Here is a 115,343-nt window from a genome sequence, read left to right as displayed (position 1 = left end):
GTTACATCGGGAACATTAAATTCTAATAGCGCTAAGTACATTCCTGATGCGATAAGAGCGACAGAAGCGTAAAGTTCTTCATGCAGCACCAACGGTGTTTGGCGACAGATTAAGTCGCGGAGTAGCCCACCGAATACACCCGTTACTAGCGCTGAAACCATGCAGATCCCAGGGTGTAAGCCCATGCCCATCGCAATCTTAGTTCCGATGATGCTGAACACGATTAGACCTAATGCATCAAGGCGGATGAATAGACCTTTTAGCTTAATCACCCATTTAGCTAAGCCTGTGGTAAGTACACCCGCAACACACGTGATTGCCAGGAACTCTGGATTTTTTACCCAACCAAGAGGGTAGTGTCCCAGTAAAATGTCACGTACGGTGCCACCACCAATGGCCGTTGCACTGGCCACCAACATAACACCAAACCAGTCCATTTTTCTTCTACCAGCGCTCAACGCACCTGTCATGGCTTCAGCCGTGATACCAATGATATACAACACACTTAGCAACATAGGGAGACACTCAACGTAAAAAGTCACTACGTTCTACATGAATCATCGTAGGCGCAGTAACAACACTTACAAAAGGTTTTATCATTCTTAAAAAGTGATTAAAACCAGCAACATGCATGTAATCAAACCGCTTAAAAAACAGCAGTTTGAGCAGCATCAAAATAAGGCGAGAGTGTAGTAGCAAATGAGTACGCTGACGAATGAGAAATTATATGGAGAAAGCGATGTTCAGATAAATTCAACTAATAACCAAAACTGTGGGAGCATCTTTACCTAATAGATAAAAACAGCGACAATACCCAGCGCATGTCAAACTGAAGTACAAACTCGACGATGACCCACGAATACCAAGACCTTATTACCATTTTTAATGACACCTTTTTAGACCAATTTAATACGAAATTGGAGTTAGGTGGTGATGAGCCTATTTATCTTCCTGCTGATGATGAACATCCTCATCATCGGATTATTTTTGCTCGGGGTTTTTATGCCTCCGCATTACACGAAATCTCGCATTGGTGTGTGGCAGGGCCAGAGCGTCGTTTGCTGGAAGATTTTGGCTATTGGTATGAACCCGATGGGCGCACGGCAGAAGTTCAAGCGGAGTTTGAGAAAGTTGAAGTGCGTCCGCAAGCTTATGAATGGATTCTGGCACAAAGTGCTGGCTTCCCTTTTACGGTGAGTTGTGACAATCTACACGGCGATTTTGAACCAGATAGGCTCGGCTTTATGCAGAAAGTGCATAAAGAAGTGTTGGGTATTTTGGAAGCTGGCTTGCCTTTGCGAGTGAGAATGCTTTCGGATGCTCTGCGTGCGTTTTACCAAACCAAGCCGCTGGAAGCGTCAGACTTTTGCGTTAAATAACCTCAAATAACCTCAGAGATACACCATGATTATTGAATTTGAAGAAAAACTACTGGAACTGATTGATGCTCGAATTGAAACAGCATCTGACGATGAATTGTTTGCTGGTGGTTATCTACGTGGTCACATCTCTTTGTCTGCGGCATCTTGTGAAGAAGAAGGCATTAGCGATATTACTGAACTGAAGTCACGCATTGAGAGCAGTTTGGAAGACGCTCGTACCGAATTAAGCCCAGCTGATCGCGCGATCGTCAGTGACTTGTGGCAAGAACTGCAGGCTCAGGCTTAATCTCCGAACGTTGTTCTCCGTTTATTAGTCCAAGTCATTTACTACTTCGAAAAATTCGAACCTCTCCATAAAATTTTTGTGGTTGTAGCGAAACTGTTCAACTTTTATTCTGGTTAGCATAAAACGTGAACAAAGGATTACAACCATGAAAATTGTCGCATTTGGTGCTTCTACCAGCTCTACCTCAATCAATAAACTACTTGCTACTTACGCAGCAAACCAAGTCGAAGACGCTCAAGTGAACGTTTTAGACTTAAACAATTATCAAGTACCGATGTTTAGCGAAGACAAAGAGAAAGAAATTGGTCAAGCTGAAGGTGCGGTCGCATTTTTACGTGATTTGGCTGAGGCTGACGCTATTGTTGTTTCCTTCGCAGAGCATAACGGCTCATACCCAGCAGCGTATAAAAACCTGTTTGATTGGGCGACGCGCATTGAGCGCAACGTATTTCAAAACAAGCCGGTCGTTTACTTAGCAACTTCTCCTGGCCCGGGTGGCGCACAGAGCGTTCTTGCGGCGGCAACAGGTTCCGCGCAATTTTTCGGAGCAGATGTGAAAGCATCGCTATCTGTGCCGAGCTTCTACGAGAACTTTGATGTGGAGTCTGGTGAAGCGGTAAATCCGGAAGTAGCAGAGCAAGTGAAACAGGCAATTGCACAGCTGAAGTAATTTCAACACGAGTGACTTAATGAGTTAGCGATTCCCGACACATACCTGCGTCGGGAATGTAAACGAGAGAATACTCTTACAGATCAGTAATGGCTTTGCCTTTTCTTAGTTTACGAACCCACATTCGACTTGGATGAAGTTCGGTCAATACATCAACAGGTAATGGCAGCGGGTCTCCACAGATTTGCGAGGCCAACACTTCAGCTAACAATGGTGCAGAGCTCAGCCCACGAGATCCTAAACCTAAGAAGCAGAATAAGTTAGTGAACTGATGAACGGTTTCTACCTCTTCTGCTTTTTGATTTTGTAAGTTGGCGTATTGCGTTTTTATCGTCTCAAAGTCACCCACATTTCCGACAAATGGTAAGTGATCTCGGCTCACGCAGCGAATACCTTGGCGAGATCGATTGCCCCTGATATCTACCTCTTTTGGCCATTCTTGGTTCGGTACGCACTTAACTAACTTTTCTGCGTTATCCTTCTGAGCGTTTTCATCAAATTCGTAGTCTAGGTGACTGCGATCGTAGCTCGCGCCTATGCACAGGTGCTGATTGTTTGGGTTAACAGGCGTCATGTAGCCGTCGTAACACAATACCGTTTTCAATTGACTCAGCGTTTCGGTTGCCGGAGCATGACTGACTTGCCCTTTCACCTGTCCCATCGGCAGGGAAGCGGTTTGGCTCAATGTCTGGAACTCATGGCCATTCGCAATCACAACGGTTGAGTGCTCAAATGTTTGACCATTGACCGTTAGTGTCCAAAGCTGATGCTCTTCATCCCAATTTAATGCTTCAACGTGATGTTCAAACTTCGTTGAGAGTAACGATGTCTGTTCTAACTGTTTGATTAACCCACGAGTTAGCTCGGCAGGGCACAACCACCCTCCCATTGGGTAGTGCACAGACGACATATCGATAGGTAATCCGATAGTATTCGCAGTTTCCTCGGCGGACAGTTTTTGAATCAATTCAGAAGGAAAATTACCCGCAAGCATCTTTTCCAGCTTATCAGCAGATTTTTCATCCCACATTAGCTGAGTTACACCACACCAATCGTGATCGAATGTAACCGACTCCGCAGCTTGTTCAATAAATTGTCTTGCAAACAAAAATGCAGGTGCAAAAACACGCGAAACACCAGTATGAGGACCGTTCAACAATGGATACACGGCCCCTTGACGATTCCCCGACGCTCCTTCGGCTGGTTGAGTGTCTTTGCAGTAAAGCGTGACGTTTTGGCCACGACGAACCAACGATTTTGCCAACGCTGCACTGGCAATACCGCCTCCGATTATGGCAATCGAATCAAGATTGCTGGACGCCGTGCGATTGAACCACGGAAGATGATTCGACTGCTTTTCGCGTTGTTCCATCGAACCTGCGATCATTTCACGCTTGGTGCCAAAGCCTTTGACCTTTTTCATTGCAAAGCCTGCTTCGTTCAATCCTCGACGCACAAAGCCCGCTGCGGTAAAAGTGGCAACTGTACAGTCTTGCTTGGCTAACTTAGCCATGTTGTTGAACAGATTTTGGTTCCACATCTCTGGGTTTTTGCTTGGCGCGAATCCATCTAAGAACCAAGCGTCAATCAGTCCTTGTTCGCCATAAGGCACTTGCGGCATGCAGTCTTTGATGTCACCAAACCAAAGGTCGAGTGTAATTGCGCCATCTTCAAGCACAATGCGGTGACACTCAGGTACGGCGGCAGGGTAGTGCTTTTGTAACTTTTTCGCGTACTCAGCTAGCTCAGGCCAAGCTTCATGCGCCTTCTTTAAATCCGCTTGGCTTAGCGGGTATTTTTCAAAGCTAATAAAATGCAGCTCTTTCAATGCTGCGTCTGGATGCTGACGACGAAACTCACTAAACCACTGGCATACTGCTAAGAAGTTTAATCCCGTGCCAAATCCTGTTTCACCAATGACAAAACGTCTTTGGTCAAATTCCTGCCATCTTTCTGGGAGATGATTTTGTTTTAAGAAAACGTAGCGTGTCTCTTCAAGACCGTTTACGTTAGAGAAGTAAACATCATCAAATTGGTCTGAAACCGGAGTACCAGCTTCGTTCCAACCAAGTTCTGCGTTTTTTATTGAAGTCATAATGGTGCAAATTTGTGATTTGGCGCGGTAAGAATGGGGCGATTGTACGAATTTATGGGAAAGCTGACCACTTTTGTTGACTATCTTAGTTATCATCTAGCGGATTTTTGAATTATAGGAATGTCATAATGAAACGAGTCGTAATCACCGGTATGGGTATTGTTTCAAGTATCGGTAACAACGTCGAAGAAGTTCTAGCGTCTCTTAAAGCGGGCAAATCTGGCATCACTGCATCTGAGCAGTTCAAAGAACACGGTCTTCGTTCGCAAGTATGGGGTGACCTAAAAATCAACCCGGCGGAACACATCGACCGTAAGCAGATGCGCTTTATGGGTGATGCGGCTGCTTATGCATACCTATCAATGGAGCAGGCAATCGCAGACGCTGGTCTTACAGAGGATCAGGTTTCAAACGATCGTACCGGTATCGTTGCGGGTTCTGGCGGTGCTTCTGCATACAACCAAACGGTAGCGACAGACACGATGCGCGCAAAAGGCGTAAAACGAGTTGGCCCTTACATGGTTCCTCGTACTATGTCTTCTACGGTTTCCGCTTGTCTTGCTACGCCATTTAAGATTCGTGGTGTGAACTACTCAATGAGCTCTGCATGTGCTACCTCTGCACACTGTATCGGTCACGCGATGGAGCTTATTCAACTTGGTAAACAAGACATTGTTTTTGCTGGTGGCGGTGAGGAGCTTGATTGGTCTCAAACCATGATGTTTGACGCCATGGGTGCGCTGTCAACGAAATACAACGACACTCCAGACAAAGCATCTCGTACGTATGATGCGGACCGTGATGGTTTCGTTATCTCTGGTGGTGGCGGCATGCTGGTTATCGAAGAACTTGAGCACGCTCTAGCACGTGGCGCGAAAATCTACGGTGAGATCGTAGGTTACGGTGCGACTTCAGATGGCTATGACATGGTAGCACCATCAGGTGAAGGCGCGATCCGTTGTATGAAGATGGCGATGCAAGACGTTGACGGTGTGGATTACATCAACACGCACGGCACGTCGACACCAGTTGGTGACGTGAAAGAGCTTGGTGCGATCCAACAATTGTTTGGTGAGAACAGCCCAGCAATCTCTGCAACAAAAGCAATGACTGGTCACGCACTAGGCGCAGCTGGTGTGCACGAAGCGATTTACTCAACACTTATGCTAGACAAAAACTTCATTGCTCCAAGCATCAATATTGAAAACTTGGACGAAGCAGCTCAAGGTCTGGACATCGTGACAGAAGCACGTGATGCAGAGTTAACAACTGTAATGTCAAACAGCTTTGGCTTTGGCGGCACAAACGCAACTTTGGTTATTAAAAAGTACCAAGGTTAACTGAATTTGTTGGCGCGCCACGTGAGTGAGAACAGCGTCAACAATCCAGTTTCCAGAGCTTGATCAGTCACACTGATCGAACAGACGCAGACTCTATCCCATGGAGAGCGGGATAGGATCCTTTTGTTCTGGAACTTTGCCCGGCTATTTAGCCGGGCTTTTTCTTTTCTCAATTTCTGCTTTTTACGTTGCTTCCCGTTAAACGATTTCTTTGGAGCCAATCTCCTTGAGGTTTATTAGGGTTATTTCTTGAGATTTTTCGGGAAAAGGGCACAATCGTTTTAGTTTCGCATCTTGCGAATAAACGAACTCATACAAATGGATGTTAAAACGCTGGTGCTATGAAAATTATTGTTGATGAAAATATGCCGTACGCTGAAGAGCTATTCAGCCAACTCGGTGAAGTGATTCTAAAACCAGGTCGTACACTGACGGCTGATGATTTAGTGGATATCGATGCTCTAATGATTCGCTCGGTAACCAAAGTGAATGCCGATCTAATCAGCAAAGCAAACAAGCTAAAGTTTGTTGGTACCGCAACAGCAGGTATGGATCATGTCGACCAAGCGCTTTTAAAAGAGAAAGGTATATTCTTCACCGCTGCGCCGGGTTGTAACAAAGTGGGTGTGGCGGAGTATGCGTTCAGCGTGATGATGGTGCTCGCTCAGCAACAAGGCTTCTCGGTATTTGACAAGACGGTAGGTATTATTGGTGCAGGCCAAGTAGGTAGCTACCTAGAGAAATGTTTGAAAGGCATGGGGATTAAAGTTCTCATCAATGACCCATTCAAACAAGAGGCTGGTGATCCTCGTAGCTTTACTCCGTTGACAGAACTGATTGAAAGCTCAGACATCATTACACTACATACGCCAATCACCAAAGATGGCCCATATCCAACTCATCATTTAATTGATGAAACGGTTTTAAACTCGCTTCGTGGTGATCAGATTTTGATTAACGCCGCGCGAGGTCCAATCGTTGATAACGAGGCATTGAAGCAACGTCTTTTGAAAAACGACGGTTTTACCGCAGCGCTTGACGTATTTGAATTTGAACCAGAGGTTGATATGGAGCTTCTGCCTCTGCTAGCATTCGCAACCCCTCACGTTGCAGGCTACGGCTTGGAAGGGAAAGCTCGCGGTACGACGATGATTTTCAACAGCTACTGTGAGTTCTTAAATAACGAATTACGTGCGCATGCCAGCGATTTACTGCCAACCGCGCCTGTTCCTACTATGGTATTGGACAGAGCTTGGGACGAAGCAATACTGCATAACATCACGCAGTTAATCTATGATGTGCGTAGAGATGACGCTCTTTTCCGCCGTGAAATCAGTAAGCCAGGCGCTTTTGACCTGATGCGTAAAAACTACTGGGATCGCCGTGAATACAGCGCTGTCACGCTAGTGGGTAACAAAACATGTAACCTTGCTCCATTAGCAGAACTAGGTTTTCAGATTGAGGTAAGTCAATGAGCCAGCAATATAATGTTGCCATTTTAGGAGCGACCGGTGCGGTCGGTGAAACAATTTTGGATGTGCTTCAAGAGCGCAAATTCCCAGTAGGCGAAATCTTCCTACTCGCGAGTGAGCGCAGCGAAGGCAAGACTTACCGCTTCAATGGTAAAACGGTACGCGTTCAAAACGTAGAAGAGTTCGATTGGTCTCAAGCGCATATCGCACTGTTTTCTGCTGGTGGTGAGCTATCAGCCAAGTGGGCTCCAATCGCAGCAGACGAAGGCGTGATTGTTATCGACAACACATCACACTTCCGTTACGAGTACGATATTCCTCTTGTTGTGCCTGAAGTAAACCCAGAAGCGATTGCAGAGTTTCGTAACCGTAACATCATCGCGAACCCGAACTGTTCAACCATCCAAATGCTGGTGGCACTAAAACCAATTCACGATGCGGTGGGCATTGAGCGTATTAACGTATCAACTTACCAATCGGTATCTGGTGCAGGAAAAGCGGGTATTGATGAGCTAGCAGGTCAAACGGCGAAGCTGCTAAACGGTCTGCCTGCAGACAAGAAGCAATTCTCTCAACAGATCGCGTTTAACTGTATTCCGCAAATCGATCAGATGATGGAAAATGGCTACACCAAAGAAGAAATGAAAATGGTGTGGGAAACACAGAAGATCTTTAACGATCCATCAATCACAGTAAACCCAACGTGTGTGCGTGTGCCGGTATTCTATGGTCATGCTGAAGCGCTTCACATTGAGACTCGTTCTCCAATTGATGCACAAGAAGTCATTAATCTACTTGATCAAGCAGAAGGCATTGAAGTCTTCCACGGTGATGACTTCCCGACACAAGTGCGTGATGCGGGCGGTAAAGATCATGTTATGGTTGGTCGTATCCGCAACGATATCAGCCACCACAGTGGTGTAAACTTGTGGGTTGTGGCGGATAACGTGCGTAAAGGCGCAGCAACTAACGCGGTACAAATCGCTGAAGTCCTGATCCGCGATTACTACTAAGTCACTTACTGTTCATTTCAAAGCCTCGCATTGTGCGAGGCTTTTTTGTACGAACGGAACAAAATAGTGTGAGATTAGTACGAATATGGCGAGAGCCACACATTTTTTATTCTCAACGCTATAGTTTTGCATGTGATATCCGATATATTTAACCGATCACCATTTCAAATTGTATTTAGCACAAAACTGAGCCTTCTATGCGTCAAAATTATAAGCGTTTGTTAGCAGCCCTTGTGTTGATGAGCGCGACTCAGACATCATCAGTGGTTCAAGCCGAAGGAATTCGTCTTGTTGGACCGTCTGGTGAAGTGCAATCATCTCCGAGCTATGCTGAAGATATTGAGCGAGCATTACCTGCTCCTCCTGCAAATACTCAGCCGTCACGTTTCTTTGGTCCGACTGGTGAAAATCAAACACTATGGTCGATCGCTTCAGAATTACGACCTTCACGCGGTGTTACCGTTCAACAAACGCTTCTTGCCATTTATCGAATTAACCCTCAAGCGTTTGAGAACCAAAACATTCATGAGTTGATCCCAGGGAGTCGACTACGAGTACCGTCTCTAGAGCAAGTGCAAAGCGCGACTACAGAGCAAGCTGTTGCGATTATGAAGGCGCACGAGGCTAAGTTAAAACAGCCGAAGCCGACAAATAGAGCCACGCCAGCGCAACGCGTCACCGAGCAACCAAAGCCACAAATAAAAGTAGAACCCAAGCCTGTTGCTCCTAAATCAGAAACCACTGTAGCTGCGGAACCAAAACCGGTTCAAAAAACAATACCAGTTATTCCTGCGCCACCTGTGAACACCTCTCCGCAGGGTGAAAAGCAGGTCAGTGCGTTAAAAGACAAACTTCAAGGCTCACAAAGTGAATTAGAGTCATTGGAAGAGAAGAACCATCGTCTTCGCTTAATGTTGTCAGAAGTGCAAAGCGAAGTTGAAACCTTGAAAAATGAGCTGAATGACGAAGAACGCATTCGCTCGGAAGTCGAGAAACTGCTTGCTGAAGAGCGCCAGCGCCTTGCTGAGCAACAACGCATGCAGCCAAGTACGATTGACAAGATTTTGTCTAATGGTTGGCTTGTCGGCTTAGCGGCGCTTATTCCAGGTGCATTGCTGGCACTATTGGTTGTGATGTTGCTTGGTCGCCGTTCTAAAAACAAAGAGGAAGAGCCTGCTGCGCAATCGCCGCAGGAAACCGATCCATTAGCTGCGCCAATTGGTTTAGCGGCGACGGACGAGCTGGATGAAGAACTCACACTTGATGATGAGTTGTTCGCAGATGAAGATATTAATACTCAGGCTACACAAGAAGAGAAGCCAGATTTAGAAGAAGACGTCTTTGCCAACCTTGACGATGAAGAACTGGATTTCAACTTAGAAGGGGACGATGACCCATTTGCGGGTATCGGTGATGACGGCGACCTGGATGTTGGTCTGGATGAGTTTGAGTCATCGAACAATGGTATCCAAGTTAACGGCGAAGAAAAAGCGCTTGGTTTAGAAGAGATGGAGCGAGCCTTAGATGAGGTTGCTCCAGAACTAGAAGTGCTCGATGACGATGAGGCTGGCTTCGATCTTTCAGATGATACGAACGAGAAAGCAGACTCGCTTTCAGAAGACGCATTTGCGGAACTACTTGCAGCAGATGAACCGTCAGAAGAGTTACCAAGTGACACTGTCGATCAGGATATGCTTGATGACTTGTTTGCGGAACTTGGCAATGACGACTTCGACCTAGATACCGATGAACCTGAACTAAAACAGCCCGTATCGGATGATGATTTTAGCGCAGGAGAGGCATCTGATGACGATATCGATAAGCTATTAGCTCAATACGAGCAGCCTGTTACTGAGTCGACAGAAGTTGAAGGTGACGCCAGCGAAGACGCCGTTCTAGATGAAAACAGTACGGACTTACTCGATGAACTGATCGATTTTGACGAAGATGAAACAGACGACGAGTTTGACCCACTGAATGAGCTAGAAGCACTCTCTGGTTTTGAAGGTGATGACTCGATTGAAGAGTTAGATGCAGATAGCACAGATTTACTGGATGAACTCATTGATGACGTCACATCCGAACTTGATGAAGAGACAGGAACTGAGACTGAGTTAGATCCGTTTGATGATCTGATTCGAGAGGACGAAAGCCCTGCACAGAATAAATCGGAAGAGGAAGAGTTACTCGCTTCACTTGGTTTTGGCGAACCAGACGGCGACGAAAAACCATCTTCAATAGCCGAGTCAGAGCCCGCTCATGAAGAGCCGGAAATTGAGTCTGGTTTGGACATCGACGCTTTATTAAGTGACAGTCAACCAGACCCACAACAAACAGCGCCAGAGCAACCATTAACCGAGCCAGAAACTGCTTCAGAGCCATTTAGCAGCGATGAGTTTCTGGGTGATTTAGAGGACCTCTCACCAGAGAACGATCCTTTAATGAGCGAGCTAGACGACTTGTTTGAGTCAGACAGTGAAGAGCTTCAGCCTACAGAGCAAGAAAAAGCGGACTTTTCTGCTGAACTGGATGCACTATTTGATACTGAAGGTGATTTAGCGCAACAACAAGTTGAAGAGCCGCAAGCTGAGATAGAGGAATCTTCGCCACAACAAGAAGAGGATGCCAATTCTAAGTCAACGCAAGATGCATCAGTAGAGCCTGATGCTAAAGTGCCGCCTCAAGTTGAGACAGAAGAAGACGCTCCAGCGTTCACTCCGACACCAAATACAGTAGAAAATGAATTTGGTGTTCCACAAGAAGAAGATTGGCTACTGGATGAGCCTGAACTAGAAAGTGAAACTCAACCAGAACAAGAACAAAACTCGGGTAACAAAAGTGAGCCAGAAAGTTCAGAACTAGCATCAGAAACTGATTCGGCCACCAATGCAGAAGAAGAGTTCAATTTTGATGAACTCGAACTACCAGAGTTCAGTGAAGAAGATGCACTGGCATCCATGGCCGACGAACCTGCGTTTGATGAACCAGAGCCTGTCGAGCCTGAGCGCTCTGAAGTTGAGTTGGCGACTGAAGCAGAAGATGAATTCAATTTTGATGAACTCGAACTACCAGAGTTCAGCGAAGAAGACGCACTGGCGTCCATGGCAGGCGAACCTACGTTAGATGAATCAGAGTCTATCGAGCCTGAGCGCTCTGAAGCTGAGTCTGCTACTGAAGCAGAAGAGTTCGATTTCGATGAACTCGAACTGCCAGAGTTTAGTGAAGAGGATGCATTGGCGTCCATGGCGGGCGAACCTGCGTTTGATGACCCAGAGTCTATCGAGCCTGAGAGCTCTGAAGCTGAGTCGGCTACTGAAGCAGAAGAAGAGTTCGATTTCGATGAACTCGAACTGCCAGAGTTCAGTGAAGAGGATGCATTGGCTTCCATGGCCGGCGAACCTGCGTTTGATGACCCAGAATCTATCGAGCCTGAGCGCTCTGAAGTTGAGTCGGCGACTGAAGCAGAAGAAGAGTTCGATTTCGATGAACTCGATCTACCAGAGTTCAGCGAAGAGGACGCATTGGCGTCTATGGCGGGCGAACCTACGTTAGATGAACCAGAATTTATCGAGCCTGAGCGCTCTGAAGCTGAGTCTGCTACTGAAGCAGAAGAGTTCGATTTTGATGAACTCGAACTGCCAGAATTCAGTGAAGAAGACGCATTGGCGTCTATGGAAGAAGAGCCAGAATTACCGAGTTCTGAAACCGTAGATATAGAACCAATCTCCGGTGAGGGTGAAGAGCTAAGTTTTGACGACCAAGATCTTCCTGAGTTCAATGAGGAAGATGTTCTCGCATCAATGAATGAGAGTGCGCCAGAGACTCCTAATGTTGAAGCTGAGACATCGAGACCAAGTCTTCAAGCCGATAACGATCATGATGCTTTGTTTGAAGTCTTTGCGCAGCAAAACGGTTTTGATACTGAACCAGAAGTGCAGCTAACGGCGACAGAGGGTGAGCCGCTAAGTGACTTAGATGATGAATCTTCAATGGCTAACCTTCTTGCTGAAGACGCAAGTTCAGAGGTATTTGAAGGTCAGTTAGACAGTGACACCATCGCAAGCGCAGGTATGGATTTTGAAACCATGCTTGATGTTGGAGATGATTGGGATGGCTTTAAACCAACTGCCGATAGCGTAAGTTCTGCGGACGAAGTGCCCGAGGACCAGCGTGATGTCTGGAATTCAAGTGATGCACTAAGTCAGCCAGAGATCGCGCAAGAAAACTGGGCAGAGCAAAGCAACTTGGATGACTTCGACCCGAAGAAAAATCAATTTATGACGATTGATGAATTGATGGCTCAGGTCGATAAAGAAGGTGGTGAGTTCGAAGAGGAAGATCTGAAGCTTGATGTCGGATTGAACGAGTTTCCAGATGTTATCGGTGAGATCGGCGATGTTGACGTAGATAGCAACGCTGAAGCTGCTGGAAAACTGGACCTTGCTAAAATCTATCTCGAGATGAACGATTCTCAAGGGGCGATAAAATTACTAGAAGAGGCGATTGTTTACGGTGAAGATGATATTCGCCGCGAAGCAAAGAGCCTGATTGATGCCATTAATGGCCGATAAATCGAAAAGGGTAGCGTTGGCTACCCTTTTTGTGTCTCGCTAGTATGATGCTACCTCTACGTCATCCTTGTTGAAACTGGCAACTTGAGGTGACTTGAGTATATACTTCCCGCCCCATTTTAGAGTTCGAAGGTTAAGATGAGAATCGCATTAGGTATCGAGTACAACGGTACAAACTACTTTGGTTGGCAGCGCCAAAGAGAAGTGAAAAGTGTCCAAGAAGAGCTAGAGAAAGCATTGTCCGTTGTTGCTAATCACCCAGTTGAAGTGCAGTGTGCTGGTCGGACAGACGCTGGCGTGCATGGCACAGGACAAGTTGTGCACTTTGATACCAACGTTACTCGAAAAATGGTAGCTTGGACTATGGGCGCAAACGCGAACATGCCGAGTGATATAGCGGTTCGTTGGGCTAAGGAAGTCCCAGATGATTTCCATGCACGATTCTCAGCGACAGCGCGCCGTTATCGCTACATTATTTTCAATCATGCTTTACGACCTGGTATCTTAAACTCTGGTGTGAGCCACTATCATGGTGAGCTCGACGAGAAAAAAATGCATGAGGCAGGGCAGTATCTGCTTGGTGAAAATGATTTTACGTCGTTTCGTGCGGCGCATTGTCAGTCTCGTAGCCCATTTCGAAACTTGATGCATCTGAACGTTACGCGCCATGGGAACTATGTGGTTATTGATATTAAAGCTAATGCGTTCGTGCATCATATGGTTCGTAACATCACGGGTAGCTTGATAAAGGTTGGACGTGGTGAAGAGAGCCCTGAATGGATCAAATGGTTGCTAGAGGCTAAAGATCGCAAACTAGCGGGTGCGACAGCGAAAGCGGAAGGTCTGTACCTGGTAGATGTAGACTATCCAGAAGAATTTGGGTTACCTGAAGTGCCGATCGGTCCACTGTTTTTGCCAGATAATTTGAACTAATTTTACAAACTTATTTCAAAATATCGGTAGTGTTTACATTGAACGTGAGCGGAAAACATACGCTATTTATGATATCAAAAATAGGTACAACCAGTTTTTTATCTACAGTAGCTGCAAGATATGGTTTAATCCGTCGGTATTATGTCGAATTTATATCTTTCGCAATGAAGCGGAAGAGTTGAGAGAAAAGGTCTTCCATGAGTTGGCTTGAAAAGATTTTAGAGAAAAGCAACCTAGTAAGTTCACGCAAAGCTTCTATCCCAGAAGGTGTGTGGACTAAATGTACCTCTTGTGAACAGGTTTTATACCATGCTGAACTAGAGCGTAACCTAGAAGTTTGTCCAAAGTGTAACCATCACATGCGCATGAAAGCGCGTCGTCGTTTGGAAACGTTTTTAGATGAAGGCAATCGAGTTGAATTAGGTACCGAACTTGAGCCACAGGATAAACTGAAATTTAAAGATTCTAAGCGATACAAAGAGCGTATCTCTGCAGCACAAAAAAACAGCGGAGAGAAAGATGCGCTAGTTGTGATGCAAGGTGAACTGCTTGGTCTACCCCTTGTGGCGTGTGCGTTTGAATTCTCCTTTATGGGCGGTTCAATGGGTTCAGTTGTTGGTGCTCGCTTCGTTAAAGCGGTGGATGCAGCAATTGAAAACAATTGTGCACTTGTTTGTTTCTCAGCAAGTGGTGGCGCTCGTATGCAAGAGGCATTGATGTCTCTTATGCAAATGGCAAAAACCAGTGCTGCGCTTGAGCGTCTATCAGAAAAAGGTCTGCCGTTTATTTCGGTTCTAACTGACCCTACAATGGGTGGTGTATCAGCAAGTTTGGCTATGTTGGGTGATATCAACATCGGTGAACCTAAGGCGCTGATTGGCTTTGCTGGTCGTCGTGTTATCGAGCAAACAGTACGTGAAGATCTTCCTGAAGGTTTCCAGCGTAGTGAGTTCCTGCTTGATCACGGTGCGATTGATATGATCGTTGACCGTCGTGAAATGCGTCAGCGTGTGGGTGGTCTAGTCGCTAAGATGACTAACCACAAGTCTCCTTTGGTGGTTTCGGTTAACGAATCTCCAAATGAAGAGCCATATTCTGTACCAGAAGCGGACGAAAAAGGGTAAAGTATCAACTAACATAAAAACCAAAGAATTTAATGGTTAAAGTTAGATGACCCAAAACCCAATTCCTCAAGCCACATCTTCATTAGAGATGTGGCTTGATTATTTAGCAAATATTCATTCCTCAGCAATTGATCTAGGCTTAGACCGTGTCCAAGCGGTAGCAAACAAAGCTAATCTTACCAAACCAGCTCCAACCGTAATCACCGTTGCCGGAACCAATGGCAAAGGTTCAACGTGTGCGTTAATGGAAGCTATTTTACTCGATGCTGGCTATTCAGTCGGTGTTTACAGCTCTCCGCACCTGATTCGTTACAACGAGCGTGTACGCATTAATGGCGTCGACGTTGTAGATGCAAAGCACTGTGAAGCATTCGACTATGTAGAAAAGCAGCGTGGTGATATCAGCCTTAGCCTCTTTGAATTCGGTACGCTTGCTGCGCTACGTATTTTCCAAGCAGAGAAAGTCGACGTTGTGTTGCTTGAAGTAGGACTTGGCGGCCGTCTAGACGCCACCAACGTTGTTGACCATGATGTTTCTGTTATTACGAGCTTAGCGATCGATCATGTGGATTGGCTTGGTGATGACATCAATGTCATTGGTTTTGAAAAGGCAGGCATTTACCGTCCAGGGAAGCCAGCAATTTGTGGTCAACCAACGCCACCGGCGACCGTGGCAGCTCATGCTGACGATATTGGCTCTGAGTTCTTCCAAGTTGGTATTCAGTATGATTACCAACTAACTAATAATGGTTGGAAGTGGAGCAGTGGCGCATTTGCGTTAGAGGATTTACCTGTCCCATCGTTACCGCTACAAAACGCGACAACAGCATTGATGGCGTTGGGAGCATCGGAATTGCAAATCACTGACATAAACATTGTCAATGGCTTGAATAATGCTCGCCTGGCAGGGCGTATGCAGATATTGCATCATGAGCCGGAGATAATCCTTGATGTCGCGCACAACCCGCACTCTGCTGAGTATTTGGTAGAGAAAGTGAAGCACCAATATTTGGGTAAGAATATCCATATTGTAGTCGCGATGCTGCATGACAAAGACATTAAAGCAACCATTGAAGCGCTAACTCCAATTGCAACACAATGGTATCCAGCGTCGCTAACCGGACCGAGAGCGGCGACTGCTGGAGAGTTGTGCCAATACTTACCCGATGGGCAAGTTCATTTTGAAAACCCTGTTGACGCCTTTGAGAATGCAAGAAGCCACGCAAAGCAAGAAGACGTCATTCTGGTGGTTGGTTCATTCCATACTGTCGGAGAGGTATTGGAACATTGGCAATCAAAGAATAAATAAGCAAAGGTATTTTGATGGCAAGTAAATTCCAAAGTCGTTTAGTCGGCACCATCATTCTAGTCGCAGTCGGAGTGATTGTTCTTCCCGATGTGCTAGATGGTAAGAAACTGCACTACAAAGAAGAATTTGCCAGTATTCCTATCAAACCTGAACTTGATAGTGATGTGGAAAACTTCGAAATATTAGAGCCAGTGGAAGACGACATAGCGTTACCGGACTCTCCAGTTGAAGCGGTGGTGCAGGAGCAAGAGGGCGCCCAAGTGGCTGCTTCTGAGCCTGACCCAACGCCGACGCCTAAACCAGAGGTCATCAAACAGCCAGAGCAAGTTGAGGTGGCCACTCGTCCTGTGCAAGAAAAAAACCAATATGAAGATTCTGCTTGGATCATTCAGTTGATGGCGCTTAAGAATCACGAAAATGCGGTCGCGCTTGTCGCTGATTTGCAAAAGCGTGGCTATCAAGCTCATACAAAGAAAGAAAACGAGTTTACGAGAGTGATTGTTGGCCCTGATGTGTCAAAAAGTAAACTTGAACGACAAGTCAAGGAATTACAAAAAATTACAGGCTCAAAAGGTCAATTGCTTAAATTTAAGCCATTAAATCCATAAGAAAACGTTTGCGTCAGCATTTTTTCTGTTAAAATGCGCGCCAACTTAAGATGAAGAAAACATGAATTGGATAGATTTTATCATTTTAGGTGTGATCGGATTTTCAGCTCTGATCAGTTTAGTTCGCGGTTTTGCTAAAGAAGCTTTGTCTTTGGTGATTTGGTTTGGAGCGTTTTTTATCTCCAGCAACTACTACGCCAAATTGGCGGTGTACTTCACCAACATCGAAGATGACATGTTTCGTAACGGAGCGGCGATTGCGGCTTTATTTGTCGCGACCTTGGTAGTTGGTGCAGTGGTGAATTACGTCATTGGTCAACTGGTACAAAAAACAGGGCTATCAGGTACGGACCGAATTCTTGGGATTGTATTTGGTGGTCTACGCGGAGTCTTAATTGTTTCTGCGGTGCTGTTTTTTATGGATGCGTTTACTGCATTCCCAAGCTCGGATTGGTGGAAAGATTCACAGTTGATCCCTGAGTTCAGCCGTATCATCGCCCCATTCTTCGAGCATTTACAAGCAACATCAAGTTTTCTGTCTGGCACTATCTAGTAGTGCCAGCTACTGTCGCAAATCGAGGATTAGGACATGTGTGGTATTGTTGGAATCGTGGGCACAACGCCTGTAAACCAGTCTATTTATGACGCGTTAACGGTGTTACAGCATCGTGGCCAAGATGCCGCTGGTATTTGTACCATAGAAAGCAATCGTTTTCGTCTGCGCAAGGCGAACGGTTTAGTCAAGGATGTATTTGAAGCAAGACATATGCAGCGCCTGCAAGGCGAGGTCGGAATTGGTCATGTTCGTTACCCAACAGCAGGCAGTTCAAGCGCTTCAGAAGCTCAACCTTTCTACGTAAACTCTCCTTTCGGTATTACACTTGCCCACAATGGCAACTTGACCAACGCTAACGAAGTTCGTCAAAAGCTGTTTGAAAAAGATCGCCGTCATATCAATACCACTTCAGACTCCGAAGTATTACTAAATGTACTGGCACACGAAATTGACTCAGTAAAAGGAAATGTCACGACAGAAGACGTATTCCGCGCAGTCACCAATGTGCATCGCACAATTCGTGGTGCTTACGCTGTGACTGCCATGATCATTGGTCATGGTATGATTGCGTTTCGTGACCCACACGGTATTCGCCCGCTGTGTTTAGGTAAGCGTGAAGTTAATGGCAGAGCGGAGTACATGGTTGCGTCTGAATCGGTAGCATTGGATGCCGTCGGTTTTGATTTTGTCCGTGATGTTGCACCTGGTGAGGCAATCTACGCAACGTTTGATGGTGAACTGTACACGAAGCAGTGTGCAGATAATCCTAAGCTGAACCCTTGTATTTTCGAGTTCGTGTACTTTGCTCGTCCAGACTCGTTCATCGATAAAATTTCGGTATACAGTGCTCGCGTTGAAATGGGTAAAAAGCTAGGCGAACGTATTCGTGAAGACTACGCAAATCTTGATATTGATGTCGTTATTCCTATCCCTGAAACATCGTGCGACATCGCACTTCAAATCGCTCAAGCGATCGATATCCCTTACCGCCAAGGCTTCGTGAAAAACCGTTACGTGGGGCGTACGTTTATCATGCCTGGTCAGCAACAACGTAAGAAATCTGTACGTCGCAAGTTGAATGCAATTCGTTCGGAGTTCAAAGATAAGAATGTGTTGCTGGTGGATGACTCTATCGTTCGTGGTACTACGTCAGAACAAATCATCGAAATGGCACGTGATTCTGGTGCGAAGAAAGTGTACATGGTATCAGCAGCACCAGAAGTTCGATTCCCGAACGTGTACGGCATTGATATGCCAAGTGCTACCGAGCTTATTGCTCATGGCCGTGACAACGATACAATTTGTAAGCAGATTGGTGCTGATGCATTGATTTATCAACGTCTAGAAGACTTGGTTGAGGCAGTCGGTCTTGGAAACCAAGATATTACTCAGTTCGATACATCCGTGTTTAACGGCGAATACGTAACGGGTGATATTGACCAACAATACCTAGACTTCTTAGATGGTCTTCGTAACGATGATGCGAAAACACAACTTGAAATCCAACAGGATTTAGCAAACCTAGAGCTGCATAACGAAGGCGCATAATAGGCGTTTCCTTGAGGCGTAAAAAAACCAGAGCTCCGGCTCTGGTTTTTTGTATTCGCTATCGAATTAGTGAATGTTGTAAGCGATCACAAAGTCGATAAAGAGACGAACTTTCTCTGGCAGGTGATCTTTGTGGTTGTAAAGCATATAAATGTCGCGCGGGTTTGCACTCCAATCTGGCAGTATGCGTACCAAATCGCCGCTTTCGATGTATTCTTTGATCATGACATCTGGCATTAGCGTGATGCCTAAACCTTCGGAACAAGCACTGCGTACTACATTTAGTGCATTCGCCTGAAAGCGACCACGATCAACGTTTACTACAGACTCGCCTTTGCTATTAATTAAGGTCCATTTGATAAGAGGGTAGCCTTTTAGCAATGAATGGTTAGAGAGCTCTTCTGCGTGGTTTGGTGCCGGATTCGAGGCAAGGTAGTCAGGACTTGCGACAAGAATATCCTTCACTTCGCCAATCTTGCGTGCGATCAGGCTAGAATCACGTTGGGGCCCCACTCGAAAAATGACATCCCATTCAGTAGGGTCAAGCTTGTCTGCATTATTTTCTGTCGTTAGTTCGATATTGATGTCCGGATACTGCTTCATAAAGCTGTTGAACATCGGCATCATCATGCGCTTAGTTAAGTTATAAGGCGCCGATATCTTAATCTTGCCTGATGCTCCTCGGCAGTCGTCAGTGATTTCCTCTGCTGCCGTGGTTAGCCTTTGTAGCAAAGGGGAGCACTCATGGTAAAAACGTTCCCCGGCTTCTGTAAGCGAGAGTTTGCGAGCGTGACGGTTCAATAGTCGAAGATTGACAGAGTCTTCTAGCGCTTGAATGCGTCGGGTGATGGTCGCAACCGGGATCATGGTTTTTCGCGAAGTTGCGGTGTAGCTCCCATTTTCGACAACCAGTCGAAACAGGTTTAAGTCATCTAATTTCATATTTCCAGACACATTAAATTACCGATTACGGCTAATTTATAATTAACTTTGTGATCAAAGCTTGCTTTAAGTCAACATGTTGCATCATTTGAACACAGCAACCCTGTTTGAGTAAATACTGTTATACCCCGTAATATTTGTATAAACGCCGTTTTCAAGCTACGTTTTATAACAAGGCGGAACGGCCTCAAGTCTTGCTGCGCAACGTTTCGCCGGATGTAAACACAACAAAAATAATGACTTAATAATAAATCTGTTTTTTGACTTAGCTTTGTGAGGTGTAAAGGTATGTTTAAGACTCACAGTCAAACGGCAATGGTCTCGGCACAGGAAGTGGTTAATCAAAAACTAATTATGTTGGTAGATGATGATCCAATATTTCGTAAAGTAACCAATGCTTATTTAGAAAGTCAGGGTTTTAAAGTAGTAGAAGCTGAAAACGGCCTAGAGGCGCTTCAACAACTCAGGGAATGCCAACCCGATCTTATCTTGTGTGATTTATCGATGCCGGTATTAGATGGCATTGAATTCGTCGAAGAAGTCAGTCTTGAATATCCATACTTGCCGCTTATCGTGGTATCCGGCACGGATGAAATGTCCGATGTCGCGAAAGCGTTGCGATTTGGTATTAAAGATTTTCTTCCTAAACCGATAGGTAATTATGAGCACCTATCTCAGGCGATAGACAATACGCTCGAAGATACCGATAGCCATTTCTCAGAACAGCGAGACTTTTCAAGTCAGTGGTTCCGAGTCGATGACGGTGGCGAAATCCCAGATGAGCAAGAGCTTCACTGGCATCTAGAGTATTTGCAGCAGAACCCGAGTGCTGCAAGAGATTTACTGCATGCTCTATTGCCAGAGAAAGATGCTTCTCAAGGTGATTGGCGCTGCTCATACCGTTTATTGCAATCGACGGACGTTATGCCACTGGTGTTTGATTATCGTTGGTTAATGAACGGGCAATTTGCGTTCTATCTCGTTGACTCTGCTTCCCAGAGTAATGATGGTGTCGCGACGACATTGCTTGTTAGGGCTTTGTTTGACGATTACCTGCGTAATTTGAAGAGTTTCAGTGCTGATCTGAAGGATATGGTAGGGATCATTGAAAAAGGAATCGAGTGTTCAGAGTGCGCTGGTGCGGTTAATGCTGTATTTGGTGTCGCCGATCTGGCTTCGTCCTCCGTTTCTATCCTGCCTGCGGGTTTAGATAGTCATTGGTCTGACGGAAATACTAATCAACATATCGCGGCAGGTAACTGTTTAGGGGCAGGAAGTATGAAAAACTTCATAACCCGAGATTTACCGCTAGTTGTTGCTGGTCAGTTATCCATTGGTTGTTTAGGTTCTTCAAGTTTTAGCTTAAATATTGCCCGGAAATCACGACTGGTATAATTCTGACTTCATAACACAATAAGCAGCGTCTTGGCGCTGCTTATTGTCTTTTTAGAACCACAAAAAACAACAAATGCTCGAACAATAACCTTACTTTTTGCTGGTGTTTAGATTTGGCTGTTTAAGGTATAGTCAACGCCTAAAACAATAATGACCCATTTGTGCAACGATAATTTAACGCTGTGCCTTGGGAGAAGCAAAGTCAACTAGTGAGAAGATACATCATGGCAGACAAAGATTTTAAAGAGCCTTATAATATTTTTTACTTTTTAGGTTTCATTGCAGTACTTTTAATTCCAACACTACCTGCAACGCTAACCTGGCTTCGTGTAATGAATGGTTACGCAGGCTTTTAATCTAGCTATTTTGTACCGGAGTTCACCATTCGTATTAAGCGTTACTTTTTCAATACCGTTGGTGGACTCTGTATTGTGCTCGGCATTGCCGGCATAGCCCTTCCGCTTTTACCCACCACTCCTTTCATTCTACTTGCTAGTGCATGTTTTATGCGTGGTAGCCCCGCATTTCATCATTGGCTACATAACCACAAAACGTTTGGACCGATTCTCGATAATTGGCATAAGCACCGGGCTGTTACTTCAAAAGTAAAACAGCGTGGCGCCATTTTTATTGCACTTAGTTTCATGGTTTCAATCGTTGTTGTTCCCCTTGTTTGGGTGAAAATTGGTCTTTTAGTGATGCTAATCGTTTTACTGGGCTGGTTTATGCGTCTGCCTGTGATTGAGTTGGTTGCTGACAGAGAAGAAAATCACTAAGATTGTAGAGAATAGTGTGCCCGCTCTTCGAGTGGGCGTTTGTATTTTCAGCGCCTGTGACTGTTACGAAAATAAGCACATAGTGGTGAAAACCTATTGTTCGTTGCCCTCGTGATACTGCGATTAGAGAGGGCGATGAGCCAATCTAAGTAAATCGGTATTATGACTACAGAAACAATTTCACTGATCAAATCTAGCATCAAAAGCATCCAAGACTACCCAAAGCCAGGCATTCTATTTCGTGATGTGACGAGCCTTCTTGAAGACGCAAAAGCATACCAAGCGACGATCAACATTCTTGTTGAACGTTACAAAGATATGGGCTTTACCAAGGTTGTGGGTACGGAAGCTCGTGGCTTTTTATTTGGTGCGCCTTTAGCGCTTGAGCTAGGTGTTGGTTTTGTACCAGTGCGTAAACCAGGCAAGCTACCACGTCCTACTGTTGCTCAATCTTATGAGCTTGAATACGGCGTTGATACACTAGAAATCCATACAGATGCCATCGTTGAAGGCGACAAAGTACTGGTTGTCGACGATTTATTGGCAACGGGCGGTACTATTGAAGCGACGACTAAGCTGATTCGCCAACTGGGTGGTGAAGTTGAGCACGCTGCGTTCGTTATCAACCTACCAGAAATCGGTGGCGATAAACGTTTAGAAGCACTAGGTCTAAACGTGTACAGCATTTGCGATTTTGAAGGACATTAATACATTCAATGAGTTATTTAGCTTTAGCGCGAAAATGGCGTCCTAATCAGTTTGACCAAGTTGTCGGACAAAAACATGTCCTGACGGCGTTGGAAAATGCACTGGCGCAAAACCGTTTACACCATGCTTATCTGTTCAGCGGGACTCGTGGTGTGGGTAAAACGAGTATCGGTAGGTTGTTTGCCAAAGGCTTGAACTGCGAAACCGGTATTACCGCGACACCTTGTGGTAAGTGCGATACTTGTCGTGAAATTGATGAAGGTCGCTTTGTCGATCTTCTTGAAATCGATGCGGCATCACGTACTAAAGTTGAAGACACTCGCGAACTGTTAGACAACGTTCAATACAAACCTGCTCGTGGACGTTTTAAAGTGTACCTCATCGATGAGGTACACATGCTATCGCGTCACTCTTTCAATGCGTTGTTGAAAACCCTGGAAGAGCCGCCAGAGTATGTGAAGTTCTTACTCGCGACAACCGATCCACAAAAGCTGCCTGTTACTATATTGTCGCGTTGTCTACAGTTCCATCTCAAACCGATCAGCGTTGATGATATTCATCAGCAACTTGACTACATTTTGGGTCAAGAGCAAGTATCGGCAGAACCAAAAGCACTGGGTATGATTTCACATGCTGCAGATGGCAGTATGCGTGATGCTCTCAGCTTGACCGATCAAGCAATTGCTTTAGGTAACGGTGCGGTGCAAACTGATATTGTCAGCCACATGTTGGGGACGATTGATACCGACCAAGCGATTCACTTACTGGAGTCAATCAGCAGCAAGCAACCTCAACAAGCCATGGATAAAATCCAGCAATTAGCAGCAAATGGTGTTGAGTGGGATGGTTTGTTGCAGCAAGTCGCAACACAGCTTCATCGAATTGCGATGTATCAAGCGCTGCCAGCGTCGCTAGACCGAGCGCAGCCAGATGCAGAAAAAATCGAGTTGTTGAGTAAAGCACTAAGTCCGCAAGACGTTCAGCTTTACTACCAAATTGCATTGAAAGGTCGTGAAGATTTGACTCTCTCGCCAAATGGGCGAGTCGGTCTGGAAATGATTGTGCTGCGTATGATGGCGTTCCGCCCATCAAATAACAGTGGGGCAAATGTTGTTTCTAGTAACTGCGAACCAGCTTCAGCCCCAGTTCAAAGTGCCAGTCAACCAAAGACTGCACCAGCTCAGACAGTAGCTGCTCCTCGAGCTCAGCAGCCGAGTCCAGCACAAAGCTCACCACAAGTTGCGCCTCAACCTTCATCCAATTCACAACCTGAATATCACGCGAGTGGATATGAGACGGTTCCGCCACAGTATGATATGGCGCCGCCGATGAGCGAAAACCCTGCACCGCAGCATGAAACGCCACCTCAACAAGTGCAAGAGAGCGTTTCAACACCGGCGCGCGGTGGTCTAAGCGGTTTACGTCACCAATTACGCTCTCAGCGTCAAGGCCTACAACAGAACACTCCTCAAAATGGTGGCTCAAAAAAGCCTAAAGCGGCATCTGCACAACCAGAATCGGTTATCGACCGAGTAGCGCAATTGCATGGCAATTCCGCGCAGGTGTCGCCAAACTCAGCTCCGAAGTCGACGGAGCCACAAGTTGAGGAAGCGTATCGCTGGCGTCCAAGCAAGCCTGTTGAGACAAAAGTGAATACAAAACTGACACCTACGCAGCTCAAGCAGGCACTTGAGCATGAGAAAACGCCTGAAATGGCACAAAAGCTCATCGATGAATCGTTAGAACATAATGAATGGGCGAAGCTAATCAGCTTAATGGAGATCCCTAAGCTGGTAGAGCAACTTGCGCTAAACTCTCATTATAGTAAGGAAGGAACAACCGTTTCGTTACTATTGAGAAGCAGCCAAGCTCATTTGAATACTGATAGAGCTCAAGCCGAATTGCTTAAAGCACTTAATACCGTGTTAGGTGAAGAGTGCCACATGAGCATCGAAATAGGGGAGAGTGGAGAAACACCACTTGAACTTAGAGATAGGCTCTATCAAGAGAAATTACAGCAAGCTCTGAATAGTTTAGAAAACGATCCAAATGTTCAATTTATTGAATGTCGTTTTGCTGCAGAGCTTGATAAAGATAGTGTGCGCCCTATCTAATAATCGAATGGAATGGGGTTGAAAACCCAAAGGTATAACCCCATTAATTGATGCAACACCTCATTAAACCAGAGAGATAAACATGTTTGGTAAAGGCGGTATGGGCAACCTAATGAAGCAAGCCCAGCAAATGCAAGATCGCATGCAAAAGCTTCAAGAAGAAATCGCGAATATGGAAGTAACTGGCGAGTCTGGTGCTGGCCTAGTTAAAGTTACTATCACTGGTAGTCACAGCGTACGTCGTGTTGACATCGATGAAAGTTTGATGGAAGACGACAAAGAAATGCTTGAAGATTTGATCGCTGCGGCGTTCAACGATGCGGCCCGTCGTGTTGAAGAAACTCAAAAAGAGAAAATGGCTTCTGTAACTGGCGGTATGCAACTACCACCAGGTATGAAAATGCCATTCTAATCTGCTGATATTTAATTAAGCGGACTTTTAATGCGTACCAGTCATATGCTGGAGCAATTGATGGAGGCCTTACGTTGTCTACCTGGGGTTGGCCCCAAGTCGGCGCAGCGTATGGCCTTTCATTTGTTACAGCGCGATAGAAAAGGCGGTTTGCAACTTGCAGATGCGCTTAGCCAGGCAATGACAGAAATCGGTCATTGTACTGAGTGTCGAACCTTCACCGAAGAAGAAGTCTGTCATATTTGTACTAACCCAAAACGCCAAGAAAATGGTCAAATTTGTGTGGTAGAAAGCCCGGCAGACATTGCTGCAGTCGAAGCAACGGGCCAGTATTCTGGTCGATACTTTGTTCTTATGGGACATTTGTCACCACTAGACGGTATTGGTCCAAGTGATATTGGACTGGATGTGCTTGATTACCGCTTACGTCGCGGTGATATAGCCGAAGTGATTTTGGCAACAAACCCGACGGTTGAAGGCGAAGCCACTGCACATTACATCGCAGAGCTATGTAAAGAACACCAAGTTGATGCCAGCCGCATCGCGCATGGTGTGCCTGTCGGTGGAGAACTTGAGCTTGTTGATGGCACGACGTTGTCACACTCGCTGTTAGGTCGACACAGAATTTAATAAAAAGCCGCTGAATTCAGCGGCTTTTTTGATCTTGTGAGTTGGGAACGATTAATCGTTCGATTCTTTACTAAGAAGGTTTTTGTAGATAACTGCACCAAGTACGCCACCCAAAATAGGCGCAACCCAGAACAGCCATAATTGAGAAACTGCCCAGTCACCCACATACATTGCGACTGCTGTACTACGAGCCGGGTTTACTGAGGTGTTTGTCACAGGAATGCTGATCAGGTGAATAAGAGTCAGACACAAACCAATCGCAATAGGTGCAAAACCTTGAGGTGCACGTTTGTCTGTCGCCCCCATGATCACGATAAGGAACATCATCGTCATCACGACTTCAGAAACTAGCGCAGCAAGCATGGAGTACTGACCCGGCGAGTGTTCACCATAACCGTTGGCGGCAAAGCCAGAACCCACAACATCAAATCCAGCTTGTCCTGTCGCGATGACATAAAGAATGCCACCAGCGATCAGCCCGCCGATCACTTGTGCGATGATGTAAGGCGCAACGTCTTTTGTATCAAAACGACCGCCAGCCCAAAGGCCAACCGTCACAGCAGGGTTCAAATGGCAACCTGAAATATGACCGATTGCAAATGCCATGGTTAAAACGGTTAAACCAAAGGCCAGAGCGACACCCAGCAGACCAATACCCACGTCTGGGAAACCTGCAGCCAACACTGCGCTACCGCAGCCGCCCAATACTAGCCAGAACGTACCAAAAGCCTCTGCCAAATACTTGTTCATGTTATTTCCTAATTTCTACTTAAATGACCCGCTGAACATAGTCGAGAATTGTCAATTAAGTGTGAGGGAGATCGCGTAAAGACTGCAAATAGGACGGTATGTGGCAAGAGTTCTCAAGGATGAGAGAAAAGCAGGGAGAGGAGAGGTTGAATCTTAAGGTTGCCTTGGTCATCACTACCTGAGTAACAGCCAAGGCAAAGTAGGTTTTAGCTAAATGCGACGAAAGGTGATACGCACAACAAAATACCAGTCGCAATAATCAAGTAAAGCGACGCGCCTTTGTATTTGTGTAAAGAAGGCACTTGGTAGACAAGGTAAGCTGGAATCAAACAGCCAATCAAACCAAAGATAGGGCTACATACTGATGTGAAGCTCAGAACTGGTAGATTCAATACAATTGCACCCCACGCCATGAGAATCGCAAAGAGAATGATTCCCTTGGTGACTAAGTCTTTATTGATCTTATCTTCAGGCATGACCTTTTTTAGAGCCAGCATCGCTAGACCTTGGCAAGAATCGCGGAAACCTAAGTACACGCCAAAAAACGCAGTCATTACTGAGAAAATATTCAGCATCAAACTCATTAGTTTTAGCGTCGTGCCGTCCATGCCTTGCGCAACCATCGCAAGAGCAGAGATGTTCTCTTCTGCTGCTTTAACCGCTTGTTCATGTGACATCGCAAGCGTAAAGGAAATCGCGTAGAAGAAGACCGTCACAAACAAGATACCGAAAGCAGTTTTCATTGCGCGCATGGCTTTAAAGCGAGCAACCTCAATCGATTTTTCTTTTGATCGGTATGAGATCACCATTGGGCTCAAGCTTTGAATGAAGAGAATAGACGTCAGAGTAAACGGCAGTAGTTCAATTGCATCTTTCAAACCAGCGCCTGTTTCTGGAATTGCACCGACATTCGCTACATCCCATTTTTCGATCATCATGACGCCAAGTAATGCAACGGTACAAAGTTTAATCAGTACAAGACCAGTACTGACCTTAAACAAAATCTTTTCACCACGAGATGCAATAGCGACCAGCGCGCACACTAAAGCCAGACCATATAGCGGGTTTTCAGACAATAAACCTTCCGTGATGCCAAAACTATGTAGGAAAGATGCCGAGTCATTGTTGATAGCTGTTGAGTAAACAAAGACCCAAATCACCAACATGATGAAGTAGAGCACACCTAATAACGCCCCCCATTTGTTACCAAGGTAACCGGAAATGACGCCAGCGTAATCTTGGCACTTTGGTGAACTTGAGAGAGTGTTGATGAAAAGGCGTTGGAACAAGTACATCGCTGGGTAGCCGATCACGGCAGAGGCCAAGAATACCCAAAGGCCCAGTACGCCTACTTTTACTGGTAAAAAGACAATACCGGCACCGATTGCCATGCCGATACTCATGATCACCCATCCCCAGTCTGTGCTATCAAACTTGATCGCGGCTTTCCACTCGTCTAGGGCCATGCCTGCTTTTACGTGCGGTGGCTCTTTACCGATGGGTAAGGTTTGTGTAGGTGCTGTCACGCTCATTTTATTGTTTCTCTTGTTAGTATGAATTTTTCTCAAATTTAATTGAGAAAATGTATATCACCAATTCTTTTGTGGAAAATTCAGATAAATTTGAGATCTTGGCGAGGAAGTTCAAATAAATTGGAGTTTTTAACGAATTTTGTGATCTGATCTAGTTGTTTGATTCATATTTAATTGAAAAAATAACGCTAATACGGAAGTTAAATTAGAAACTTCTTAATAAAAAATAAAATTTATGTGAGGATTTAAAAATGAAAAAATTGATTTCATCTGAACACGCGCCTGCTGCTATCGGACCTTATTCACATGGCACTAGCTATGGCGATTTGATTTTTACTTCTGGCCAATTACCCGTTGATAAGGCAACAGGAAAAGTCGTTGAAGGCGGCATCAGTGCACAAAGTCATCAATCTCTTACTAACTTGAAGCACGTTTTAGAGGCTGGTGGTGGCAGTATCGATACTGTTTTAAAAACAACGTGTTACCTATCGAATATTAATGACTTTGCCGAGTTTAACAAGGTCTACGCAGAGTTTTTCCAACAAGATTGTCCGGCACGCAGTTGCTTCGCAGTGAAAGATTTACCTCTTGGCGTGTTAATTGAAGTCGAAGCGATTGCTCATAAAAAGTAATACGGAGAACAGAGCATGAACCAGCAATGGACACAATATATCCAAATCATTAAGCAAGTCGTGAAACCTGCATTAGGATGTACAGAACCCATTGCTGCTGCGTACGCGGCAGCAGTTGCTAGAAAAGAGTTGGGCGCATCCGATATTGATGCGATAGAGGTGCGTGTTTCAGACAACCTATTTAAAAACTCGATGGGTGTTTTCGTACCCGGAACGGGCAAGATAGGCCTCAAAATTGCCGCCTCAGTTGGTGCATTAGCCGGTGACCCAACAGCAGAACTGGAAGTGTTGGCTCGGATTAATGAGCAGGATGTCGCTGCTGCGCAACAATTGATAGATGAAGAGCGAGTAACCATAGCGCGTATGGATACGCAAGAATTCATTTATTGCAACGTAACGCTCACCTCTGGTGACGATGTTGTTTCGGTCACGATCAGTGGCGGTCACACCAACATTCTTCAGATCATGCGTAATGGCGACGTGATTTTTGATGCCCCATCACAGCAACGCGTTGCGACCGCTTCCGTTTGTGAAGGTGTGGATATTTCGATCAAACAAATCTATGAGTTTGCCACTCAAGCGCCTTTTGAAGAGATCAAGTTCATTCTCCAAGCTGCAGAGCTTAATACCTTGTTGGCTCAAGAGGGTATCGACCGAGGTTACGGCCTAGAAATTGGACGCACGCTAAAAGGCAACATCGAGCAAGGCTTATTGGGCAATGACTTAATGAGTCGCATACAGATGATGACATCCGCGGCGTCTGATGCTCGCATGGGAGGGGCGACGTTGCCAGCCATGAGCAATTTCGGCAGTGGTAACCAAGGTATCGCTGCCACAATGCCAGTTGTAGTTGCCGCAGAAGCATTTCAAAACGACGAAGAACAGCTGGCTCGCGCGTTGATCATGAGTCATTTAGGGGCTATTTACATCAAATCTTATTACCCACCGTTATCCGCATTTTGTGGCAACACTGTTACCAGTGCGGCGGCATCTATGGCGCTGGTGTATTTAGCTGGTGGTACATTCGAGCAATCATGCTACGCCATTCAAAACGTCATCAGCGACAGTTCAGGTATGGTGTGCGATGGTGCGAAGTCCTCTTGTGCGATGAAAGTGTGTACTTCATCGACAACGGCGGTGCGCTCATATTTGATGGCGATGGGTAACCACAGTGTTAAGAATCAAGGTATAGTAGGCGAAGAAGTTGAGCAAACGATAAGAAATGTTGGCTCAATGGTTCGTTTCGGTATGCCGTATACTGACAAATCTATTATCGATATTATGTCGGCCTAACCTCCAGTTTTTGCTAAGGGAAGTAACATTGCTACTAAAGAAACTCACCAAGAGTGATCTCGATATTTTGAACTCTATGAAAAACGTCGTGGATGGCATTGCACGTATGTATGGTGAACACACTGAAGTGGTTCTCCACAGCTTAGATGCCGAAGCGCCGGAAATCATCAAAATCGCAAATGGGCACGTGACGGAACGCAGTGAAGGTGCCCCAATTACCAACTTAGCGAGAATGAAGTTAAGAGAGGGCAAGGACGTTTCTGATTCGTACTTGACGAAAACGTCGAACGGAAAGACCTTGCACTCCATTACGACAATTGTCAGAAATCCAAAAAACAAACCGATTGGTTTGCTGTGTATCAACGTGGATATGGATGCACCGATGCAGGCATTTTTAAAGGCAATGCTGCCTCAGCAACACACCGAGTGTTGTGTTGGTGGCGCTCGATCACCAGAAACGTTTGCGCGTAATATCGATGAAACCATCATCAGCACGATAGAAACCGTACAAACAGAAGTGTGGGAAAATGAAGCCATTGCGCCTTCTAAACGTAACCGTGAACTGGTGACGCGACTGCACGGCTTAGGCATTTTTAAATACAAAGATGCTGTTTTAATGGTTGCAAACCATCTTGGCATCTCGCGCGATACCATCTACTTGTACTTACGAGAGCTTGGTAACGACTAAACGGGGGCTCTGAATAGATTAAGTAAGTTGCTCTAGCTCAGTGATGTTGTCGAGCGCTTCTTGGTTGGTTTTGCCACACACAACCGGACACGGTTTAAAATCGTGACAAACGTTAGGGCGCTCAGGCTTACCAAACAGCTTACACAAATTATCATCGTTGAGTTGTACGCAACGAACACCTGCTGGTTTGCCCTTGGGCATTCCAGGTATCGGTGAAGAGATACTTGGCGCAATACAGCAAGCTCCGCATCCTAATCGACAATCCATAATGTAAACCTCTTAAAAATTGAGGGGGCAATTATGGTCATTTTGACGTGGATTGGAAGAGTCGCCTAAGAAAAAATAAAAAGGAGCACTCAATAGAGTGCTCCTTTTGGCTTCTAAACCGTTGTGATCATCTCAAGAAGCGGTTGTAAACAAACAGCAGAATAAATGCGCCTAGCGTTGCGGTGATGATGCTACCGATATTTACGCCAGTTGCCCCGCCGAAACCCAGAATACCGCCAAGAAAGCCGCCGACAAACGCCCCAGCAATACCGAGTAGCATTGTCGCAATCCAGCCACCCCCATCTTTTCCTGGCATGAGCCATTTTGCGAGTGCACCGGCGATTAAGCCCAAAATAATCCAAGAAATAATACCCATGAAAACTCCTTAATGCCTTCTTGATCAATTGAGTAATGGAAACTCGTTTAAGGATAGAACAGTAAAGCGAAAGTAGTTGAATATCTCTACTGTTATGTGTGAATGATTCGAGATCTTCTCAAAACTTGAACTTTTGCGTCGAGAGGGGTATAAATCGCCCCCTAAATTCCCTTGGTGAGACCTGAAGTATGAGCACTCCATTTTGGCAAAGTAAATCGTTAGAGCAGATGACAGAAGAGGAATGGGAATCTCTCTGTGATGGTTGTGGTAAATGTTGCCTGCATAAGCTAATGGACGAAGATACCGACGAAATCTATTACACCAATGTGGCCTGTAGCTGGCTAAATAGCAAAACGTGTTCTTGTAAGGATTACCCAAATCGTTTTACTTCGGGTGAAGAGTGCACCAAGCTGACGCGCGAAGACATCGACGATTTTACTTGGCTGCCGCATACGTGCGCTTATCGCCTGTTGGCTGAAAAGCAGCCTTTACCAGAATGGCATCCGTTGATTACGGGCTCGAAATCTGCGATGCACGCGGCGGGCGAAAGTGTCCGCAATAAAGTGGTATACGAGATTGATGTGGTGGATTGGGAAGACCACATTCTGAATCACCCCAGTCGCCCGTAGTTAAATGTAAACAAGCCTTTCATCTAATAATGAAAGGCTTGTTTGTTATTGGGTTTCTCAACTTTGACGCCTAACTAACGAAATGCTGCTCAGTTTATTATTTAGTGTTGTAAACTTAGGTATATAATTTCAAGGCTTTACACTTCTATTTTTGGTCGTTTTGATCAGAATTGTTCCCTAAGAGGTAAACATGACGTTTCATTTCCCCCAGAAAATACGCCTGACATCTTGGGTGGCATTATTCACGCTCATCCTCGGTATGATGGCCCCTATGGTCATCAATGCGAAAGATATTCAGGATACGCCAGAGCCCTCTGCTGCCGAAACTTCTATTGATAACTTGAATCGAGAAATTGTGGATTTATCCCAAGGTCTCTCGCAAGCGAGTGGTGATGAGCGCGACGCGCTTCAACTACAGCTGTTCCAAAAAAATGAAGAGTTAAGAAGTCAGTTAGCATCAGCGATTGAACGTGAAACTATCCCTCGTGACAAATTGATCTCCTTGGTTAAAAAGCAGGAAAAATACTCTGAGGACGCCACGAACTATCTGTCGGAAAAAATAAAGAAAGTCGTTGAAGATTTAAATAAAGCCAAGGATGAAGAGAAACTTGCTCTTGTTAATGATTACCGAGAGTTACAGCATTACCTCGATGTCAGCTTCGATTCAAGTTGGCAAAACCTTGCTTGGCTGAAAGAGTTAGGGGCTCAAAATGAGCGCGCAGAAGCGGAACTAAAGGATAAAGTTGATAAACGTATGCGTTTGCTGTCTGCCTCAATTGAGTACTTGAGCCAGCAAAGTGAAATCATCGGCTCTCAACTTTCGTCAAGCCCTGAATCGGAAAAAGCGTCACTGCAGCTAAGTCAGCTTATTACTAAACAAAGACTGAATATTGCGACGGAAAGCCTACGCAATTTAATTTCGATTGGCGATAAAGTCGGTTTAGAAACGTCCGAATACAAACGCCAAATTTTCGAAGTGACAGGGAATATCACCCACGACTTGCTGAATACCAAAGTAGTGTGGTCAATACTGAGCCATTGGTCCAACTCTGCACTAGACTGGTTTGCCGAAAATGCGCCGCAGCACATTTTCCAGTTGTTTGTATTTGCGCTGATTTTATTGATAGCTCGTGGGCTTGCGAAGTTAACGCGCAAAGTGGTCAGCAAGGCGGTTTCATCGAAAAACTTAAAACTCTCACACTTGATGCAGGACTTCTTTATCTCAATGTCCGGCAAATTCGTGTGGGTGATTGGTATCATGGTGGGCCTATCTCAGCTCGGATTGAACCTAGCACCGATCCTAACCGGTTTTGGTATTGCTGGTGTGATTATCGGCTTCGCCTTACAAGACACCTTGTCCAACTTCGCGGCGGGTATGATGTTGCTTATTTACCGCCCATTTGATGTTGGTGACTTTGTGTATGCTGGTGGCGTGGATGGTAAGGTAAGCCATATGAGCTTGGTGAACACCACAATCCGTACGTTTGATAACCAAATTATTATTGTACCTAACAGTAAAATTTGGGGAGATGTCATTAAGAACGTCACACACGAGCGCATTCGCCGTGTGGATATGGTGTTTGGCATTGGCTATGCGGATGACTTGCTGAAAGCCGAGTCAGTGCTGTCTGATATCATTACTTCTCACCCTGCAGTACTTCGTACACCAGAGCCGATGATCAAAGTGCATACGTTAAACACATCATCTGTAGACTTTATTGTTCGTCCTTGGGTAAAAACTGATGATTATTGGGACGTGTATTGGGATGTAACAAAAGAAGTGAAACTGCGCTTTGACCGAGAAGGCATTTCGATTCCTTTCCCACAACAAGATGTGCATTTGCACATGGTAGAGAAGCAAGACGCGTAATCACAGCCACAACAGTACGAAAAGGCACTCTAGTAAAGAGTGCCTTTTTATTTGCATTAAGCGGTGTTTTTACAGTTCGTTAAAGAACGCCAATTTCGGTTCGCATTCTAACAAGTTGTCGATTTGGCTAATCAAAAGAGAAAAGTGTTCTGTTTTACCATGAAGATCGAACGCTTGTTGGTCTTTAAATTGCTCTTGAAAAACGAAGTGGCACGCATTGTCTTTATCTTGGAATAACTGATAACGAACACAACCTTCCTCATTGCGAGTGGGTTCAAGTGCTCGGGTGAGCACTGCTTTCAGTTCTTGTTCTTTTCCCGGTTGTGCCTGAAAGGTAGCAGTCAAGTGAATCATGATGTTTACTCTTTTTGTTATAGGTAACGCCCTTGGCGTTGTAAGAACTCAATTTTGTAACCATCAGGATCAGTCACAAAAAAGAACGTTGCCAAATGCTTTTGTTGGTGATCAAAAGCTTTGATGTCACCCGCTTCAATACCGAGAGATTTAATGCGTTTGTGAGTTTGTTCGATGTCTTCTACGCTGACAGCAAGGTGACCGTAGCCTGAGCCGTGAGTGTAAGGCTCAGTTTGATCGTGATTGTGTGTTAGCTCTAATTCAAAGCCAGTTTCTTCGTTAGCTAGATAGGTCAGAGAAAAACCATCAAAGATGTATTGGTCTTTGATTTCTAGCTCAAGTACGTCGCGGTAAAATTGTAGAGAACGGTCCAGATCGCTGACTCGGATCATGGTGTGAATCATTTTTGTCATGGGTACTCCTTGATAGTCCGCATAGGTTAGCGAGTTCAAAAGGAGTCTGGGTAGTACTCTAGTACGACAAATTAGAACATGCTCAATGGCTTACAACTCTGTTGCATAGCTTATGAAGGTTATTGGTAGGTTGGTCAGCGGTTGGTTGTTATTAAGTGTTTAGTTGTGTCAGTGCTTGACGAATCGTCTCTTTAGGCTGGCGAGCGTAAGTGAGACAGGCGCAGCGGAGTAGGGAGGCAAAGTTGTTTACTTCACCATTGTATTCGAGCGCTTCTTGATAGACCGTACTAATAAACTTAGGAACAGTCATGTTTTGAGCGTTAGCAATTTCCTCAAGAATCGTCCAAAAGCTCGCTTCAAGTTTTACACTTGTGGCGTGACCATCAATACGGATAGAGCGGGTGATGAACTGATAGTTGTCTTGGGGCTGCTTAGCAAATATTTCGCACATTTTCTTCATTCATATAATCAAAGACCTATAATTATTGAGGTTTATTGTTTAAAACGTCAACTATTTTCATGTATAAAAAAACGCTCCCTTACGAGAGCGTTTGAACATCACGAGTCGTGAAGTAAGTGCAAGCCGATTATTTGATTTGTTGCTTTAAGTACTCACCTAACTGAGAGTGGTGCATGATTTTTGATACCGGAAGGATAGTTTCTGCCGGCCCCCAAGCAAATACGTTGACTGGGGTATGCGTATGAGTACCCGTTCCCCATACTGTGTTTTGCTTTGTTGCATGTTCACGCGCTAGCAAGTTGCCACGGTCGTTGTAAGGAAAGAACGCATCAAAGTCATTGATTGTAGGAACGTTCTCTTCGCTTAAGTATTTGTGTCCAGCGAGTCGGTATGGATTTGGTTTACTTGCTAATACGCGTTCAGCTTGCTCAGGCGTAATCGAAAAATCGCTATTTGCGTTCACGATTTCCGCAAACTTCTCTGGTGTTTGAGCTTTCTTATCAAGCGCTTGGAATTCGCTGATCATGCCGTAGTAACTTTTCTTTTGGTTGTATAAACCATCAAGGATCTCGAACTGACCAAAGTTGAAGTTTGGCGCGTAATCTTGATTTTTGAATGCTTCGCCGTCGCGTTTTTGCGGTTTAGGCAAGTTTGCTGATGAGTAACTAAAGCCGAAAGAACCGGTCTCGTGGTCAGCGGTAACAATGATCAGTGTGTCATCACGGCCTTTTGCCCACTCATAAACCGAGTCTACCGCTTCGTCGAATTTGATCATTTCATGCAGCATCGTACCCGCATCGTTACTGTGGCCAGCCCAGTCAATTTGACCGCCTTCAACCATTAAGAAAAAGCCGTCTTTGTCTTTTGAAAGGATGTCGATCGCTTTGGTGGTCATTTCTTTCAGTGATGGCTGCGTACGTTTTGGATCGTTTTTGCTTTGACTGTAGGCAATACCATCGTTCATGCCCGAGTAAGCAAAAAGTCCAAGTAATTTGTCACCTTTAGCTTGTGTGAGCATATCGCGGCTGAAAGCCAGGTTGTAACCTTGGTCTTGCGCCTCAGTAAGCAAGTTGCGCTCATCTTTACGTTTCGACTTTAGGTAGACATTACCTTCAGTGAGCTTTTCAAGTTGCTCGTATGTCTCTCCCTTGTCGTTTGTCGACTTTGGAATCCAATGACGAAGTCCGCCAGACATCATCACGTCAACGCCAGTTTCTAGCATGTCCGCCGCAATACTGTTTTCTAGAGAACGGTGTGGTTGATGAGCGGCAAATGCGGCTGGCGTTGCATGAGTCATACGTGTATCAGAGACGAGACCCGTAGCCTTACCTTTGCTTTTGGCTTTTTCCAAAATGGTTTCAACGTGGTTGCCTTGGCTATCAATGCCAATGACTTCAGAAGCGGTAGGTATTCCTGTTGCTAGCATCGTTGCGGAGCACGCAGAGTCGACGACAATCGCGTCTTCTGGATTAGTCAGTGATGATCCAATCACACCTTCTTGAGCGAGTTTATACAAAGCGGTAGTTTCGCCTTGGTAAATCGAGTTAGGTGCGTGTTTGGCGTAGGTCTCTAGTAGACCAACTTGTTGAGGCCCCATGCCATCGCCGATCATCAAAATAACGTTTTTGATTTCGGCCGAGAGTGCATTAAAAGAGAGGGTTGATGCTGCCACTGCGGTAACGATTGGAGATACTAAGCGCTTCATTATATTTTCCTTGTTTATTAAAAGCGCTGGCATTAAAACAATGATTTATGACGATTTTGTGTCGGTAATAAAAGTTTAACTAAATTGTCGTCTTTGCTTGGGTTTGTAGAAAAAGTGAATCAACCTCTAACGTTTGTGAATTTAGAAAGAAGAAAGCCCACAAACGTGGGCTTGGATTACGCTTAGGAGTTGAAAGCATGGACTAAAGTTATCCATTCAGTGCCTTCACAAGAAACCTAGTTTAGGGAGCAATAAACGAGTATGCGTTCTAAGGTCATAAGAGCGGTCGAATTGAGGAGTATATAACCTACGTTTACGACATATCGTTCTTTGACGTATCAAATTATGGGCTGCAGTTAGTGATTTATTCAAATAGGATTTATTGTCGTAACGATTATTAGACCAACGCTAATATGATGCCACCGACAGTGAGGGCTGCAGAAAGGTATTGACCCGCAGAGTATGAGCCGTCTTCTTCTTCCTCGATTTTGTCAGGGTGATCCATGCCAAGTGCGCCATGTGTAAAGGATTCCACTTTTTCACCAACAGATTTATCTTCTGCTTCTACTCTCTTACTGTCGTGTTCGATTTGCTGCAGAGCGGCGAGGAGCGCTTTGCCCTCCGTAGACAGTGTCACCTTATTGTGTTCGACTTTTAGCGGCGAAGCGTTGCCTTCCTCTTGTGCAATACTTGTTTGCTTAGAGGCGACAGATTGTTTGGCATAGTTATTAACAGAAGTGCTTCCTACTGGATTCATCGAATACTCCTTGGAACATCGACACTCGGTCACTGAGTGCGGTAAAAAGCAGTTATATTACTATCGGCGGCAAAGTCTATTTCTGAAGCTATTTGGATAAAAACAGGTCTGCTTTTGCCGCTTCTGGTTTATATTCGTGATCATTAGCAAAAAATAGACCAGCAGGAAGCAGACCGTTGTCATTCTATGAACTCGGAGCAGTGTGATGCTACGCGCAACTAAAAGGCAGTAACTTAAATTGAAGACCAGCTACTTACATTGAAGGTCGCTATTGCGCTTAGTGAGGTGTTGATATGCCGCCATGCGGTGAGCATCTTGTACATACCGTACTGGTGGTGCAAGAACCTCTAACTGATAATCAGTATTATCAGCAAGCACATTATCTGTTGGGCTAATTACAACCACTTTTAAGCTCGGATTGCGGCTTAAGATGGATGCAGCCGTACCCAACCCTTGCTCGGTGTGAAACTTGCCCGCAACATGGAGAACCTGAGCGCCTGGGTTGTCGTCTAGGTAGCTAACGATAGATTCCGCCATAGTTTCATCCCAAGTAACTTGAGCTGCAAACTGTTTTTCCGTCTGCTCTGGCTTACCGTGATGCATGGATGCCATGAACTTTTCTTTGTACGGACTACTACCAGTGTTGATGGCTTGTGCAATGAACATCCGCTGATCATCATCGAGCTTGTTAATGTAATCTAGCCCTTGTCGACCAATACATCGGACAATGCCCTTTGGTGCATTCGCTGCAATCACCGGGAGATTTTTCTGCTTAGCAAACTCAACGAGAGGGCGATAGTCGCTCTCATAATTGGGCCAAGCATTGGCTTGTTTCATCAAGTACTGTTCACCGATTTCCCCACGCAGGTAAGCGTCAACAACAGGTTGTTTGTCGCGGGTAAATTGTTCCATTGATAACGCGAGTGGGCGGCCATAAGATGAAAGTTGTTTGAGCATATCGGTTTGAAAGCGATGAACGCCAGCATGTGTGTGCCATTCACCAATAAGAATGACATCTGCTTGTTGCAGCTCTTTTGGTAGTTCGCTTAGAGCGATGTGCTCGCCAGAAGGGGTGTAAAGTTGGTAGTCGTAAAAAGTAGTGACTTCCGCAGAGGTAGGGTGAGAGTTGGTTGATGGAACAGAAGAACAACCAGTAAGTAAGCCAGCAAAGAGCAAGCTTAAAATAGAAAAGCGCATTGAAAAGCCTCCAAAAATGTCCGGATGATATTAATGGAGGCTGAGCAATGAATCAATATAAATGATAACTATTTGCGTTTGTTGCCTGCCACTATTATTACTGAGTGGACTTTTTGCGATATACGCGTAGCATAAAATCAGCCTCACATTGATAGAGTGTAGCGGACTTCAACTCTTCACGAAGTGCATCGGTTGCTTTCCATGCGAATGGCGTCATTTGCAATAAATCGAATGCGGCCCCGTCCTTCAAATTCATAACATAGTTAAGATGTTGTTGATGCTCTAATTCATATCCTTCAATATGTTCTGGCTCTTCACTGTGAAGACGAACATCTTGATAAATGCGTTCACGTAGTTGATATAAGTGACTGCTTGCAGGTGTCACCGTGATGACCACACCGTTCTCTTTTACAACGCGCTGAAGCTCTTCTGCCTTGCAAGGGGCATAAATGCGCAAAATAGCATCTAAGGATTCATTCGCGAAAGGAAGCCGATGGCTAGAAGCGACGCTAAAGTGACACTGTGTGTAGCGCTTCGCCGCATAACGAATCGCAACTTTTGAAATGTCCAATCCATATATCGTCGCATCGTCCGTTTGCGTTTGTATCGTTTTCTGCACTTGATCCGTGTAGTAACCCTCGCCGCAACCAATATCTAATAATTGATGATCGGTTCCCTCTGTGTATTTCGCACACAGGTGCGCAACCTCTTGGCGCATTGGGTTGTAGTAATTCCCCTCAAGGAATCGACGACGAGCTTGCATCATCTCTTTATTGTCACCAGGATCTTTAGAACGTTTGTGGTGCGCTGGCATCAAGTTAACGTAGCCTTCTTTTGCTAAGTCAAACTGATGATTGTTTTCGCACTTAAACGTTTTTTCATTTAACGCTAGAGCTTGGTGGCATAAAGGGCATTGATAGTTCATGACGATCTCGAACAGAAAGTAGGGCGGCAAATTCTATCAAAAAGCGTGGTCTCAAGTGAAACAAAAAGAGCCGATGGAATCGGCTCATATTCAGTATTAGTGGAAGAAGTCGACTTGCTCTTTCAAGTTCCGAGCTTGTTGTTGCAGTTCAATGGCACTTTGCGAGGTTTTCGCGCTGGTGTCGCGGCTTTCTCGGTTTAGCTCACTGATAGAATGGGCGTTTGCAGCAATTTCTTGGGATACTTGCGCTTGCTCTTCTGAGGTCGCAGCAATGGCGTCGGCTTGAGACGCTATCGACTGGACTTGTACTGCGATAGCTTCTAATGCTGTACCCGCGTCTTGTGCTTTGTCTAAGACCTGATTGGCACTGCGTTGGCTGTCAGTCATCATATTAACTGCATTATGAGTAGAGCCTTTTAGCTTCTCAATAATTTCAACTACATCCTGAACTGAGCTTTGTGTACGGTGCGCAAGTGTGCGCACTTCATCTGCTACAACTGCGAAGCCACGACCTTGCTCACCTGCTCGTGCGGCTTCAATGGCTGCATTCAACGCAAGTAGGTTGGTTTGCTCTGCAATCTCATCAATCATCTTCGTGACGGTTTGAATACTCTCACTATCGCGATTGACTTGCTCGATAGCCGCTGCTGATTGATCTAACTGATCGTTGAGTTGAGCAACATCGATACATACGCCTTCAACAATCGCGAGACCAGATTGACTATCGGTATTCGCTGAGCGTACGTTTTCCGCAATACTTTCGACTTGTTGGGCAACCGATTGAGCAGAAGAGGCCATCTCTTCGATTGCTGTTACCACTTGTTCTACTTCTTCTTGTTGGCGGTCAGCTTGCGTTAAATTGCTATGGGCATCATTGGCAACGCTGGTGGAGTTGCTCTCTACTAAGTCGCTTGTGGAACGGATCTTACCAACAAGTTCATTGAGTTGACTTGCCATGCTGGCGACACCCGTATTCAGGTTCGTAATTTCATTTTTTGATGCCTTACGAGACGATGGGACGTTCAAGTTGACCTCGCCGCCCGCCAAGCGAGTCATATAGGAGTTTAGAACGGTCAGAGGTTGTAAGCTGCGATTCAAGAAAAGTGTCAGTACAACAAAAGTAATGATTGCCGCTACCGAAGAAATGATGGCGATAAGTTTGAGTAGTGTATCACTGCCTTTGGTTACTTCTTTGATGAACGTACCACCCAGTAGTTTCCAGTTCCAGCCTGGTACTTCGGTAAACACTAAGTACTTTTCGCCGACTGTTGAGCCGAATTGGTAAGGGTAGAGAATTAATCCGCTCTTTTGTTCAAAAATTTTATGGAAAGGCTTGTTACCCTCGTAGTCACGAACTTCTGTGATTGAAGGGTCGGTTGCACTTTTGGTCGGATGGAGTAGGTACTTACCAAGATTGTTGTCGTCGTTGTCGACAATGATGGTATAGCCAGTATCGCCCCATTTAATCTCTTCTAGCGCATCGAATAGCGTTTGTGTTGCTTGATCTACGGGCAAACCAATAAACGATAACCCTGCAACTTTTCCTGTAGCATCTTTAATTGGAGAGTAATAGGTAATGTAGCGTTCGCCGTACAACTTTATTTGAGCGTAATATGGCTGACCAGCTTTTAGTTGCTGATAACCTGGGTGGTCGAGACCTAGCGTGGTTCCCACTGCTCGTTGACCTTGAGGATCTTTTAGTGAGGTAGATACACGGATAAAGTCATCTCCCAAAGGCGCGAATAAAGTCGCGATAGCACCGGTATCACGTGTGAAGCTATCGACCAGCTTTGTGTCGTTAATTAAGCTTTCACTGTATTGAGTGATGTTTGGTATTTCATGACCCATGAAATCAACGGTATAGTTTTCGACATAAACACCGGCAAGGTAACCATTACGAAAAGTGGACTCGAGCACTTTAGCGGTATGCAGATAAGCATCGAATTGGCCAGCAATGGTTTTAGCCATCGACTCTACTTTAGATTGGTGCTCTTTAAGGGTGCTTTCCAATAGAACATCGGAAGCGTTACGGTAAACAAGCGCAGCAATACTGCTGAAAGCAATGAATAGACACAAAGTGATAACCAGCTTTAACTGGAATCCGACACTTTGATTTCGGTATCTCTCTAACATAGATCAGTTCCTGATATTTTTATTATTTATGAGTTTTGTATCGGCATGCTATCGGTTTATATGATCGAATTTTTTGATATTTATTAATGAAATAGTCAAAAGTGACTAATAACCAATAAGTTAGTTGAGAGAGGACCATCTAAGTGGGGCTTTTATTACAAAAAAGGCCGGGTATCCCCGACCTTTGAGCTGGTTACAACTACTGCACTGAAATTACAGTGACAAGTTCATGAGTCTCACCTGGCTGGAGCGTTTTACCTTGCTCGATACTTGGAGCGTGAACAGTAGACTCAACACACAGCATGGTTTGGTAACCATCGTCAGCCATATCTGCCATACCTTGTGCACCTTCTGCCCAAGGGTTCCAAAGTACCGCGGAGTTATGACCATGGTTTTCCACGCTTAATGTACGATTCAGTTCCGGATCTTTTACCAAAATTTTCGCTTCTGGTTGCGTGTAAACGCGATCAATGGTGTCAGTGAGTTGCAGAACATCACCACCTTGGCATACCGCATCAGCCTTCAAGCTATCAATGTACTCGGCACCCATGCCTGTCGTTTGTGCTTGCTTAATGTCTCCAACGTTTAGGTAAGTATGTAACGCGCCAGAGAAGGTCCAAGCTTCGTCATCGATGTTCATGACTTTGAGTGTCACTTTTAGCTCATCGCCAACTTCAACCACCAAACGAGCGTCAAACATATGTGGCCAAATATCGTGGATTTCTTCTGTCGGGAACAGAGCAAGTTCAACAATCACGCCGTTATCGTTCTCGCGATGTTCAACCAGCTCCCATTCAGCAGTACGTGCGAAACCATGAGCCGGTGCTGCAATACGCCCAAACCATGGCCAGCAAACGGGAATGCCGCCTCGCAGGGCTTTTTTCCCGTCGAAAATCGCCTTCTCGCTCATCCAAATCAAATCTTCATGACCAGCAGGAGTGAACGAAACAACGTGACCACCATGTAAGGAGATGCCTGCTGTCGCTTTCTCATGAATAACACGTACTACTTTGACCTGATCAATTTCAACGACAGTAACGTTATCAGATAACACGGTTAGAGCTGGGAGAGTTTTTAAATCCATGTGCTGTTTCCTATCATTGGGGAAAATAGGGTTTCGACATCCGTCGCAAATACAATGCAACAGCGCCGAGGTATTCTCTCAAATTCCAGATACAAAAAAGGCGACTCTAGAGCCGCCTTTTCTTTAACGAAGTTATTCGCTAATTGCTAACTATCTAATTACTTAGAGATGTGAGCGATTAGGTCTAGAACTTTGTTTGAGTAACCGATTTCGTTGTCGTACCAAGATACAACTTTAACGAAGTTATCAGTTAGAGCGATACCAGCTTTAGCATCGAATACAGAAGTTTGAACTTCACCGATGAAGTCTTGAGATACTACTGCATCTTCAGTGTAACCTAGAACACCTTTTAGCTCGCCTTCAGAAGCTTCTTTCATTGCTGCACAGATAGCTTCGTAAGATGCGCCTTCTTTTAGGTTAACTGTTAGGTCAACTACAGAAACGTTAGCTGTCGGTACGCGGAAAGCCATACCAGTTAGTTTGCCGTTTAGTTCTGGAAGAACAACGCCTACAGCTTTAGCAGCACCAGTTGAAGATGGGATGATGTTCTGAGAAGCACCACGACCACCGCGCCAGTCTTTAGCAGAAGGACCGTCTACAGTTTTTTGAGTTGCTGTAGTAGCGTGAACTGTAGTCATAAGACCAGATTCGATACCGAACTTGTCGTTAAGAACTTTAGCGATAGGCGCTAGACAGTTAGTAGTACAAGAAGCGTTAGAAACGATGTCTTGACCAGCGTAAGTCGCGTGGTTAACGCCCATTACGAACATTGGAGTAGCGTCTTTTGAAGGACCAGTTAGAACAACTTTCTTCGCGCCAGCTTCGATGTGCTTACGTGCAGTCTCGTCAGTTAGGAAAAGACCAGTTGCTTCTGCAACAACGTCAACACCGATTTCGTCCCACTTAAGGTCCGCTGGGTTGCGCTCTGCAGTAACACGTACAGTTTTACCGTTAACGATTAGGTTACCGCCTTCAACTTCAACAGTACCGTTGAAACGGCCGTGAGTTGAGTCGTACTTAAGCATATATGCCATGTAATCTACGTCGATAAGGTCGTTGATACCTACAACTTCGATGTCAGCACGCTCTTGCGCTGCACGGAATACGAAACGACCGATACGGCCAAAACCGTTAATACCTACTTTGATAGTCATTATAGTTGCTCCACAACTTAATTTCTGATTAAAGATAACTGGTAGTAAAATTACAGAATCCAGTAAACATCTGCAAGTGATAATCGGACTTAACTTGTTTAAAGTCAAAAAAAAGCGACGCTTTTTTTAACAATTCTTCGCAAATGTTCGTTTTTTAAACTTTTAACTGATTCTTCTGTAGTCCAGTTGGCGTAATATAACTGGTGAGATAAGTGCTCTTATCAAATTAATTACGCATGGTGTCCTGGTGAGAAAGTATGTGCTACAACTGTTAAGAGAAGCAAGTTTTTTGCTAAAAAAGTCAATACCAAAAACAGTAAAGAAGGAGCAGAAAGTCGTGGAACAAAACGGGAAAAAAGTGGCGAAGTCAGATGAGCAGTGGCGTGAGCAACTTTCTGAAGAAGAGTTTCGTGTCTGCCGAGAGCAAGGTACAGAACCGCCTTTCAGCGGTAAACTACTGCATAATAAAGAGACGGGTGTTTATGCTTGTACCTGTTGCAATGCCCCTCTCTTTGTCTCTGATAACAAGTATGACTCTGGCTGTGGTTGGCCAAGTTTTGATGCGCCCATCAATGATCAAGCGGTGCGCTATTTAGAAGATCTGAGTCACGGAATGGTACGTACAGAGATTCGTTGTGCCACATGTGATAGCCATCTAGGGCACGTTTTTGAAGATGGCCCACAGACCACGGGTGAGCGTTTTTGTGTTAATTCAGTGTCGTTAATTTTCAACAAATCAGAACAATAACGACAAAATTGTGCTCGATAGTGTTTTATCCTTTCAATACGATTTGTTGTAAGTAGAAAACAGAGTGTAGTTTGACCCAAAGAAAAACTCCCGCCAATTGCGGGAGTTTTTTCGTTTATATCTCTTTGGGTATCATTGCTGGAGAGTAGTTTCCTCTCTCTATGGCTTTTGCCACCGATTCAGCTAATTCATCTAGCTGCTGATATTGCTCTGCATGACTAAAATTAAACATACGCTTGAGCTGCTTTTCATCAGCAAGCGGGACGTCGAATCTTTTTGCAACCATTGCCCACAGATACGCGCGCTCTTTTTCTCCAAGCCCTTGATGAATGCTTGCCATTGATTTGAGAATGATCGGATTAAGGTTGTCTTCATCCGATAAAGACAACGCTTTATTCAGCAGTATTAACGTTTTCTTGGCATCTCGATTAGTATAGAAAGTAGCTAATGCATATTGCATCTCAGCAGTATTTAACTTGGGTGAGCCTTCCATTTGTAAAAATGCGCGACGAGCTTGGATGTCACCCGTTTGAGACCACAAAAAATACAAAGTAGCCGGGTCTTCTGAGCCTTTTAACTCGTTTACGATGCGTTCTAGCTCATCAATACTGTGTACCAAAGCGTTAAAACGCTGTCTCTTGAGAGCACTTTGATCAATAGGTGTGATCTGAGAGGCGAGTTCTAAGCATTTTCTATATTCAGCGACCAGACCGTATTCGATGATTTGGTTGGCTTCTGATGGTTTTTTCAATTGCTCAAACCGATGCCATACTAAATTTGTTCTGGGAACTCGACATTGCCCGTCATCCATATTGAGCTGTTTGCAGCGCAGCTCTGGTGTTTTTTGGCACAACTCTTCGGTTGTCACGTTACCTTCGAAACAGCCCGTTAGTGCGAGACTTGTGAGGCTGAGAAGTAACCAGTGTGTTCTTTTCATGGCTTTGCTTGTGATCCGTTACACCAATTCATTTTCGTATTCTTGACTCAGTTTCTTAACCCGTTATGTTCTGTAAATAGAATGTAATAAGAAGGTACATTATGGACGCAGAACAACTATTACAAGCGATGACTCCAGAAGTTTATGATCGCTTAGTCTATGCAGTAGAAACGGGAAGATGGCCTGAGGGTACAACACTTTCTAAAGAGCAGCGAGATTCGTGTATGCAAGCTGTGATGTTGTATCAATCAAAACATAATACTGATGCGCAGCATATGACGGTTGCAGCCGGCGGTGAAATCAGCTTTAAATCGAAGCAAGAACTTAAAAAACAATTTAGCGGAGAAGAGAGCGACATTGTTCGTGTCAATCCGAACATTGATTAAGTGAACCTTTGATTTTTATAGGGTTCCCTTTACCGCTACTACTTTGACTTTAAAAGAAAAAAGCCCAATCTCTATTGGGCTTTTTAGATCGTAGTAAGCTTGAATTTACAGGCTCATCTCACCACGCAGTACTTGCTGCATTCTCTCTTTCACTTCTTCGTAAGAAAGGTTTTGGCTTAGAAGGTAATGCAGTTTTGCTAGTGCCGCTTCTGGCGTCATGTCAAAGCCGCTGATAACTCCAGAGTCTGCCAGTGCACAACCCGTGGCGTAGCCGCCCATATTCACTTTGCCTGCCAAACATTGAGTTAGGTTTACGACAATAACGCCGCGCTCAGAGGCCTCTTTAAGGTGACCCAGTAGCTCAGGGTTTTGAGGCGCGTTGCCCACACCAAAAGTCAACAGAATCATCGCATTTACAGGCTGACGAAGCGTATTACGAATAACTTCATGTGATATACCAGGATACATAGTGATCACGCCGATTGGCTGTGGTGTAATGTTGTGAACCTTAAATTCACCTTCTGGTTGTGCACCAACGGTTACGCTGTTACTTACTTGAATATTGATCCCAGCTTCCAGTAGTGGAGGAAGGTTTGGTGAAGTAAAGGCATTAAAACCGTCAGCATGAGATTTTGTGCTGCGGTTACCACGCATCAACTGATTATTGAAGAACAAAGTCACTTCGTTGATCGGGTAGTTTGCGGCAATATGCAGAGCATTCAATAGGTTTGCTTGACCGTCAGAACGCAGCTCCGCAAGAGGGATCTGTGAACCCGTAACAATCACTGGCTTGCCAAGGTTTTCAAGCATGAAAGACAATGCAGATGCTGTGTATGCCATGGTGTCAGTACCATGTAGGATGACGAAACCATCGTATTTGTCATAGTTGTCACGAATATCATCCGCAATCTGCTGCCAGTCGGCAGGCGTCATATCTGATGAGTCAATCAGAGGATCGTATTCGTGGATAGTGTAATCCGGCATTTCAGGACGGTGAAACTCTGGCATGCTTGCTAGTTGCTTTTCCATAAAGCCAGCAACAGGCACATAGCCGTGATCCGATTTTTGCATTCCGATGGTGCCACCGGTGTAAGCGATGTAGATGTGTTTTCTAGTCATCGTTTTTTCTTTCATGTAGGGGAACAGAGGCGGGGATTATATACCTAAATAACCTTGAGATGCGAGGCTATGCGCACAGCATCGGAAAGTCATCTGAGGAGATGTTGAGCGTAATAAAAAGGGCACCTCAAGTAGAGATACCCTTTGTAATATTAATGAAAAAGCTACTGCACTTGGCAGTTCAAACAAAATGCGTATTGACCTTTAGGATCGTTAAAGCTTTGTAGCAAGCTTGCGTCTTGTTCAAACTGTTGAGCTACGGGTTGAAGACTTTTTGGTAGCAAGCTGGTTGCATCAATACCTAGAGAGACTTTCACCTGTTTCATGAACTCTTGTAAAAATAGTTCAGTGGGAGAAAGCGGTTCTTCTACCCAGTAAATGCCGTAATCGGTCACATTCGCCAGTTTCGCCGCTAGTTCTACGGCATCATCAAAGTCACCCATTTGGTCAACAAGACCAAAGGATAGGGCGTCTTGTCCTGTCCAAACTCGACCTTGAGCGACGTTGTCGACTTCCTCTAGAGACATATCGCGATTCTCGCCAACCAAAGAAATAAAGCGCTTATAACCGTGCTCGATACCTAATTGGAATACTTGAGACGCGCCGTCAGAAAGGCCAGTGGTAATACCGTCACCAGAGAACGGCGATGTGCCAACGCCATCAGTATTAATGCCTAACTTGCTAAAGCCTTTTTCAAACGTGGTGATGACACTAAAAATACCAATGGAACCCGTCAGTGTTGTTGGCTGAGCAACGATCTTGTCTGCGCTCATTGAAATCCAATAACCACCAGAAGCGGCTAAACTCGACATGGATACAACAACTGGCTTGCCTGCTTGTTTCAGTGCTTCTACTTCGTTGCGAATCACTTCAGAGGCAAAGGCACTACCCCCAGGGCTATCTACTCGCAACACGACCGCTTTCACCTTTTCATCATTGCGTGCTTGACGCAACAAGCTTGCGACGGTGTCACCTCCGACAGTACCACGAGGTTGTTGACCATCCATAATCGCGCCACTGGCTAGAACAACGGCGATATCGTGCTGAGGTAGTGTGTAATCAGGGCGAATCGTTGCAAGGTAGTCGTAGTAACCAATCGCGTTGTAGCTGTCTTTGCCGTCACTACCAAACTGCTTTGCAAATAGAGTGCGAATGTCTTGGCGTGTCGCGAGTTCATCAACCAAGCCCAGTTTAACCGCGAGCTGAGCAAGATCACCGTCCACTGACTTCATTTCGTCAATCAGCTCATCCATGGTTGGGTTAAGCACTTTCGCATCAATATTTCGGTTTGTTGTTACGTCATCAACAAAAGCACTCCACAATTGAGTAACCCAACGTGTTGCAGACTCTTTCGCCGCATCGGACATGTCATCACGAATAAACGGTTCGATAGCGGATTTATAAGTACCTACGCGAAAAACATGAGTAGAAACATCAAGCTTTTCCAATAACGTTTTATAGTACATTGAATAGGCACTGTAACCTTTAATCAATACGCCGCCATCAGGTGCCAGGTAAACTTTATCAGCGTAACTTGCCAAGTAATATTGGCTTTGGTTGTAAAAATCACCTACGGCGTAAACGGGTTTACCTGACGCTTTAAATTCGTTCAACGCTTTCGCGATGTAACGTAATTTCGTGAGATTTGTTTCTGGCATGTCTCGCAGTGCTAGCACTAATCCAGACACTTTAGGATCGTCTTTCGCGTAGCGAATAGTATCAACGATATCGAAAAGGACGTTTTCTTTCGGTAACTCATTGCCCAAAAGGGAGCCAGCAAAAGAGTCCATTGGGTTTACATAACGTCTTTGTTCGACAATCGGACCTGAAAGGTTCATCACCAATGCCGACTCTTTTTCGACGACGGGTTGACCGTCTCCGGTATAAGTAAAAGCAAAGTAGAAAACGGCAATCATCAGCAAGAAGATCAGGTTTGCCAGTGCGAGTCTGATAAAGGTGATGCTCTTCCATATCCCTTTAAATATCAAACCAATAAATTTGAAGAGTTTTTTCATCTTGTCTCCATAACGAGATAGTTACGCCGAGTCTAACAAAGTATGGGTTCTTATCTCTAAGATCTCAAAAGATAACATTTTTTTAGCTTATCACGACCACTCAACAATTGGCATATTTTCACGCGAGATTGATCGGTGTTACAAAAATGTAAACGCTTGTTTGATTTTTTGGTTGAGCGGGCTTAATCTGGTCAGACCATGATAATAACAATGGATGTTAAGTGATGTCTGCCATGTACCCAAACCTATTAAAGCCACTGGATCTCGGTTTTACACAATTACGAAACCGAGTCCTGATGGGATCAATGCACACGGGCTTAGAAGAGCACAAAGAAGGATTACAGAAGCTCGCGGCTTTCTATGAAGAACGCGTGAAAGGCGGTGTTGGACTGATTGTAACCGGAGGTTTTTCTCCGAACTTACGCGGTCGTTTGCACCCGTTGAGTGCTGAGTTCAGCAAACCAAAGCATGCTAAGGCCCACAAAGTTGTGACAGAAGCGGTGCACAAGCACGGTGGCAAAATTGCCCTACAAATTCTCCATGCTGGGCGTTATGCCATGCATCCATTCTCGCAAAGTGCGTCTGGCATTAAAGCGCCAATTGCAAAGTTTGCTCCGAGTGAAATGAGCGACCGCCAGATTAAGAAAACCATTGATGCCTTTGCGAACAGCGCTGAGTTAGCCCAGCTTGCTGGTTATGATGGCGTCGAGTTAATGGGCTCGGAAGGTTACCTGATAAACCAATTCTTATGTAAGCGCACGAACATGCGTTACGACGAATGGGGTGGCAGTTACAAAAAACGTATGCGTTTTCCGCTAGAAATTGTCAAAGCGGTTCGTAAGGCGGTGGGCGACAAGTTCATCATAATTTTCCGTCTCTCTATGCTGGATCTTGTCGAGCAGGGCAGCACATTTGAAGACGTTATCGAATTGGCGAAAGCGCTTGAAGAGGCTGGCGTCACGATTATTAACACTGGCATTGGTTGGCACGAGGCTCGAATTCCGACCATTGCGACTCAAGTACCACGCGGTGCGTTTACGTGGGTTACGGAAAAAGTTAAACCTCACGTTTCGGTTCCTATCATCACTTGTAACCGAATAAATACGCCAGACGAAGCAGAACGTATTCTATCTTCTGGGCATGCCGATATGGTTTCGATGGCGCGCCCGTTCTTGGCTGATCCTTACTTTGTTGCTAAAGCCGAACAGGAAAAAGCGCAGCTTATCAATACGTGTATTGGTTGTAATCAGGCGTGTCTAGATAACGTGTTTAAAGGTAAGCGCGCCAGTTGCTTAGTGAATCCACTTGCGTGCTATGAAACCGAAATTGTTGTTGAACCAGCCTTTAAGAAGAAAAACATTGCCGTTGTTGGTGCAGGTCCGGCGGGCTTGGCTTGTGCGACCACACTGGCTGAACGTGGCCATAAGGTTGATTTGTTCGAAAAGAACGACCGCATCGGTGGTCAGTTCCGTCTTGCGATGCAGATCCCTGGTAAGGAGGAGTTTCGAGAGACGATACGATATTTCGCTAACCGTATTGATGAAACAGGCGTGAATCTGCACTTATCGACGGAAGCGAACTATGACTTACTCACAGAGTACGATGAGATAGTGATGGCATCGGGTGTTGAGCCACGTAAAGTCAATATTGATGGAATTGATAACCCAGAGAAAGTCGTCGACTATCAAACACTCATTCGAGACAAAACGCCAGTCGGTGAGAAAGTGGCTATCGTTGGTGCAGGTGGTATTGGCGTAGATGTCGCGACCATGCTCACAGAGCCAGTTGGACAAACGTTGGATGACTGGTTGCATGAATGGGGAATCGACAAAGAGATGTCCCAACCGGGTGGTTTATACCCTTACCCTGATGCGGTCAGCGATAAAGAAGTCTGGGTGCTTCAGCGTCGTAAAGGTCGTGTAGGTAAAGGTCCGGGTAAAACAACAGGTTGGATCCATAAACGTACCCTTGAAAAACGGGGCGTACATTTAGTCGGTGGCGTGTCTTACGATAAAATTGATGATCAAGGTTTGCACATTCATGTAGATGGAAAAGAACAATTATTGAACGCGGACAAAGTCGTCATTTGTGCGGGGCAAGAGTCTGTTCGTCCATTTGAAGATAAATGGTCTGAACTTGGAGAGAAGATTCATATCATTGGCGGAGCTGACCATGCGGGTGAACTTGATGCTGTGCGTGCGATTCGTCAAGGCGTTAAATTGGCGGTAAAACTCTAGTCTTTCAAGGTGTGTTTACTATGAAAGCTGCGCTTTGAGCGCAGCTTTTTTGTATAGAACTAGTCACTGATTTCTGGCAGTTGTTTGGCCATTACCACGCCAGAAAGAGTAATAAAAGAGAACACTAACACCACAGCTGAAAGGCTCAAAAAGTTCGACATGACACCAAGAGAACTCATTAGAAGCAGCATTATCCCAACCACCGTGTTACTCACGGCTACATAGCTTGTCCGTTTGTCACCTTCTGCGATATCAACTAAGTAGGTTTTTCGTCCGACTCGTATTCCGTCGTGGGCAATGCACACACAAAAGTAGAGCAGAGGAATCACGAATAGGAAGCTTTGGCTAGCGGTGACCCACGTATCGTAAACAAATAAAACAACGCCAAGTAGCGCGCTCATCGTTGCGCCGATGACCATCACACTGCGGCTAGAGCGATCGGACATTCTTCCCCAGAAAGGACCTGACACAAAGGAGGCCAAGCCACTCGCAAACATAAAGAGAGCTAGCACCCAGAGCTGTCCACCGAGAGATTGCTGTGCCAGCACAACGTAGTACGGTGCACTCAGCGCAGAACATAAAAATAGTGTCCGCGTGATAACGAATCGACGAAAGGTCACGTCTGTTTTAAGTAACGCGAGTTGTTTAAATGCCTCAAGGACGCCATTTCGACCACCGTCTACCTCACCGGCATACTCATTAATTCGTGCATAAACTAATGCCGCAATAAGCCATATGGCACCCGCTAACCCTAAACTCAGACTGTAAAAGCGCTCCGTCGGCTCTACGTCCCATAACCAGGCTAGTGCCAGAAGACTAGAAAAAAGTAGTGTAACAAGGCCAGCAGCGCTTGAAGACCAGCCGTTGACTTGACCTCGTTGGTTTTTAGGGATGGTTTTGCCCAACACATCTTTTGATGCGACGGAATTTAAACCGCGTGAGAGACTGAAGATCACAAGACATGCAATTACACCATAACCCGCAGCAGCTCCTGTCAGAGTTAATGCGACCACTCCGATTGCAAATATGGAAAGAGCCTGCAAGATGCTGCCAATTACCCAGACCCATTTTCTTACTGGAATGCGTCGGATGTAGTGCGCGATGCTAAGTTGTGGGATAAGGGAACCTGATTCACGAATAGGAACGAGCCAACCAATTAAGTAAACCGGTGCCCCGAGACTTTGTAGTATCCACGGCAACGTGACTTTGGGGTTGATTAACGCATCGCCGACCTTCGTTAAAAACTGAGCAAGAATGATTTTAAGAAAGTTGCCGGGAACTTGATGGCAAGCTGATTCAGGAATCGCCTTACAGGCACGGGCATCTTCGTCATTAACGATCTTTTCGTAAATGCTGTTTTGTTTATCCTTGTTCATCAACCTGCCTATGTTCAACTTATTCATTTCGCGAATAAATTAACATTAAATCGAGTTTGATGTTAAGTGAAGCACGTTATCAAGCCCACAGAAAACCGGTTGTTATTCGTAGGAACAGATTGTGCTAAAGTGGCGTAAACAAAATAGCAACGATATTCGATAAGGATTCTTTCATGGACGCTCTCGATCTTTTGCTCAATCGCCGATCTATCGCGAAGTTATCTGCGCCTGCACCAGAAGGTAAAGCACTTGAGAACATCATTCGTGCAGGCCTTCGTGCGCCTGACCATGCGGGATTAACCCCTTGGCGTTTCGTTATCGCACAGGGCGATGGTTTGAAAAAACTGTCAGATATCTTGGTAAAAGCCGCAGAAGCTGAAAATAGTGATGAAGCGGTGGTCGAAAAGGTGAAAAATGCGCCATTTCGTGCGCCAATGGTGATCACGGTGATTGCTAAAGTAACGGAACATGAGAAAGTGCCTGCACTAGAGCAACACTTATCTGCGGGATGTGCCGTACAATCCATGCAGATGGCAGCGGTAGCGCAAGGCTTTCAAGGATTTTGGCGCTCAGGTAAGTGGATGTTCCATCCAGAAGTTCATCAAGCGTTTGGTTTAGAAGGCGACGATGAGATTGTTGGTTTCTTGTACCTAGGTACGCCTGGTTGCACACCGATGAAAGTTCCTGAGCGTGACCTCTCTCAGTTTGTTGAATTTCTATAACTGAAAACTTAAACAAACTTGACTGTTTATTTATACAGTTTTTCTTGATTTATTAGGGCTACATTCGTTAATGTGGCCCTAATTATATTTATTTCCAAAACGTTATGTCTCGTCTGTTTATTGCTGAAAAACCAAGCTTAGGCCGTGCGATTGCCGCTGCTCTGCCAAACCCTCAAAAGAAAGATCAAGGATTCATCCGCTGTGGGAACGGGGATATCGTTACTTGGTGTATCGGCCATTTGCTCGAACAAGTCGAACCTGACGCTTACGATGAGCGTTATAAAAAGTGGAATATGGCAGATTTACCAATTGTTCCGCAGCAATGGCAGCTCAGACCGAGGAAAAGCGCAAGTAAGCAATTAACAGTGATTCGTAAATTGCTCAAAGAAGCTAACGAAGTCATTCATGCAGGAGACCCTGACCGCGAGGGGCAGCTGTTAGTTGATGAAGTTCTCGACTATTGCAAGTTATCTAAAACCAAGAAGGAATCCACACAGCGTTTGCTGATTTCCGACTTGAACTTACCTGCGGTTAAACGCGCACTCAGTTCTATGCGCAGTAATCGCGAGTTTATCCCACTTTCAGTTTCTGCATTGGCCCGCTCTCGGGCTGATTGGTTGTATGGCATGAACATGTCTCGTGCTTATACCTTGCTTGGTCAAAAAGCAGGGTATCAAGGTGTTCTCTCGGTAGGGCGAGTGCAAACGCCAGTTCTTGGCTTAGTGGTGCGTCGTGATGAGGAAATCGAAAACTTTGTCCCGAAGGACTATTTTACCCTACATGCTCTGATCCCATATCAAGATGCCAATGGTACTTTTGATATTCGTGCTCGTTGGAAGCCAAGTGAGGCATGCAAGCCTTGGCAGGATGAAGAAGGGCGAGTGTTAAACCGTAAGTTAGTGGAAAACGTTGCAAACCGTATTGCAAATCAACCCGCGAAAGTGACGGAGTCGGAACAAAAGCAAACCAAGCAATCAGCACCATTACCTTATTCATTATCTGCTTTACAGATCGATGCAGCGAAGCGCTATGGTATGAGTGCGCAACAAGTACTAGATACTTGTCAGGCATTGTATGAAAAGCACAAGCTGATCACTTATCCACGTTCAGATTGTCGCTATTTACCGATGGAACACTACTCACAAGCAGAGATGGTGACAACAGCTATTGCGAATAACGCAAAAGAGCTGCAAGGTGCCGTTCAGGGAGCAGACTTAACATTAAAGTCCAAAGCTTGGAATGATAAAAAAGTGGATGCGCACCATGCGATTATCCCTACACCAAAACAAGCTAATGTGAATGCGCTTTCGGGCAATGAGATGAAAGTGTATCAATTGATTGCGCGCCAGTATCTCATGCAGTTTTATCCGGCGGCGGTTTACGCAGAAGCGAAATTGGTTTTCGATATCGCTGGTGGTACGTTTATCGCGAAAGGTCGTCAGTTAGTTTCGCCGGGTTGGAAAGCGCTAATGGGCAAAACTGACAAGGAAGATGAAGGTATTGATGCCGTTCCACCGTTACCCGAAGGCACCGTGTTAACTTGTCGTGAAGGGGAAATAAAAGACCGAAAAACCGAGCCACCAAAGCACTTTACCGAAGCATCGCTGTTGCAAGCGATGACCGGGATCGCCCGTTACGTTGCGGATAAAGAACTGAAAAAAATCCTTCGTGATACTGATGGGCTAGGTACGGAAGCGACTCGCGCTGGTATTTTGGACACGCTGTTCAAACGCCAACTGCTCACGCGTCAAGGTAAATCAATTCTCAGCTCTCCTGCGGGAAGAGGTCTCATTCATGCCTTGCCACAGGATTCAACGTACCCAGATATGACGGCTCATTGGGAGCACCAGTTACAAGGTATGGCAGAGAGAAATCAGGCATATCAGCCGTTTATGCAAGCACTAGAGCAACGCATTGATGGTTTGATGGCACAAGTAAAAGCAGGGCCGATCCCTGATTCATTGCGTCATCTACCCAAGGTGGAACGTCCAGCGTTTAAACGTAAAAAGCGTAGTTATTCAAAGAGTGGTGGCGCGGCTAAATCTCGTGCAACCAAAGGTAAGCGGGCATAGGACAAGCGCGGCGTAATTAAACACCGCGCATGCTTGAAAATAGATTACTCGAACAGGTCACCGTGGTTTTGGATCGCGCCTCTTACTTCTCCTTGAGTTAACACGCGTTTGTCCAGTACCTCTTTCACCTGCTTGCCCAAGTCAACTAATGTATCTCGATTCGCTTGAGTTTGGCGTTTACCAGCACTTCTCAAGCAGTAGTTTAGCTCGTGCTCTTCGCTAAAATTAACCAAATCCCTATCTGCTGCCATCGTGCCTTCTCCTTAATTGTTCTACTTTTTCATAAGTCTGGATTGGATATAGATAAATTCAAGTTAGATTGCGCGAATTATGCTGGTGGATCACCGGTGAACATTATGTTTGCCAACCAAGTCACGATTATGAAGCCTAGCTTAGATGTTATTTGATTTTATTGATGGTTGTTTCTTAACGCCGCTACCAAGGTAGCTCAGTACCATCGTAGTTAATAAATCGACCTGAAAGTTGCAGTGTACTCAGCTCTATCACGTTCGCGAGGCCCTGTGCGGAGGTTTGCGTATCTATCAATGCATTTGGTCCGCCCATTGCCGTTTTTACCCAACCAGGATGAAGCGCTAAAACGGTAAATCCTTCAGGTGTTAAATCATTGCTCAAGCTTTTAACAACCGAGTTTAGCGCCGCTTTCGATGAACGATAAATATAACCGCCACCGGACGTATTTTCCGTCATGCTCCCCACTTTTGATGAGATACAAGCAATCTTTTTCATCTTGCCTTGTTGTAAGCGAGGGTAACAGTGCTCAACCAGTTTTAACGGTGCAATGGTGTTTACTTCGAAGACTTTACGCCATTCTTCTACGTCAGTGTTTCCAAAGCCATATCCCTTGGGGCCGTAATATCCTGCATTATTGATGAGTAAGTCGATGGCAGGGAGTTTATCGGCAAGCTTAGCGACTTGTTCGTAGTGAGTGACATCCAGTTCGTGCAAAACCAGATTGCTGAATTGTGAGGCTAGAGTTTGTAGTTCTGAACTGTTCTTTAAGGAACGACTGGTAGCATGTACTTGGTGGCCTTGCTTCAGGTACAGCTCAGTTAAGCTAAGGCCAATGCCGCGATTTGCTCCAGTAATAAAGACGGTTTGACTCATACAAACACCTATATTTTTTTGATTTCAGTTGGAAGTCATTGTGTTAGCTAAGAGCAATAAAATCAACCAGCCACCACGCACCAACAACGAGAGATGAAAATAGGGACAGAGCACAAAGAGAGCCAAACAGTGCACCGAGAATAGCAAAGAAAGTAGAATCCATATGTATATTAAATTTAATTGATATTGAAAATCATTATCAATTAAATTACTTTTTATTCAACCCTTGAAGTTGATACTATTTCGCTACGATTGTTATTAAGAATTTCTCATGCTGCCATTTATCTACCACCCGATTTATTCTCAACTTGAGTTGCCAGAGGGGCATCGTTACCCAATTATGAAATACCAGTACCTCTATGAATCGGTATTGGTGCATATGGAGAAAGATAACTGGAAAGAACACGTGCAGTTTTTCCAGCCAGAAGCATTAACTGTTGAGGAAGTAAAACGTGTTCATGACCAGGAATACGTCGACTTGCTAGTGAATGGAAACATGCCAGCTGCGAAGATGCGCCGAATAGGTTTTCCTTGGAGTGAGTCTCTCATTACCAGAACGCTAACTTCAGCAGCGGGCACGGCTTTGACCGCAAAAAAGGCACTTGAGTACGGTGTGGCCATTCATTTGAGTGGTGGGTATCATCACGCACACAAAGAGTTTGGCAGTGGTTTTTGTTTATTTAATGACTTAGTGATCGCGGCTAGGCAAGCACTCGAAGTTGAGCATGTCGATAAAGTATTGATCATTGACAGTGATGTTCATCATGGGGATGGAACAGCAACTTTGTGTAACGATGAGCCAGATATCATCACGCTTTCTTTCCACTGTGATAAAAACTTCCCAGCGAGGAAGCCTCAGTCTGACCTCGATGTGCCTTTGGTGCGAGGAACAGGTGATGAGGATTTTTTAATGGCGTTTAAAGAAGTGGTCGATATGGCACTTAATCTTCATCGCCCTGATTTAGTTATCTACGATGCTGGTGTCGATATACATCAAGACGATGAGCTTGGATATTTTGATGTGTCGACTCAAGGGATTTTAGAACGTGATAGATTTTTAATGCAAACAGTGAAATCTCGAGGTATCCCTGTCGCAGCTGTCGTTGGAGGTGGATATCGAACGAATCATGCTGACCTCGTCCCAATCCATTTGCAGCTTATCAATGCCGCTAAAGAAGTCTTTATTGATGAGTAGATACAACTAGATGTAAATATCAAATTGATTCAACACTGGAACGAACGAAAAGGGCATTAATTTTTTGTGGGTTCTTTCGGAGTGTGGCGGAGTGCTTAGTTGCGTTCAAAGAAGGGATTTGTACTAATCTTTTCAATTCTGGATATACGAAAAAGCCCGCTAATTTCTTAGCGGGCTTTTTCTAAATGTGGCGGAGAGATAGGGATTTGAACCCTAGATACGCTATTAACGTATGCCGGTTTTCAAGACCGGTGCTTTCAACCACTCAGCCATCTCTCCGTTGTTGAGGCGCATAATATAAGGCTTTGAAAATGTTGTAAACCCCTAGTTGAACTGATTGGATGTTTACTGCGCAAATTTGTGGTTTGTGTTGTTTAAATAAACAAAAACTCCCCAAAAAGGGGAGTTTGAATAGTGTATGGATTGCTAGGTATTAATCGTTTTTAGAATAAAAACGCTGTAACTCAGTTAAACCTTGCATCAAAACTGGCAACTTCGGTGCATCATCTCGAAGTCGTTTGTAATTTTTGTCATACAACTTGTAGTTGCCAAACTTATCGATCACTGTGGTTTGCGAGCTAGTAATTAAGGCAAGCTCACGAGTGTCACCCGCTAGGATCCAACGGCGACGACTTTCGTCAAATAGGTTACGACCACTACTGTAATCATATGGGTTGGAAGATACACCGAGCATATCCTGCAACAACGTGACCGAAAGGTCCAAGTGGCTTGTGCTGTGATTAAATTCACCAGCCAACATTCCTGGCCATTGGATTACCATAGGAACTTGTAACTGATAACGGCTGTAGTTGCTGTTTGCGCCCCAGCTGTTCGTATTGGTTTCGTTAAACTCACTACCGTGATTAGAAGTGATAATCACGATGGTGTTTGTCAATAGTCCATTTTTTTCAAGCTCATCAATAATACTAGCGACGGTTTTATCCGCTGATTTCACCGCATATTCATAAGCTTTTTTGAAGCGATCACTTGCGGACATTTCTTCGTCATTATGTGAAGGGATCGATTCAAAATTATCAACGGTGGTGACTTCGATGTAACTAAACCATGGTTGACTCGCTTTCTCTGTTAACCATGTATTCCAGTTCGCGATAGATTGCTTATCGGTATGAGCTTGCGTGCCATTGAGGTCTTCCGCTAGTTTTAAGTCGCGGAAAATAATCTCTGAGTAGAGATCATCTTCAAACCCGCTGCCACTGAATAGGCCGAAGTTGTAACCCTGATCTTTCAGTACATCGAGTAACACTGGCGAAGCACCTTGCGCCTTGATGCTTGAGGCGTAACTGGTTGGTAAGCCGTAGAACAAACCAAAAGCCCCGTAAGTATCATTACTTGAACTGTAATGATTACGGAAGTTCTGATTGTTTTCGGCAAACTCATAGAGGTTAGGCATCTCTTCTGGATTCAGCGCGTCTGCACGCAGGTTATTTACGCTGATCATCAACACGTTGAGCTTATTGACTCGACGGTTAAACTCTAGCTTTTCTAGAGGGTAATTGACTAACTCTACGTTGCCTTCATTTTCCGCTAAGCGTTTTAGGTATTCCTCACGGTCAAGTAGACCATGTTTTTCCATAAAGCTCTTCGCCGTCATCGGATAAGACAATGGGAAGTTTGAACGCTGACTGGTAATTGGATTGTAGAAGTATGCATCTGCCCAAATATAAACCAAATGGCTGGTCATAAAGCTGAGGAAAAATACAGCTGCTAGAGGACGTCCTACGTGCTTATGAGATAGTTTGCGCTGTTTTCGCCATACCCATTCGGATAGAGCGAGCTGAATAAGGAAGATCAGCGGCATTACAACAAACAGATGTTGTAGATCAGTGCTGAGTGCACTTTTATCTTCGCTGAATAGTAACTCCCAAACGACAGGAGTTAAGTGCAAATTGATCGACTGATACGCTTGGGTATCAATCAATAATATGGTTTGCCCAACGGTCGCGAAAATCACTGCCACCAAACGGAACAATTTCCGCGATGGCAGGATAAACGTTAACGGGAATAGAACGAGCAAGTAAAGCGCGAAAACTAGAAAGCCAAAGTGACCAACCCAAGAAACCGCCAGATAAAACTGACCAAGTAACGTCTCGGGCCAAGGAGACTGAACAATGTAGCGTGTGCCTATCAACATCGATGCAACGATATTGAAGAATGCAAACCAGTGACCCCAACCAACCAGTCGAGATACACGTTCGCCGTATGAGTTTCCGCTGTCTACCATGTATGTGTTCTATTGTCCGTTATTAGTGTGTTTTTGGTGTTTCTAAAGAAGACATCAGCGCCTGAGCAAATTTTTCAGCAATCGCTTTGCGTTGTGAAGYAGCAACACGTTGATTTAAGACATTGGTTGCGATATTTCCGGCAATCATTAGCGTCAACTCAGGAGAAGCAGCGTGTTTTTCAAGAACTGTTGCTACTTCAGCAAGAATTTTCTCTACTTGCTCGTCAGTATATTTAGATGTAATCGGCATAAAGACTCTAATAATGATAGTAAAAGCGGCTTATGATAACCTACAATGCCCATCAACTAAAACCTTGTAGCAAGATAAAATCACTATGAGCCTTCATCTTTCAAACGTTATTCTGCATCAACTGTGCAAAAACGATCAGGACGAGCTAGTTGTAAACTTTCGTCCAGCATCATTAGAGAACGATGCATCTACTGAAAACTTAGTCGCTGAGCTTCACCGAGTATTCCATTCTAAAGCTGGTAAAGGTTTTGGCTCTTTCCAGTCAGACAGCGAATTTCAATTTTGGCTTCAAGAAATGCGCAAAGGAGAGCGAGATTTTTACGACTTCTCACAAATTAGTGCAAATCGCCTGAAAGAAGAGTTGATTAAGTACCCATTTGCGGATGAAGGTATTTTGGTTTTCGCTGAGTATCAGAGTTTAGCAACGGACTACTTGTTCATCGGTATCTTACCAATGAACCAAAGTTTAAAAGTGACCGAAGGTTTGGACATCAGTGCGACGGATTACCTAGATATCACCAAAATGGATATTGCGGCACGCATTGACTTGTCGAGCTACGACACTGACAAGGAATCCAATCGTTACTTGCAATACATCAAGGGACGCGTCGGCCGTAAAGTGGCGGATTTCTTCCTAGATTTCCTGCAAGCGGACATCGGCTTAGATACTAAACAACAAAACTTAGTGTTAATGCAGGCGGTGGATGATTTTTGTGCTGATTCGAAGCTAGAAAAGCAAGAAGTGAATGAGTACAAGAAACAAGTTTACGATTACTGCAATGAGCAAATTAAATCTGGTGATGAGGTTCAAATCTCAGAGCTTTCTGGAGAGCTTCCTCCAAGCCAAGATGGCACAAGCTTTATGGATTTCACCAAAGAGCAAGGGTACGAGCTTGAAGAATCTTTCCCTGGTGACCGTGCGACGGTTCGCAAGCTGACTAAATTTGTTGGTGCTGGCGGTGGCTTGAATATTAGCTTTGATAGCCTATTGCTTGGCGAGCGTATTTTTTATGACCCAGAGACGGATACCTTAACGATTAAAGGTACGCCACCAAATCTAAAAGATCAGTTGAGTCGCAACTAAAACCATATCGTCAAATTAAGAGAGCCAATGGCTCTCTTTTTTTATGTGAATAAGAAACATCCATAGTATATGCTTGTAATTAATGGAGATATGCGAGGGGCGAGTGTTGCTGAAGCTAAAAGAAGGAATGAGGCGGTTTGTTTGGTTCTGGTTCGTTTTATGGTGTGTTTTAGCGCTAGGGATTTGGTTGCAAGCCAAACAAACGATTCAAACCATTTCAACGGTGAATGAGCTAGGAAGCAAAGTTGAAGAAGTCAGACATTTTTTTAACTTTGATCTGCCTTATCGTGTTAAGCACGTCGACCAAGTTTCACTAAAACTTCAGTTAGCCTATGCAGTTCGCTTACAGCTTGAAAGTGAGTTTTCTGAAGGAAAAATCACACCAGATATTACTCAATTGCTTTATGCGACCGATCGATTTTTAGAAAGTGCTCGAGCCTTTGTAGGGAGTGACAGTGAGCTTGTATCATTGGCTGAACAGTTGCGAAGGAGCCGTGCCCGAGCTGAAAACTCTGAGCAAATTCAATCAATGTACTATCGCTTAGGCGCACTTGTTTTGGAGTCTATTTTTAGTGACTCAGCAACGAATAGCGATACTTATCGTGATTTAGACCGACTCTTTATCGAGTCGGACACGCTTTCTCCTCAAGAGCGAAGTGCTTTTCAGCGTCAACTTGCCCAGACTTCAAGCGCGCTATCTGCCAAGGCGCAAGGCAGCTATCTAGTTAATCAACTGCTTAATCCTGATTTCCCGAACCAGTTAACTTCGATAAATGACCAGTTGGAACAAAAGTTGATGACCTTTGTTACTTGGTTGTCAGTAATCAGTGGTTTATTTCTTTCTCTTATTTCATGGGGGCTTTTCTCCCAAAGAACCGTTCAGCCGCTAATACCATCAAGAGCAGACGATAAAGAGTCTGAGCAAGTTGGTGGGTCTTATGTTGTTTTTTCTGCTCAGTCCGAAAGCGCTCAAAACAGCCAAGTTAACGAACAGAGCCCTAATGAGCCGAACACATCGCAAGTGGAAGTCGTGGAACGTGAGCCGTATATAGATATTAATAAGATGCTGGACTCGCTATCGGGAGATGAAAGCGCGGTGCGAATGTTACTTGAAGTCTTTATTCAGGATCACTCTGGCGATGGTTCAAAAATGCATCGGCTATTAGAAGAGGATAAAGAGCAAGCGCAAAGAGCGGCTCATAGTCTTAAAGGGGTCTCGGGAAGTTTAGGGGCAATGCCATTGCACTGCATTTCGAGTGATATTGAGCTGTTGATTAAACAAGGGCAACAAGTGCCGGAAGAGAAACTGACACGTTTAGATGATGTCCTAAAGCAAACCATACTTTTCGCTAACCACGTTCTCAATAGTGAAAAGATACAAGAAGCGCTAACAGATTGATATTGCTCTGACTTACAATCATCAGAGTTGGGGTATTAAAGGCCCGAACTATATGACTTAGTTCGCTTTATTCCTGTTCCATACAATTTGTTAAAGGTACTTTCATGTCCGTTCGTCGATTGTCTTCAATGATGTTGATAGGGTTGGTTGTGATGCTTTCAGGGTGCTCCCTGTTAGAAGTGAAAATCGAGAGTCAAACCGTCCCTCTTACCAAACAAGAGCTTAATATGCGTCTCCTGACTCGTGAGTATGCGCAACAGTTTTTTGCTCAGGTAGAGCAAGCTGCTGATGCATTGCACGATCAATATGAGCCGCATGATAAAGTCCATCAATCTTATATTTTGCTTTGGAAGATAAATGCTGAAGAAGGTCTTCAAGCCGCAGCATACCAAGTCTCGCCAATGGCAGCACTGATTGATACTTGGACTTTTACGCTACAGATGGATCAATTCTTTACGACTGGCCCTGGTAATGAACTATTTGCGACAGATGAGGCAAAGTTAGTTTCTGCTCACTTAGCGAAAGAGGTGGATAAACTGGCTCAATCTCTGTTGAAACAAGAAGCGTACATCAAGACACAAGCGTTTGTTGCAGAGTTCGTTAAGCAACATCCATTCGCGGACTTAAGTATGATCAGGACGCCAGCTTACCGTGGGTGGTTAGATGCGAATCAAATTAGCGAGGAAGAGGCAGTGACTACGCTAGGTACAATGCCAGAAGCATTAGGGGATGTCTCGGATCGTCTAAGCCTTGTATCAGAACAGACCCCCAAAATTATGACTTGGAAGGCGCAGTTATTAGCATTAAATAGCTCTGCCAGCATCGAAAAAGTTAATGCTGCGCTAAATAGCCTACAAGTTACGGCTGATTCGATGAAGGACTTTATTGATAACAATCCAGAGTACATGCGCTATTTGGCAGAGCAAATGGCGGTAGAGTTACAACCTTTGGTTGACGATATTGACCAAAAAACGCAAGCGCGTTTATCTCAATTGGGTGAGGAGCGCCAAGCTTTAGAGCTGATGGTAGCCAGAGAGCGCCAAGAAATCGCGCAGATCATTACCCATGAGCGTGAGAAGTTTGCTCAAGATATGGACCGAGTCTCGCAGGAAGTGGTCAGTTTAGCGATGACCAAGCTGATTGATCTCGTTAAAAGTACCATTATCTACTTCATCTTGTTCATTGCCGTTATATTCTTTGCACCACTTGGCTTGGGCTATTGGTTTGGTAAGCGTGCAGCAGTGAAAACGCAAGCCAAACAAAGTTAACGTTTGGTTGAGATATAAAAAAGAGCGCTCATGCGCTCTTTTTCTTTGTCTCTCACTCGGAAAGAGAGATTCTCCCTATCTATGCGAACTTAAGCGGTTTGCTGCTTCAGTTCGCCTTCTGCTTGTTCAACTGCTTCCGCCGTTGGTTCGCATTTATCAACAAACCAACCCATGTAGGAGCTGATGATAGTCACAATGATACATACAAAGCTTAGCCACATGAACGGTGCATAAGATAGTGTCGCAACACCCAGAATACTTGCCATGTAGATACCGTTGTCACTCCATGGAACCATACCAGATGTTAATGTGCCGCCGAACTCTGCGTTACGAGACAAGTTCTTACGTTTGTAGCCTAGGCGATCGTAGTTCTTCGCACAGATTTTTGGTGTCAGGATAAGTGAAACGTACATCGCTGAACCAAATACGTTCCCCATAAAGGCTGTACCGATTGTACTTGTTGCCAGTGAACCTGCACTTTGAACGCGTTTTTCAAACAGCTTAGCGATAGTTTCTAACACACCCACTTTATCTAGTAGACCACCAAAACCAAGGCCGAATACGATAACTGCTACTGAGCCAAGCATTGAAGACATGCCGCCACGGTTAAGAATGGAGTCAATGAAATCTACGCCTGAAGAAATCGCAAACGGAGCCCAAGCGGTGTTGAACGCGGTTAGGAAGTCCACATCTTGAATCATTACTGCCCAAATAATACCGAGCAGAGAACCAAAACTGATCACTGGGAATGAAGGCATACGCATTGCTAGAAGTGACAATACGATGATCACAGGAACAAATGAGTAAGGGGTGATGTAGAATTGCTGCTCCATCGCTTTAATTACAGAGTCTACCTGGCTCATGTCAACTTGACCTGCGTAGTGGAAGCCAAATGCAGTAAACATAATGCCTGTAATAATATAGCTAATGAGTGCGATCGGCAGCATGCCTTTAATATGTTCCATCACTTCAACGTTAGACATCGATGAAGCAAGAATCACAGAATCTGATAGAGGCGACATTTTGTCACCAAAGTAACAACCTGAAAGCACCGCACCAGCTGTAATTGGTGCAGGAACGCCAAGGCCTTGGCCAATACCCATCATCGCAATACCAGCAGTACCAGCAGCGCCCCAAGAGGTGCCAGTCGCTAGCGCAGTCAATGAACAGATGATCATGGTTGCGAGCAAAAAGATAGAAGGGTGAATTGCTTTAAGGCCGTAGTAAATAATGGTTGGAACAATACCACCAGATATCCACGTACCAACAAGCGCGCCAACGGCAAGAAGAATTAAGACGGCTCCAAGTCCATTGGAAATGCCATTTAGTGCAGCTTTTTCCAGATCTTTGTACTGATGACCAAGCTTAATGCCTAATATCATGATAATGAACCAACCGATGTACAGCGCTAGCTGGATCGGTAGGTCTAGCTTGGCAGTGAACGAAAATGCCAGCAGTAGAAATAAACCGAGCGAGATAAATACCTGTATCAAGCTTGGTAGGCGTGGTGTAACTTGCTTCATATGTGCCTCTGTCAATCTTGGAGCAATAGAGGAAGGCGCTCCTTGTTGTAATCGCGCATAACATACATTAACAAAAATTATATTTCGAATATTTGGTGTTTTATCTTGATGTTCGTCGGCAAAAACGTTTGCTTGTGAAATTAACTGTTAGTTTGTTTTAACTTTTTTGGTTTTAAATGTTGTGTAATGTGAAATTATTGTGCTTCATGTGTTATTTTATCACTGAGTGGTAAGACCAATTTGGAGTAACAGGGCTTTCCCTACTTGAAAAATGGCCGAAATCGCAAACCAAACACTAAAAAATCTCGTTTAACACGAATTTTCATAGGAAAAGGTTAAAAAACAGGCTTATTTACAAAATAGGGGTTGAGATTTTGATGCGAAAAATTAACTATGGGGTAGGTTTTTTAATACATGGAGAGTTAATACGATGAGAGTTGGTTTAGTTGGTTGGCGCGGTATGGTTGGTTCAGTCCTTATGCAGCGTATGGTTGAAGAGAAAGACTTCGACCTAATCGAACCAGTATTCTACAGTACTTCTCAAGTTGGTATTCCTGCTCCTAACTTAGGAAAAGACGCAGGCTTACTGCAAGACGCGTATGATATTGAAAGCTTAAAACAGCTTGATGCGGTAATTACATGTCAAGGTGGTAGCTACACAGAAAAAGTTTACCCAGCACTTCGACAAGCCGGTTGGAAAGGCTACTGGATTGACGCAGCATCTACGTTACGTATGGCGGAAGATTCCATCATCACGCTTGATCCTGTGAACTTAAAGCAAATCCAACAAGGCATCCACGGTGGCACGAACACATTTGTTGGTGGTAACTGTACGGTTAGTTTAATGCTAATGGGTCTAGGTGGCTTATTCGAGAAAGGCCTTGTTGAGTGGACAAGCGCAATGACGTACCAAGCCGCTTCTGGTGCTGGCGCGCAAAACATGCGTGAACTGATCTCGCAAATGGGCGTTATCAATGACTCTGTAAGTTCCGAACTTGCAAACCCATCAAGCTCTATCCTAGATATTGATAAAAAAGTTGCAGACACAATGCGCAGCGGTTCTTTCCCTACCGATAAATTCGGTGTACCACTAGCTGGCTCGCTTATTCCGTGGATCGATGTGAAACGTGATAACGGTCAGAGTAAAGAAGAGTGGAAAGCGGGCGCAGAGGCAAACAAAATCTTGGGCTCACAAAGCTCGCCTGTGCCAATCGATGGTACTTGTGTCCGTATTGGTGCGATGCGCTGTCACTCTCAAGCTCTCACTATCAAGCTTAAGCAAAATGTCCCAATGGATGAAATCGAAGAAATCATCGCCACTCATAACGACTGGGTTAAAGTGATTCCTAACGATCGTGACATTACTGCGCAAGAACTTACACCTGCAAAAGTAACAGGCACTATGTCCGTACCAGTAGGTCGTCTACGTAAGATGGCAATGGGTGATGACTTCCTAAATGCTTTCACTGTTGGTGACCAACTACTTTGGGGCGCAGCAGAACCATTGCGTCGTACGTTACGCATTATTCTTTCTGAGAAAGCATAATCACATCAATCTTTGTTTGATGACAAAATAAAAGAGCTCCCTAGGGAGCTCTTTTTTATGCTTCGTCTTCTCCACGAACAACGCGTTTGTCAGGATCGGCCAGTTCACTACCACAGTGTTTACAGTAAGTCGCATCAGAGTCGTGCCCGGCGTGAGAACAGTTAGGACACTTCACTAATACTTTGTGCGATTGCATTTCTTGGTGAAGCTCTGCTGTGAAAATACCAGTAGGGACCGCCAAAATTGAATAACCCAACAACATGGTGAGTGAGGCAAGTCCTTTTCCGAGATCTGTTTGAGGTACCAAGTCACCATATCCAACCGTTGTGATGGTCACAATAGCCCAATAAATACTTTTCGGAATGCTAGTAAATCCGTTTTCAGGCCCCTCAATGACAAAAATCAGTGACCCAAAGATCGTGACCATAATGGCGACAGAGCTAAAGAAGATAAAAATCTTTCTGCGCGCCATCAGTAGAGAGCGTAAGAGGATGTTGGACTCTTGAAGATAGCGGACCAACTTGAGTATGCGGAATATTCGCATGACTCGTAGTGCTCTTATTACGCCCATAAAGGAGGCAGAAGGGAAAAACAGTGCTAAGTAAGTAGGTAAAATCGCGAGTAAATCAACGACGCCATAAAAGCTTTTCGCATAGGCGGCTGGTTTTGGAGAGCAATAAAGCCGGAGAAAATACTCAATAGTGAATAAACCGGTAAAAGTGTACTCCAAGTATTTCAGCTCTTTTGCCCACTCGGCGCGTACGGATGGTATTGAGTCTAATACCAGCACGATTAGAGAACTGATAATCGCGATAATGAGTGCAATATCGAAGGTTCGACCAGCTTTGGTATGAGTACCAAAAATGGTGACATAAAGAGTATGTTTGAGAGAGTCAGTCGTCATGACAAAGCGATCCATTGTTGAATCGCTCTATCATACAATTTTATAGAAACTCAGGCTAATCCTGGAAATAAGTTGCGTAAACCATTGGCGATAAACTCAATACCCAATGCGCCTAATATCAAACCCATGATACGGGTAATGACGTTGATACCAGTTTGGCCCAAAAATCGCACGATCAGTGGGGCAGAGCGGAACAACAGCCACGAGCATAGACAGAACAAGCCAATTGTAATGCTGATGCCTACCGTATCAAACATGCTTGGGTAGCGTGCACCGTAAACAATAGTCGAACTGATTGCGCCTGGTCCTGCCATTAGCGGCATCGCAAGAGGAACAACACCGATCTGCTCGCGACTCACGTATTCTGATTTTTCCTGTTTGTTTTGTTTATCTTCCCCCAGTTTACCGCTCATCATCGAGAACGCGATGCTAAGCAGCAGTAGCCCACCTGCAACACGAAACGAATCCAGAGAAATGCTGAACATATCTAATAGTAACTGGCCAGCAAAGAGCGAAATGATCAGGATGATCGCAACAGCCACGTTCGCTGTGGTTGCCGTATTGCGCTTTTCGTCTGGTGTCATATGCCCGGTTAGTGACACAAACACAGGCATGATACCAACAGGGTTTACTGCGGCGACCAAGCCAAGGAAAAACTGCAAGAAGATAGCAAGTTCAAAAGTTTGCATGTTGCGTACTCATTAAAGTTCACATTAGTGAAAAGGAGAAGGGGTAATTTGGGCGTAATGTAAGGCAAAAGTTGGGTTGGAAGAAATGAAAAAAACTAACGCATTTCCTACTGTTTTAGTGAGAAAAACTAATTCTTTAATAAACTGTATCTAATCTGGAAAAGAATTGTTGCGTATAAAGTTTCTGTCAAAGCGTGCTGTTTTACATAAACGTTAACATTCGCACACTTTTGATAAAAACTAAGGTGGTTTGTAGAGAGATGTATTCGGTTCGATATACTCTCAGTAGCACAAGGAATTGGGCCTACATGTAATTTTGTTGGCTAAAAATGAAACTTTTTTACAGGTTGTTGTAGTTTCTTTTATTTATTTGTCTATTTGCTTCTTTTTTGTTCAATGAAAAGTGAAGATTAATTTATTTGTTTATCAGTGAGTTATGTCGTTTTAGTGTGGTGGGGCACCACTTTGGTGGTATTTAGGTCGTGAGAACTGATCCAAGTCAATTTTTTTCACACTCTGAAATATTATACTCAGTCCTGAAAGCAATTTACTAAGACGTTTGTTTTCTAAGTGACTGATAAACAGTAAAAACGATAAGTAATAGCCTTAGTAAAAAGTTTTTAATATTTGTTAATTTTAGGAGATTCCCTATGCCTGTAACTAATATGGCTGAACTAGATGCAATGATTGCTCGCGTTAAGAAAGCGCAAGAAGAGTTCGCTACTTACTCTCAAGAGCAAGTAGACAAAATCTTCCGTGCAGCATCGCTTGCAGCTAACCAAGCCCGTATCCCGCTAGCTCAACAAGCGGTTGAAGAATCTGGTATGGGTATTGTTGAAGATAAAGTAATCAAGAACCACTTCGCTTCTGAGTTTATCTACAACAAATACAAAGACGAACAAACGTGTGGCATCCTAGAAGAGGATGACAACCTAGGTACTATGACTATCGCTGAACCTGTAGGTATCATCTGCGGTATCGTACCAACGACTAACCCTACATCTACAGCGATCTTCAAATCTCTAATCTCTCTGAAGACTCGTAACGGTATCATCTTCTCACCACACCCACGTGCGAAAAACTCGACTAACGATGCAGCTAAACTTGTTCTAGATGCAGCAGTAGCAGCAGGTGCACCAAAAGACATCATCGGTTGGATCGACCAACCTTCAGTTGAGCTATCAAACGCTCTAATGAAACACGATGACATCGCGCTTATCCTCGCAACTGGTGGTCCAGGCATGGTTAAAGCAGCTTACTCTTCTGGTAAACCAGCAATCGGTGTAGGTGCAGGTAACGTTCCTGTTGTTATCGACGAAACTGCTGACATCAAGCGTGCAGTAGCTTCTATCCTTATGTCTAAGACTTTCGACAACGGCGTAGTATGTGCTTCTGAGCAGGCTGCAATCGTCGTTGATGAAGTTTACGATGAAGTGAAAGAGCGTTTTGCTTCTCACAAAGCTTACGTACTAAGCAAAGCAGAAGCTGAAAAAGTTCGTAAAGTTCTTCTTATCGATGGCGCGCTAAACGCGAAAATCGTAGGTCAGCCAGCAGCGGCAATCGCTGAAATGGCAGGCGTTAAAGTTCCAGCAGACACGAAAGTCCTTGTTGGTGAAGGTCTAGGTAAAGTGTCTCACGATGACGCATTCGCTCACGAGAAACTATCTCCAACTCTAGGTCTATTCCGTGCTGACAACTTCGAAGACGCGGTTGCTCAAGCGGTAACTATGGTTGAGATTGGTGGTATCGGCCACACATCTGGTCTTTACACTAACCAAGATACTAACGCTGACCGTATCCGTTACTTCGGTGACAAGATGAAGACAGCTCGTATCCTAATCAACATCCCGACTACTCACGGTGGTATCGGTGACTTGTACAACTTCAACGTTGCGCCTTCTCTAACTCTAGGTTGTGGTTCATGGGGTGGTAACTCTATCTCTGAGAACGTAGGTCCTAAACACCTAATCAACAAGAAAACTGTAGCGAAGCGAGCTGAAAACATGTTGTGGCATAAACTACCTAAGTCAATCTACTTCCGTCGTGGTAGCCTTCCAATTGCTCTAGGCGACCTAGAAGGTAAGAAGCGCGCATTCTTAGTAACTGACCGTTTCCTATTCAACAACGGTTACGCAGATGACGTAGTAAGCCTACTTAAAGCTCAAGGCATGGAAGTTCAAACATTCTTCGATGTTGAAGCTGACCCAACGCTTTCTGTAGTAGAGAAAGGTGCGGCTCAAATGGCTAGTTACCAACCAGACGTTATCCTAGCGCTAGGTGGTGGTTCACCAATGGATGCTGCGAAGATCATGTGGGTAATGTACGAGCACCCAGAAACTCACTTCGAAGAACTAGCAATGCGCTTTATGGACATCCGTAAACGTATTTACAAGTTCCCTAAAATGGGTCAAAAAGCTGAGCTTGTATGTATCACTACAACTTCAGGTACTGGTTCAGAAGTTACACCATTTGCGGTTGTTACTGACGACAAGACTGGTGCTAAATACCCACTAGCTGACTACGAAATCACGCCAAACATGGCTATCGTTGATGCTAACCTAGTGATGAACATGCCTAAGTCTCTAACAGCATTTGGTGGTTACGATGCAGTAACTCACGCTCTAGAAGCTTACGTATCTGTTCTTGCGAACGAATACTCAGATGGTCAGGCTCTACAAGCACTTAAGATGCTAAAAGAATACTTACCTTCAAGCTACGCGAACGGCGCTAACGACCCAATCGCTCGTGAGAAAGTACACAACGCCGCAACTATCGCTGGTGTGGCATTTGCTAACGCATTCCTAGGTGTTTGTCACTCAATGGCGCACAAACTAGGTGCTGAGTTCCACATTCCACATGGCCTAGCAAACGCACTACTTATCTCTAACGTTGTACGTTACAACGCGAACGATAACCCAACTAAACAAACAGCGTTCTCTCAATACGACCGCCCACAAGCACGTCGTCGTTACGCTGAAGTTGCTGACCACTTAGGTCTAAGCCAAGCTGGTGACCGTACTGCTCAGAAAATTGAACGTCTACTAGCATGGTTGGATGAGCTAAAAGTGAACCTAGACATCCCAATGTCTATCCAAGCGGCAGGCGTAGCTGAAGCAGACTTTATCGCGAAACTTGATGAGCTAGCAGTTGAAGCGTTCGATGACCAATGTACTGGTGCGAACCCTCGCTACCCACTAATTAGCGAACTTAAAGATGTGTTAATGGCTTCTTACTACGGTAAAGCATTCGTTGAAGGTGAAACTTTCGAAGGTACAACAGTTATCAAGAAGAAAGCAGACCAAGAAGCAGCGAAAGCGGCGCCTAAAGCAAAGAAAGAAAAAGCTGACGCGTAATTAAGAGTCGTGTGAGTAAGGTTTTCGCTAGCACGAAACCTTAACCGGGAAAAAGTAAAGCCCCAGTCAWWTGACTGGGGCTTTTTTTGTTGAAAGAGTTGAGTAATAGCGATCCGTTTACGCAACAAACACGTTGTCCATTCATACTTCTGTAGCAACCACTCTGCCACTAAAATACTCATTTGATACGATATATGCGGTATTGCGAACCAGTTCATCTTGGATCTCTGCCCAGTGCCTTTCGTTAAGTTCTTCTCTTGTATGGTTTACCGAAGGAATGACGCCACCCACCCGAATATTAAATGGAGTGAGCTCTTTTGCCCAACTGTGAGTAAAACCTGACACCAAAGCAGCCATGCTTTCGACTCCCGTTAAATCTTCATGGCTGTCATGGGAAATGACGTTAACAATTACCCCTTTCTTATTTCTAGCGCGAAATCGTTCGGCTCCCACCTGACCATAGGTGTAGAGGAAACGTGCTGCAGAAGACAAGTGATCAATGTAAGTACTCATAGGTTCGGGAGCCATCAAGCCTGGCATGGGAGAGCTCGTCCAGCAGTTGACTATTACGTCTGGTGTCGCACGCAGCTGCGATTCTATTTGATCAAACAGTAAGTTAATGGACGTTGTGTTATCACTGCACACATTCATCGCATAGACTTTATCTGTGAAGGCACTAATCTGCTCATAGCTCGCTTTTAGAGCGCTAGAGTTTTGGTCACAAAGAATCAACGTCGCTCCAAGGTGAGCAAAGTGACTAGCACAAGTCCTTCCTATAACAGAACCTGCAGACGTGACGAGAATAATTGATTCTTTAATATCCATAACACCTTCACTGTATCCCTGTGTGAAAAAAATACACCAGTGGTTTGTGCTATTAGCATGGTTGAAATTAGAAAGGCTCAGTGTGAAAGACTTCAAACTAACGCTTTTGGATGAGGACTATTGTGCGGTAATTTGTAAGGCGTCACATTTCTGACTGTGGATACTGCAAGCTGTTGGTTGAACAATGATCTCTATACTTGCAGTTGAATTTGATACTGACGTTGAGCCGTCACTAGTTGATTGTATAGCCCTGCATCTGGGATGAGGTTTTTGTTGCGCTCGCCCAATTTACGTCGCTCATGACCGGATAGGTTGTGATAAACGTCTTCAGGAAGATTAAACGTATCTTCCGGCAAGTAGGTCAGGGCGTCTGGTTTCAAGTAGTGACTCAGTTTCGCTGAGGGTAGACCTGCACCGTGGAATTGTTTTGCTTGCTGTGCTGCTAGCTCATAGCTGCTGCTATCAGAACGAAGAGCTTGAGGCGTTGACAATTCAAGTTGTTGACGGAGTATATCTTCGCTAGTGGCTACTTCTTTGATTTCCTCTACAGGTACAACGTCGCGTACATCGTTAGAAAACATTGACAAAATCAGTGCAAAATCGGCACGACGTCCTTCGTGGACAGCATGGTTGATACCATTGCCGAACTGAAGCTCGTTAATAATTGCCGCTTTGTCTAAAGTATGAATTTGCATGAAGTTCCTCGCTCGATGCCATTTTAACGGCGTGTCTGAGAAGAACTTTAGGAAAAAGAAGAGATTAAATTGGAGTTTTTAAGCGAAAAATAAAAAGCTCGCTGGTTCAGCGAGCTTTTAAAATAAGACTAAATTGAACTTAGGGGGGAAGTAAAATTACTTCGCTAGGTTCTCAGCTACGAAGTCCCAGTTTACAAGTGCCCAGAAGCCGTTCATGTAATCAGGACGTACGTTGCGGTAATCGATGTAGTATGCGTGTTCCCACAGGTCAACAGTTAGAAGTGGTGTTGTACCTTCTTCTGTTAGAGGAGTAGCAGCGTTAGAAGTGTTAACGATCTCTAGAGAGCCGTCAGCTTTCTTAACAAGCCAAGTCCATGAAGAACCGAAGTTGTTGATTGCTGAATCAGTAAACTTCGCTTTGAATTCTTCGAAAGAACCGAATGCTGCGTTGATTGCGTCAGCAACTGCGCCAGTTGGTTCGCCGCCCGCGTTTGGAGCAAGACAGTGCCAGTAGAAGGTGTGGTTCCAGATTTGCGCTGCGTTGTTGAATACGCCACCAGTAGAAGTCTTGATGATCTCTTCTAGAGTTTTGCCTTCGAACTCAGTGCCAGGGATAAGACCATTTAGCTTAACAACGTAAGTGTTGTGGTGCTTACCGTGGTGGTAGTCTAGAGTCTCTGCTGAGATGTGTGGTTCTAGTGCGTCTTTCGCGTAAGGAAGAGCAGGTAGTTCAAATGCCATTACTCGATTCTCCATTGATTTGAAAGGATGACCTTTCGATTGCTTCCAGTGTTTTTATAGCTATGTAGCCTTTAAGGCTGACTTGCTAAGTATTTTAGCAAGTTTTTACTTTATTAAAACCCCGATATGAAAATATTTTAAGGGGTTAGCGGCTGTGAAGTGCTGAATTGTTCGCCATCAAGCAACCTAAAGTTAAGCCTTATTAATTATATGGTTTTTATTCTGTCGTTATTGAGTAGAATGTGGCAAATAAACAAAGTTCAAACCCATGAATGAGGAAGCGATGGAAACTATCGACAAAATCAAACAGCAGATCTCTGAAAACTCAATCCTGCTGTACATGAAAGGATCACCGAAACTGCCAAGCTGTGGTTTCTCTTCTCAAGCGTCACAGGCTCTAATGGCATGTGGTGAGAAGTTCGCTTACGTAGACATTCTGCAAAACCCAGATATCCGTGCTGAGCTACCAAAGTACGCACAATGGCCAACATTCCCTCAACTATGGGTTGAAGGCGAGCTTATCGGCGGTTGCGACATCATTCTAGAAATGTTCCAAAAAGGTGAACTTCAGCCTCTAATCAAAGAAGCTGCAGCGCGCGCTGAAGATCAAGCTGAGTAATTCGTAAATACTCACATTTAGCGATAGAATACGAAGGAGCCGTACTGGCTCCTTTTTCTTTTTAGGTTAGTGGAATGAACATAAAGCTTTACTACGTGCATGACCCAATGTGCAGTTGGTGTTGGGGTTACAAACCGACGCTTGATAAATTGAAACAGCAACTGCCAGGCGTTATTCAGTTTGAGTATGTGGTGGGTGGTCTTGCGCCAGATACTAGTTTGCCGATGCCACCAGAGATGCAACAAAAACTCGAAGGTATTTGGAAGCAGATTGAGCGTCAGTTGGGCACCAAGTTTAACTACGATTTCTGGAAGCTTTGTACGCCAGTAAGAAGCACTTACCAATCTTGTCGCGCAGTTATCGCAGCGGGCTTTCAAGATTCTTATGAGCAGATGCTGGAAGCGATTCAACATGCGTATTACTTACGTGCGATGCCTCCTCATGAAGAAGCGACTCACTTGCAGCTAGCTAAAGAAATTGGTTTGAATGTTCAGCAGTTCAAGAACGATATGGACGGCTCTTTCTTAGAAGGTGTGTTCCAAGATCAACTGAGTCTTGCAAAGAGCCTAGGCGTGGATTCTTACCCTAGCTTGGTTCTTCAAATTAACGACGCTTATTTCCCGATTGCCGTAGATTATCTGTCAACAGAGCCTACCTTGAAACTGATACGTGAACGTATTATTGACAATATGCCAGCGCAATAATCGCGATTTCAAATAACAAAAAGCCGCTCAATGAGCGGCTTTTTCGTAACTAAGTATATCCATCAAACAAAGGTACTAAAGCACCATTGCAGCAATCCAACCAAAGATGATCAGTGGAATGTTGTAGTGGATAAAGGTTGGAACAACCGTTTCCCAAATGTGCTCATGCTGACCGTCGGCATTTAGACCAGATGTAGGGCCTAATGTCGAGTCGGACGCTGGAGAACCAGCATCACCCAAAGCGGCAGCAGTACCAACTAGCGCGATTGTTGCCATTGGCGAAAAACCAAATGCCAACGCGAGTGGAACGTAGATTGTCGCCAAGATTGGGATGGTTGAAAACGATGAACCAATGCCCATTGTTACTAGCAGGCCAACGATCAGCATCAGTAGTGCTGCAAGCGGCTTATTATCACCAATGCTGGTAGAGAGAGACTGTACTAATGTCTCAACGCCACCTGTTTGCTTCATTACCGCAGCAAAACCTGCGGCAGCGATCATGATGAAACCAATCATAGCCATCATATGCACGCCTTTTGTGAAGACATCGTGCGTTTCTTTCCAAGCAATCACACCGCCAAAAGTAAACACCATAAAGCCAGCTAGAGCACCAATAATCATTGAGCCAGTGTAAAGCTGAACACCCAATGCGGCGACAATACCAAGAGCGGCCACCAAGATGTGCTTTTTATTGATAGCATGATCTGTCTCGTGAACGACAGTCAACTCCGTTTCTTCGTAGATGCGTGGTTTACGGTAGCTAACAAAGATTGCCAGCAATAGACCAAACAACATACCAGCACCTGGCAGTAACATTGCAGTTGGAACTTGGCTTGCAACCACGTTTTCCAAACCGTTGTCATGTAGGTTCTTTAATAGAATGTTATTTAAGAAAATACCGCCGAAACCAACAGGTAAGATCATGTAAGGTGTGATCAAACCAAAGGTAAGAACACACGCGACCAAACGTCGATCGAGCTTAAGTTTCGCAAATACGCCCAAAAGAGGTGGAATCAAAATTGGAATAAAGGCGATATGGACCGGAATTACGTTCTGAGATGACATGGTGACAAGAACGAGCGCGACTAACACCGCGTACTTTAACCCGGTAGTTGACGCCGAGTTTTCTTTACCATTTAAGCGCTTGATAACACTTTTAGCCAGTAGGTCCGTGATGCCAGATTTAGAGATAGCAACGGCGAAAGTGCCTAACATTGCGTAGCTCAGAGCGATAGTCGCACCGCCACCTAAACCACTTTCGAACGCGGCAACTGTGTCTCCAAGGCTCATGCCTGCGACAAGGCCACCAACGATGGCACTAAACGTGAGGGCAACCACCACATTTACGCGCATCAATGCTAACACGAGCATGACGCACACTGATATAACGACAGGATTCATACTTTTCCTAATATGTTGTGTTTACTTATTATTCTTCATCAACAAGCGGCCAACCGCCGAGGGCCTTCCATTTGTTGACAATACCGCAGAATAATTCTGCTGTTTTTTGTGTATCGTAAAGCGCTGAGTGTGCTTCACGATTATCGAATTCCATCCCGGCCGTTTTGCATGCTTTCGCGAGAACCGTTTGACCATAAGCAAGGCCACTCAATGTTGCCGTGTCAAAAGTAGCAAAGGGATGAAAAGGGACTCTTTTTAGTTTACAGCGCTCATTGGCTGCATTTACAAAACCTAAGTCGAATGCTGCGTTATGGGCAACCATAATTGCGCGCGAGCAATCTGCGGCTTTTTGTTCTTTGCGAATAAGTTTATAAATCTCTTTTAACGCTTCTTGCTCAGAAACTGCACCACGAAGAGGGCTATATGGGTCACGAATACCATTGAATTCTAGCGCTTCTTTTTCTAAGTTAGCGCCCTCAAATGGCTCAACATGAAAATGAATGGTGGAGGCTGGATGCAACACGCCATCTTCGTCCATTTTTAACGTAACGGCGCAAATTTCTAAAAGTGCATCAGTTTGAGCATTGAAACCTGCGGTCTCAACGTCTACTACCACAGGGAAATAACCACGAAAGCGTTTTTTCAAGGTCAGAGCTTCATTTTCTATTGTCATGTCGGCTTATTTTTGTGTGACGAAGGCTGCATTATTGCAGATTATACCGACGAGAAAAACCGCAATTTAGGAGAAAAACGGAATTCTATTTTGCATCTCATCAATACGCTCGATCGCATTTCGGGTGATTGAGTTACCATGATTAACGTTAATCGTAATATCACGATATTTCGCACGTTGGCGAGGTTTTTGCATGCCAGGTGAAGTGGTTTTATTGATTCAAATTGACGGCAACAGACTGCCGTTTAAGAGACAGTACTTAGATGAAGAAATGGCTGATTACTAGTGGCGTTGTATTTTCGTTGTTTAGCACAAGCAGTTTTGCTGTGATGGGCAAACGTTATGTTGCCACTCCACAGCAATCTCAATGGGAAATGGTGGTCAACACACCGTTAGAATGCCAACTTGTTCACCCTATTCCAAGTTTTGGAGATGCGGTATTTTCATCTCGTGCGAATAAAAAAATCAATTTAGACTTTGAGTTAAAAATGCGTCGTCCGATGGGAGAAACACGTAACGTCAGTCTCATCTCTATGCCGCCACCTTGGCGACCAGGTGAACACGCCGATCGAATTACAAACCTAAAGTTTTTTAAACAGTTTGATGGTTATGTCGGAGGGCAAACAGCATGGGGCATTTTGTCTGAGCTGGAAAAAGGGCGTTATCCGACCTTTAGTTATCAGGATTGGCAGAGCCGAGATCAGAGAATTGAAGTCGCATTGTCATCCGTGCTGTTTCAAAATAAGTACAACGCGTTTAGCGACTGTATTTCCAATTTATTGAAATACAGTTTTGAAGACATTGCCTTTACGATTTTGCACTACGAAAGACAAGGCGATCAGTTAACCAAGGCTTCCAAAAAGCGTTTATCACAAATTGCAGATTATATCCGACATAATCAAGATATCGATCTCGTGTTGGTGGCGACGTACACCGATTCAACCGATGGCAAAAGTGCGAGTCAAAGTTTATCTGAGCGACGTGCAGAGTCACTTCGTGATTATTTTCAGTCTCTAGGGCTACCGGAAGATCGAATTCAAGTGCAAGGGTACGGCAAGCGTCGTCCTATTGCTGATAACGGTTCGCCAATAGGAAAAGACAAAAACCGCCGAGTCGTAATATCTCTAGGGCGAACCCAAGTCTAATGCATATAAAAACGCCGAAGCTCAAAGCTTCGGCGTTTTTGATTTACTGACGTTGTTAATAATATTTTAATGGGATTTTGCCAAGTACCTTTCGGTGATTCCGGCTGTATAATTTGGATGTTAGTTTAATCGGAATTTGGCAATGACTTCGCAATTGGTTGCGGTATCTATTTTTTCAACCTGTTTGGCAATAGCCGGATTAGGATGACGTTTCATGAAGTCTATTAATGCTTTAGTGCAACATCCTATTGAGTCGATAAAGCTTGCACATTCTTTATTTGGGCATTGTGGGATGAGTGTTAAGACTTTCTCTGAAGCCAGCTGAAGGTATTTGAGTTCATAGTCAGTGTCTCCGGCCCAACGCCAGAACTGAGCTAAGTTATGACAAGAAATCACAGAAATTAATAATCGCTCGTCTGCTTCAATTTCCACACATTCGCTAATATCTTCACTCAGGCTTAGGGCTTGCTGGTAATGAAGAATGCTGCGAACAGGGTCATCTAGTTGAAGTGCCGTATCGGCTAGAAGTGTGTGTTTTTCCCATTCACTGATCATTATCGTAATCCCGCATATCGAAGTTGCGAATAAATCTAAACGATAATTATTATCAAGTAAAGTGTTTTGTTTATAAAAGAACAGGCAGATCGCAGACCTGCCTGTAATCGATGTTCAACTTGCAGTACAAGTGATTATTAGAAGTGCCGCTTAGCCTTCAAGACCTGCTGAAGCTTGCTTGTTTTGGATAAGCTCAATCATATAACCATCTGGGTCTTTTACGAATGCAATGTGCGTGCTGCCGCCTTTTACTGGACCTGGTTCACGCGTCACATTACCGCCCGCCGCTTTGATAGCGTCGCAAGTTGTGTAGATATCATCAACACCAATGGCGATATGACCAAAAGCAGTACCTAGGTCATATTCAGTTTTACCCCAGTTGTAAGTTAGCTCGATCACAGCACCTTGGGATTCGTCACCGTAGCCAAGAAACGCCAGTGTGTATTCGTACTCTTTATTCTCGTTCGTACGAAGCAACTGCATGCCCATAACTTCAGTGTAAAACTTGATGGATTTGTCTAGATCACCTACGCGAAGCATAGTGTGGAGAATTCGACCATTTGACATTTTTTGCTCCTAGCTTTGATTTTCAAATAGCGTTAGCTATCTGGATATACTTTCTCTTTATATTCGCACAAATCTTCAATAATGCAGCTACCGCAGCGAGGCTTTCTCGCCAAGCACGTGTAGCGGCCATGAAGAATGAGCCAGTGGTGCACATCGAGTTTGAACTCTTTTGGCACAACTTTTAATAGCTTTTGCTCGACATCATCAACCGTTTTGCCCATTGCAAACTTAGTACGATTCGACACGCGATAAATGTGCGTATCGACGGCAATGGTTGGCCAACCAAAAGCGGTGTTGAGCACGACGTTTGCGGTCTTGCGACCTACGCCTGGTAGCGCTTCTAACGCTGCACGATCTTCAGGAACTTCACCATTGTGTTTTTCCAACAAGATCTTACAAGTCTTGATAGTGTTTTCTGCTTTTGAGTTAAACAAACCGATGGTCTTTATGTATTCTTTTAAGTCATCAACTCCCAAATCGAGAATACTTTGTGGTGTATTAGCGACAGGGAAAAGCTTGTCGGTGGCTTTATTGACACTTACATCGGTTGCTTGCGCTGATAGTAATACCGCGATTAGCAGTTCAAAAGGGGAGCTCCAGTTAAGCTCAGTTTGAGGATTCGGATTGTTTTCTCGTAATCGCTCAAGAATTTCGATTCTTTTTATTTTGTTCATTGCTGACTTCCAATACCGTCTCTGCGGTTTATGAAAAAGGCTCCTATGACAGAGCCTTATTTTGTTATGCGTTGGTGACGCGAGCACGTTCTATGGTTGGTTTTTCTTCTTTAGGTTGACGTGCCTGGACTGAATTATCGATGACATTTTTAAGCGCTATCAACAGACCAACACCGATAAATGCACCGGGTGGAAGAAGCGCTAGCAGAAAGCTGTTGTCAAATTGGAAAACTTGGATGCGGAGAGCGGATGCCCAGTCTCCTAATAGCAGATCTGCCCCGTCGAATAGTGTGCCATTACCAATTAACTCACGCATGGCACCTAGCACGACTAAAACGCTTGTCATACCAAGACCCATCCATAAACCGTCTAATGCTGCAGGCGCAACATCATTTTTTGAAGCGTATGCTTCAGCTCGACCAATAATGATGCAGTTCGTTACAATCAGAGGAATAAAGATACCAAGAGACAGGTATAAACCATACGCATAGGCATTCATCAATAACTGAACGCAGGTAACAAGTGAGGCAATAATCATCACGAATACAGGAATGCGGATCTCTTTTGGTACGTAATTACGAATAAGAGAAACCGTGACGTTGGAGCCGACCAGCACTAATAAGGTTGCAATACCAAGACCTAAGGCATTGGTTATTGTGGAAGAAACTGCTAGTAGTGGACACAGACCCAGCAGCTGTACGAGAGCAGGGTTATTGCTCCACATACCGTTTTTCATCAGTAATTTATTTTCACTCATTACTGCTCTCCTTCACAGCCTAACGGTTGGCTAAGAATGTCTTCACGAGATTGGTTTACGTAGTTAACGGTATTTCGCACCACTTTTACGACGGCTCTAGGTGTGATCGTTGCACCAGTAAATTGATCGAAATCACCACCATCTTTACGAACTTTCCATGAGTTCCAGTTACTTTCCGTGACTTGTTTGCCCGTAAAGCTCAGGATCCAGTCGGTGACACGAAGATCAATTTTATCGCCCAGGCCAGGGGTTTCTTGATGGCTTAAGACGCGTGTCCCCAAAATATTGCCCTGATTGTCAATCCCAGTAATAACTTTTATCTCACCATTGTAGCCATCTGGCGCGATGGATTCTATTGCGATTGCTGTCGGTTCACCATTCTTCGTGGCGAGGTAGGCTGGCATCGCACGCAATGTCCCCAGTTCTGGTGACGTGACCATAGTGCAGGCTTGCGTGAGTGCGTTGTCATGCATGTTTTCTGGAATGACTTGATTCAAAACAGAAAGCAATTGTTGTTGTTCTTGTATCTTGATTTGGTCTTTTGTTAGGTACTGAGTAAAGGCGACTAATCCGGTTGTTGCACAGGCAAAGATCGCAAGTGTCAGACCATTTTTTCTAATAGCGGTTAACATGTTTACCTCAGTGACCGTAAGTTCTAGGTTTGGTGTAGTAATCGATCAGTGGCACACACATATTTGCAAGTAACACTGCGAATGCAACACCATCAGGGAAGCCGCCCCAACTGCGAATGATAAAGACCAAAGCACCAATAAGCGCGCCAAAGATCAAACGTCCTTTAACGGTGGTAGACGCCGACACGGGATCGGTTGCAATAAAGAATGCGCCAAGCATGGTTGCACCTGATAACAAGTGGAAGATTGGCGACGCAGTTTCCCCTGGGGTCAGTAAGCTGAACACGACGCTAAATAGCGTCAGGCTCGCTAGGAAACCTACGGGGATATACCATTGGATGATGCGTTTTTTGATCATCACTAAACCACCAAGTAAGTAGGCAAGATTTACCCATTGCCAACCAATGCCAGCTAATCCATCGAATATTGGCTGCGATAGTACTTCGCTTGGGGTTGCACCTGTATGAATGCCGGTCTTAAATGCATCAAGTGGCGTCGCCATTGTCACGCCGTCAACCCCCGTTCGAACTTGCTGAAGCGATAAGCCGTCGTAATCATAGCCCGTAAAAATTAAAGAGAGTGTATCTGCAAAATTTACGTGATCAGGTATGAGTGACGTCGGGGCACTCCAACTCGTCATTTGCACTGGGAATGAGATCAACAAGACCACATAAGCGACCATGGCAGGATTGAATAAGTTTTGACCAAGGCCACCATATAGGTGTTTAGCGATTACGATCGCGAAAATAAGTCCGATCACCATAATCCACCACGGAGACCATGGTGGGATAGCCACGGCTAATAACCAAGCGGTAACGATCGCACTGTTATCACGTAGTGCTCGCATCGGCGAACGTTTACGGAAGACCATAACTAAGGCTTCAAGTGATACAGCGACTGCGATGGCAAAAATCAGCTGAATAAGCGTTCCCCACCCAAAGAAGTAGGTCTGAGCCGCTAAACCTGGGAGAGCACAAAGTGCCACCCATTTCATTAAGTCAGGTGTACTACGACGGCTGTGGGTATGCGGTGAACTGGCAATAAAAAACGACACTACTCGTTCTCCTCAGTATTATTTTTATTAGCTTCTTGCTGCGCTTTGCGAGCCTTCGCGCGCGCAATAGCAGCAGCGACAGCCGCTTTTTTCGGATCTTCAGTTTGTTCAGCAGGCGTTTCAGCTTCTACCGTTTCGGCTGGTTCTTCTTGCTTAGCTTTACGCGCTTTGGCACGCGCAATAGCCGCAGCGACAGCCGCTTTTTTCGGATCTTCGGTTTGCTCGGCAGGTGCTTCAGCTTCTTTCGCTTCAGTTGAGTCTGCTTGTTGCGCTTTACGAGCCTTCGCGCGCGCAATTGCTGCGGCAACCGCGGCTTTCTTCGGATCCACTTCTGGTTCTTCGGAAGTTGCTTCTTCAACAGGCTCTGTTTGCGTTTCTTGCTTAGCTTTACGCGCTTTGGCACGTGCAATGGCAGCAGCCACGGCGGCTTTTTTCGGATCGTCGGTTTGCTCAGCAGGTGCTTCAGCTTCTTCCGCTTCAGTTGAGTCTGCTTGCTTCGCTTTACGCGCTTTGGCACGTGCAATCGCAGCAGCCACGGCGGCTTTTTTCGGATCGTCGGTTTGCCCGGCAGGTGCTTCAGCTTCTTCCGCTTCAGTTGAGTCTGCTTGCTTCGCTTTACGCGCTTTGGCACGTGCAATCGCAGCAGCAACCGCGGCTTTTTTCGGATCGCCGTCTTGCTGTGCAGACGTTTCTGATTCTACAGATTCAGTTGAATTTTCTTGTTGTGCTTTTTTCGCTTTAGCTCGGGCGATGGCTGCTGCAACTGCCGATTTCTTATCATCAGCGTTGTTATCTGGCGTTTCGCCTTGTTCTTTTTGTGCTTTACGTTCGCGGGCTAGACGTTTGCGTTCTTCGCGCAGTTTTGCCATTTCTGAGTTATCAGGTTCACTAGAGCCTGCTTTAGCGGCTGCGGCCTGTTTTGCCTTCGCTTTGGCAATGGCTGCAGCGACGGCAGGTTTCACGGCTGGCTCTGCTTTTTCTGTTGTTTCTGTCTTCTGAGCTTTCACTCGTGCGATCGCTGCTGCAATCGCATCATCACCACCAGAAGATTTCATGTCTTTACGGCGCTGATCGGCTGCTTTCTTAAAGCGATTTTCACGTTCTGCTTTTTCGCGCTCCATACGCGCTTTCTTCTCTTCAAAACGCAGCTTCGCTCGCTCCGCAGCTTCCGCTTCTTGTGCTCTGGTGCGAATTTCCGCTTTTGCTTGGCGGTAGTACTGTACGAGAGGAATTTCACTTGGACACACAAACGCACAAGCACCGCACTCGATACAATCCTTTAAGTTTAGTTCTTCGAGTTTGTCATACTCTTCAGCTTTTGCATGCCATTGCAGTTGCTGAGGTAGCAGTGAAGCAGGGCAAGCTTCAGCACATTGGCTACAGCGAATACATTCCATCTCATGTTGGTGTGGAGAGATCTCACGACGAGTCGGGGCAAGGATACAGTTTGCTGTCTTGGTAATCGGCACTTGAGAGTGGGGAAGGGTGAAGCCCATCATTGGTCCACCCATGATTAAACGTTGTAACTTCTTATCGGCTTTATAGCCAAACTCATCCAATAACGCCTGTACTGGTGTACCTAATAATGCCCAAACATTACGTGGTTGTTTGAATGTTTTACCAGTGAGGGTCACGACGCGTTTTATCATCGGTTCACCATCGATGATTGCGCGTTTGATTGAGTATAGAGAACCGACATTTTGAACCAAAATACCAATATCGGCTGGAATTGCGCCGCTTGGTACTTCTTTATTGGTCAAAATTTTGATCAGCTGTTTTTCGCCACCAGAAGGGTATTTAGTCGGGATAACGCGAATAACGATATCTTTGTTTAGAGCCGCAGCTTCTAACGCTTTGATTGCCTCTGGTTTGTTATCTTCAATACCAATAATCGTGAGCTTTGGTGTCAGGATATGTTCAACAATCTCGATACCTTGGATGAGCTCTTCGGCATGCTCTTGCATGAGCTTGTCATCAGATGTGATGTATGGCTCACATTCAGCCGCGTTGACGATAAGAATCTCTGTGCGAGCAAAACCTGATTGGATTTTTTTTGCGGTAGGGAAACCTGCACCACCCATACCTGAAATGCCTGCGAGGCGAATAATATCGATCAGTGCGTCAGGTGTTTCTTGTTTGTAATCCACGACGGGTTTTCTGTCACACCAAGTATCGTTACCATCAGGTGTAATGACCGCGCAGAGTTCACTCAGACCTGAAGGGTGAGCAACGGTTCTAGGCTCAATTGCGGTGAGCGTACCCGATGTAGGAGCATGCACTGGAACGGTAAAACCAGTTTCGGATTGCGTTAATGGCTGACCTTTTAATACGTGGTCACCTTCGGCAACCAATAAGTTACCAGCCTTACCAATGTGCTGTTTTAGCGGTAATACAATTTCTGATGGGATAGCCGCGTGAACGAGCTCAGTTTTGTTGGACTGCTTTTTGTTTTCTGCCGGATGCACACCACCAGGGAAATCCCAAAGCGAGCCTGTACGAATTTGTTCAATCAAAGACAACATGCGAAACCTTACTTAATTGAATCTTTCACGTTCGCTGCATCGTCGGCAGCATCCGTAATGTTGAGTACTGGAATGGAGTTAAGTTGCCACTTCCAGCTTTCCGTGGTGGTTGCCACAGGGATCATTTCAATACAATCAGTTGGACATGGTGCAACACATAAGTCACACCCCGTACATTCGTCTTTAATTACGGTATGGACCGCTTTTGTACCGCCTACAATTGCATCCACTGGACACGCTTGAATACACTTAGTACAGCCAATGCACATATCTTCATGGATAAACGCAACGGTTGGAATTTTGCTGTCGAGATCGTGCGCAGATTCTTCTGGCTCAACACCCATTAAGTCGGCGAGCTTTTCGATTGTTGCCTGACCGCCAGGTGGACATTTGTTGATGTGGTCGCCATTTGCAATCGCTTCAGCATAAGGGCGGCAACCAGGATAGCCACATTGACCGCATTGAGTTTGAGGTAAGATTGCGTCGATTTGATCCACAATTGGGTCTGCCTCGACTTTGAAGCGAATAGAAGCAAAACCAAGTATCGCGCCGAAAATCGCAGCAAGAACCGCTAACGCGATGATCGCAATTAAAATCGTACTCATTGTTTACTTCACCAAACCTGTAAAGCCCATAAAGGCTAGTGACATTAAACCCGCTGTAATCATTGCAATCGATGCACCTTTAAAAGGCACTGGTACGTCGGCGGCAGCTATGCGCTCACGCATGGATGCAAAAAGTATCAACACCAATGAGAAACCAACAGCGGCGCCGAAGCCGTAGATAATCGATTCGATAAAGTTATGGTTCTCATTAATATTAAGAAGCGCGACGCCTAATACCGCGCAGTTTGTAGTGATCAGCGGTAAGAAAATACCAAGCAAGCGATAAAGTGTTGGACTTGTTTTGTGCACAACCATTTCGGTGAACTGCACCACAACGGCTATCACCAAAATAAAACTCATGGTTCGAAGGTACTCAATACCCAGTGGACGAAGAATGTAGCTTTCCACTAAATACGCACACACTGACGCGAGCGTTAGCACAAAAGTTGTTGCTAAGCCCATACCTATTGCTGTTTCCAGTTTTTTGGACACACCCATAAAAGGACAGAGGCCCAAAAACTTCACCAGTACAAAGTTGTTCACCAGCACAGTGCCGACCAACAACAAAACATATTCGGTCATAGTTATTACGTTCTTAAAATCCGATCTTGATATTATCGTGTTTTGTGACACCAATAACAACCAGTGAACGATGTGGTTTTACATACACGATGGAAAAATAGTCGTCTATGTGAGGTATTTTGATGAATCAATAAGAAATTGAACAGCTTGCTGAATGGATTTTACAAAGACGCTGGTGCTGTCTTTCCTCAAAGAATCTTTTGCTCAGAAGGCGGGAATGACATTTAGCGAGTAATTTTAAGTCGTCACTTGAGATATTGATGGTGAAAGAAGTTTTTTATTTCAAAACGAAAAAAGCCGTGTCTTGCGACACGGCTTTTCTGGAATTTGGCTCCTCCTGCTGGGCTCGAACCAGCGACCTGCGGATTAACAGTCCGTCGCTCTACCAACTGAGCTAAGGAGGAATTGCTTTGCTTGAAAGCGGGACGAATCTTACCGAGCAGCCAAACTACTGTCAACAGTAAAAAAATACATTTTTAGCAAAAAATATTGAGGGAAGGGCTTTACTTTTCTGTACTGCTTGTCAGCAAAGGGGTGAGGTTACTTATCCACTAATTTTGTGGATAACTATGTTGATGAGATCTGAGTAAAGATCTTTTATATGCAACCTGGTTTTTATTTGGTGAATTTTTAATCAGAGCTATACAGAGAATATGCAATTAAAACATAGATTTATTGATGTTAAGCAAAATGTATTCAAGGTGGATAAAAATCTAGCTTTTGGGGATAAAGAGTGTTTAGGCCAATTTTTGGGGAAAAGTTGTGGAAACTGCAATGTGAAGAATGGGTGTGGCTCTTCAGCTAGGGCGAAATACTATATCAGAGTAGGTTTTGTATGGCTACAGCATTCTAGACAAACAAGAAAATTTATTAACAATGGTGGGTAAATTTTCGATAGACGTAGATTTCATTGGCTAAGGTGTATATATATACAGCCAAAGCGCAGTAAAGTTGAGGAAGGGTATGAGTAAAGTCTATGAATTGGTCTCCGATTATCAGCCATCGGGTGACCAGCCGGGAGCGATCAAGCAGCTGCTTGAGGGGCTCGATGCTGGACTGGCACATCAAACACTATTGGGGGTAACGGGATCGGGTAAAACGTTCACACTAGCGAATGTTATCGCTCAAGCCCAGCGACCTGCAATATTACTTGCTCCAAACAAAACGCTCGCAGCGCAATTATATGGCGAGATGAAATCATTCTTTCCCAATAATGCGGTGGAATACTTTGTTTCCTACTACGATTACTACCAGCCTGAAGCTTATGTCCCGACGACGGATACTTTCATTGAAAAAGACGCATCAGTTAACGCTCACATAGAGCAAATGCGCCTTTCCGCAACGAAAGCACTATTGGAACGTAAAGACGCGATTATCGTTGCGTCTGTTTCTGCTATCTATGGTTTGGGTGACCCAGAATCTTACTTGCAAATGATGTTGCATTTACGTCGTGGTGACGTGATTGATCAACGGGACATGCTACGACGTTTGGCAGAGCTACAATATTCAAGAAATGACGTGGCATTTGAGCGAGGACAGTTTCGGGTTCGTGGCGAAGTGATTGATATCTTTCCAGCGGAATCTGACCAAGACGCAGTTCGTGTCGAAATGTTTGATGATGAAATTGACTGCATCAGTGTTTTTGATCCATTGACTGGTGTGGTGAAACAGCGAGATTTACCACGCTACACCATTTATCCTAAGACGCACTACGTGACACCAAGAGATCGTATTCTTGAAGCGATTGAAAATATTAAGGTTGAATTAGAAGTACGCAAAAAACAGCTTCTAGACAACAACAAGCTACTGGAAGAACAGCGTATTAGCCAGCGGACTCAATTCGATATCGAGATGATGAATGAGTTAGGTTTTTGCTCAGGTATCGAAAACTATTCTCGCTATCTCAGCGGACGATCGGAAGGCGAGCCGCCACCGACATTGTTTGATTACTTGCCTCATGACGGTTTGTTGATCATCGATGAATCCCACGTGACTGTGCCGCAGATTGGTGCCATGTATAAAGGTGACCGCTCTCGTAAAGAAACGCTAGTGGAGTTTGGTTTTCGCTTACCTTCTGCGTTAGATAATCGTCCGCTCAAGTTTGAAGAGTTTGAAGCGTTAGCACCGCAGACGATTTTTGTCTCTGCGACGCCAGGAAATTATGAACTAGAAAAATCTTCAGGCGATGTAGCGGATCAAGTTGTTCGTCCAACAGGCTTGCTTGACCCAGAATTGGAAGTTCGCCCAGTAGCGACCCAAGTAGACGACTTGTTGTCTGAAATTCGCCTCCGTTCTGCTAAAGATGAGCGAGTTCTAGTGACAACATTGACCAAACGGATGGCCGAAGATCTCACCGAGTACTTGCACGAACATGATGTTAGGGTACGTTACTTACACTCAGATATTGACACCGTAGAACGTGTGGAGATCATCCGTGATCTTCGTCTTGGCGAGTTTGACGTGCTGGTGGGAATTAACTTGCTACGAGAAGGCTTGGACATGCCTGAAGTTTCGCTGGTTGCAATATTGGATGCAGATAAAGAGGGCTTCTTGCGCTCCGAGCGTTCACTGATTCAGACCATTGGTCGTGCTGCGCGAAATCTTGAAGGTAAGGCGATCTTGTATGCTGACCGAATCACCAACTCCATGAAAAAGGCGATGGATGAAACCAACCGCCGCCGCGAGAAGCAGAAAGCGTACAACGAAGAAATGGGCATTTCGCCGCAAGCGCTCAAACGAAATATCAAAGATATTATGGAATTGGGCGATATTACCAAGTCTAAACGTCAGCGTAATACTAAACAGGTACCGTTGTCGAAAGTGGCGGAGCCTTCGCAAACATACGAGGTCATGTCTCCTCAGCAGTTGGAAAAAGAAATCAGTCGACTTGAGGCGGCAATGTATCAGCACGCGCAAGATTTAGAGTTTGAATTGGCGGCGCAAAAGCGTGACGAGATTGAAAAACTAAGAGCGCAGTTCATCGCAAATAGTTAAAAATAAGCTTAATGATCTAGCTTAGCCAAGTGTTTTAGATTGCTTGCAGAAAAAAAGAAGCCAATAGGCAGTCGGGTCTATTGGCTTGTTTTGTGAACATCTCGTTCACTAACAACGTCAGTTGGCTAGGTGACCCGAGGGGTCACTAAACTATCAGCATGGTTTATGCCATTTTTTAAATAATTGATATTATTTTTGAATCCTTTCTCTTACCCATAATTTAGCTAATGTTATTTGCAAAATGCAAAGCGTAATGCGATTATTGTTTAAAACACAACAAAATATTAGCTAGGTTATGCAACAAAAATCTGAAGGTCCTAAATCTCGTTACCTTTTAATGGTTGAGGATACCGCATCTGTTGCGGCACTGTACCGCTCATACCTGACACCGCTTGGTATAGATATCAATATTGTCGGTACAGGTAGGGATGCCATTGAAAGTCTCAACCATAGAATTCCAGATCTTATTCTGCTCGATCTTCGTCTGCCAGATATGACGGGGATGGACGTTTTACACGCTGTTAAAAAGAGTCATCCAGACGTACCTATTATTTTTATGACCGCTCACGGTTCTATCGATACCGCGGTAGAAGCAATGCGTCATGGCTCTCAAGACTTTTTGATCAAACCGTGTGAAGCTGACCGCTTACGTGTCACGGTTAACAATGCGATTCGTAAAGCGACTAAGTTAAAAAACGAGGCTGATAACCCGGGTAATCAAAGTTATCAAGGCTTTATTGGCAGCAGCCAAACTATGCAACAGGTCTACCGTACGATTGATTCAGCAGCGAGCAGTAAAGCGAGCATCTTCATCACTGGTGAAAGTGGTACGGGTAAAGAGGTATGCGCCGAGGCAATCCATGCGGCAAGCAAGCGTGGTGACAAGCCTTTTATTGCGATTAACTGTGCTGCAATTCCAAAAGATTTGATTGAGAGTGAACTGTTTGGTCACGTGAAAGGTGCTTTTACCGGCGCAGCAAATGATCGTCAGGGGGCAGCGGAATTAGCGGATGGTGGCACACTTTTCCTTGATGAACTGTGTGAGATGGACTTAGATTTGCAAACCAAATTGCTACGATTTATTCAAACCGGCACGTTCCAAAAAGTGGGCTCTTCAAAAATGAAGAGCGTGGATGTTCGCTTTGTTTGTGCAACTAACCGTGACCCATGGAAAGAGGTACAAGAAGGTCGATTCCGTGAAGATTTGTACTATCGTTTGTATGTCATTCCTTTGCATTTGCCGCCTTTACGTGAACGAGGTGAAGATGTCATTGAAATTGCATACTCACTGTTAGGCTATATGTCGCACGAAGAAGGAAAAAGCTTCGTGCGTTTTGCGCCTGATGTAATCGACCGATTTAATAGCTATGAGTGGCCAGGCAACGTTCGTCAGTTACAAAACGTGCTGCGCAATATCGTTGTTTTAAACAACGGTAAAGAAATCACGTTGGATATGTTACCGCCACCGTTGAATCAACCGCTTGACCGTCCGTCTTCTGTGGCGAAATTCATTGAGCCGAAAGTGATGACTGCGTCTGAGATTATGCCGTTGTGGATGACAGAAAAAATGGCGATAGAGCAAGCGATTGAAGCGTGTGATGGCAATATCCCCCGAGCGGCGGGATACCTTGATGTCAGTCCGTCGACGATTTACCGCAAGTTACAGGCTTGGAATGGCAAGGAAGAGCGGCAAAAAGTATGAGTGTGAATGTATTAAATCAGCAAAAAATCGATGAACTGTCGATGGAGATTGGCAGTGACAATGTTCCTGTTTTACTCGATATTTTCTTGGGGGAGATGGATACCTACATCGAGAATTTATCTCAGTTTCAAGGGACAGAGCGATTACGTTACCTAAAAGAAATCAGTCACGCGTTAAAAAGCAGCGCAGCGAGCTTTGGAGCAGACCGTCTTTGTCAATTGGCGATGTCGATAGATAAAAAAGCCAAAGCAGGTGAGTTAGCTGAAGAGTCAGACGAGTTAAAAACGATGTTCGATCTTTTGCATGAAACACGCGACGCTTACCGTGATTGGCAGCAGTAATGCGCTGTTCTAATGAGGCTCTTACACAAAACCCTTCACTTGAGTGAAGGGTTTTTTCATTGCTGACAGCGAGTAAACTTGAAGCTATCCCCTAGCTTTAGAGGGCTTTTTTAAATTGAAAGCCTTAGCTGGCTTTCAATAGCGAGCTTGAGTTTATCTCGGTCGTGACGCCAATCTCGGTTCGACGAAGCTAACGATTCCGTCACTACATTCCACTGGCTCAATACTTCTTGCTCGGTTTCCTCTGCTAGAACCACGTCTATCTTCCTACCTTGGCAGGCACGCTCACACCATTCTAATTTTTGTGCCATGGTCATTCGTCCGGCTGGGCCGTACTCCGGGCTCAAGTTGGCAACGAAAATGACTTTTGCTTTCTCATTGGCGGCAATGGCTTTGCCGAGCTCAGGCAACAGCAAAGGAGGCATGATGCTGGTTAAAAAGCTGCCAGGACCAAGAATAATAGCGTCTGCCTCTGCCAGTGCAGTTACTGCTTCTTTAGTTGCAGGGACTTCTGGTGATAGATCGAGACGGCGTAAATCGGTGTTCATCTCGTCTACATTCGTTTCTCCCGTGACCCACTTCCCATCCACAGATAACGCGGAAAGATCGGAAGGGTGTTCAGACATAGGAAGAATGTTAACGTCGACTTTTAACATGTTTCGAATCAGATTGATGGCATCTAACGGTCTGACCGATAAGTTATCGAGCGCCGTAAGCATCAAGTTACCGAGGTTATGACCATCAAGCTCGCCAGTACCTTTGAAGCGATATTCAAACATCATTGAACTGATCGACGGCTCTGTGATCAGCTGATTAATGCAGTTCCGTGTGTCGCCCCAGGCGATTCCACCTTGGCAGTGACGAATTCTTCCTGTTGAGCCACCATTGTCTGTTGTGGCGACAATGCCAGTTGCATTGCCGCCAAAATCCCGTAGTGCGGCCAACATTCGACCTAAGCCATGACCACCGCCAACAGCGACCACTTTTTTATCCGTGTAGATATTCATTACGTTCTTCTAATAATCTTGTAAAAAACGGCTACAATTTATCTCAAGGAGTGCTTGAAAGGTACTCACTTAGCGGTAAATTGTGTCTCTAGAGAGTTTTTTATCACTCAAGTCTGGATTCCAGTACAAATATTAAGTATTTTACACCGCAAAGCTATCAGAGGTTTCATATCTCTGGTTGCCATAACTCCGAGCTCACTATTGCTAAGTCCGAGGATAAGCGTTTTGAGCCAGTGGCGTACTGTCACAAGGGCATGATTGGAAATGGCCATGCCTCCCGTGTTTGGAAAGGTGTTCCGTGGCGCAACAATTCGAAGACAAATTTCATCGTAAGTTCTATTACTTGCGTCTGTCTGTGACCGACGTATGTAATTTCAAATGTACCTATTGCCTTCCTGATGGCTATAAGCCTTCGGGCAATAAAAACTCGTCTTTTTTATCTCTTCCTGAAATCAAACGGGTCGTAAAAGCGTTTGCTGATTGTGGCACGTCAAAAGTGCGCATTACTGGCGGTGAACCAAGTTTACGCAAAGATTTTACCGACATTATCCACTCAGTGGCGACGACGCCTGGTATCCAAAAAGTTGCAACGACGACCAATGGTTACCGCATGGCGAAGCAAGTCGCAGACTGGCGTGAAGCGGGCTTAACTCACATCAACGTTAGCGTGGACAGCCTTGATCCGCGTATGTTCCATCAAATCACGGGTGAAAATAAGTTCACTGAGGTGATGAATGGTATCGAGCGTGCGTTTGAAGTTGGTTATGAGCAAGTCAAAGTTAATGTGGTTTTGATGAAAGATCTTAACCATCAAGAACTGCCAGCGTTTCTCAACTGGATAAAAGATCGTCCAATCCAACTGCGCTTCATCGAGTTGATGCAAACGGGTGAGATGGATGATTTATTCAATAAGCATCATGTGTCCGGCGTAGCAATTCGTAATCAGTTGATTGCAAACGGTTGGCTGCTTAAAGTGCGCTCTCATAATGACGGCCCCGCGCAAGTGTTTGTTCATCCAGATTACAAGGGTGAAATTGGCCTGATCATGCCTTATGAAAAAGACTTTTGTGAGAGCTGCAACCGACTACGCGTCTCTGCGATGGGTAAGCTGCATCTGTGTTTGTTTGGAGACCACGGTGTAGAACTGCGTGATCTATTGGAACGTGATGAGCAAGAAAGCGAGCTTATTGAACGCATCCAAGCGCAGTTACAAACTAAGTCGGTGAGCCACTTCTTGCACGATGGTAATACGGGTATGACGCCACATCTGGCGTCTATCGGCGGCTAAATCAACTCAAATTTTGTAGGGAAAGCTTATTTATAGGCTAGCTTTCCCTCGCTTTTCTAGAATCGATACCAAACGTATCAAAGTTAAAAGAGAATAGGTGAACACATGGGTCACGCTGAAAGCAAATTTCAACCTGCAAATATTGCCGTTCTAACGGTATCTGACACTCGTACCGAAGAAAACGATACCTCTGGTCGCTACCTTGTTGAACACGCTCAAGAAGCGGGTCACAATGTTGTCGATAAGCAAATTGTTATTGATGACATGTACAAAATTCGCGCAATTGTTTCTCAGTGGATTGCGGACGACAATGTCCAAGCGATCATGATTACTGGTGGTACAGGGTTCACGTCACGTGACAGCACGCCAGAAGCGCTGAAGCCTCTGTTTGATAAAGAAGTAGAAGGTTTTGGTGAGTTATTCCGCATGGTGTCTTACGAAGAAATTGGTACGTCAACGATCCAATCGCGTGCAATTGCAGGTTTTGCTAACCATACAGTTATCTTCGCTATGCCTGGTTCAACAGGCGCGTGCCGCACTGGCTGGACGAAGATCATCAAGCAGCAGTTAGATGCAAGCCATCGCCCTTGTAACTTCATGCCGCACCTATCTGTATAACCTTTCCTAAAAGCGAAGGAAAAACAATGACTCAATTTACCCATATCAACGCGTCTGGCGAAGCTAACATGGTCGACGTGTCTGCAAAAGCTGAAACGGTTCGTGAAGCACGTGCAGAAGCATTTGTTCACATGGCCCCAGAAACCTTGCAACTGATTGTTTCCGGTCAGCATCATAAAGGTGATGTGTTCGCGACGGCTCGAATTGCTGGTATCCAAGCTGCAAAGAAAACGTGGGATTTGATTCCACTTTGTCATCCTCTGTTGCTTTCTAAAGTCGAAGTTCAGTTGGAGGCTATTGAGTCAGAAAACAAAGTTCGTATTGAATCTGTTTGTAAGCTTGCAGGTAAAACGGGCGTAGAAATGGAAGCGCTCACGGCGGCTTCTGTTGCTGCACTGACGATTTACGATATGTGTAAAGCGGTGCAAAAAGACATGGTTATCGGTCAAGTTCGTCTCCTAGAAAAGACGGGTGGAAAATCTGGACACTTCAAGGCGGAATCATGATTAAAGTACTTTTTTTTGCTCAGACTCGTGAGCTGATTGGTATCGACAGTGTCGAATTAGATGATCAATTTGAAACGGTTGAAGCGATTCGCGCACATCTCGTGGAAGAGGGCGCTGATAAAAATGGTAAGTGGGATTTGGCTTTAGAGCCAGGAAAGCTACTTGCTGCTGTTAATCAATCTATTGTCCCACTTGATACCGAAGTAAAAGCGGGGGATGAAGTTGCATTTTTCCCACCGGTAACCGGAGGTTAAGATGGACCCACGCGTCTCTGTACAAGTTGAAGACTTTTCCGTTGATCACGAATATCAACGTTTATCCGAAGGTACGGCTGCTGGTGCTGTCGTAACATTCATTGGTAAAGTTCGAGATATGAACCTTGGCGATAATGTTGTTGGTTTGCACTTGRAACACTACCCAGGCATGACTGAGAAGAGCTTGAGCGACATTTGCGATCAAGCTGAATCACGTTGGCCATTATTGGGCGTACGTGTGATTCATCGCGTTGGTGACATGGATAGCGGTGATCAAATCGTCTTTGTTGGTGTTTCAAGTGCACACCGTGGAGCAGCATTTGATGCTTGCGAGTTCATTATGGACTACTTGAAAACCAAAGCACCATTTTGGAAGAAAGAACGCACGACGAGTGAAGATCGTTGGATTGAGTCGCGCGATACTGATCACCAAGCTGCGCAGCGTTGGGAAAAATAGAACCCACTCCTCATTCTAGTGAAAAAAGCTAAGTGTCAATGGCACTTAGCTTTTTTTGTACTTATCTTCATAATTCTGCTCATTTGACTTCAACACAACCCGTACTCGCTCTGGTGATATTCTTCACAATAAAAGTTTTTAGCCCAATATATAAACAATTATTTGTTAGACTTCATTTGTCATAAATGTTAAATAATATGTAAATATCTAGCATAAGATGCTATCAAATGGTTTAAATGTAGATTAATCGAAAGTTTTGTCTGTGGAATGTCGCTTCTGGTCTCCATTTGGCTGGTGAATACTTTTTGATTAGAGTTTACTGCTAGATATGTGTGGTTTAGTCAGGATTATTGGTTTTTTTGCTACATTTTTATGGCAAATTACTTCAATGATTGCTAATGTGTGCCGCAGTCTTTGTAAGGTTTTAGGCTTTTGTGCTCAGAAAACGCACTAAAAAAATCTAAAACTCTGACCGTTCCAGGCCCTTACAAAGAAGTCATGGATGCTAACGAAAAAATTTGGAGTTTTACGCATGTATAAGAATAAAATCACGCGCGCTTTATTTATTGGTGCTGGTCTTTCTCTCGCTTTAGCTGGTTGTGGCGAAAAGCCTGCAGAGAAACAAGCTGCTGAGCCTGCTCCGGCTCCAGCCCCTGAAGCTAAATCTGATTCTAAAGAGCCAAAACTTGCTGCTGTTCAAGAATTGGTGCGTGGTAACGGTACAGAAGTTGCGACAATAGACCCTCATAAATCTCAAGGTGTTCCAGAATCCCACGTGATTCGCGATCTTCTTGAAGGCCTAGTAAACCAAGATGCGGACGGTAACACTATCCCTGGTGTTGCAGAATCTTGGGAAACTGAAGACAACAAAACATACACTTTCCACCTACGTGAAGACGCAAAATGGTCTAACGGTGATCCTGTTACTGCAGGTGATTTTGTATACAGCTTCCAACGCGCAGTCGACCCAGCAACCGCTTCTCCATACGCTTGGTACATGGAATACACCAAGATGAAGAACGCAAAAGACATTGTTGCGGGTAAAAAAGACAAGAGTGAGTTGGGTGTTAAAGCGGTTGACGACCACACGTTAGTGGTTGAGCTAGACACTGCTGTACCATACTTTGTGATGATGATGGGCCACACAACAGTGAAGCCTGTTCACCAAGCAACCGTTGAAAAGTTCGGCGATCAATGGACGAAGCCTGAGAACTTTGTAGGTAACGGTGCTTATGTTGTTGACAACTGGGTTGTAAACGAGCGTTTAGTTCTAAAACGTAACGAACAATACTGGGACAACGAAAACACGACGCTTGATCAAGTTACTTTCCTACCAATCGAAAACCAAGTAGCGGAAATGAACCGCTTCCTAGCAGGTGAAATCGACTTCACGAATGAACTGCCTACAGAGCACTTCAAGCGTTTGAAGCAAGAGCATCCAGAAGACGTGTCTGTATCGGGTAACTTGTGTACTTACTACTACATCTTCAACACGAAGAAAAAGCCGTTTGATGATGTTCGCGTACGTAAAGCGATTTCTTATGCGATTGACCGTAATATCGTGACTGATGCGATCCTAGCACAGGGTCAAAAGCCAGCTTATTTCCTAACGCCTGAAATCACGGCGGGTTTCAACCCAGAAATCCCTGCATACGGCAAAATGACGCAAGAAGAGCGTAACGCTGAAGCGGCGCGTCTATTGGAAGAAGCGGGTTACGGCGCAGACAACCCTCTTGAATTTAACCTTCTATACAACACGTCAGAGAACCACAAGAAACTTGCGGTTGCACTGGGTTCAATGTGGAAGAAGACGCTTGGTCTAGACGTTACGCTAGAAAACCAAGAGTGGAAAACTTACCTATCTACCAAAGATTCTGGCAACTTTGAGGTTGCTCGTGCAGGTTGGTGTGGCGACTACAACGAAGCTTCATCTTTCCTAACGCTGATGATGAGTAATAACACTACTGGTGGTATTCACTACGACAGCAAAGAGTACGATGCAATCATGAACAAAGCATTTGCTTCAACTTCTGACGAAGAGCGTCAAGCGCTTTACCTAGAAGCAGAGAAGTTGATGGCAAAAGATATGCCAATCGCACCTATCTACCAGTACGTGAAATCACGTCTACTATCACCGAAAGTTGGTGGCTTCCCAGTCAATAACGCGGAAGACAAGATTTACTCTAAAGATCTCTACATCACAGAGTAATTCGTAACTCGATAGAACTATAAAAATGAGGCTCTACATGTGAGAAATTGCATGTAGCGCCTATCTTTAGTCCAAAAGAATTGGACGACGTCTTTAATTTAACTGTCACAGACTGAAAGAGTGAGTTTATGCTTAAATTCATCGCAAAAAGGATATTTGAGGCGATCCCAACAATGTTGGTTTTGATCACCGTATCTTTCTTTCTTATGCGCTTTGCACCGGGAAACCCTTTCTCGACAGAGCGTCCATTGCCACCCGAAGTAATGGCAAATATCGAAGCTAAATATGGCTTAGATAAACCTGTATTTGAACAATACACCACGTATTTGACCAATGTTATCCAAGGGGATTTCGGACCGTCATTTAAATACCTTGATTACTCGGTTAACGAGCTGATCGCGGTTGCCTTACCGGTTTCGGCTAAAGTGGGCTTCATCGCCTTTATCTTTACCCTGATTATGGGGGTTACCGTCGGTACCATTGCTGCGCTCAAGCAGAATACTTGGATTGATTACACCATCATGTCGACAGCGATGCTCGGCGTGGTAATGCCTTCTTTTGTATTGGCACCTGCGCTTATCTATCTATTCTCGCTTCACTGGAATATCTTCCCTGCGGGCGGTTGGCAAGATGGTAGCTGGCAGTATTTAGTGCTTCCTGTCATTGGTATGTCACTACTGTATGTTGCAACCTTCGCTCGTATTACGCGTGGTTCGATGATCGAAACCCTAAACAGTAACTTTATTCGTACGGCTCGTGCTAAAGGTCTAAGTTACCGTTATATCATTATCAAACACGCTCTTAAGCCGGCACTTCTCCCTGTTGTTTCTTACATGGGTCCTGCTTTCGTAGGTATCATCACCGGTTCCGTTGTTATCGAAACCATTTTTGGTCTACCAGGTATTGGTAAGCTATTCGTTAACGCTGCGTTTAACCGTGACTACTCGCTAGTAATGGGTGTAACCATCCTGATTGGTTTCCTATTCATTTTATTCAACGCGATTGTCGATATTCTACTTGCAATGATTGACCCGAAAATTCGCTACTAACAGGGACGTTTGGTTATGTTAACGAAAAAAGAAAACCTAGAAGCGATTGAGAAGTTCTCCGAAAACTTGGAGATTGAAGGTCGCAGTCTTTGGCAAGATGCTCGTATCCGTTTTATGCGCAACAAAGCGGCAATGGTGAGCTTATTCCTTCTTGTTCTAATGACGTTGGCGGTGATTATTCTGCCAATGATCGCACCGCACACCTTTGATGATACTGACTGGTACGCGATGCACGTTGCACCGAATGCTGACCATTGGTTTGGTACTGACAGCCTAGGCCGTGATTTATACGTGCGTACGCTAATTGGGGGTCGTATTTCGTTGATGGTGGGTGTTATGGGCGCATTTGTAGCCGTACTGATTGGTACGCTCTATGGCGCAGCATCTGGTTTTATCGGCGGTAAAGTTGACCGTGTGATGATGCGTATTCTAGAAATTTTGTACGCGGTACCGTTTATGTTCCTAGTTATCGTACTTGTGACATTCTTCGGTCGTAACATCATGCTGATCTTTGTCGCGATTGGTGCTATCGCATGGCTAGATATGGCGCGTATCGTACGTGGTCAGACACTCAGCTTACGTAGCAAAGAGTTCATCGAAGCTGCACATGTGTGTGGTGTTAGCAACTGGAAAATTATCACTCGTCATATCGTGCCGAATGTACTGGGTATCGTAGCGGTTTACTCTACGCTACTTATCCCGAGCATGATCCTGACGGAGTCATTCCTATCATTCCTTGGTCTTGGTGTTCAGGAACCGATGACAAGTTGGGGCGCGCTTCTACAAGAAGGTGCACAGACAATGGAAGTGGCAATCTGGCAGCTGGCATTCCCAGCCGTGTTCATGGTTGTGACGCTATTCTGCTTCAACTACGTTGGTGACGGCCTGCGCGATGCGCTGGATCCAAAAGACAGATAATTAAAAGATAAGATTAAGGAAGCAATGATGAGCTTATTAGATGTCAAAGATCTGCGCGTCGAATTCACCACGCAAGATGGTATCGTAACCGCAGTAAACGATTTGAACTTCTCTCTCAACCAAGGCGAAACCTTAGGTATCGTTGGAGAATCGGGATCAGGTAAATCTCAAACCGTATTCGCAATCATGGGCCTTTTGGCTAAAAACGGTATTATCTCTGGTAGCGCAAAGTTTGAAGGCAAAGAAATCTTAAACTTACCAGAAAAAGAACTGAACAAAGTTCGCGCTGAACAGATCGCAATGATCTTCCAAGACCCAATGACATCGCTGAACCCTTACATGAAGGTAAGTGACCAGTTGATGGAAGTGCTTATGCTGCATAAAGGCATGGGCAAAGCGGAAGCATTTGAAGAATCAGTACGCATGCTGGAAGCGGTGAAAATCCCTGAAGCGCGTAAGCGTATCACGATGTACCCGCATGAGTTTTCAGGCGGTATGCGTCAACGTGTAATGATCGCGATGGCGTTGTTATGTCGTCCTAAACTGCTTATTGCCGATGAGCCAACAACAGCACTTGATGTGACGGTTCAAGCACAGATCATGGACCTGCTTAATGAGCTTAAAGACGAGTTCAACACGGCGATCATCATGATCACGCACGACCTTGGTGTTGTTGCAGGTTCGTGTGACAAAGTGTTGGTGATGTATGCAGGTCGTACGATGGAGTACGGCAACGTAAACGAAATCTTCTATAATCCAAGCCACCCTTATGCAGAGGGTCTGTTGAAAGCGATCCCTCGCCTTGATACGGAAGGTGAAATTCTGCCAACCATTCCTGGTAATCCACCAAACTTGCTTCGTCTACCACCGGGCTGCCCTTATCAAGAGCGTTGTCACCGAGTGATGGATCGTTGTAAGCGTGAAGCGCCAATTCTGACTCCATTTGGTGATGGCCGTCAGCGCGCATGTTTTTCTGAATGGGAGGCTTGGAACAAATGAACGCAGTAGATAAAAAGCTAATTCTGGACATTTCAGAGCTGAAAGTTCACTTCAGCATTGCGTCAAAATCGGCATGGCCGTGGTCAAAGCCTTCAAGCCTAAAAGCGGTTGATGGGGTGAACGTTCGACTATACGAAGGGGAAACACTTGGTGTAGTAGGCGAGTCAGGTTGTGGTAAATCGACGTTTGCGCGCGCCATCATCGGTCTTGTTGAAGCGACGGATGGCGAAGTAGTTTGGTTGGGTCAAGATCTAACTAAGATGAAAGACGTCCAACGTCGTGAAACGCGTAAAGAAATCCAAATGATTTTCCAAGATCCTTTGGCTTCTCTTAACCCACGTATGACGGTTGGCGACATTATTGCTGAGCCTCTTGAAACGTTCTACCCAGAACTGTCTAAGCAGGAAGTGAAAGACCGCGTTAAAGAGATGATGGCGAAAGTGGGTCTACTACCAAATGTGATCAACCGTTATCCGCACGAGTTCTCGGGTGGTCAGTGCCAGCGTATCGGTATTGCGCGTGCGCTTATCCTTAAGCCTAAGATGATCATCTGTGATGAACCCGTATCGGCGCTTGATGTATCTATTCAAGCTCAGGTTGTTAACCTGCTTAAAGAGATTCAAAAAGAACTAGGCCTTTCTCTGGTATTCATTGCGCATGACTTGTCAGTGGTTAAACATATCTCAGATCGTGTTTTGGTCATGTACTTGGGTAATGCTGTCGAGCTCGGTGAGGCGGAGGCGCTGTTTGCTGATCCTAAGCACCCATATACACGCGCATTGATGTCAGCGGTTCCGATTCCGGACCCGAACATTGAACGCAGTAAGAAAATCCAAATGCTGGAAGGCGACCTTCCTTCGCCGATCAGCCCACCATCGGGTTGTGTGTTCCGCACTCGTTGCCCACAAGCAACCGAAGAGTGTGCGAAGACGAAGCCAACGATTCAAGGTAACGACGTTCACGCGGTATCTTGTTTGCACGTTAGTGTATAAATTCAGCCTGTGACGGGCTTAAGCGCGACACCTTCATCGGGTCGCGCTTTTTTTATGCATCTGATTTATACATTCGAATTTCTTGAACATGATGTCCTAAGTTCAGTGATTTTCTGTTTGATAGGAAACGCTAATATAGACATAAACAGAATGAGAGGAGCGCAATCATGGGTAAGTTGGTCGAAGGTGTTTGGCATGACGTCTGGTATGACACAAAATCAAATGGTGGCAAATTTGTGCGTGAAGATGCAGGATTCCGTAACTGGGTTAAAAACGAACCTGATGCGGAGTTTAAACCAGAGTCTGGTCGATACCATTTGTATGTCTCTCTTGCTTGTCCTTGGGCACACCGAACGCTCATCTTCCGCAAGCTGAAAGGCTTAGAACCCCATATTGATGTCACGGTTGTTTGCCCTGATATGTTAAGCCAAGGCTGGCAAATGGGGCTTCCTGAGCCACTATTTGGTCACACTCGTATGCACCAAATCTACACGCAGGCCAAACCAGATTACACAGGCCGTGTAACTGTGCCTGTGCTTTGGGATAAAAAGACCAATACGATCGTGTCGAATGAGTCGTCAGAAATTATTCGTATGTTTAACTCGGAGTTCAATGAGTTAACAGGAAACCACGATGACTATTATCCAGAACAGTTAAAGCATGTTATTGACGAGTGGAACGATTTTGTTTATCCAAACGTCAACAATGGAGTGTATCGTTGTGGTTTTGCGACCACGCAAGAGGCATATGAAGAAGCATTCGATTCTTTATTCGCTGCGCTAGATAAAATCGATTCGCACCTAGCGACGCATCGTTATTTAGCGGGGAATACTATTACTGAGGCTGATTGGCGTTTGTTTACGACTCTGATCCGTTTCGATGTCGTGTATGTGGGTCACTTCAAATGTAACAAGCAGCGCATCGCAGACTACGAAAATATTCAAGGATACTTAAAAGAGTTGTATCAAGTCGAAGGCGTCGAAGAAACCACGGATTTCTACCATATTAAACGTCACTATTATTTCAGCCACACTGGTATTAACCCGACGCAAGTCGTACCCAAAGGGCCTGATTTAGACTTAAACTCTCCTCATGGAAGAGAAATAATTAGCTAGTTTGCTGCCTCTATCAGAAATGAAAAAGTACTTAACGGTTAGCAATGTCGTTAAGTACTTTTATGCCAACTAAATACTAGGAGTAGGAGAGTGACTTTTAAGTGTGCGTACGTCTTACTTAGCGCGTACGACGTCCATCACTAGTTTTCCGTCGACTTTTACAGGGCCATCTTCTTTGGCTCCTAGTGTATATTCAAATACGCCACTCTTCATTCCCCCTTTTTCTCCGTGGACCATTAGCATCAGCATGTCGCCAGACTCAACCGGTTCCATCAAAATTGCATTCACGTTCTCATTCTGTCCCATCTTTAGTGGGGCATAGCCGATAACAGGGCCAGGCTTCATTGATTCGTCTGTTCGGTGGACGACCATCCATCCGTTGTCGTCAGCATGAGCCATTTTTGCGGTTACTGTTCCTCCGGTCATATCTTGATCAACGCCTTTAATACTTGGGGCAGAAAAGCTGAATGAAGAAAAACTGAACAGAATTGCAGCTAAACCAAGCTTTAGCAGTGAGTTGTTGATGGAGTTGTTCATATGTATTCCTTACTTATGTGTGAGTTTGCTTAATAGCAGTCCATTTTCTTTACGTAGTTCGAGTAAGAAAGTTCAGTTGAAATGTAAATAATGCTGATAAATTGAACAGGGAGGATCGCTTCGTTCTATTACGTTTTGGTGGTAGGTAAAAGAATAATGAAATTATAAGACGCAATGGTAAGCCGGGAGCCGGGGCCATTTTCTGATTATCCTCTCATCGTCACAGCTTCTTACCCATATTCAAATAAACTAATGATATAACAACCGCTTTTTAACGGGGGTGATGCATGGATATCAATGAGTTTGTCAGTGGCGAGCATCTAATTTGGAATCTGCTTATTGCTCTATTACTGGGGGCAATTGTTGGCACCCAACGTGGCTGGGTGATGCGCAATAGCGTAGAAGGCAGTCGTGTCGCGGGCATTCGTACTTTTTCTTTAGTCGGTTTACTCGGTGGTTTAGTTGGCATTCTCGCCAACATCTATACACCTTTACTCATTGGTTTTGCGTTTATCGCTTTAGTCATCCTCACTTGCATCGCTTTTGTTATACAGCAGAAAAAGAGCGGAGATGTGAGCATCACTGGTGTGGTTAGTATCATGGTGGTGTTTGTTCTGGGTAACCTTGCCGTGTCGGGTGAGGCTGTTTTGGCTGCAGCAGCGGCCGTTATTACCGCGGTGGTGCTTGATAACAAAAGAGAGCTACATCAAGCGCTACAAAAACTGCAAGAGTATGAGTTAGACGCAGCACTGCGTTTATTACTTATCTCGATAGTCATGTTACCCCTGTTACCAAATCAATCTTACGGCCCTTGGAATGCACTTAACCCGTATGAGATTTGGTGGATGGTTGTGTTGATCGCTAGTATCTCTTTTGTCGGTTATTTTGCGATAAAAATCGGCGGGGCGAAGCGAGGTATTTTGTTTACGTCTGTATTTGCGGGGCTTAGCTCTTCGACAGCATTAACGTTGCAGTTTTCCCATCTTTCTCGTGAGCAAGCGAGCATCAGCCCGTTACTCGCTAGTGGTATTCTTCTGAGCTGCGGAACCATGTTCCCTCGTTTACTTATCGTACTGTCCGTTATCAATCCACAATTAGTGAAACTTCTTTGGCCAATTGTGATGGCGATGATGGTTGCGCTGTACATTCCGGCATGGTGGATTTGGCGCAGAAGTGAAGTTGAGCAGATTGAGCAATCAAATAAGCAAACGAACCCTCTTGCTTTGCAGTCGGCACTGTTCTTTGGCCTCGTGTTGGCGGTGATTATGCTGCTTGCTCATGCTTTGTCTGACTGGTTCGGCAACGCGGGTGTGTTGATCCTTTCTGCTTTATCAGGGATTACTGACGTTGATGCGATCTCGTTAACCCTCGGACGTCAAAGTACGCAAACATTAAGCGTGACCACTGCTGCGTTAGGCATTTTGATCGCCGCTTCGGTTAATACCATTGTGAAAATGGGGATGGTCATCGCGATAGGGGATAAGAAGCTTTGGCACCGAATCGCACCAGTGATGACAGGTTGTGTTGTGGTTGGGGCTGGGGTATTTATGGCGCTGTATTCGTAAGAGCGTATTAGTACTATTGCTCATAGCCTCTTTGCTGTGTGGCCAACAATAGAAAAAGCCCTCGACGAATCGAGGGCTTTGGATAGTTGTCCAACTAGATGTCAGAAGCGATTATTTAGCTTCTTGGTCTGCTTGGATTGCTGTTAGAGCGATTGTGTACACGATATCGTCTACTAGCGCGCCACGAGACAAGTCGTTTACAGGCTTGCGCATACCTTGCAGCATTGGACCGATAGAAACTAGGTCAGCTGAACGTTGTACCGCTTTGTAAGTTGTGTTACCCGTGTTTAGGTCTGGGAATACGAATACTGTCGCTTTACCTGCTACTGGAGAGTTAGGCGCTTTAGACGCTGCCACGTTTTCCATGATAGCTGCGTCGTACTGTAGAGGACCGTCGATCACTAGATCAGGACGCTTCTCTTTCGCGATGCGAGTTGCTTCACGTACTTTATCAACGTCTGCACCCTTACCAGATTCACCAGTAGAGTAAGAGATCATAGCAACGCGAGGGTCGATACCGAATGCTGCTGCAGAGTCAGCAGATTGGATAGCGATTTCAGCAAGCTGTTCAGCGGTTGGATCTGGGTTGATCGCACAGTCACCGTAAACCAGTACTTGATCAGGCAGAAGCATGAAGAATACTGAAGATACGATAGACGCATTTGGTGCAGTCTTGATGATTTGGAACGGAGGAACGATAGTGTTCGCCGTAGTATGAACAGCACCAGAAACTAGGCCGTCAACTTCGTCGTTCTCAAGCATCATTGTGCCTAGGAATACTGAATCTTGTAGCTTCTCACGAGCCACAACTTCAGTCATGCCTTTCGCACCGCGCAGCTCAACTAGACGAGCAACGTAGTTTTCACGAACAGCATCGGCATCGATGATGGTTACGCCAGTACCTAGCTCAACGCCTTGTTGAGCTGCTACGCGACGGATTTCATCTGGGTTACCTAGAAGCACACAGTCTGCAATACCGCGTTCAGCACAGATTGCTGCCGCTTTAACAGTACGAGGTTCGTCACCTTCTGGAAGAACGATACGCTTGCCTGCTTTACGAGCAAGTTCAGTTAGCTGGTAACGGAACGCTGGTGGGCTTAGACGACGAGACTTCTGAGTACCTTCAGTCATTGACTCGATCCAGTTACCGTCGATGTGACCAGCAACGTGCTCGTTGATGAACTCGATACGCTCTTTATCGTCTGCAGGTACTTCGATGCTGAAGCTCTGTAGGTTTAGAGATGTCTGCCAAGTGTTACCTTGTGCTTTGAAGATAGGTAGACCAGTGTCGAACGCTGGTTTACATAGACCTTCGATTTCGCGAGGGATGTCGTAACCGCCAGTTAGCAGTACAGCACCAATATCCACACCGTTCATTGCAGCAAGAGAAGCAGCAACGATAACATCAGGACGGTCTGCAGAAGTAACAAGTAGAGAGCCAGGTTTGAAATGCTCAATCATGTTTGGCAGAGAACGTGCACAGAAAGTGATGCTCTTGATGCGACGAGTGTTGATGTCACCTTCGTTGATGATATCTGCTTTCAGGTGCTTAGCCATGTCGATTGCACGAGTCGCAATCAGATCAATGCTCCATGGCACGCAACCTAGTACACGAATTGGAGAAGTGTTGAAGATTTCCATCACTTTCAATTCGTTTTGTTTCGCGCTATCTGCATCGTCAAAGATTTCAGATAGGTCAGGGCGAGTACGGCCAGCTTCGTCAACAGGAGCGTTTAGCTTGTTGATGATAACGCCAGAGATGTTTTTGTTCTTAGTGCCGCCGAAGTTAGAACATGCTACTTCGATACGCTCTTTCAGTTGCGCTGGGTTATCAGTACCTGGAGTAGCAACTAGCACGATTTCTGCACCAAGTGTTGCCGCGATTTCCGCGTTTACTTGGTTTGCAAATGGGTGCTTACGAGTAGGTACAAGACCTTCGATTAGCGTAACGTCTGCGTCTTTGTTGATTTGGTTGTAACGTTCAACAACGGTTTCTAGCAGCTCGTCCATGTTGTCGTTACCGATTAGGCTTTCAGCAACAGACATCGCCATTGGTTCACCGATCTTCATATCGCTGTTGTGGCCAACGATAGTTGAAGTCAGATCTGGCTGATCACCACCTGAACGTGGCTGACAGATTGGCTTGTAGAAAGAAACTTTAACGCCTTTACGCTCCATAGCGCGAAGAACACCCATGCTAACGCTTGTTAGGCCAACGCCTGCGCTAGTAGGGATAAGCATAATAGTACGAGACATTCGTAGAGTACCTTTAGCTATTTGGGGGATAAAAGCTCAACTCTTATTCCATGAAGCTCGAAGAATAGGAGTTGAGCCCCTAAGAAATTCGTTTGAATGAAAATCTGGCTAGCCGAGTGGCTAGCCAGTAATTCAATTAAAGACCTGTCAGGCGTGCAGTGTCTTCAGCGATGACTAGCTCTTCGTTAGTAGAGATAACCATTGCAGGGATACGGCTGTTTTCAGTCGTGATAACGCCTTCGCCGCCGAAGCGAGCTTTAAGGTTAGCTTCGCTATCTACTTCGATACCGAAGATGCCAAGACGGTTTAGAACCATTTCACGGATAGGGCCAGAGTTCTCGCCGATACCGCCAGTGAAAGTGATTGCGTCTAGACGGCCGTCCATTGAAGCAGTGTAGCCAGCTACGTACTTAGCTAGACGGTGGCAGAACACGTCCATTGCGCGTGTTGCTTCTTCTTTCTCACCGTAGTTGTCTTCAACGAAACGACAATCAGAAGTCACTTCAGTTAGACCTTGAAGACCAGACTCTTTAGTTAGCATCGTGTTGATTTGATCAACAGAGTAACCTAGAGCGTCGTGTAGGTGGAAGATGATCGCAGGGTCGATGTCGCCACAGCGAGTACCCATTACTAGACCTTCAAGTGGAGTAAGACCCATAGAAGTGTCTACAGATTGACCGTTCTTGATTGCACATACAGACGCGCCGTTACCTAGGTGACAGTTGATGATGTTTACTTCTTCAACTGGTTTGTTTAGTAGGCCAGCAACTTCACGAGTGATGAACAAGTGAGAAGTACCGTGCATGCCGTAACGACGGATACCGTGTTCTTTGTATAGGTTGTATGGAAGAGCGTATAGGTAAGACTCTTCAGGCATAGTTTGGTGGAACGCAGTGTCAAATACAGCAACGTTTTTCAGCTCTGGGAAGTTTTTCTTAGCCGCTTCGATACCGATGATGTGAGCAGGGTTGTGAAGAGGTGCAAATGTTGCAGCGTCTTGAATACCTTTTAGAACTTCATCAGTGATTAGTGCAGATTGAGTGAACTGCTCGCCGCCGTGAACGATACGGTGACCGATTGCGCCTAGGTTAGCTTTAAGCTCTGGCTTAGAAGCAAGAATAGTTTCTACCATAAACGCTAGTGCTTCTTCGTGAGCTGCACCATTGCCTAGTTGAGCTTCGTGCTTGCCATCAAGTTTCCACTTGATGCGAGCTTCAGGAAGGTGAAGACACTCAGCAAGACCTGATAAGTGCTCGTCGCCGTTCTCGGCATCAACAACGGCAAATTTAAGAGAAGAACTACCGCAGTTTAAAACTAAAACTAGCTTAGACATGTATGACTACCTGTTATTCGTCTGATAAAAAATCAGTTAAAGAATGAAAAATTAATCACAAGAATAGCCGATACCCAGAAGGCTGCGTACTAATCCTGGTCAAAAATTGTTCTAATTCCATATAAAGAAATAGTGATGAACCCATCCATCACTATGATGCGATCCGTGCAGATAGATATCTCGGAGTTGCTTAAATTGTAAATAACAGCAACAATGAGATTGAGGGTCTGCAAAGGATAGCGATAATAAGCAATGATAACAAAAAAAATTTGAAAGAATATTAACTTTCATCAATTTTTTGTACCTTCAGTTGAAATGTTCAACTATTTTTTAGTGAGAGAGCGGTATGAGTAATAAAGTCGGATTGATCCATAGCCTGAAAGATGGCCAGAATTACATGGAGATCTGGCCGGTTCGTAAAGAGCTAAGCGCCATATTTCCGGAACAGCGTATCATTAAGGCGACTCGCTTTGGCATTAAAGTCATGCCAGCCGTCGCTGCGATCAGCGTACTCACTCAAATGGCATTCAACAATTACCACGCGTTACCTCAGTCTATTGTTGTCGCCTTGTTTGCGATTAGCTTGCCACTCCAAGGGATTTGGTGGCTTGGTGCTCGATCCAACACGAAACTGCCGCCTTCTCTGGCATCTTGGTATCGGGAGTTGCATCAAAAAATTGTGGAAACAGGTTTTGCACTAGAGCCTGTTAAAGCTCGCCCTCGTTATAAAGAGCTTGCGATAATACTGAACCGAGCGTTTCGCCAGCTCGATAAATCGTCACTAGAGCGTTGGTTCTAATTTAAATTGTTTGAAATGGAGTGTGCACTAGCCGCTCCATTTTTGATCCTGCCTCTATTACCTACTTTGACGGTCGTTGATGAAGCGAGCGAAGCTTCGTTTACCAAAGATTCTTTCCGGATGAAGAAGTCCCCCGATCACAAATGTTGCTTTAGTGTTAAATCTTGCTTTTCTTTACTAAGACTTAGTAGTAATAATAAAAACAAGATGCGCAAGAAGTGCACAGTTATACGAACACAACATTACCCCCTTCAAACATTTGAATTCACGAGTCGATATTCATGTTGAATGCTCGCGAAACAAGGACGAAGTCACATCAAGGAGTTATGATGAAAACGAAACGTTTATTAGCCACTGCCGTTCTATCTGCTACTGCTATTTTCTCTTCTGCCAATGTACTGGCCGCCACTGCAACCGTTGCAGTTTCACAAATTGTCGAACACCCCGCGTTAGACGCGACGCGTCAAGGATTGCTTGATGGTTTAAAAGCGAAAGGCTACGAAGAAGGCAAAAATCTAGAATTTGATTATAAGACCGCACAGGGTAACCCTGCGATTGCAGTGCAAATTGCCCGTCAGTACGTCGGCGAAAATCCTGATGTGTTAGTGGGTATCGCGACGCCTTCGGCACAAGCCTTGGTGTCGGCAACGCGCTCTATTCCTGTTGTCTTTACTGCGGTAACAGATCCGGTCGGTGCGAAATTGGTTAAGTCGATGGAACAACCAGGCAAAAACGTAACTGGCCTGTCTGATCTTTCACCCGTTGCTCAGCATGTCGACCTCATCCAAGAAATTCTCCCTCAGGTGAAAAGCATCGGGGTTGTATTTAATCCCGGTGAAGCTAATGCCGTGACTTTGGTTGAACTGCTAAAAGAAAGCGCAGAAGCAAAAGGCATACAAGTGGTTGAAGCGACCGCACTAAAAAGTGCTGATGTTCAGTCTGCGACTCAAGCGATTGCAGCGAAATCAGACATTCTTTACGCCCCAACAGACAATACAGTTGCAAGTGCGATTGAAGGGATGATTGTGGCAGCGAATCAAGCGAAAAAACCTGTCTTTGGTGGTGCGACGTCATATGTCGAAAAAGGAGCAATTGCAGGCTTAGGTTTTGACTACTACCAGGTTGGTGTGCAAACCGCTGATTACGTGGCGGCGATTCTTGATGGTCAAGAACCAGGCAAATTGGATGTAAAAGTCGCGACGGGCTCTGACCTCGTAATTAATGAAAGCGCGGCATCTAAGCTCGGTATCAAGCTGCCAAGTTCTGTGGTTGAACGTGCGACAAGCATGCAATAAGTAACGCTCTTTTTTGGGGTTAGGGCCGTCACGTCTGTTGATAGAGGCTTGCCCCAAAATTGATACTCGCCGGACTTCTCGTGTAGAGCATTCTGCTAGAGAAGAATGGGAGTATACGTTAGAAGTCTTAAGTTCAGGTTGGTATTCGTCAGCCTGAACATGCAGAAAGGAGCAGTTATGTCTGCATTTGCTTTTTTTGGCGCACTCGAAATTGGCTTAATTTATGGCCTAGTTGCCTTGGGTGTGTATCTTACATTTCGTGTTCTCGATTTCCCCGATTTGAGTGTGGATGGCAGCTTTCCAATGGGAGCGGCGGTGGCTGCAACGGCGATTGTCGCAGGTATTAATCCTTGGCTTGCGACAATAATGGCGATGATAGCCGGTAGTATGACGGGTTGGATAACCGCTTTTCTGGCTGTTCGATGTGGTATTTTGCACCTGTTAGCTTCCATTCTTACCATGATCGCGGCATTTTCAATCAATATTCGTATTATGGGCAAACCTAATATGGCGTTGCTTGGAGAGGATACGATTCTCACGCCGTTTGAAGCCTTGGGCGATCCGATGTTCATTCGTCCTCTGGTTGTTGGGGTCTTAGTTCTTTTGTCCGCTTTCTTTGTGATTCGCTTGCTCAACAGCGACTTTGGTCTTGGTTTACGAGCCACGGGCGTGAATGCGCGTATGGTTTCTGCGCAAGGGGCGAGCACTGGTTTTTATACCTACTTTGGGTTGGCTTTATCCAACGGTTTTGTCGGATTCGCAGGCGCGTTGTTTGCACAAACGAACAGCTTTGCAGATGTGACCTCTGGCGTGGGCACCATTGTGGTTGGTTTGGCTGCTGTGATTTTGGGCCAGACCCTTATTCCCGGGCGAAAAATTTGGGTTGCGGTATTTGCTGTCATCATCGGTTCGGTACTTTATCGTCTTGCAGTGGCTTTCGCTTTGAGCTCTGGCATGTTTGGTTTACAAGCTTCAGACCTCAACCTGGTTACCGCAGTATTGGTGGCTGTGGCGCTTATTGCTCCAAAGCTAAAACAGAGCATGAGAGCGAAACAACGCGTTACTGATGCTAAACAAGCGGCATCAAAAAATGGTTCAGGGGAGGCGTTATGATTGAACTTAATAACATTCAGGTCACGTTCAACCCTGGGACGATTTTGGAAAATCGTGCACTGAAAGGTGTCTCTTTAGAGGTTCCAGAACATCAGTTTCTTACCGTGATTGGTTCTAATGGCGCAGGAAAATCGACGTTGCTTGGTGCGGTGACAGGTGAGACGCCGATGATAGGTGGTCAGGTGATCATTGATGGCAAAGACGTCACCAAGCAGACGGTAGCCCAGCGTGCGACGCAATGCGCACGAGTGTTTCAAGATCCATTGGCCGGAACCTGTGGAGAGCTAACGATAGAAGAGAACATGGCTTTAGCGTACATGCGTGGTAAAAAACGCAGTTGGGGTTTGGCGCTTTCAGCTAAACGTCGCAAGCTGTTCCAAGAGCGAATTAGCATCCTAGGGCTTGGTTTAGAAGATCGTCTGGGCGATAGCATTGGCTTACTGTCCGGTGGACAACGACAAGCCGTTAGCCTTGTGATGGCGACGTTATCGGAGAGTAAGTTGTTATTGCTTGATGAACACACGGCTGCGCTTGATCCTCGTATGGCGGCGTTTGTTATCGACTTAACTAAACGTATTGTCGATGAGTTCGATTTAACCGTGATGATGGTGACGCATTCGATGAAAGACGCATTAGCGTGTGGCGATAGGACCGTAATGCTTCACCAAGGTGAAATTGTGCTAGATGTGGCTGGAGAGCAGCGCGCTAACATGCAAGTACCAGACTTGTTGGATATGTTCTCCAAAGTGCGTGGTGAAGAGCTTGCAGATGACAGTCTCTTGTTGAACTAAGCAGTATCCTACCAGTCACTACGCCTACTAAGTGTGATCCTCCTTGGGAAAATTGGCTGATATGTCAACTCGCAAGGAGGATTTCTTGTCTCTCATTCTCCAATAACATAGTGGCATATCCGATGACGAGGAGTGCCCATAATGAACCTGCCATTTATTTTTCATAGTCAAACTATTGATGGTTTAGCTTTTAATCAAGAGCAAGTCACAGTCAGACTGAAAACCGAGACATTGGATTTTGATTCCGTTTATGTGCGTATTGAGCCGGACAATGAAGAATATCTGGTCGACATGGCTCAAATTGGAACAGCTGGGGAATTGTTACTATGGGAAGCCTCGTTCCGACCAAACCGAGATCGAGATGTCACACATTATGTGTTTAAGCTCCTCAAAGACGGACAACAATACTGGCTCGATGCGCGAGGTGTGCAAAAACGTATTCCACCCAAAGAGTTCCACTTTAAGTTGAATGTAAATCATCAACCACCAAGCTGGGTCCAAGAGCAAGTGTTCTATCAAATCTTTCCTGACCGTTTTTCTGCTAGTAAAAGTGAGTCTGATATTCGCCACGCTTATGCTCAGTATGATTCTGCATCGGTCGTCAAGGCTTGGGGAGACGCGGTAGGCTCTCACAAAAATACAGGAGCAAGAGAGTTTTTTGGCGGCGATCTCAAAGGTGTAGAGCAGAGGTTGGATTACCTTGAGCAGCTCGGCGTAACAGCGCTTTACTTCAATCCGATTTTTTCTTCACCAAGTAACCACAAATACGACACTACGGATTACTTCTCTGTTGATCCTATGTTCGGCACTAATGCTCAGTTTGCGGAACTGTGTGAGAAGATTCGTGATAAGAATATGAAGATTGTCTTAGACGCGGTGTTTAACCACACGTCAGTGCATCATCCTTGGTTTGATATCCAACAAAAAGGAGAAGGGGCGTATGGCAATCCGCAGTCAAAGTTCCGCGATTACTACTTTTTCGAAGGCGAAACCGATCACTATATTGGTTGGAAGGGCATTGGTAACTTACCGGTTCTGAACTTCGAAAATGAACAAGTGCGTGACTATATCTATCAAAGCGAAGCATCTGTCATTAAGCACTGGCTTAAGCCTCCATACTCAGTCGATGGTTGGCGATTTGATGTTATTCATATGCTTGGCGAAGGAGAGGGAGCGAAAAACAATGCTCATTATGTTGAAGCGTTTCGCCATGCGACGAAGTCAGTCAATCCGAATGCCTATGTGCTAGGTGAGCACTTTTTTGAAGCAACACAGTGGCTGCAAGGTGATCAAGAGGATGGGGCGATGAACTACTACGGTTTTGCTCATCCAGTTCGAGCTTTTATCGCGCGACAAGACATTATGTACGATCCAATCAACATTGATGGTTTGGAATTTAAAGCATGGTTGGACGAAGCCAGAGCAAAAATCCCATTTTCTAATCAGCTATCGCAGCTAAATCAACTCGATAGTCACGATACTGCTCGGTTTATCACTCTGGTTGATGGTGATAAGCGTAAAATGAACATCGCGCTAGCAATGCTTATGACTTACGTTGGCACGCCTTGTATTTACTACGGGAGTGAAGTCGGTCTAGAAGGAGGTCTAGACCCGGATAATCGTCGCTGTTTCCCTTGGAATGAAATCGAAAACTCAGCATGGCTGTCGATTTACAAGCAATGGATTTCGATACGTAAACAGTACAAGTCTTTACAGTCTGGTAGTATTCAATGGCTGCATTGCGATACCAACGTGCTGGCTTATGCGCGCGTACTTGGAAGTGAAGCGATCGTTGTTGTGATGAATCTAAGTAGCGATGAGTGTTCAATTGACTTGCCTCTGTGGCAACTTGGTTTGGAGGCTACCCATCTTTCGTCACTTCTGGATGGACGCGAACTTATTGATTATAAGGGTCATCTTTCTGTCAATATACCTGCACAGAGCTTCAAATTGTGGCAACTGAAGTGACACTACATTCTATATTGATTAAACTTCTTTAATATATAAACAGTCTCCTACAATGCGTACACATTTGTTGGTTATCTGATTATCTGGCGATGCGCACTACGCATTGCCAGTTGATAAGATAGCGTAATCCCATTGTTTGATAAGAGACGATCTACCTTTCACATACATGGTACTCAATGGTTAACCAAAGGCG

At 44.9% G+C, this 115,343-nt stretch carries 106 protein-coding genes, 2 tRNA genes and 1 riboswitch (2 of these 109 only partly in view); of the genes, 60 read left to right on the top strand and 48 right to left on the bottom strand.

Annotation, left to right across the window (positions count from 1 at the left end; genetic code table 11):
• Positions 1–515, bottom strand: the 5' portion of a protein-coding gene (locus R2S67_RS09155; RefSeq protein ID WP_074191661.1) for a trimeric intracellular cation channel family protein. 109 nt of this gene lie to the left of the window's left edge; 515 of the gene's 624 nt are visible here — the first part of the coding sequence; it begins with the start codon at positions 513–515; the stop codon falls past the left edge of the window.
• Positions 516–848: 333 nt separating this feature from the next.
• Between R2S67_RS09155 and R2S67_RS09150 the strand changes: the two genes are divergently transcribed.
• From R2S67_RS09150 to R2S67_RS09140, 3 genes are all read left to right on the top strand, one after another.
• A complete protein-coding gene (locus R2S67_RS09150; RefSeq protein ID WP_005397924.1) occupies positions 849–1,379 on the top strand; it encodes an elongation factor P hydroxylase in 531 nt (176 codons plus the stop codon).
• A 25-nt stretch (positions 1,380–1,404) separates the two neighbouring features.
• Positions 1,405–1,668 (top strand): YfcL family protein, encoded by a 264-nt coding sequence (locus tag R2S67_RS09145; RefSeq protein WP_005397926.1) that lies wholly within the window; start codon positions 1,405–1,407, stop codon positions 1,666–1,668.
• 145 nt (positions 1,669–1,813) lie between these two features.
• A complete protein-coding gene (locus tag R2S67_RS09140) occupies positions 1,814–2,338 on the top strand; it encodes an NADPH-dependent FMN reductase (RefSeq protein ID WP_053808780.1) in 525 nt (174 codons plus the stop codon).
• Positions 2,339–2,414: 76 nt separating this feature from the next.
• Here the strand turns inward: R2S67_RS09140 and mnmC are convergent, their stop codons facing one another.
• Positions 2,415–4,433, bottom strand: coding sequence for a bifunctional tRNA (5-methylaminomethyl-2-thiouridine)(34)-methyltransferase MnmD/FAD-dependent 5-carboxymethylaminomethyl-2-thiouridine(34) oxidoreductase MnmC (gene mnmC, locus R2S67_RS09135; protein WP_317343414.1), 2,019 nt, complete (start codon positions 4,431–4,433; stop codon positions 2,415–2,417).
• Between the two features lie 128 nt (positions 4,434–4,561).
• On the opposite strand from mnmC, the gene fabB reads away from it, so the two are divergent.
• The 10 genes from fabB to purF all read left to right on the top strand — a co-directional run bounded on the left by fabB (position 4,562) and on the right by purF (position 18,907).
• Positions 4,562–5,773: a beta-ketoacyl-ACP synthase I gene (fabB, locus tag R2S67_RS09130; RefSeq protein ID WP_006741726.1), complete on the top strand. Its 1,212-nt coding sequence runs from the start codon at positions 4,562–4,564 to the stop codon at positions 5,771–5,773.
• A 341-nt stretch (positions 5,774–6,114) separates the two neighbouring features.
• On the top strand, positions 6,115–7,248 hold the full coding sequence (locus R2S67_RS09125; RefSeq protein WP_317343413.1) for a 4-phosphoerythronate dehydrogenase: 1,134 nt from the start codon (positions 6,115–6,117) through the stop codon (positions 7,246–7,248).
• Complete coding sequence (locus R2S67_RS09120) at positions 7,245–8,258, top strand: aspartate-semialdehyde dehydrogenase (RefSeq protein ID WP_317343411.1); 1,014 nt, start codon at positions 7,245–7,247, stop codon at positions 8,256–8,258. The genes R2S67_RS09125 and R2S67_RS09120 overlap by 4 nt, the downstream gene beginning before the upstream one ends.
• A 197-nt stretch (positions 8,259–8,455) precedes the next feature.
• Positions 8,456–12,829, top strand: a complete 4,374-nt coding sequence (locus R2S67_RS09115; RefSeq protein WP_317343410.1) for a FimV/HubP family polar landmark protein — start codon at positions 8,456–8,458, stop codon at positions 12,827–12,829.
• A 138-nt stretch (positions 12,830–12,967) separates the two neighbouring features.
• Entirely contained in the window at positions 12,968–13,762 is a 795-nt protein-coding gene (gene truA / locus R2S67_RS09110; RefSeq protein WP_047010110.1) for a tRNA pseudouridine(38-40) synthase TruA, read from the top strand.
• A 197-nt stretch (positions 13,763–13,959) separates the two neighbouring features.
• Positions 13,960–14,886 carry an acetyl-CoA carboxylase, carboxyltransferase subunit beta gene (gene accD / locus R2S67_RS09105; protein ID WP_317343407.1) on the top strand — a complete coding sequence of 309 codons (927 nt, stop codon included), beginning with the start codon at positions 13,960–13,962 and terminating at the stop codon, positions 14,884–14,886.
• 46 nt (positions 14,887–14,932) lie between these two features.
• On the top strand, positions 14,933–16,195 hold the full coding sequence (gene folC, locus R2S67_RS09100; protein ID WP_317343406.1) for a bifunctional tetrahydrofolate synthase/dihydrofolate synthase: 1,263 nt from the start codon (positions 14,933–14,935) through the stop codon (positions 16,193–16,195).
• A gap of 14 nt (positions 16,196–16,209) precedes the next feature.
• Complete coding sequence (locus R2S67_RS09095) at positions 16,210–16,803, top strand: SPOR domain-containing protein (RefSeq protein WP_005397207.1); 594 nt, start codon at positions 16,210–16,212, stop codon at positions 16,801–16,803.
• Positions 16,804–16,864: 61 nt separating this feature from the next.
• Positions 16,865–17,356: a CvpA family protein gene (locus tag R2S67_RS09090; RefSeq protein ID WP_005380590.1), complete on the top strand. Its 492-nt coding sequence runs from the start codon at positions 16,865–16,867 to the stop codon at positions 17,354–17,356.
• 36 nt (positions 17,357–17,392) lie between these two features.
• On the top strand, positions 17,393–18,907 hold the full coding sequence (gene purF, locus R2S67_RS09085) for an amidophosphoribosyltransferase (protein ID WP_005397209.1): 1,515 nt from the start codon (positions 17,393–17,395) through the stop codon (positions 18,905–18,907).
• 66 nt (positions 18,908–18,973) lie between these two features.
• On the opposite strand, the gene R2S67_RS09080 is transcribed toward purF, so the two are convergent.
• Positions 18,974–19,849 carry a LysR family transcriptional regulator gene (locus R2S67_RS09080; RefSeq protein ID WP_005397211.1) on the bottom strand — a complete coding sequence of 292 codons (876 nt, stop codon included), beginning with the start codon at positions 19,847–19,849 and terminating at the stop codon, positions 18,974–18,976.
• Positions 19,850–20,137: 288 nt separating this feature from the next.
• Here R2S67_RS09080 and R2S67_RS09075 point away from each other — a divergent pair, with 288 nt between their 5' ends.
• From R2S67_RS09075 to recR, 7 genes are all read left to right on the top strand, one after another.
• Entirely contained in the window at positions 20,138–21,244 is a 1,107-nt protein-coding gene (locus R2S67_RS09075; RefSeq protein ID WP_317343404.1) for a response regulator, read from the top strand.
• A gap of 224 nt (positions 21,245–21,468) precedes the next feature.
• On the top strand, positions 21,469–21,600 hold the full coding sequence (locus tag R2S67_RS09070) for a hypothetical protein (RefSeq protein ID WP_005380608.1): 132 nt from the start codon (positions 21,469–21,471) through the stop codon (positions 21,598–21,600).
• A 33-nt stretch (positions 21,601–21,633) separates the two neighbouring features.
• Positions 21,634–22,020 (top strand): YbaN family protein, encoded by a 387-nt coding sequence (locus R2S67_RS09065; protein ID WP_371131105.1) that lies wholly within the window; start codon positions 21,634–21,636, stop codon positions 22,018–22,020.
• A 162-nt stretch (positions 22,021–22,182) separates the two neighbouring features.
• Positions 22,183–22,728 carry an adenine phosphoribosyltransferase gene (apt, locus tag R2S67_RS09060; protein ID WP_317343396.1) on the top strand — a complete coding sequence of 182 codons (546 nt, stop codon included), beginning with the start codon at positions 22,183–22,185 and terminating at the stop codon, positions 22,726–22,728.
• 8 nt (positions 22,729–22,736) lie between these two features.
• On the top strand, positions 22,737–24,842 hold the full coding sequence (dnaX, locus tag R2S67_RS09055; RefSeq protein ID WP_317343395.1) for a DNA polymerase III subunit gamma/tau: 2,106 nt from the start codon (positions 22,737–22,739) through the stop codon (positions 24,840–24,842).
• Between the two features lie 82 nt (positions 24,843–24,924).
• Positions 24,925–25,254 carry a YbaB/EbfC family nucleoid-associated protein gene (locus R2S67_RS09050; protein ID WP_005380618.1) on the top strand — a complete coding sequence of 110 codons (330 nt, stop codon included), beginning with the start codon at positions 24,925–24,927 and terminating at the stop codon, positions 25,252–25,254.
• A 30-nt stretch (positions 25,255–25,284) separates the two neighbouring features.
• Positions 25,285–25,884, top strand: coding sequence for a recombination mediator RecR (gene recR, locus R2S67_RS09045; protein WP_031780610.1), 600 nt, complete (start codon positions 25,285–25,287; stop codon positions 25,882–25,884).
• 51 nt (positions 25,885–25,935) lie between these two features.
• On the opposite strand, the gene aqpZ is transcribed toward recR, so the two are convergent.
• Together aqpZ and R2S67_RS09035 are read right to left on the bottom strand one after the other, a co-directional pair.
• Positions 25,936–26,634, bottom strand: a complete 699-nt coding sequence (gene aqpZ, locus R2S67_RS09040; RefSeq protein WP_317343391.1) for an aquaporin Z — start codon at positions 26,632–26,634, stop codon at positions 25,936–25,938.
• Between the two features lie 206 nt (positions 26,635–26,840).
• Entirely contained in the window at positions 26,841–28,100 is a 1,260-nt protein-coding gene (locus R2S67_RS09035; protein ID WP_317343442.1) for an aromatic amino acid transport family protein, read from the bottom strand.
• Positions 28,101–28,417: 317 nt separating this feature from the next.
• Between R2S67_RS09035 and R2S67_RS09030 the strand changes: the two genes are divergently transcribed.
• The 3 genes from R2S67_RS09030 to R2S67_RS09020 are packed head-to-tail and all read left to right on the top strand — an operon-like array spanning position 28,418 to position 30,779.
• Positions 28,418–28,798 carry a RidA family protein gene (locus tag R2S67_RS09030; RefSeq protein ID WP_005397224.1) on the top strand — a complete coding sequence of 127 codons (381 nt, stop codon included), beginning with the start codon at positions 28,418–28,420 and terminating at the stop codon, positions 28,796–28,798.
• A 15-nt stretch (positions 28,799–28,813) separates the two neighbouring features.
• Positions 28,814–30,091 carry a serine dehydratase subunit alpha family protein gene (locus R2S67_RS09025; protein ID WP_256935650.1) on the top strand — a complete coding sequence of 426 codons (1,278 nt, stop codon included), beginning with the start codon at positions 28,814–28,816 and terminating at the stop codon, positions 30,089–30,091.
• Between the two features lie 28 nt (positions 30,092–30,119).
• Positions 30,120–30,779 (top strand): transcriptional regulator, encoded by a 660-nt coding sequence (locus tag R2S67_RS09020; RefSeq protein ID WP_005397228.1) that lies wholly within the window; start codon positions 30,120–30,122, stop codon positions 30,777–30,779.
• 18 nt (positions 30,780–30,797) lie between these two features.
• Here the strand turns inward: R2S67_RS09020 and R2S67_RS09015 are convergent, their stop codons facing one another.
• Positions 30,798–31,046, bottom strand: coding sequence for a YkgJ family cysteine cluster protein (locus R2S67_RS09015; protein WP_025574470.1), 249 nt, complete (start codon positions 31,044–31,046; stop codon positions 30,798–30,800).
• Between the two features lie 127 nt (positions 31,047–31,173).
• Positions 31,174–31,422 carry a GlsB/YeaQ/YmgE family stress response membrane protein gene (locus R2S67_RS09010; protein WP_005397239.1) on the bottom strand — a complete coding sequence of 83 codons (249 nt, stop codon included), beginning with the start codon at positions 31,420–31,422 and terminating at the stop codon, positions 31,174–31,176.
• Between the two features lie 188 nt (positions 31,423–31,610).
• Here R2S67_RS09010 and R2S67_RS09005 point away from each other — a divergent pair, with 188 nt between their 5' ends.
• Together R2S67_RS09005 and R2S67_RS09000 are read left to right on the top strand one after the other, a co-directional pair.
• Positions 31,611–32,051, top strand: a complete 441-nt coding sequence (locus R2S67_RS09005) for a YcgN family cysteine cluster protein (protein ID WP_074191653.1) — start codon at positions 31,611–31,613, stop codon at positions 32,049–32,051.
• 271 nt (positions 32,052–32,322) lie between these two features.
• The gene (locus R2S67_RS09000; protein ID WP_005397241.1) at positions 32,323–33,921 is read left to right on the top strand and encodes a mechanosensitive ion channel family protein; all 1,599 of its coding nucleotides are present in this window, start codon (positions 32,323–32,325) and stop codon (positions 33,919–33,921) included.
• Positions 33,922–33,990: 69 nt separating this feature from the next.
• On the opposite strand, the gene R2S67_RS08995 is transcribed toward R2S67_RS09000, so the two are convergent.
• The 10 genes from R2S67_RS08995 to gap form a co-directional block, all read right to left on the bottom strand.
• Positions 33,991–34,275, bottom strand: a complete 285-nt coding sequence (locus tag R2S67_RS08995) for a putative quinol monooxygenase (RefSeq protein WP_005397243.1) — start codon at positions 34,273–34,275, stop codon at positions 33,991–33,993.
• A gap of 17 nt (positions 34,276–34,292) precedes the next feature.
• Complete coding sequence (locus tag R2S67_RS08990) at positions 34,293–34,688, bottom strand: VOC family protein (RefSeq protein WP_005397245.1); 396 nt, start codon at positions 34,686–34,688, stop codon at positions 34,293–34,295.
• Between the two features lie 151 nt (positions 34,689–34,839).
• Positions 34,840–35,139: a ribbon-helix-helix domain-containing protein gene (locus tag R2S67_RS08985; protein WP_031780613.1), complete on the bottom strand. Its 300-nt coding sequence runs from the start codon at positions 35,137–35,139 to the stop codon at positions 34,840–34,842.
• A gap of 136 nt (positions 35,140–35,275) precedes the next feature.
• Complete coding sequence (locus tag R2S67_RS08980; RefSeq protein WP_053808796.1) at positions 35,276–36,853, bottom strand: alkaline phosphatase; 1,578 nt, start codon at positions 36,851–36,853, stop codon at positions 35,276–35,278.
• Positions 36,854–37,250: 397 nt separating this feature from the next.
• Entirely contained in the window at positions 37,251–37,610 is a 360-nt protein-coding gene (locus tag R2S67_RS08975; protein ID WP_005397250.1) for a hypothetical protein, read from the bottom strand.
• A gap of 249 nt (positions 37,611–37,859) precedes the next feature.
• Positions 37,860–38,807: a ChaN family lipoprotein gene (locus R2S67_RS08970; RefSeq protein WP_317343363.1), complete on the bottom strand. Its 948-nt coding sequence runs from the start codon at positions 38,805–38,807 to the stop codon at positions 37,860–37,862.
• Positions 38,808–38,904: 97 nt separating this feature from the next.
• The gene (rlmA, locus tag R2S67_RS08965) at positions 38,905–39,732 is read right to left on the bottom strand and encodes a 23S rRNA (guanine(745)-N(1))-methyltransferase (protein ID WP_317343362.1); all 828 of its coding nucleotides are present in this window, start codon (positions 39,730–39,732) and stop codon (positions 38,905–38,907) included.
• Positions 39,733–39,828: 96 nt separating this feature from the next.
• The gene (locus tag R2S67_RS08960; protein WP_317343361.1) at positions 39,829–41,865 is read right to left on the bottom strand and encodes a methyl-accepting chemotaxis protein; all 2,037 of its coding nucleotides are present in this window, start codon (positions 41,863–41,865) and stop codon (positions 39,829–39,831) included.
• Between the two features lie 199 nt (positions 41,866–42,064).
• The gene (locus R2S67_RS08955) at positions 42,065–42,949 is read right to left on the bottom strand and encodes a D-hexose-6-phosphate mutarotase (protein ID WP_012841555.1); all 885 of its coding nucleotides are present in this window, start codon (positions 42,947–42,949) and stop codon (positions 42,065–42,067) included.
• A 158-nt stretch (positions 42,950–43,107) separates the two neighbouring features.
• The gene (gap, locus tag R2S67_RS08950) at positions 43,108–44,103 is read right to left on the bottom strand and encodes a type I glyceraldehyde-3-phosphate dehydrogenase (protein WP_012841556.1); all 996 of its coding nucleotides are present in this window, start codon (positions 44,101–44,103) and stop codon (positions 43,108–43,110) included.
• A gap of 337 nt (positions 44,104–44,440) precedes the next feature.
• Here gap and msrB point away from each other — a divergent pair, with 337 nt between their 5' ends.
• Positions 44,441–44,851, top strand: a complete 411-nt coding sequence (msrB, locus tag R2S67_RS08945) for a peptide-methionine (R)-S-oxide reductase MsrB (protein WP_005396508.1) — start codon at positions 44,441–44,443, stop codon at positions 44,849–44,851.
• Positions 44,852–44,966: 115 nt separating this feature from the next.
• Here the strand turns inward: msrB and R2S67_RS08940 are convergent, their stop codons facing one another.
• A complete protein-coding gene (locus R2S67_RS08940) occupies positions 44,967–45,788 on the bottom strand; it encodes a DUF2989 domain-containing protein (RefSeq protein WP_114323307.1) in 822 nt (273 codons plus the stop codon).
• A gap of 101 nt (positions 45,789–45,889) precedes the next feature.
• Between R2S67_RS08940 and R2S67_RS08935 the strand changes: the two genes are divergently transcribed.
• Positions 45,890–46,174, top strand: coding sequence for a YeaC family protein (locus R2S67_RS08935; protein ID WP_005380700.1), 285 nt, complete (start codon positions 45,890–45,892; stop codon positions 46,172–46,174).
• Between the two features lie 105 nt (positions 46,175–46,279).
• Here R2S67_RS08935 and ansA read toward each other — a convergent pair whose 3' ends face one another.
• Positions 46,280–47,293: an asparaginase gene (gene ansA / locus R2S67_RS08930; RefSeq protein ID WP_046874512.1), complete on the bottom strand. Its 1,014-nt coding sequence runs from the start codon at positions 47,291–47,293 to the stop codon at positions 46,280–46,282.
• A 164-nt stretch (positions 47,294–47,457) separates the two neighbouring features.
• Positions 47,458–49,308 carry a signal peptide peptidase SppA gene (sppA, locus tag R2S67_RS08925; RefSeq protein ID WP_012841560.1) on the bottom strand — a complete coding sequence of 617 codons (1,851 nt, stop codon included), beginning with the start codon at positions 49,306–49,308 and terminating at the stop codon, positions 47,458–47,460.
• A 224-nt stretch (positions 49,309–49,532) separates the two neighbouring features.
• Between sppA and R2S67_RS08920 the strand changes: the two genes are divergently transcribed.
• The gene (locus tag R2S67_RS08920; protein ID WP_065645046.1) at positions 49,533–51,545 is read left to right on the top strand and encodes an NADPH-dependent 2,4-dienoyl-CoA reductase; all 2,013 of its coding nucleotides are present in this window, start codon (positions 49,533–49,535) and stop codon (positions 51,543–51,545) included.
• Between the two features lie 59 nt (positions 51,546–51,604).
• Here R2S67_RS08920 and R2S67_RS08915 read toward each other — a convergent pair whose 3' ends face one another.
• Positions 51,605–52,921, bottom strand: a complete 1,317-nt coding sequence (locus R2S67_RS08915; RefSeq protein WP_317343355.1) for an MFS transporter — start codon at positions 52,919–52,921, stop codon at positions 51,605–51,607.
• A 173-nt stretch (positions 52,922–53,094) separates the two neighbouring features.
• On the opposite strand from R2S67_RS08915, the gene R2S67_RS08910 reads away from it, so the two are divergent.
• On the top strand, positions 53,095–53,643 hold the full coding sequence (locus R2S67_RS08910) for an NAD(P)H nitroreductase (RefSeq protein ID WP_005396515.1): 549 nt from the start codon (positions 53,095–53,097) through the stop codon (positions 53,641–53,643).
• 104 nt (positions 53,644–53,747) lie between these two features.
• Positions 53,748–55,715 (top strand): DNA topoisomerase III, encoded by a 1,968-nt coding sequence (locus tag R2S67_RS08905; RefSeq protein WP_317343353.1) that lies wholly within the window; start codon positions 53,748–53,750, stop codon positions 55,713–55,715.
• A gap of 44 nt (positions 55,716–55,759) precedes the next feature.
• Here R2S67_RS08905 and R2S67_RS08900 read toward each other — a convergent pair whose 3' ends face one another.
• Entirely contained in the window at positions 55,760–55,966 is a 207-nt protein-coding gene (locus R2S67_RS08900) for a hypothetical protein (protein ID WP_114323304.1), read from the bottom strand.
• Positions 55,967–56,150: 184 nt separating this feature from the next.
• Complete coding sequence (locus tag R2S67_RS08895) at positions 56,151–56,840, bottom strand: SDR family oxidoreductase (RefSeq protein ID WP_317343351.1); 690 nt, start codon at positions 56,838–56,840, stop codon at positions 56,151–56,153.
• 271 nt (positions 56,841–57,111) lie between these two features.
• On the opposite strand from R2S67_RS08895, the gene R2S67_RS08890 reads away from it, so the two are divergent.
• The gene (locus R2S67_RS08890) at positions 57,112–58,035 is read left to right on the top strand and encodes a histone deacetylase (protein ID WP_317343350.1); all 924 of its coding nucleotides are present in this window, start codon (positions 57,112–57,114) and stop codon (positions 58,033–58,035) included.
• Positions 58,036–58,223: 188 nt separating this feature from the next.
• Here R2S67_RS08890 and R2S67_RS08885 read toward each other — a convergent pair.
• From R2S67_RS08885 to R2S67_RS08875, 3 genes are all read right to left on the bottom strand, one after another.
• A tRNA-Ser gene (locus R2S67_RS08885) sits at positions 58,224–58,314 on the bottom strand.
• A 154-nt stretch (positions 58,315–58,468) separates the two neighbouring features.
• Positions 58,469–60,277: a DUF3413 domain-containing protein gene (locus tag R2S67_RS08880; RefSeq protein ID WP_317343348.1), complete on the bottom strand. Its 1,809-nt coding sequence runs from the start codon at positions 60,275–60,277 to the stop codon at positions 58,469–58,471.
• Between the two features lie 22 nt (positions 60,278–60,299).
• Positions 60,300–60,527 (bottom strand): YejL family protein, encoded by a 228-nt coding sequence (locus R2S67_RS08875; RefSeq protein WP_317343346.1) that lies wholly within the window; start codon positions 60,525–60,527, stop codon positions 60,300–60,302.
• 85 nt (positions 60,528–60,612) lie between these two features.
• On the opposite strand from R2S67_RS08875, the gene yejK reads away from it, so the two are divergent.
• From yejK to R2S67_RS08860, 3 genes are all read left to right on the top strand, one after another.
• Positions 60,613–61,611, top strand: coding sequence for a nucleoid-associated protein YejK (yejK, locus tag R2S67_RS08870; RefSeq protein ID WP_005396521.1), 999 nt, complete (start codon positions 60,613–60,615; stop codon positions 61,609–61,611).
• Between the two features lie 82 nt (positions 61,612–61,693).
• The gene (locus R2S67_RS08865) at positions 61,694–63,010 is read left to right on the top strand and encodes an Hpt domain-containing protein (protein WP_317343344.1); all 1,317 of its coding nucleotides are present in this window, start codon (positions 61,694–61,696) and stop codon (positions 63,008–63,010) included.
• Positions 63,011–63,114: 104 nt separating this feature from the next.
• Positions 63,115–64,278: a chemotaxis protein gene (locus R2S67_RS08860; protein ID WP_104972004.1), complete on the top strand. Its 1,164-nt coding sequence runs from the start codon at positions 63,115–63,117 to the stop codon at positions 64,276–64,278.
• A gap of 89 nt (positions 64,279–64,367) precedes the next feature.
• Here R2S67_RS08860 and nhaC read toward each other — a convergent pair whose 3' ends face one another.
• On the bottom strand, positions 64,368–65,801 hold the full coding sequence (gene nhaC, locus R2S67_RS08855; protein WP_005396525.1) for a Na+/H+ antiporter NhaC: 1,434 nt from the start codon (positions 65,799–65,801) through the stop codon (positions 64,368–64,370).
• A 430-nt stretch (positions 65,802–66,231) separates the two neighbouring features.
• Here nhaC and asd point away from each other — a divergent pair, with 430 nt between their 5' ends.
• The gene (asd, locus tag R2S67_RS08850; protein ID WP_005396526.1) at positions 66,232–67,347 is read left to right on the top strand and encodes an aspartate-semialdehyde dehydrogenase; all 1,116 of its coding nucleotides are present in this window, start codon (positions 66,232–66,234) and stop codon (positions 67,345–67,347) included.
• Between the two features lie 55 nt (positions 67,348–67,402).
• On the opposite strand, the gene R2S67_RS08845 is transcribed toward asd, so the two are convergent.
• Positions 67,403–68,266, bottom strand: a complete 864-nt coding sequence (locus tag R2S67_RS08845; protein WP_005396527.1) for an ion transporter — start codon at positions 68,264–68,266, stop codon at positions 67,403–67,405.
• 35 nt (positions 68,267–68,301) lie between these two features.
• On the bottom strand, positions 68,302–68,940 hold the full coding sequence (locus R2S67_RS08840; RefSeq protein WP_005396528.1) for a YchE family NAAT transporter: 639 nt from the start codon (positions 68,938–68,940) through the stop codon (positions 68,302–68,304).
• Positions 68,941–69,590: 650 nt separating this feature from the next.
• On the opposite strand from R2S67_RS08840, the gene adhE reads away from it, so the two are divergent.
• Complete coding sequence (gene adhE / locus R2S67_RS08835; RefSeq protein ID WP_012841564.1) at positions 69,591–72,293, top strand: bifunctional acetaldehyde-CoA/alcohol dehydrogenase; 2,703 nt, start codon at positions 69,591–69,593, stop codon at positions 72,291–72,293.
• 141 nt (positions 72,294–72,434) lie between these two features.
• Here adhE and R2S67_RS08830 read toward each other — a convergent pair whose 3' ends face one another.
• The 3 genes from R2S67_RS08830 to sodB form a co-directional block, all read right to left on the bottom strand.
• Positions 72,435–73,118, bottom strand: coding sequence for an SDR family oxidoreductase (locus tag R2S67_RS08830; protein ID WP_046874522.1), 684 nt, complete (start codon positions 73,116–73,118; stop codon positions 72,435–72,437).
• A 191-nt stretch (positions 73,119–73,309) separates the two neighbouring features.
• Positions 73,310–73,813: a VC2046/SO_2500 family protein gene (locus R2S67_RS08825; RefSeq protein WP_012841566.1), complete on the bottom strand. Its 504-nt coding sequence runs from the start codon at positions 73,811–73,813 to the stop codon at positions 73,310–73,312.
• Positions 73,814–73,969: 156 nt separating this feature from the next.
• The gene (gene sodB / locus R2S67_RS08820; protein WP_005396533.1) at positions 73,970–74,554 is read right to left on the bottom strand and encodes a superoxide dismutase [Fe]; all 585 of its coding nucleotides are present in this window, start codon (positions 74,552–74,554) and stop codon (positions 73,970–73,972) included.
• 283 nt (positions 74,555–74,837) lie between these two features.
• Between sodB and R2S67_RS08815 the strand changes: the two genes are divergently transcribed.
• Both R2S67_RS08815 and R2S67_RS08810 read left to right on the top strand, forming a co-directional pair.
• Positions 74,838–75,173 (top strand): Grx4 family monothiol glutaredoxin, encoded by a 336-nt coding sequence (locus R2S67_RS08815; protein ID WP_017635833.1) that lies wholly within the window; start codon positions 74,838–74,840, stop codon positions 75,171–75,173.
• Positions 75,174–75,247: 74 nt separating this feature from the next.
• Positions 75,248–75,877, top strand: coding sequence for a DsbA family protein (locus tag R2S67_RS08810; protein ID WP_005396534.1), 630 nt, complete (start codon positions 75,248–75,250; stop codon positions 75,875–75,877).
• A gap of 75 nt (positions 75,878–75,952) precedes the next feature.
• On the opposite strand, the gene R2S67_RS08805 is transcribed toward R2S67_RS08810, so the two are convergent.
• Positions 75,953–77,278, bottom strand: a complete 1,326-nt coding sequence (locus tag R2S67_RS08805) for a Na+/H+ antiporter family protein (RefSeq protein WP_005396535.1) — start codon at positions 77,276–77,278, stop codon at positions 75,953–75,955.
• A 28-nt stretch (positions 77,279–77,306) separates the two neighbouring features.
• Positions 77,307–77,951, bottom strand: a complete 645-nt coding sequence (rnt, locus tag R2S67_RS08800; protein ID WP_012841569.1) for a ribonuclease T — start codon at positions 77,949–77,951, stop codon at positions 77,307–77,309.
• A 263-nt stretch (positions 77,952–78,214) separates the two neighbouring features.
• Here rnt and motY point away from each other — a divergent pair, with 263 nt between their 5' ends.
• On the top strand, positions 78,215–79,096 hold the full coding sequence (gene motY / locus R2S67_RS08795) for a flagellar protein MotY (protein ID WP_012841571.1): 882 nt from the start codon (positions 78,215–78,217) through the stop codon (positions 79,094–79,096).
• Between the two features lie 120 nt (positions 79,097–79,216).
• Here motY and R2S67_RS08790 read toward each other — a convergent pair whose 3' ends face one another.
• The 10 genes from R2S67_RS08790 to R2S67_RS08745 form a co-directional block, all read right to left on the bottom strand.
• Positions 79,217–79,651 carry a DUF2753 domain-containing protein gene (locus tag R2S67_RS08790; RefSeq protein ID WP_005384886.1) on the bottom strand — a complete coding sequence of 145 codons (435 nt, stop codon included), beginning with the start codon at positions 79,649–79,651 and terminating at the stop codon, positions 79,217–79,219.
• A gap of 150 nt (positions 79,652–79,801) precedes the next feature.
• Positions 79,802–80,218 (bottom strand): lactoylglutathione lyase, encoded by a 417-nt coding sequence (gene gloA, locus R2S67_RS08785; protein ID WP_005380739.1) that lies wholly within the window; start codon positions 80,216–80,218, stop codon positions 79,802–79,804.
• Between the two features lie 32 nt (positions 80,219–80,250).
• Positions 80,251–80,892 (bottom strand): endonuclease III, encoded by a 642-nt coding sequence (gene nth / locus R2S67_RS08780; protein WP_317343339.1) that lies wholly within the window; start codon positions 80,890–80,892, stop codon positions 80,251–80,253.
• A 64-nt stretch (positions 80,893–80,956) separates the two neighbouring features.
• Positions 80,957–81,649, bottom strand: coding sequence for an electron transport complex subunit E (locus R2S67_RS08775; protein WP_005396543.1), 693 nt, complete (start codon positions 81,647–81,649; stop codon positions 80,957–80,959).
• A complete protein-coding gene (gene rsxG / locus R2S67_RS08770; RefSeq protein WP_006743364.1) occupies positions 81,649–82,281 on the bottom strand; it encodes an electron transport complex subunit RsxG in 633 nt (210 codons plus the stop codon). Before rsxG ends, R2S67_RS08775 begins: the two co-directional genes overlap by 1 nt.
• Before the next feature lie 7 nt (positions 82,282–82,288).
• Positions 82,289–83,335 (bottom strand): electron transport complex subunit RsxD, encoded by a 1,047-nt coding sequence (gene rsxD / locus R2S67_RS08765; RefSeq protein ID WP_047010069.1) that lies wholly within the window; start codon positions 83,333–83,335, stop codon positions 82,289–82,291.
• Positions 83,335–85,857 (bottom strand): electron transport complex subunit RsxC, encoded by a 2,523-nt coding sequence (gene rsxC, locus R2S67_RS08760; RefSeq protein WP_317343338.1) that lies wholly within the window; start codon positions 85,855–85,857, stop codon positions 83,335–83,337. The genes rsxD and rsxC overlap by 1 nt, the downstream gene beginning before the upstream one ends.
• Positions 85,858–85,865: 8 nt before the next feature.
• Entirely contained in the window at positions 85,866–86,462 is a 597-nt protein-coding gene (gene rsxB, locus R2S67_RS08755) for an electron transport complex subunit RsxB (protein ID WP_005396655.1), read from the bottom strand.
• 3 nt (positions 86,463–86,465) lie between these two features.
• Entirely contained in the window at positions 86,466–87,044 is a 579-nt protein-coding gene (gene rsxA, locus R2S67_RS08750) for an electron transport complex subunit RsxA (protein WP_005380762.1), read from the bottom strand.
• Between the two features lie 328 nt (positions 87,045–87,372).
• Positions 87,373–87,448, bottom strand: a tRNA-Asn gene (locus tag R2S67_RS08745).
• 559 nt (positions 87,449–88,007) lie between these two features.
• Between R2S67_RS08745 and uvrB the strand changes: the two genes are divergently transcribed.
• The 3 genes from uvrB to luxU all read left to right on the top strand — a co-directional run bounded on the left by uvrB (position 88,008) and on the right by luxU (position 92,081).
• Positions 88,008–90,038, top strand: coding sequence for an excinuclease ABC subunit UvrB (gene uvrB, locus R2S67_RS08740; RefSeq protein ID WP_065646646.1), 2,031 nt, complete (start codon positions 88,008–88,010; stop codon positions 90,036–90,038).
• A 295-nt stretch (positions 90,039–90,333) separates the two neighbouring features.
• A complete protein-coding gene (luxO, locus tag R2S67_RS08735) occupies positions 90,334–91,740 on the top strand; it encodes a quorum-sensing sigma-54 dependent transcriptional regulator LuxO (RefSeq protein WP_005396653.1) in 1,407 nt (468 codons plus the stop codon).
• Positions 91,737–92,081, top strand: a complete 345-nt coding sequence (gene luxU, locus R2S67_RS08730; RefSeq protein ID WP_012841577.1) for a quorum-sensing phosphorelay protein LuxU — start codon at positions 91,737–91,739, stop codon at positions 92,079–92,081. Before luxO ends, luxU begins: the two co-directional genes overlap by 4 nt.
• Before the next feature lie 110 nt (positions 92,082–92,191).
• On the opposite strand, the gene R2S67_RS08725 is transcribed toward luxU, so the two are convergent.
• Positions 92,192–93,088 carry a YvcK family protein gene (locus R2S67_RS08725; RefSeq protein ID WP_074191595.1) on the bottom strand — a complete coding sequence of 299 codons (897 nt, stop codon included), beginning with the start codon at positions 93,086–93,088 and terminating at the stop codon, positions 92,192–92,194.
• A 175-nt stretch (positions 93,089–93,263) separates the two neighbouring features.
• Positions 93,264–93,398, top strand: a riboswitch (molybdenum cofactor riboswitch).
• Here R2S67_RS08725 and moaA point away from each other — a divergent pair.
• The 11 genes from moaA to R2S67_RS08670 all read left to right on the top strand — a co-directional run bounded on the left by moaA (position 93,387) and on the right by R2S67_RS08670 (position 103,493).
• A complete protein-coding gene (gene moaA / locus R2S67_RS08720; protein WP_005396649.1) occupies positions 93,387–94,376 on the top strand; it encodes a GTP 3',8-cyclase MoaA in 990 nt (329 codons plus the stop codon). It overlaps the preceding riboswitch by 12 nt.
• Positions 94,377–94,481: 105 nt before the next feature.
• On the top strand, positions 94,482–94,994 hold the full coding sequence (moaB, locus tag R2S67_RS08715; protein WP_005396648.1) for a molybdenum cofactor biosynthesis protein B: 513 nt from the start codon (positions 94,482–94,484) through the stop codon (positions 94,992–94,994).
• A 26-nt stretch (positions 94,995–95,020) separates the two neighbouring features.
• Positions 95,021–95,500 carry a cyclic pyranopterin monophosphate synthase MoaC gene (gene moaC, locus R2S67_RS08710; protein ID WP_005396647.1) on the top strand — a complete coding sequence of 160 codons (480 nt, stop codon included), beginning with the start codon at positions 95,021–95,023 and terminating at the stop codon, positions 95,498–95,500.
• Positions 95,497–95,754, top strand: coding sequence for a molybdopterin synthase sulfur carrier subunit (moaD, locus tag R2S67_RS08705; protein WP_005396646.1), 258 nt, complete (start codon positions 95,497–95,499; stop codon positions 95,752–95,754). Before moaC ends, moaD begins: the two co-directional genes overlap by 4 nt.
• Before the next feature lies 1 nt (position 95,755).
• A complete protein-coding gene (gene moaE / locus R2S67_RS08700; RefSeq protein ID WP_317343322.1) occupies positions 95,756–96,211 on the top strand; it encodes a molybdopterin synthase catalytic subunit MoaE in 456 nt (151 codons plus the stop codon).
• A gap of 532 nt (positions 96,212–96,743) precedes the next feature.
• On the top strand, positions 96,744–98,420 hold the full coding sequence (locus R2S67_RS08695; RefSeq protein ID WP_005396644.1) for an ABC transporter substrate-binding protein: 1,677 nt from the start codon (positions 96,744–96,746) through the stop codon (positions 98,418–98,420).
• A gap of 128 nt (positions 98,421–98,548) precedes the next feature.
• Positions 98,549–99,469 carry an oligopeptide ABC transporter permease OppB gene (oppB, locus tag R2S67_RS08690; RefSeq protein WP_006742810.1) on the top strand — a complete coding sequence of 307 codons (921 nt, stop codon included), beginning with the start codon at positions 98,549–98,551 and terminating at the stop codon, positions 99,467–99,469.
• Between the two features lie 15 nt (positions 99,470–99,484).
• Positions 99,485–100,387 carry an oligopeptide ABC transporter permease OppC gene (gene oppC, locus R2S67_RS08685; protein ID WP_005396642.1) on the top strand — a complete coding sequence of 301 codons (903 nt, stop codon included), beginning with the start codon at positions 99,485–99,487 and terminating at the stop codon, positions 100,385–100,387.
• Between the two features lie 27 nt (positions 100,388–100,414).
• A complete protein-coding gene (locus R2S67_RS08680; RefSeq protein WP_005396641.1) occupies positions 100,415–101,386 on the top strand; it encodes an ABC transporter ATP-binding protein in 972 nt (323 codons plus the stop codon).
• Positions 101,365–102,378, top strand: coding sequence for a murein tripeptide/oligopeptide ABC transporter ATP binding protein OppF (gene oppF, locus R2S67_RS08675; protein WP_006742812.1), 1,014 nt, complete (start codon positions 101,365–101,367; stop codon positions 102,376–102,378). The genes R2S67_RS08680 and oppF overlap by 22 nt, the downstream gene beginning before the upstream one ends.
• Before the next feature lie 167 nt (positions 102,379–102,545).
• Entirely contained in the window at positions 102,546–103,493 is a 948-nt protein-coding gene (locus tag R2S67_RS08670) for a glutathione S-transferase family protein (RefSeq protein WP_074191594.1), read from the top strand.
• Positions 103,494–103,607: 114 nt separating this feature from the next.
• On the opposite strand, the gene R2S67_RS08665 is transcribed toward R2S67_RS08670, so the two are convergent.
• Positions 103,608–104,030: a hypothetical protein gene (locus tag R2S67_RS08665; RefSeq protein WP_317343321.1), complete on the bottom strand. Its 423-nt coding sequence runs from the start codon at positions 104,028–104,030 to the stop codon at positions 103,608–103,610.
• A gap of 287 nt (positions 104,031–104,317) precedes the next feature.
• Here R2S67_RS08665 and R2S67_RS08660 point away from each other — a divergent pair, with 287 nt between their 5' ends.
• The gene (locus R2S67_RS08660; RefSeq protein WP_134647354.1) at positions 104,318–105,595 is read left to right on the top strand and encodes an MgtC/SapB family protein; all 1,278 of its coding nucleotides are present in this window, start codon (positions 104,318–104,320) and stop codon (positions 105,593–105,595) included.
• 111 nt (positions 105,596–105,706) lie between these two features.
• On the opposite strand, the gene pta is transcribed toward R2S67_RS08660, so the two are convergent.
• Together pta and R2S67_RS08650 are read right to left on the bottom strand one after the other, a co-directional pair.
• A complete protein-coding gene (pta, locus tag R2S67_RS08655; protein ID WP_005396636.1) occupies positions 105,707–107,851 on the bottom strand; it encodes a phosphate acetyltransferase in 2,145 nt (714 codons plus the stop codon).
• Between the two features lie 136 nt (positions 107,852–107,987).
• Positions 107,988–109,184, bottom strand: a complete 1,197-nt coding sequence (locus tag R2S67_RS08650; RefSeq protein ID WP_005396635.1) for an acetate kinase — start codon at positions 109,182–109,184, stop codon at positions 107,988–107,990.
• Positions 109,185–109,530: 346 nt separating this feature from the next.
• On the opposite strand from R2S67_RS08650, the gene yfbV reads away from it, so the two are divergent.
• From yfbV to R2S67_RS08620, 6 genes are all read left to right on the top strand, one after another.
• The gene (yfbV, locus tag R2S67_RS08645) at positions 109,531–109,983 is read left to right on the top strand and encodes a terminus macrodomain insulation protein YfbV (protein ID WP_005380809.1); all 453 of its coding nucleotides are present in this window, start codon (positions 109,531–109,533) and stop codon (positions 109,981–109,983) included.
• A gap of 329 nt (positions 109,984–110,312) precedes the next feature.
• Positions 110,313–111,278 (top strand): ABC transporter substrate-binding protein, encoded by a 966-nt coding sequence (locus tag R2S67_RS08640; RefSeq protein ID WP_047010059.1) that lies wholly within the window; start codon positions 110,313–110,315, stop codon positions 111,276–111,278.
• A 177-nt stretch (positions 111,279–111,455) separates the two neighbouring features.
• On the top strand, positions 111,456–112,391 hold the full coding sequence (locus tag R2S67_RS08635; protein WP_005396632.1) for an ABC transporter permease: 936 nt from the start codon (positions 111,456–111,458) through the stop codon (positions 112,389–112,391).
• Positions 112,388–113,182 (top strand): ABC transporter ATP-binding protein, encoded by a 795-nt coding sequence (locus R2S67_RS08630; protein WP_005396631.1) that lies wholly within the window; start codon positions 112,388–112,390, stop codon positions 113,180–113,182. Before R2S67_RS08635 ends, R2S67_RS08630 begins: the two co-directional genes overlap by 4 nt.
• 141 nt (positions 113,183–113,323) lie before the next feature.
• Positions 113,324–115,150, top strand: coding sequence for a maltodextrin glucosidase (gene malZ / locus R2S67_RS08625; RefSeq protein ID WP_317343317.1), 1,827 nt, complete (start codon positions 113,324–113,326; stop codon positions 115,148–115,150).
• A gap of 176 nt (positions 115,151–115,326) precedes the next feature.
• On the top strand, positions 115,327–115,343 hold the start of the coding sequence (locus tag R2S67_RS08620) for a GGDEF domain-containing protein (protein WP_317343315.1). Its footprint extends 1,459 nt past the window's final position; the window shows 17 of its 1,476 coding nt (coding positions 1–17); its start codon is at positions 115,327–115,329; the stop codon falls past the right edge of the window.

Source organism: Vibrio sp. T13N, from assembly GCF_032970445.1.
GTDB classification, from domain to species: Bacteria; Pseudomonadota; Gammaproteobacteria; order Enterobacterales; family Vibrionaceae; genus Vibrio; species Vibrio diabolicus.
The sequence above is the reverse complement of the archived record's forward strand: the minus strand, read 5'-3'. Positions and strand labels throughout refer to the sequence as shown.

What these genes read in the sequence shown, in the direction of transcription:
- R2S67_RS09150 (WP_005397924.1), top strand. Translation starts at nt 849, where the DNA reads ATGACCCACGAATACCAAGACCTTATTACCATTTTTAATGACACCTTT.
- R2S67_RS09145 (WP_005397926.1), top strand. Translation starts at nt 1,405, where the DNA reads ATGATTATTGAATTTGAAGAAAAACTACTGGAACTGATTGATGCTCGA.
- R2S67_RS09140 (WP_053808780.1), top strand. Translation starts at nt 1,814, where the DNA reads ATGAAAATTGTCGCATTTGGTGCTTCTACCAGCTCTACCTCAATCAAT.
- mnmC (WP_317343414.1), bottom strand. Translation starts at nt 4,433, where the DNA reads ATGACTTCAATAAAAAACGCAGAACTTGGTTGGAACGAAGCTGGTACT.
- fabB (WP_006741726.1), top strand. Translation starts at nt 4,562, where the DNA reads ATGAAACGAGTCGTAATCACCGGTATGGGTATTGTTTCAAGTATCGGT.
- R2S67_RS09125 (WP_317343413.1), top strand. Translation starts at nt 6,115, where the DNA reads ATGAAAATTATTGTTGATGAAAATATGCCGTACGCTGAAGAGCTATTC.
- R2S67_RS09120 (WP_317343411.1), top strand. Translation starts at nt 7,245, where the DNA reads ATGAGCCAGCAATATAATGTTGCCATTTTAGGAGCGACCGGTGCGGTC.
- R2S67_RS09115 (WP_317343410.1), top strand. Translation starts at nt 8,456, where the DNA reads ATGCGTCAAAATTATAAGCGTTTGTTAGCAGCCCTTGTGTTGATGAGC.
- truA (WP_047010110.1), top strand. Translation starts at nt 12,968, where the DNA reads ATGAGAATCGCATTAGGTATCGAGTACAACGGTACAAACTACTTTGGT.
- accD (WP_317343407.1), top strand. Translation starts at nt 13,960, where the DNA reads ATGAGTTGGCTTGAAAAGATTTTAGAGAAAAGCAACCTAGTAAGTTCA.
- folC (WP_317343406.1), top strand. Translation starts at nt 14,933, where the DNA reads ATGACCCAAAACCCAATTCCTCAAGCCACATCTTCATTAGAGATGTGG.
- R2S67_RS09095 (WP_005397207.1), top strand. Translation starts at nt 16,210, where the DNA reads ATGGCAAGTAAATTCCAAAGTCGTTTAGTCGGCACCATCATTCTAGTC.
- R2S67_RS09090 (WP_005380590.1), top strand. Translation starts at nt 16,865, where the DNA reads ATGAATTGGATAGATTTTATCATTTTAGGTGTGATCGGATTTTCAGCT.
- purF (WP_005397209.1), top strand. Translation starts at nt 17,393, where the DNA reads ATGTGTGGTATTGTTGGAATCGTGGGCACAACGCCTGTAAACCAGTCT.
- R2S67_RS09080 (WP_005397211.1), bottom strand. Translation starts at nt 19,849, where the DNA reads ATGAAATTAGATGACTTAAACCTGTTTCGACTGGTTGTCGAAAATGGG.
- R2S67_RS09075 (WP_317343404.1), top strand. Translation starts at nt 20,138, where the DNA reads ATGTTTAAGACTCACAGTCAAACGGCAATGGTCTCGGCACAGGAAGTG.
- R2S67_RS09070 (WP_005380608.1), top strand. Translation starts at nt 21,469, where the DNA reads ATGGCAGACAAAGATTTTAAAGAGCCTTATAATATTTTTTACTTTTTA.
- apt (WP_317343396.1), top strand. Translation starts at nt 22,183, where the DNA reads ATGACTACAGAAACAATTTCACTGATCAAATCTAGCATCAAAAGCATC.
- dnaX (WP_317343395.1), top strand. Translation starts at nt 22,737, where the DNA reads ATGAGTTATTTAGCTTTAGCGCGAAAATGGCGTCCTAATCAGTTTGAC.
- R2S67_RS09050 (WP_005380618.1), top strand. Translation starts at nt 24,925, where the DNA reads ATGTTTGGTAAAGGCGGTATGGGCAACCTAATGAAGCAAGCCCAGCAA.
- recR (WP_031780610.1), top strand. Translation starts at nt 25,285, where the DNA reads ATGCGTACCAGTCATATGCTGGAGCAATTGATGGAGGCCTTACGTTGT.
- aqpZ (WP_317343391.1), bottom strand. Translation starts at nt 26,634, where the DNA reads ATGAACAAGTATTTGGCAGAGGCTTTTGGTACGTTCTGGCTAGTATTG.
- R2S67_RS09035 (WP_317343442.1), bottom strand. Translation starts at nt 28,100, where the DNA reads ATGGCCCTAGACGAGTGGAAAGCCGCGATCAAGTTTGATAGCACAGAC.
- R2S67_RS09030 (WP_005397224.1), top strand. Translation starts at nt 28,418, where the DNA reads ATGAAAAAATTGATTTCATCTGAACACGCGCCTGCTGCTATCGGACCT.
- R2S67_RS09025 (WP_256935650.1), top strand. Translation starts at nt 28,814, where the DNA reads ATGAACCAGCAATGGACACAATATATCCAAATCATTAAGCAAGTCGTG.
- R2S67_RS09015 (WP_025574470.1), bottom strand. Translation starts at nt 31,046, where the DNA reads ATGGATTGTCGATTAGGATGCGGAGCTTGCTGTATTGCGCCAAGTATC.
- R2S67_RS09010 (WP_005397239.1), bottom strand. Translation starts at nt 31,422, where the DNA reads ATGGGTATTATTTCTTGGATTATTTTGGGCTTAATCGCCGGTGCACTC.
- R2S67_RS09005 (WP_074191653.1), top strand. Translation starts at nt 31,611, where the DNA reads ATGAGCACTCCATTTTGGCAAAGTAAATCGTTAGAGCAGATGACAGAA.
- R2S67_RS09000 (WP_005397241.1), top strand. Translation starts at nt 32,323, where the DNA reads ATGGTCATCAATGCGAAAGATATTCAGGATACGCCAGAGCCCTCTGCT.
- R2S67_RS08995 (WP_005397243.1), bottom strand. Translation starts at nt 34,275, where the DNA reads ATGATTCACTTGACTGCTACCTTTCAGGCACAACCGGGAAAAGAACAA.
- R2S67_RS08990 (WP_005397245.1), bottom strand. Translation starts at nt 34,688, where the DNA reads ATGACAAAAATGATTCACACCATGATCCGAGTCAGCGATCTGGACCGT.
- R2S67_RS08985 (WP_031780613.1), bottom strand. Translation starts at nt 35,139, where the DNA reads ATGTGCGAAATATTTGCTAAGCAGCCCCAAGACAACTATCAGTTCATC.
- R2S67_RS08980 (WP_053808796.1), bottom strand. Translation starts at nt 36,853, where the DNA reads ATGAAGCGCTTAGTATCTCCAATCGTTACCGCAGTGGCAGCATCAACC.
- R2S67_RS08975 (WP_005397250.1), bottom strand. Translation starts at nt 37,610, where the DNA reads ATGAATCCAGTAGGAAGCACTTCTGTTAATAACTATGCCAAACAATCT.
- R2S67_RS08970 (WP_317343363.1), bottom strand. Translation starts at nt 38,807, where the DNA reads ATGCGCTTTTCTATTTTAAGCTTGCTCTTTGCTGGCTTACTTACTGGT.
- rlmA (WP_317343362.1), bottom strand. Translation starts at nt 39,732, where the DNA reads ATGAACTATCAATGCCCTTTATGCCACCAAGCTCTAGCGTTAAATGAA.
- R2S67_RS08960 (WP_317343361.1), bottom strand. Translation starts at nt 41,865, where the DNA reads ATGTTAGAGAGATACCGAAATCAAAGTGTCGGATTCCAGTTAAAGCTG.
- R2S67_RS08955 (WP_012841555.1), bottom strand. Translation starts at nt 42,949, where the DNA reads ATGGATTTAAAAACTCTCCCAGCTCTAACCGTGTTATCTGATAACGTT.
- gap (WP_012841556.1), bottom strand. Translation starts at nt 44,103, where the DNA reads ATGACTATCAAAGTAGGTATTAACGGTTTTGGCCGTATCGGTCGTTTC.
- R2S67_RS08940 (WP_114323307.1), bottom strand. Translation starts at nt 45,788, where the DNA reads ATGAAAAGAACACACTGGTTACTTCTCAGCCTCACAAGTCTCGCACTA.
- R2S67_RS08935 (WP_005380700.1), top strand. Translation starts at nt 45,890, where the DNA reads ATGGACGCAGAACAACTATTACAAGCGATGACTCCAGAAGTTTATGAT.
- ansA (WP_046874512.1), bottom strand. Translation starts at nt 47,293, where the DNA reads ATGACTAGAAAACACATCTACATCGCTTACACCGGTGGCACCATCGGA.
- sppA (WP_012841560.1), bottom strand. Translation starts at nt 49,308, where the DNA reads ATGAAAAAACTCTTCAAATTTATTGGTTTGATATTTAAAGGGATATGG.
- R2S67_RS08920 (WP_065645046.1), top strand. Translation starts at nt 49,533, where the DNA reads ATGTCTGCCATGTACCCAAACCTATTAAAGCCACTGGATCTCGGTTTT.
- R2S67_RS08915 (WP_317343355.1), bottom strand. Translation starts at nt 52,921, where the DNA reads ATGAACAAGGATAAACAAAACAGCATTTACGAAAAGATCGTTAATGAC.
- R2S67_RS08910 (WP_005396515.1), top strand. Translation starts at nt 53,095, where the DNA reads ATGGACGCTCTCGATCTTTTGCTCAATCGCCGATCTATCGCGAAGTTA.
- R2S67_RS08905 (WP_317343353.1), top strand. Translation starts at nt 53,748, where the DNA reads ATGTCTCGTCTGTTTATTGCTGAAAAACCAAGCTTAGGCCGTGCGATT.
- R2S67_RS08900 (WP_114323304.1), bottom strand. Translation starts at nt 55,966, where the DNA reads ATGGCAGCAGATAGGGATTTGGTTAATTTTAGCGAAGAGCACGAGCTA.
- R2S67_RS08895 (WP_317343351.1), bottom strand. Translation starts at nt 56,840, where the DNA reads ATGAGTCAAACCGTCTTTATTACTGGAGCAAATCGCGGCATTGGCCTT.
- R2S67_RS08890 (WP_317343350.1), top strand. Translation starts at nt 57,112, where the DNA reads ATGCTGCCATTTATCTACCACCCGATTTATTCTCAACTTGAGTTGCCA.
- R2S67_RS08880 (WP_317343348.1), bottom strand. Translation starts at nt 60,277, where the DNA reads ATGGTAGACAGCGGAAACTCATACGGCGAACGTGTATCTCGACTGGTT.
- yejK (WP_005396521.1), top strand. Translation starts at nt 60,613, where the DNA reads ATGAGCCTTCATCTTTCAAACGTTATTCTGCATCAACTGTGCAAAAAC.
- R2S67_RS08865 (WP_317343344.1), top strand. Translation starts at nt 61,694, where the DNA reads ATGGAGATATGCGAGGGGCGAGTGTTGCTGAAGCTAAAAGAAGGAATG.
- R2S67_RS08860 (WP_104972004.1), top strand. Translation starts at nt 63,115, where the DNA reads ATGTCCGTTCGTCGATTGTCTTCAATGATGTTGATAGGGTTGGTTGTG.
- nhaC (WP_005396525.1), bottom strand. Translation starts at nt 65,801, where the DNA reads ATGAAGCAAGTTACACCACGCCTACCAAGCTTGATACAGGTATTTATC.
- asd (WP_005396526.1), top strand. Translation starts at nt 66,232, where the DNA reads ATGAGAGTTGGTTTAGTTGGTTGGCGCGGTATGGTTGGTTCAGTCCTT.
- R2S67_RS08845 (WP_005396527.1), bottom strand. Translation starts at nt 68,266, where the DNA reads ATGGATCGCTTTGTCATGACGACTGACTCTCTCAAACATACTCTTTAT.
- R2S67_RS08840 (WP_005396528.1), bottom strand. Translation starts at nt 68,940, where the DNA reads ATGCAAACTTTTGAACTTGCTATCTTCTTGCAGTTTTTCCTTGGCTTG.
- adhE (WP_012841564.1), top strand. Translation starts at nt 69,591, where the DNA reads ATGCCTGTAACTAATATGGCTGAACTAGATGCAATGATTGCTCGCGTT.
- R2S67_RS08830 (WP_046874522.1), bottom strand. Translation starts at nt 73,118, where the DNA reads ATGGATATTAAAGAATCAATTATTCTCGTCACGTCTGCAGGTTCTGTT.
- R2S67_RS08825 (WP_012841566.1), bottom strand. Translation starts at nt 73,813, where the DNA reads ATGCAAATTCATACTTTAGACAAAGCGGCAATTATTAACGAGCTTCAG.
- sodB (WP_005396533.1), bottom strand. Translation starts at nt 74,554, where the DNA reads ATGGCATTTGAACTACCTGCTCTTCCTTACGCGAAAGACGCACTAGAA.
- R2S67_RS08815 (WP_017635833.1), top strand. Translation starts at nt 74,838, where the DNA reads ATGGAAACTATCGACAAAATCAAACAGCAGATCTCTGAAAACTCAATC.
- R2S67_RS08810 (WP_005396534.1), top strand. Translation starts at nt 75,248, where the DNA reads ATGAACATAAAGCTTTACTACGTGCATGACCCAATGTGCAGTTGGTGT.
- R2S67_RS08805 (WP_005396535.1), bottom strand. Translation starts at nt 77,278, where the DNA reads ATGAATCCTGTCGTTATATCAGTGTGCGTCATGCTCGTGTTAGCATTG.
- rnt (WP_012841569.1), bottom strand. Translation starts at nt 77,951, where the DNA reads ATGACAATAGAAAATGAAGCTCTGACCTTGAAAAAACGCTTTCGTGGT.
- motY (WP_012841571.1), top strand. Translation starts at nt 78,215, where the DNA reads ATGAAGAAATGGCTGATTACTAGTGGCGTTGTATTTTCGTTGTTTAGC.
- R2S67_RS08790 (WP_005384886.1), bottom strand. Translation starts at nt 79,651, where the DNA reads ATGATCAGTGAATGGGAAAAACACACACTTCTAGCCGATACGGCACTT.
- gloA (WP_005380739.1), bottom strand. Translation starts at nt 80,218, where the DNA reads ATGTCAAATGGTCGAATTCTCCACACTATGCTTCGCGTAGGTGATCTA.
- nth (WP_317343339.1), bottom strand. Translation starts at nt 80,892, where the DNA reads ATGAACAAAATAAAAAGAATCGAAATTCTTGAGCGATTACGAGAAAAC.
- R2S67_RS08775 (WP_005396543.1), bottom strand. Translation starts at nt 81,649, where the DNA reads ATGAGTGAAAATAAATTACTGATGAAAAACGGTATGTGGAGCAATAAC.
- rsxG (WP_006743364.1), bottom strand. Translation starts at nt 82,281, where the DNA reads ATGTTAACCGCTATTAGAAAAAATGGTCTGACACTTGCGATCTTTGCC.
- rsxC (WP_317343338.1), bottom strand. Translation starts at nt 85,857, where the DNA reads ATGTTGTCTTTGATTGAACAAATTCGTACAGGCTCGCTTTGGGATTTC.
- rsxB (WP_005396655.1), bottom strand. Translation starts at nt 86,462, where the DNA reads ATGAGTACGATTTTAATTGCGATCATCGCGTTAGCGGTTCTTGCTGCG.
- rsxA (WP_005380762.1), bottom strand. Translation starts at nt 87,044, where the DNA reads ATGACCGAATATGTTTTGTTGTTGGTCGGCACTGTGCTGGTGAACAAC.
- uvrB (WP_065646646.1), top strand. Translation starts at nt 88,008, where the DNA reads ATGAGTAAAGTCTATGAATTGGTCTCCGATTATCAGCCATCGGGTGAC.
- luxO (WP_005396653.1), top strand. Translation starts at nt 90,334, where the DNA reads ATGCAACAAAAATCTGAAGGTCCTAAATCTCGTTACCTTTTAATGGTT.
- luxU (WP_012841577.1), top strand. Translation starts at nt 91,737, where the DNA reads ATGAGTGTGAATGTATTAAATCAGCAAAAAATCGATGAACTGTCGATG.
- R2S67_RS08725 (WP_074191595.1), bottom strand. Translation starts at nt 93,088, where the DNA reads ATGAATATCTACACGGATAAAAAAGTGGTCGCTGTTGGCGGTGGTCAT.
- moaB (WP_005396648.1), top strand. Translation starts at nt 94,482, where the DNA reads ATGGGTCACGCTGAAAGCAAATTTCAACCTGCAAATATTGCCGTTCTA.
- moaC (WP_005396647.1), top strand. Translation starts at nt 95,021, where the DNA reads ATGACTCAATTTACCCATATCAACGCGTCTGGCGAAGCTAACATGGTC.
- moaD (WP_005396646.1), top strand. Translation starts at nt 95,497, where the DNA reads ATGATTAAAGTACTTTTTTTTGCTCAGACTCGTGAGCTGATTGGTATC.
- R2S67_RS08695 (WP_005396644.1), top strand. Translation starts at nt 96,744, where the DNA reads ATGTATAAGAATAAAATCACGCGCGCTTTATTTATTGGTGCTGGTCTT.
- oppB (WP_006742810.1), top strand. Translation starts at nt 98,549, where the DNA reads ATGCTTAAATTCATCGCAAAAAGGATATTTGAGGCGATCCCAACAATG.
- oppC (WP_005396642.1), top strand. Translation starts at nt 99,485, where the DNA reads ATGTTAACGAAAAAAGAAAACCTAGAAGCGATTGAGAAGTTCTCCGAA.
- R2S67_RS08680 (WP_005396641.1), top strand. Translation starts at nt 100,415, where the DNA reads ATGAGCTTATTAGATGTCAAAGATCTGCGCGTCGAATTCACCACGCAA.
- oppF (WP_006742812.1), top strand. Translation starts at nt 101,365, where the DNA reads ATGGGAGGCTTGGAACAAATGAACGCAGTAGATAAAAAGCTAATTCTG.
- R2S67_RS08670 (WP_074191594.1), top strand. Translation starts at nt 102,546, where the DNA reads ATGGGTAAGTTGGTCGAAGGTGTTTGGCATGACGTCTGGTATGACACA.
- R2S67_RS08665 (WP_317343321.1), bottom strand. Translation starts at nt 104,030, where the DNA reads ATGAACAACTCCATCAACAACTCACTGCTAAAGCTTGGTTTAGCTGCA.
- R2S67_RS08660 (WP_134647354.1), top strand. Translation starts at nt 104,318, where the DNA reads ATGGATATCAATGAGTTTGTCAGTGGCGAGCATCTAATTTGGAATCTG.
- pta (WP_005396636.1), bottom strand. Translation starts at nt 107,851, where the DNA reads ATGTCTCGTACTATTATGCTTATCCCTACTAGCGCAGGCGTTGGCCTA.
- R2S67_RS08650 (WP_005396635.1), bottom strand. Translation starts at nt 109,184, where the DNA reads ATGTCTAAGCTAGTTTTAGTTTTAAACTGCGGTAGTTCTTCTCTTAAA.
- yfbV (WP_005380809.1), top strand. Translation starts at nt 109,531, where the DNA reads ATGAGTAATAAAGTCGGATTGATCCATAGCCTGAAAGATGGCCAGAAT.
- R2S67_RS08640 (WP_047010059.1), top strand. Translation starts at nt 110,313, where the DNA reads ATGAAAACGAAACGTTTATTAGCCACTGCCGTTCTATCTGCTACTGCT.
- R2S67_RS08635 (WP_005396632.1), top strand. Translation starts at nt 111,456, where the DNA reads ATGTCTGCATTTGCTTTTTTTGGCGCACTCGAAATTGGCTTAATTTAT.
- R2S67_RS08630 (WP_005396631.1), top strand. Translation starts at nt 112,388, where the DNA reads ATGATTGAACTTAATAACATTCAGGTCACGTTCAACCCTGGGACGATT.
- malZ (WP_317343317.1), top strand. Translation starts at nt 113,324, where the DNA reads ATGAACCTGCCATTTATTTTTCATAGTCAAACTATTGATGGTTTAGCT.